Raw genomic sequence first — 115343 nt, 5'->3', positions numbered from 1 at the left:
TCGCTGACGGTACGGCCCCTGGTCCTCGGCCCGGACAACGTGCCGGTGATCGCGGACGAGCGGCAGGCCGAGAAGGACGTCCCCCTTGCGGTGCTCTCGGCCATGACACACGGGCGTGGCCCGCAGGCTGAGGCCATACTGGAATCCCTGGCCGCCGCCCTGCGGACCATCGACCCCGACAGTGCCGCAGTCTTCGTGCAGTTCGTCGACTCTTGCCTGGCCGACCCCCAGGCGAAGCAGATGTGGAGGGATTTGATGACGGCGATCCAGTACTTCTGGCGACACCCGCTCGCTGAGCAAGTACGTGAGGAAGGACGGGAGCAAGGCCTGGAGCAAGGTCTGGAGCAGGGGCGTGTTCAGGACCGTCAGGAGATGACCCTGCGCATCCTGGAGTGGCGCGGCATCTCCGTGCCCGACGCCATCCGGGAGCGGGTGATGACCTGCACGGACCTGGCCCAGCTGGAGAACTGGGCTCAGCGGGCGGTCCACGCCTCTGAGGCGACGGAGCTGTTCGCCGAGGAGTGAGGACGTCACCGTTGGGCCGACCGCTTCCCGGCCAGTGTCGTGCTTCCGCGAGGCGAGTCATGGGCGCTGTGCGTCGCCTTCGGTGATGCCCTCCGGGGCCACCCTTGACACACCTCACTGCAGCATGGGGGAGAGGCAAGCAGGCGGCCCGGAAGAGCGGTGGCCCTGACCGGTACCGGGCCTTGGGCCGGCTGGATCCGTTCCGTCGGTCAGGGGCGAGGTCGCCTCTCGCATGCACGCTGCTGGGTGGGTTCGGCGACTTGCGACCGATGGCAGTGCCACGCTTGGCAGATTCGTTCCAGGGGGCTGAGTACACGCGCAGGTCTGGCTGGACGACGCGGACTTCGGACGGAACGGGCCGCGAGGTTCATCGGCCGCTCGCTGCCGTCTTTTCCGGAGATGCAGGTATTCGCTCCCGAGTTCATATGGGTATGCCTTGCGGCCTTGACAACGCTGATCGCTTCAGTTCATCACTGCTTCTATGAACTCTATCGGGGGCAGATACCCGTGATCGATTACGTAATGAATGATCAATGTTGGAGCCATGTAAGTTTCTCCGGTGGCTGCCTCGACGATGATTTCTCCGTTTCCGAGGCGGGCGGTCCTGCCTGATGTTGGATTCGTTACTTGTAGGGGTGATTTCCGGTTGCAGAATTCGCAATGATGTACACCCCGTGTGAGGTTTGCCGGGGTGCTGGCTCTGTCGATGAGGAGGTCAACAAAACTCTCCGGGCAATCCCCTGTGGGGAACTCGCCGTCTCGGCCGAGCCATCCGACATTCAGGCGTCTATCTGCGTGCTCGGGCGGATTCGGCGGCCAGACTGTCTTCCAGTACTCGTACGGCGAGAGATCTCTATAGTATGTCATCAGTGATCCCAAATTGAAGGTCCGTTGCGGCATGCTGCCCAATGTGTAGGCCCCATGTGAGGATACAGGAGGTCGCTCAAATTCATGTCTCCTACCACGTCGATGGACTCGCTCATCCTAGGTAGTTCTGGAGCTGGACCGAGGGTGTAGTTCGGTATGACGGCGCCACTTTCGAAGGTTTCGACCGGGTTCCAGTTGATGCCCTGCTCGACGTCCAGGGCCGCCCGGTTGGCGAGACCTGTTCCGTGGGGACTGTAGAAGGTTATGGAGCTTCCTTCTGGAACGGTAAAGAAGCCGTTGGCCGGATCCCAGCCCCCGTGTCCCGAGAAGACCAGTTCACCGTCTGCCCGTCCGCCCGGGATTACTTCACCGAGGCCAGGTTCTGATGCTTCGTCGGAACGGCCGCGAGCGCGATCACTCGGCCCTGTTTCACGGGGACACGGAGCCAACCCAAGGTAGTCGACCCGCAAATGTGGGTTCCTCACATATGCGGCGGGGTTGGGTGCAGGCGCGAGCCCTAGGGGGTCCGGGGTGAGATAGCGGGCGGTCTCGGGATCGTAGTGGCGGAAGTAGTTGTAGTGGAGGCTGGTTTCGGGGTCGTAGTACTGGCCCGGGAAGCGTAGGGGTGTGTATGCGGTGCTGTTCGTCGCCCATGCTGTCGTTCCCCATAGGGTGCTTCGGGTGCGCCAGGCGATTTCGCCCTGTTCGTCTATGAGTTCGCTCGGGGTGCCGACCAGGTCGGTGACTATGGCGAAGAAGCGGGAGTCGATTTCTTCCTGAGCAGCGTCAGCCGCGGTGATGCGCTCTGCTTGTGACAGGGGGCGTAAACCCTGGTGGTCCCAGGTGAGGGTGACCGGGTTGGGGAGGCCTTCAGCGGTTGTGGTCTGTTCGCAGAGAGTCGTGCCGTCCCAAGTGAACTCCACCCGCTCCACGACCGTTTCGCCGTCGTCCGCCATGCGGAGTTTCGCCGTCCGGCGGCCCAGGGGGTCGTAGGTGTAGCGCCAGCGGGTGCCGTCCGGAGTGACCACTGATGTCAGGCGGTCCTCGGCGTCCCACTCGTAGCGCCAAGTGTCCGGCTTTCTCGACAGGCGGGTCTTCTGGCGGAGGGTGATGCGGCCCAAGGCGTCGTGCTCGTAGCGGACGTTGCCGGCTCGGGTGATGCGGGTGCCTGCGTAGATGCGGGGGCCCGTTGCCTCCGCACCTGGGTGGGTCGGCGGCCAGGTTGCCTGGGTCTGGTTGCCTGCCTCGTCGTAGGTGTAGCGCTCCGTCCAGTCGGCCGCGTGAACCGCTGTCACCCTGCCCGTCACGTCCAGGTCGAAGCTGCGGGAGCCGGACAAGTGGTCGTCGATGCCGATGACGTTTCCGTCGGCCCGGTAGGTGTACGCCCGGTGCTGGACCGTGCGGCCCTCCGCACCCGTCACCGACTGGATGGCCAGGCGGCCCATCGCGTCGAAGGTGTGCTCCAGCGTGACCGCTCCGTCGATCTGGCGGGTCAGTTCTCGGCCTGCCTCGTCGTAGGTGAAATCGATCGCTCGGCCTGACGCGACCATGCCGGTACGGCGGCCGGCGGCGTCGTAGGCCCAGGTGGTGACGGCGCCAGTTGGTGTGGTGCGGCCCGTGCGGCGGCCCAGGGCGTCGTACGTGTACGTCACCGTGCGGCCGTTGACCGTCTCCGAGTGCAGGCGGCCGTAGCGGTCGCGCAGCAGTGTCAGGGTCGTGCCGTCGGGGCCCGTGGCCTGGGCCAACTGGTCCGTGAAGTCGTACGCGTAGGTCGTCAGCTGACCTGCTGCGTCTTTGCGGAGTACCTGGCCCAGTTCATTGCGTTCGAAGGAGACGACCTCGCCCAGCACGTTCCGGCGGCTGAGGAGGCGACCAGCCGGGTCGTACGCGTACGTCAGCGTGCGGTCGTCGAAGTCCGTCTCCGACAGCAGGCGGCCGGCCGGGTCGTAGGTGTACTCCCAGGTCAGGCCCTGTGGATTCGTGACCTTCGTCAGGCGCAGTTCTGTGTCGTGGGTGAACTCGTAGCGCACGCCGTCGGGGCCCGTGCGAGCCGTCAGCAGGTCGAAGTGGGTGTATTCGAAGAGGGAGACGCCGCCGAGTGGGTCGGTGTGGTTGGTGCAGTTGCCCTCGCCGTCGTACGTCCACGTCTCCGTTGTGCCGTCGGGAGCAGTGCGGCGGGTCAGGTGGCCTTCGATCGACCATTCCAACCGGGTTGTGGCGCCGGTCGGGTCGGTGATGGCGGTTGGGCGGCCGACTGCGTTTCGTTCGTAACGGGTCACCGCCCCAAGCGGGTCCGTCACCTCCACCGGGAGACCGGCGCGGTCGCAGACCACCCGCGTCGTGTTGCCCAGCGGATCCGTCACCGACCTCAGGTGGCCGGCCTCGTTGTACGCGAACCGGGTCGTCTGGCCAGCAGGGTCAGTCACCGACGTGCGGTTGCCCCGGTCGTCGTACGTCTGGCGGATCACCGTGCCGTCCGGGTTCACCACCTTCGCCGGCAGGCCCAGGACGTTGTACTCCGCCTTCGACTCGCGCCCGTCCGGGCGGGTCACCGAAGTGAGGTTGCCCTCGTCGTCGTAGCGGAACGTTGTCGTGCGGCCCAGTGGGTCCGTCGCGGAGAGCAGGCGGTTGTAGCGGTCGCGGACGTAGCGGGTGGTGGCGCCCAGGGGATCGGTCTCCGCCACTACCTGCCAGGTTTTGTTGACCAGGTAGCGGCGGGTGTGGCCCTCCCCGGTCGTCGCCGTTGTGGTGCGCAGGCCGGTGGTCGGGTCCGGGTCCTCGTACGTCAGGCGCAGGGCCATGTGGCCCTCCGCGCCGCCCTCGGCTGTACAGCGGTCCTGGTCGTCGTACTCGTACGTGTAGCTGCGGTCGTTCGTGTCCGTCCAGGATGTGACGCGGCCCCGGTCGTCGTACGTGAAGTGGAGGGGAAGACCGGAGGAGTTGACGACCTCCGTGAGGTTGCCGTCCGTGTAGGCGAAGCGTTTCAGCTCCTCGCCCGTGGCTGTTAGGTGGTACGCCGTGACGCGACCCGAGTCCGTGGTGATGCGCACGCCCTGGCCGGCGCTCGTGTGGACGGCGAGTGGGGTGCCTTCGGTGTCGTACTCGAAGGTGATCCAGTTGCCGTTGCGGTCGTCTATCTGTTCCAGGACTGCTAGGTCGGGGCCGCGATCCGCGAAGTGCCAGGTGCGGCGGGTGCGCGGGTCGGTGATCGTGTAGCCGCCGTCGACCCGGTCCAGGAGGAGGCGCGGGCCGTGGCTCGGAAGGGTCGGTACGCCCGGTGCCGGATGCGGGTACGACAGGAGCAGGCCGTCTTCCGTGACGCAGACGACTCCCTCGGCGTCGATCTCCAGGCGCTGGTCCAGGGTTGAGGTCCAGGACGGGCCGAACCAGCGGCCCAGGTGGTAACCCGACTCCACCCGACGCCCGAGTACCAGCGGGAGCACGCCGGGGAGAGCGACATCCGTCTGCGGCAGGTACATCTTGCCGGTGGCGAGGTCGATGGGGTCGGTGCCGCCGCTCTCCACCGAGTCCGGCTCGCGTGAGGGTTGGTGCGGGTCTTCGTTGACTTTGTCCCGGGCCGTTGCCTTGCCCGCGTCCTCCGCCCCCGCCCGTGCCTCCTTCCGGGCCGCTGCCTCGGCCGCCTGCCGGGTCAGGCCCGCCTCCGCTCCTTCCCGTGCCAGGCCGACCTCCATCCCGGCGCCGTCGCCCATGAGCATCTGGGAGAACATGCGGCCGCCGAACTCGGACGGGTCCTTGCGGGCCTGGTCCCACATGTCTTTCAGGGCGCGGTCGGGGTGGGAGGCGGTGGAGGCCAGGCCGGAGAGCGTCATGCTGACGTTCTGCAGGTAGGCGGCTGGGTGAGTGATGTTGTAAGGGTCAAAGGGGTCCAGGCCGCGGACGAAATTGACCATGCCCGCCGCGCCCTTGGCCAAGCCGCCCGCGAAATGGGTGAGTTCGATGCCGGTGGACTCGGCGCCGTCCACGAAGTCGTTCTTGAGGCGGGCCAGGGGTGGGGGCTCGGCGGGAGCGTGCGCCAGGGCCGCCTTCACCTTGCCCTGGGCCTCGGAGGCGGCGGTGTTGCGCTGCTTGCGCGCCGCGGTGAGCTTGTGGGCGGCGGACTGGATGTCGGCCTTGCCGGGGTCGTGGAACGGGCCGGGCTTCGGGCCCGGGTCCTCGCTCGCCTTGACCTTGGCGTTGTAGGTTCCGACCTTCTTGTTGTACGTGTCGACCGCGGCCTTGGACGCCTTCACGCCCTTGTCGTAGAGCGCTATGGCCTCCTTCGCCTGACCCTGCGCCCACTTCACGGTGCCGGCGTACGCCTCCAGTGCACCTGCTGCCGCTGCGCATGCCTCGGCCGCCTGCGCCCACTTCGTGGGGTGCACACCGAACTTCTTGCGGAAGGCGTCGCCGCCCTCTCCCTGCCAGCCGGAGGAGTCGACCTTCTTCAGGCCTTGGCTGACCTTGTCGAAGGCGCCGTGGAAGTCCCTGAGGTGTTTGGCGCTCTCACGGATGGTGTGCGGGTTGCCGTGGACGAGTTCGTTCGCCTCGTCCGTCTGGCCGAGTTGTTTCTCGCCCGGGGTGGCGCCGAGGTCGGAGGCAACTCCGTCACCCCAGTCCTCGACCACGTCGGCCCACTTGTGCAGGCCGTATTGGTCGAGTTTCTCGCCGACTTTGTCCGTCGCCCAGTCGACACCTTCGCCGAGCTTCTCCTTGCCCTCGTCCCAGAGGTGCTCCGCGCCGCCCAGGACCGAGTTGGTGACGTCGCCGAGTTCCATCAGCCCTTACCGCCCTGCTGCTCGGTGTCCGAGCCGCCGAACTCGCTGATCAGCTCGCCCGGGTTCAGGCCCGGCGGTGCGAGGGTGCTTACGGATTGCCGACGGCCGCGTTCTCTACGACCTTGACCGTGCCCGCGACGTACTGGTCGGTCTCGTAGTACGTGCCCGCCGCCAGGCCCGTCTTCTCCGCGAACCCGTTGCCCTCGTTGATCAGCGACCGCACGCCCCATTCCCAGCGCTCGCAGAACGACTTGAACTCGCCGGTCAGCCCCTCGTGACCCAGCTCCAGTCCCGAGAGCGCGATGTCGTTGAACCCCCGCCCGGCCCCGGCCGAGCCGACCATGCCGAGTTCCTTCAGCTCGGCCAGCGCGTCGGTCAGGCCCTTGGCAATCAACGCCAGCCCGTCCGTCTTCAAGTCCTTGCCGCCGCCCGTCACTTCACATCCCCCGTCCCCGTCGCCTCCGCCTCGGTGCCGACCGCCGCCTCATCCGGCACGATCCCGCGCACCGGCGGAAACAGCGCGCCCTCGCCCTCGCTGCCCACATCCAGGGCCACCCCGCACGGCACCCCCACGGCCGGCACCGCCGCATCCAGCAGACGTGCGCCGAGCCATCGCTGGTACGCCCACTCCCGGGCGCCCTCACCACGCGCGAGCGCGAAACGGGCCAGGGCATGCTCGTGGGAGAAGGCGTAGATCCAGCGGACGCCTCCGAAGTCGGCCGTCAGCAGTCCGCCCTTCTCGGCATCGAGAGGGACAAGCACAGCCGTACGACGGAACTCGCCCAGCAGCACCGCGAACTCACGCCGCCTGCGCTCGACGACGTCCGTGGCGTCAGCGACATCGGCCGCACGCTCCGGCAAACCGGTGGTCTCGGATGCCTCCGGTACGGTCGTGCCCCGCTGGTCGGTGCGGGCCAGGTCCACATAGTCGTACAGCCGTGACCTGCGTATTCGTGCCGCTGATTCGGCGTCGCCCCCGCGCTCCGTCATGTGCCGGATCATCACATCGGCACATCGCGCGTCGCAACGCGGAACGGGGCGCCGGCGCGCAGGTCGGCTGAATTCCGATGGATGACGGGCAGGAACTCACCGAGGCCGGAGAGGATCTACCACGTGGTGCGGAAGGCCGGCTTCAGTGCTTACTTCCTGCTCGGTGCCGCTGAGGAGGCGGCGGTCGTCGACGACGCCGATGCCTGGGTGCGGTTGCCCGACGGCAGCCGGTGGTCTGCCACGCTGATGACGCCGGACGCGATCGGCGCGGTGCTCAGGCGCTGGACGGCGACCGGTGTCTTTTCGCCTGCCCGGATCTCGTCGTCGTTCCCGAAGCCCGGTGTGCCCGCCATGACGGCGGCCCTCCGGGAGATCGTGGCCCAGGGGCCGCGGGGCACTCTGGTACGGCTGGAGGACTGAGGGCGGTCATACCTCGGACAGGCCCTCGCACAGCTTGCGCAGTACCGTTCCGCAGCGGCGGGCGTAGGCGTGTTGCAGGCCGCGTGTTGCCGGGCCGCCGGCCTTTGCGTACCACTTGGCGCCCTTGCTGAAGGCCGCCACCGTCAGCCATACCGTGCCGTCGCCCGTGCGGTCGATGAGGAAGGCCTCCTCGCCGCACTCGGGGTGGCCCTCCAGGGTGCCGTAGGCCCAGCCCGCCCTGCGGGGTTCCTCTGCCGTCCAGATGATGCGGCAGGGGGCCTTGATGACTCCCGCCAGGGTGACCGTGACGTCGACGCCCTCCGCGGCTCTGTCCGCGCCCGCGTCGATGCCCACGCCCAGGGCGCGGTGCATTTCCCAGGTGAGGACCGCTTCGGCGGCGCGGTGGAAGAGTTTCTGGCCCTCGCCGAGGCGGGTGCGGACGAGCAGGGGGTGGAAGCCGGGCGGGCAGTACGTCAGGTCGTCGCGGGTCGCGCCGACCGGCTCGTAGGTGAAGGGCGCCGAGGACATGGGTCACAAGGGTAGGGCGGCACCCGGAACACTTTCCTCCCGGGTACCGCCCGTCCTCGACCGCGCGTACGTCAGTTGACGTTGACACCCGACCAGGCCGCGGCCACCGCCTTGTACTCGGTGCTGCCGGAGCCGTACAGGTCCGCCGCCGCGCTCAGCGTGCCCGTGCGGGCCGCCTTGTAGTCCGTGGTCGACGTGAAGTACGTCGTCAGCGCCTTGTACCAGATCTGCAGCGCCTTGTCCCGGCCGATGCCGGTGACCGTGGAGCCGTTGGAGGTGGGGGAGTCGTACGTCACCCCGTTGATCGTCTTCGAACCGCTGCCCTCCGAGAGGAGGTAGAAGAAGTGGTTGGCGACGCCGGACGAGTAGTGGACGTCCAGGTTGCCGACCGACGAGGACCAGTAGTCGGCGCTGCCGCCGTCCTTGCTGGGCTTGTCCATGTAGCGCAGCGGGGTGCCGTCGCCGTTGATGTTGATCTTCTCGCCGATGAGGTAGTCACCGGGGTCCTTGGCGTTGTTGGCGTAGAACTCCACGCCCGTGCCGAAGATATCCGAGGTCGCCTCGTTCAGGCCGCCGGACTCACCGGAGTAGTCCAGGCCCGCCGTGTTCGCGGTGACGCCGTGGCTCATCTCGTGGCCGGCCACGTCCAGCGAGGTCAGCGGGTCGGCGTTGCCCTCACCGTCGCCGTAGGTCATGCAGAAGCAGCTGTCGTCCCAGAAGGCGTTGACGTAGTTCCTGCCGTAGTGGACGCGGGAGTAGGCGCCGACACCGTCGTTCTTGATGCCGCTGCGGCCGAAGGTGCTCTTGTAGAAGTCCCAGGTCTCCTGCGCGCCGTAGGCGGCGTCGGCGGCGGCCGTCTGGTCGCTGGAGGAGGTGGAGGCGGTGCCGGTGCCGAAGGTATTGGTCGAGTTGGCGACCAGGGTGCCCTTGCCGGACGTCTTGCGGGCCAGGTTGTAGGTCTTGTGACCGCCCCGGGAGGCGTCGGTCAGGTTGTACGACGAGCCCGACTGGGTGGTGGTGAGGCTGACGGTGCCCGAGTACAGCGTCTTGCCGGTGCCGGTCGCGTTCTCGATGCCCTGGTACGCGAAGAGCTTCTTGCCGGTGGCGGCGTCGGTGATGACGTGCAGCTGGTTCGGGGTGCCGTCGTCCTGCAGGCCGCCGACGATCGTCTCGTAGGCGAGGACGGGCGTGCCGGAACCGGCCCAGATCACCTTGCGGGCGCCGTCCGCGGTGGACTTGGCGGAGCCGAGGGTCTTGGCGGCGGACACCGCCTGCTTCTCGGCCTTGGCGGCGGTGATCTGCGGCTTGAGCGAGGCCACCTTGATGGTCGCCTTGTTCGCCTTGGTGACGCCCTCGGTCTTGCCGGACTTGGCGGTGTGGACGACGAGGTCGCCGCCGAGCACCGGAAGGCCCGCGTAGGTGCGCTCGTAGCGGGTGTGGACGGTGCCGTCGGCGTCCTTGACGACGTCCTTGACGACCAGCTTCTCCTTGGCGCCGAGGCCCAGCCGCTGCGCGGTCGCGCCGGCGTCGGCCTGCGCCTTCTGTATCAGGGAGGTGCGGGCGGCGGCGGACAGCGTGGTCGGCGCGGCGCCGGGGGTCGTGCCGGTCGTGCCCGCGGCGGTCGCGGTGGCGGCCAGACCGGTGGAGATGAGGGCTCCGGCCGCGACGGCGGTGGCGATAGCCAGAGTGGCGCGCTTGTGACGCGTGTAGCGGGGGGTCACGCAAGCTCCTTCATGTGGGGAGTCCGGGCAGCGTGGGGTTACTGGCCGGAACGGTGGGGTGAAGCTGTGCGGCGGGTGAGGGAAGAGTGACATCAGGGGCGCGTACATGTCAGGGCCCTGAAGTGATGTTGGCTGGAAATCGACTGTCCGAGAAACGTTGCAGGCGTGTTAACCAGCGCCGTCCGAGGGTGCAGGACCCTCGGACGGCGCCCATTTCTCGGGCTTTTTGCAGACGATTTACGGGAACGTCAGCTTCCAGCCGTTGATCGTTCCGGTGTCGTAGGTGGCCTGATCCTGTACCCGCAACTTCCAGGTGCCGTTGGCCGGTTCGGCGGAGGCGTTGACCGTGTAGGTCTGCTTCACGTTGTCCGCCGAGTCCGAGGAACTGAAGTTCTTCAGGCGGTAGGCGGTGCCCGACGGGCCGACGAGGTCGATCACCAGGTCGCCCCGCCAGGTGTGCGTGATGTCGACGCTCACCTGAAGGTTGCCCGGCGCGTTTCCGCTCCTGCCGGAGACCGTGATGTCCGAGGTGACGGCCGGCCCGTTGTCCGGGATGGCCACCTGGACGTTGCTCTCGTACGTCGTACCGCCGCCGTCGCCGCCGCCGGAGCGCGCACCGACCGCCACGGCCGCCCAGGCGTCCTGCACCGCCTTGTACTCGGTGCTGGAGGTGCCGTACAGCTCACCGGCCGCCGCGAGGGTGCCGGTGCGGGCGCCCGCGTAGTCGGTGGTGGAGGTGAACTTGGTGGTCAGCGCCTTGTACCAGATCTGCAGCGCCTTGTCCCGGCCGATGCCGGTGACCGGAAGCCCGTCCGCCGTCGGCGAGTCGTAGCTGACGCCGTTGATCACCTTGGCGCCGCTGCCCTCCGACAGGAGGTAGAAGAAGTGGTTGGCGACGCCGGACGAGTAGTGCACGTCGAGGTTGCCGACGCCCGAGTACCAGGAGTCGGCGGAGCCGCCGTCCTTGCTGGGCTTGTCCATGTAGCGCAACGGCGTGCCGTCACCGTTGATGTTGATCTTCTCGCCGATGAGGTAGTCACCGACGTCCTTGCTGTTGTTGGCGTAGAACTCCACGCCGGTGCCCATGATGTCGCTGGTCGCCTCGTTCAGGCCGCCGGACTCGTCGCTGTACTCCAGGCCCGCGGTGTTCGAGGTGACGCCGTGGCTCATCTCGTGCCCCGCGACGTCGAGCGAGGTCAGCGGATCGTTGTTGCCGGAGCCGTCGCCGTAGGTCATGCAGAAGCAGCCGTCGTCCCAGAACGCGTTCACGTACGAGTTGCCGTAGTGGACGCGGGAGTAGGCGCCGACCCCGTCGTTCTTGATGCCGCTGCGGCCGAAGGTGTTCTTGTAGAAGTCCCAGGTCTCCTGGGCGCCGTAGTGGGCGTCCGCGCCCGCGGTCGCCGCGTTGGACGTGGTGCCGTTGCCCCAGGTGTCGTTGGTCTGCGAGAACAGGGTGCCGGTGCCCGAGGAGCCGTGGTTCAGGTTGTACGTCTTGTGGCCGCCGCGCGCCCCGTCGGTCAGCGTGTACGACGAGCCCGAGTGCGTCGTCGTCAGGTTCACCTGCCCGCTGTACTGGGTGTTGCCGACGCCGGTCTCGATGCCCTGGTACTCGTGGAGCTTCTTGCCGGTGGTGGCGTCGGTGATGACGTGCAGCTGGTTCGGGGTGCCGTCGTCCTGCAGGCCGCCGACGATCGTCTCGTAGGCCAGGACGGGCTTTCCGCTCGCGGCCCAGATGACCTTGCGGATGCTGTCCGCGGCCGACTTGCTCCCGCCGCGGGCCTTGGCCCGCTGTACGGCCTGCTGCTCGGCCGCGGCCTTCGACACGGCCGGGGTGAGACCGGTGACCTTCAGCGTGGCGCCGGTGGCCTTGATGACCTCCATGGTCTTGCCGGACAGGCTGTCCACGACCAGGTCACCGCCGAGCACCGGAAGGCCGGCGTAGGTGCGCTCGTAGCGGGTGTGCAGGGTGCCGTCGGCGTCCTTGACGACGTCCTTGACGATCAGCTGCTCTTTGGCGCCGAGGCCCAGGGAACGGGCGGTGGCGGCCTTGCCGGCATCGGCGTGGCGGATCAGCTCGACGCGCTGCGAGGGCGTGAGCCGCACGGCCAGATGAGCCTTGTTGATCTCGCCGGGCTGGGGCTTCGCCGGTGCGGCGCTGGCCGCGCCCGACTGGACGGCGGCGGCGATCAGGGCGGCGACGCCGGCGAGGGCGACGGTGGCGGTACGACGCGTGGTGTGGGGGGTGCGTCTGCGAGAGGAACTGCTGCTCAACACTGACTCCTTCTGCGTGACCGCGGGTCGCGCGGCCAGGGGAGACCGGACGGTGGGTTTGGGACGCCCGGGCAGAACAGGGCGGTACGCGGAACCACGTGCAGGCCGGCTCACGCGGAGCAGATGTGATGTGGGGTTGCTGTGAGTCGGCTTGGGAAGAGTGACAGGGGATCAGCGCACCTGTCAGGACCGCGTCACAAAGTTGGCTGGAAATGGTCCGTTGACCGGATGTTCATGTTCGATATGCGGATCTGTCATCAGGGGAGGGGTGTCAGGGCAGGGGCTCACCAAGGCAGGGGGTCGGGGCGGCGTGCCCACCACCAGCCGTGCGTGCGGGTGCCGTTGTCCGGTTCCGGGCGCTGGGCGCCGGTGTCCTCGACGGTGTGCGCGGCGAACAGCGCGTCCAGCTCCGCCAGCGCCGCGCGCAACCGTGCCTGGAGCGTCCCGGGCAGCCAGGGGCCGAGCTCCTCGATCTCGTCGCGGCACTCCAGGCGCTCGCGGTACAGATCGGCGGGGTACCAGCCGGAGGGGGCCCAGTCGTCCGCCAGCTGCCGGACGAGCTTCTCCCAGGCGCCGAGGCTAGTGCGTGTGTGCCAGAGGGGAGTGCCCGTGACGTCGGCCTGCTCGGGCGCGAACTGCCCTGCCCGCGCGCGGAATTCGTCCGTGAGCGGCGTGGCGATCTCCAGTTCGCGTACGACCTCGGGGATGCGGGCGACGCGTGTGTCCGGCAGCTCGTCGACCGGGGCCTCGACGGCGTCGATCCTGTAGTGCGGGACGTCGTCGTCGGGGCCGTACAGGCGGGCGCGTGTGACGACTCCGTCCGGTGCCGCGAGCCAGTAGGCGCTGGGCGGGAACGACTCGGCCGGGTAGAGCACCAGGACTCCGGCCGACCGGGCGAGGGCGGCGGCGAAGTCGGCCTCCGGCAGCTGCGGTTGGACGGATTCCCGGACGTAGATGTCCAGCACCGAGGTCACGTCCCCGCTGACCGCCGCCGTGCCGCACAGCACCAGCGCGTCCCAGTCGCGCAGCTCCTGGTCGGTGTCCTCGTCGGCGACATCCACGTCCGCCGGCCGGACGCCCAGGCACCGCGCGAGCGTGTCGGCGAGGGTGTCCGGGGGCAGCGGACGTGAGAGGAGGACGTCGTAGATCATGAAGTGCCGCCTCTCGGGCGGAAGTTGTGGCTCACGGCTGCCCGCCCGTATCCCCGTGCCAGGTCCGCCACAGGGCGGCGTAGGCGCCGTCGGCCGTCACCAGCTCCTCGTGGGTGCCCAGTTCGGTCAGCAGGCCGTTCTCCATGACCGCCACGCGGTCGGCGTCGTGCGCGGTGTGGAGGCGGTGGGCGATGGCGATGACCGTACGGCCCTCCAGGACGGCGGCCAGGGCGCGTTCGGTGTGCCGGGCCGTGGTGGGGTCCAGCAGGGCGGTGGCCTCGTCGAGGATCAGGGTGTGCGGATCGGCCAGTACCACGCGGGCCAGGGCGAGTTGCTGGGCCTGGGAGCCGTCGGTGGACCGGCCGCCCTCGCCGAGCCGGGTGCCGAGGCCGTCCGGCAGGCCCCGGACCCAGTCGTCGGCGCCGACCGCCGCGAGCGCCGCCCACAGGTCGGCGTCCGTGGCCTCCGGTTCGGCGATCAGGAGGTTGTCGCGGACCGTGCCGAGGAACACATGGTGCTCCTGCGTCACCAGGACCACCTGGCGGCGCAGCAGCTCGGGCTCCAGCTCGGCCACCGGCACCCCGCCCACCGTCACCGTGCCGGTGCCGGGGCGGTCGATGCCCGCGAGGAGTCTGCTGAGTGTCGTCTTACCGGCGCCGGAAGGTCCCACCACGGCGAGCCGTTCCCCGGGCCGCACCGTCAGATCCACCCCGCGCAGCACCTCACCGCCCCGCTCATAGGCGTACCGGACCCCGCACACGTCGATCCGGTCGTCGACCGGGACGAGCGAGCCGGCCGGAGCCTCGGCCCGGGGAGCCGGCGCCGGCCTCGCAGCTTCCCCGCGCGGCGACTGCGCCGCCCTCGCGGACTCCGGCCCCCCGCTGTCCCCCCGCCGTGTCGGTGCCAGTCCCTCCACGCGGGCGAATGAGGCGCTGCTGCTCTGCAGTTGTTCCACGCGCATCAGGATCTGGTCCAGTGGCTCGGTGAACTGCCGTAGGTACAGGGCCGCGGCCACCACCGCGCCGACCCCGACCGTGCCCCGCTGGTGCAGCCAGCCGCCGAGGAGGAGTACGCCGACCACGGGCACGGTGTAGGTCACCTCGACCGCCGGGAAGAAGACCGTCCGCAGGAACAGCGTGTAGAAGCGGGTGCGGCGGGACTTCTCCAGCGCGTCCCGGCTCGCCGCGATCCGCCGCTCCCGCAGTCCGAACGCCTCGACGGTCCGGGCCCCGGCCGCCGTGGCGGCGACGATCTCCGCGACCTCGGACGTGGCCGCGCCCTCGGCGAGGTAGCCGTCCCGGGCCCGCCGCAGGTACCAGCGCAGGGCCAGCCAGATCGGGGTCAGCCCGAGCAGCCCGAACGCCCCGAGCAGCGGGTCGAGCGCGAACACCGCGCCCAGCACGAACAGTGCCTGCACCGTGCACACCAGCAGCTCCGGGCCGACGTCCCGCAGCGTGGTGCCGACGATCGCCACGTCCGCGGTGCCGCGTGCGGTGAGGTCGCCGGTGCCGGCCCGCTCGACCACGGACGCGGGCAGCGCCAGCGCCCGCTCCACGTACTCCTCGCGCACCCGGGCCAGCGTCCGCTCCCCGAACCGGTACCCCACGTACCGCGCCCAGCGGGCCAGCAGCAGTTGTGCCAGCGCGCACGCCAGGATCCACGGCGCGAGCCGGTCCACCGGGCCGACGCCCTGCCCGGCCCGCACCGCATCGACGATCCGGCCGACCAGCCACGGACCGACCAGCCCCGCCCCCGCCGCCAGCGCGTTCAGCAGCAGCGCGGCGGCGAATGCCCGCCCGTCGGCCCGCACCAGCCGGAGCATGGCCCGCCGCACCCGAGCCCGGTCGGCGACCGGCAGCAGTCCTTCAGCCGTCGTCACTGTACGACCCCTTCCGTGTCCCGGGCCACCAGTGCCCGATAGCCCGGTTCCGCCGCCAGCAGCCGCCGGTGCGGGCCGCTCGCCGCGACCTTCCCGTCGACCAGGAACACGACCGTGTCCGCGCGGTCCAGCACCAGCGGCGAGGTCGACGTCACCACCGTCGTACGGCCCTCCCGTGCCTCGCGCAGCCGCCGCGCGACCGTCGCCTCCGTGTGCGCGTCCAGTGCCGAGGTCGGCTCCACCGCGAGCAGCACCTCCGGGTCGGCGAGCAACGCCCGGGCCAGACGGACCCGTTGCCGCTGCCCGCCCGACAGGCTGCGGCCCTGCCCGGCCACCGCCGAGTCCAGTCCCTCCGGCAGCGCGCGTACGACATCCTCGGCGGCGGCCGCGTACACCGCCCGGCCCAGCTCCGCCTCCCCGGCCGGATGCCCGGCGGCCACGACCTCGCGCAGCGGCCCGGCGAACAGGTCGGCCTCGTTGTCGGCGACCAGGATCCGTCCGCGCACGTCCGCCAGCGGGACCGCGTCCAGGCGTACCCCGCCCCAGGTGGCGCCGGTCGGCCCGAAGCGGCCGAGCCGGTCGACCACGGCGGCGGCCTCGGCGGGCCGGGCGGCGGCCAGCGCGGTCAGCCGGCCCGGCACCACCCGCACTCCGGACGCCGGATCGTGCAGCTCGGCCGGTCCCTCGGGCGCGGGCAGCGTGCCCTCGTCCGGTTCCGGTTCCAGCCGCAGCAGCCGTACGACCCGGCGGGCGGCCACCACACCCCGGTTCAGGTCGTAGGTCATCTGCACCAGGAAGGCCACCGGCCCGATCAGCACCGCCACATAGCCGTACACCGACACCAACTCGCCGATGGTCAGGGACCCTTGGGCCGCGAGCCGGGCCGCGAGCCAGGTCACCACGGCCAGGAACAGCGTGGGCAGGCCGATGCCGAGCGCCTGCACCCAGCTGGCCACCGCGCCCAGCCGGTAGCCCTGCGCCCGCAGCCGCTGCGAGTCCTTCCGGAAGGCGTCCGCGAACAGACTCTTCCCGCCCAGCCCGTTGAGGACGCGCAACCCGCCCGCGAGATCGCCGATGCGCGCGGCGAGCACGCCCTGCCGTTCCCGGTACACGCTCTCCGCGCCCTGCAGCCGCAGCGTCAGCGGCCCGGTGACCAGCGCGATCACCGGCAGCCCGAGCAGTACGACGGCGGCCAGCGGCACCGAGACCCCCAGCAGCAGCCCGGCCACCAGCACGTAGACCACGGCCGAGCCGACGCCCGGACCGATCACGGTCATCGCCTGTGCGATGGTCTGCACGTCGCCGACCCCGATCGTCACCACCTCACCGGCCCCCGCCCGGCGCGGCAGCGCGGCCCCGAGCCGCACCACATGCCCCACGACCACCTTCACCGTGCGGAAGTTGGCGTCCATCCGCACCCGGGTCATCGTGCGGTGCCGCATGATGCTCAGCCAGGCGTTCACCGATCCGATCACGAACATCGCAACGGTCCAGCCGGCCAGCACGCCCAGCCGCCCCGGCACCAGGCCGTCGTCCACGGCCCGCGCCATCAGATACGGCTGTGCGGCCAGCAGCACCATCCACACACTGCCCAGCGCCGCCCCGGCCGCCGACCGGCCCGGCTGCCGCAGCACCAGCCACCACAGATAGTGCCAGCCCCCGCGCGTGTCAGGCCTGCCCGGATCCTCGTACGCGTCGATCATCCATCCCCCGATCGGCTCGGCGTCGCCCGAAAACCTCGACGGTATCCAGGGTGGGGGCGGCCGCTCCATCGAATAAGGGGCCCCGAAGGGGCCCCTTGTGGGGAGTGAAGGCTCAGCTCAGGCCGAGGCTGGACAGGGCGGTCGTCCAGTCGGTCATGATGGCGTCCTGGGCGTCGGAGAGGCTGACGTCACCGGCGCACACGGCCTTCTTCAGCTTGTTCTCGACGGTGTCCTTGTTCGAGGAGGTCTCGTCGCCGTAGTGCGGCTCGGGCCAGAGGTTCTCCTCGCTCCGCGGGGAGCCCCCGAGTTCGAGCGGGACGAAGTGGTCCTCCTCGTAGTCCGAGAGGCTGGTGTCGGAGTAGCCGTACTCGGCGATCTGCTTCTTCTTCAGCGCGGTGGTGTAGGAGCTGGGCGGCCGTACGGTCGCGGTCCAGCCGGAGACACAGATGGTCGAGTCGATGGTGTCCTGGGTGACGTCGGGGTTGAGGGCCCCGGGCGTGCAGGCCGGGTCGGGCAGGGGGAGGTAGCCCTGGCTGCAACTTGCGGCGTGGGCGGAGCCGGTGGTGACGGTGAGGCCCGCGGCGGCGAGGGCCAGCGTGGAGAGGGTGGTCACCAGGGGGCGCGGTATTCGGGACATGTGGGGGTCTCCCGGTGCGGTGCCCGGCAGAAGTTCCGGGCGGTCGTGAGCATGACAGCACCGGGATCATCTATGCGAGTAGACCCCTTTGCCCGAACAAGAGTTCCTTTGATTGAACGTTTATTCAAGCGAGAACAGTGCGCGGCGAGGCCTTGACGCGGCCTTGACGTTGGGCCCGGCAGAGCGGCCTGGGCGTGCGCCGACGTCGGCGTGATCGCCTGTCAACCACCCACCATAGCGCGCGTGAACGCCGGTTGAACTACGCCAGACTGTCCCGCCACGCCCGGTGCAGATCCGCGAACCGGCCCGTGCCGCCGATCAGTTCGTCCGGGCGGCCGTCCTCGACGATCCGGCCGCGCTCCATGACCAGGACCCGGTCCGCGATCTCCACGGTCGACAGCCGGTGCGCGATCACCACGGCCGTACGGCCCCGCAGCACCGTCGACATCGCGCGCTGCACGGCCCGCTCGCCCGGGATGTCCAGGGAACTGGTCGCCTCGTCGAGGATGAGTACGGCCGGGTCCGCGAGCAACGCGCGGGCGAACGCCACCAGTTGGCGCTGACCGGCCGAGATGCGCCCGCCGCGCTTGCGGACGTCGGTGTCGTAGCCGTCGGGCAGGGCGCTGATGAACTCGTGCGCGCCGATCGCCTTCGCCGCCTGCTCGATCTCGGCACGGGTGGCGTCGGGCCGCCCGATCGCGATGTTGTCCGCGACCGTGCCGGAGAACAGAAACGCCTCCTGGGTCACCATGACCACACCGCGCCGCAGTTCCGGCACCGACAGCTCGCGCAGGTCCACCCCGTCCAGCAGGACACGGCCGTCGGAGGGGTCGTAGAAGCGGGCGAGGAGCTTGGCGAGCGTGGACTTGCCCGCGCCCGTGGAGCCGACCACGGCGACCGTCTGCCCGGCCGGGAGGGCCAGATCGAAGCGGGGCAGCACCTCGCCGCCGGTGCGATAGCCGAACCGGACCCCGTCGAAGACGACCTCCCGGCCCGGGAAGTTACCCTTCGACGGCGGGAGTTCGCGCGGCTCCACCGGCTCCGGCACGGACGGGGTCTGCGCCAGCAGCCCGGCGATCTTCTCCAGGGAGGCGGCGGCCGACTGGTAGGAGTTCAGGAACATGCCCAGCCGGTCGATCGGGTCGTACAGCCGGCGCAGATACAGCACCGCCGCCGCCAGCACGCCCAGCTCCAGCGAGCCGGACGCCACCCGGTAGGCACCCCACAGCACGATCCCCGCCACGGCCGTGTTGGCCACCAGCCGGGAGCCGACCACATAGCGGGCCATCTCCAGCAGGGCGTCGCCGTTCGTGCGTGCGTGGCGCGCGTTCAGCACGGCGAACTCGGTGTCGTTCGCCGCCTCCCGGCGGAAGGCGCGCACCGGACGGATGCCGTTCATCGTCTCCACGAACTTCACGATCACCGCCGCGATCGCCGTGGACCGCACCCGGTACACCCGTGCCGCCCGCCGCTGGTAGAGCCGGACGAGCAGGTACAGCGGCACGAAGGAGGCCACCGCGACCGTGCCCAGGCCGAGGTCCAGCCACAGCAGCATCGCCGAGATGTAGACGAAGGACAGCACGACGGTCACCAGCTCCTGCAGGCCTTCGTCGAGCAGCTCGCGCAGCGACTCGACGTCCGTCGTGGAGCGGGAGATCAGCCTCCCCGAGGTGTAGCGCTCGTGGAAGTCGATGCTCAGCGCCTGTGCGTGCCGGAAGATCCGGCCGCGCAGGTCCAGCAGCACGTCCTGGCTGACCCGGGCGGAGGTCTCGATGAACGCGAACTGCAGCGCGCCGGAGAGCAGCGCGCACAGCAGATAACCGACGGCCACCGCGACCAGCGGACCGTACCGGTGGTCCCGGAACGCCGGTACGGCGTTGTCGATGGCGTACGCCACCAGCAGCGGTCCCATCTGCACCGCCGCCTGCTGGAGCAGCAGCAGGAGCGCGGTCACCAGGGCCCTGGTCCTCAGGGGCGCGAGCAGGGAGCGCAGCAGGGCGGCCGTGGCGCCGGGCGGGGCGGGCAGTACGTCCCGGTCGAAGACGTCGCCCGAGCCGGCGTCCTCGCCCGAAGCGCGGGAGCCGGGGAGCTCGTCGTCCTCGGCGGTGGGAGTGGCGGCGGTCGTGGTGGTCAACGGGAGTCCTCCGTGTCCCCGGGGTCCCCGGACATCAGATGCGCGTACTCGGCGTTGGTGCGCAGCAGTTCCTGGTGCGTGCCCACGGCGGCGATCCGGCCGCCCGAGAGCAGCGCGACCCGGTCGGCGAGCAGCACCGTGGAGGGGCGGTGGGCCACGATCAGTGCGGTGGTGTCGGCGAGGACCTGCCGCAGGGCGGCCTCGACCGCGGCCTCCGTGTGCACGTCCAGGGCGGACAGCGGGTCGTCCAGCACCAGGAACTCCGGTCCGCCGACCACGGCGCGGGCCAGCGCGAGGCGCTGCCGCTGGCCGCCGGAGAGGCTGAGGCCCTGCTCGCCCACGCGGGTGTCGGTGCCCTGGGGGAGGGCGTGCGCGAAGTCGGCCTGCGCGACGGCCAGCGCGCGGTCGAGGTCCGCCGGGCCGGCGTCGTCCGCCGCTCCCATGAGGACGTTCTCACCGACGCTCGCGGAGAAGAGGGTGGGTTCCTCGAAGGCGACGGCCACCTTGGCGCGCAGCTCGTCGCGGGGCATCTCGGCGATGTCGACGCCGTCGAGGGTGATGCGGCCCGAGGTGACCTCGTGCAGGCGCGGGACGAGGGCGGTGAGGGTCGTCTTACCGCTGCCGGTCGCTCCGACCAGGGCCACGGACTCGCCGGGGCGGATATGCAGGTCGATGTGGTGGAGGAGGGGCGGGGAGCCGGGGGGTGCGTCGGGGTAGCGGAATTGGACGTTCTCGAAACGAAGCCCCGACGCGGCTGCGGGCGGTCGCGCCGCTGCGGCGGCACCCCGCGAGCGCGGGCGAGCGTCCCCACCCCCGGCCCACGCATCCTCCGGGGCCTCGTCCATCACCTCGAAGTACCGCTCCGTCGCCGTAGCCGCCTCCTGGCTCATCGCCAGCATGAAGCCGATGGAGTCCACCGGCCACCGCAGAGCGAGTGCCGTACTCAGGAAGGCGACCAGCGTGCCGGCCGACAGGCCGCCGTCGGCCACGCGCACCGCGCCCAGCACCAGCGCCGCCCCGATGGCCAGCTCGGGCAGGGTCACGATGACACCCCAGATCGTCGCGAGCAGCCGTGCCTTGCGCAGCTCCGTGCCGCGCAGGGTGAGCGTCAGCTCGCGAAAGGCCCGCGCCTGGCTGCGGTGCCGGCCGAAGCCCTTGATGATGCGGATGCCGAGCACGCTCTCCTCGACCACCGTCGTCAGGTCACCGACCTGGTCCTGGGCGCGCCGCGCCACCTGCGCGTACCGCCGCTCGAAGACCGCGCACGTCCACATCACGGGGATCGCGGGACCGAGGATGACCAGCCCCAGCACCCAGTCCTGCAGCAGCATGATGACCACGCCGACCAGGATCGTGACCCCGTTGACCAGCAGGAACGTCAGCGGGAAGGCGAGGAACATGCGCAGCAGCATCAGATCGGTCGTGCCCCGCGAGAGCAACTGGCCCAAGGCCCAGCGGTCGTGGAAGGCGACGGGCAGCCGCTGCAGATGCCGGTACAGGGCCGCCCGCATCGCCGCCTCGACGTGCGACAGCGGACGGGCCACCAGCCAGCGCCGGATGCCGAACAGGACCGCCTCCGCGATCCCGAGGAGGAGCAGATACAGCGCGCCGAGCCAGACGCCCGCCGGGTCCCGGTCGGCGACCGGTCCGTCCACGATCCACTTCAGGACGAGCGGGATCACCAGTCCGGTACAGGAGGCGACGATCGCGACGAACGCGGCCGTGAACAGCCGCGCCCGCACGGGGCGGATGTACGGCCACAGCCGCAACAGGGTGCGAACGGCCGAACGGTCCTCGGTGGTTGCACGTGTCGTGGGCATCACCGCGAGCGTACGGATCGGGACTGACATCGCCCACCGAGTTTCGGCCGGACCCCGCTCGGCCGTCGGTCGCACGGGCCGGGAGTCGTAGCCCGGCATCAACCGATCGGACGATGCCGCATCGAGCGGGCCGGCCGATGTGCCGGGCCCCGCCCGGCCGGGATGCTCGAGGCATGCCATCCGTCATCGAAGTCACCGATCTGCGCAAGTCGTACGGCGGCCGGGCCGTCGTCGACGGCATTTCCTTCGCCGTCGAGGAGGGCGAGATCTTCGGGATCCTCGGCCCGAACGGCGCCGGCAAGACCACCACCGTGGAGTGCGTCGAGGGCCTGCGGGTCCCCGACGGCGGCCAGGTCCGGGTCGCCGGTCTCGACCCCGTCGCCGACCAGGAGAAGGTCGCGAAGGTCCTCGGCGCCCAGCTCCAGCAGAGCGAACTCCAGGCCAAGCTCACCGTGCGCGAGGCGCTTAAGCTGTACGCCGCCTTCTACCCGAGGCCCGCCGACTGGCGGCCCCTGGCCGAACGCCTCGGCCTCACGGCGAAGCTCGGCACCCGGTTCGGCAAGCTGTCCGGCGGGCAGCAGCAGCGCCTGTTCATCGCGCTGGCCCTGATCGGCAGCCCCCGCATCGTGGTGCTGGACGAGCTGACCACCGGACTCGACCCGCGCGCCCGCCGCGACACCTGGCAGCTCATCGAGGACGTCCGCGCCAGCGGGGTCACCGTGCTGCTCGTGACCCACTTCATGGAGGAGGCACAGCGGCTCTGCGACCGCATCGCGGTCATCGACAAGGGACGGGTCGCGGCGCTGGACACACCGGCCGGGCTGATCCGTCGCTCCGCGGGTGCGACCGTCATCAGCTTCACCCCGTCGGCTCCGCTGGACGAACGCGACCTCGCCGCTCTCCCGGCGCTCGCCTCGGTCGAGCACAAGGACGGGCGGATCACGCTCTCCGGCACCGACGAGACCGTCAACGCGGTCATCACCCTGCTCGCCCGCCACCGTGTCACCGCCCACCAACTCCGGGTCGTGGACGCCACCTTGGACGACGCGTTCCTGGACCTCACCACGGAGGCCGCGGCATGAACACCGCCGTACTGCGCACCGAGTTCCGCCTGTTCCGCCGCGAGCCGGCCGCCGTCTTCTGGATCTTCCTGTTCCCGACGCTGCTGCTGGCGATCCTCGGCTCGATCCCCTCGTTCCGGGAGACCGACGAGTCGATGCACGGGCTGCGGCCCATCGACGCCTATGTGCCCGTGGCCGTACTGATCGCCCTGATCATGTCCGGCGTGCAGTCGCTGCCGCAGGTCCTCACCGGCTACCGGGAGCGGGGCATCCTGCGCCGGATGTCCGTCACTCCCGTACGGCCCTCCGCCCTGCTGTCGGCGCAGATGGTGGTGCAGGGCGCGGTCGCCCTGTGCTCGGCGCTGCTCGCGATCGCGGTCGGCCGCGTCGCCTTCGACGTGGCCCTGCCCCAGCAGCCGGCCGGCTATCTGCTCGCCCTCGTGCTCGCCGCGGCGGCCGCCCTCGCCCTCGGCAGTGTCGTCTCGGCGCTGTCCCGGACCACGAAGATCGCGGGTGCGATCGGGTCGGCGGTGTTCTTCCCGATGATGTTCTGCGCGGGCGTCTGGCTGCCGGTCCAGTCCATGCCGCACACGCTGGCCCGGGTGGTCCAGCTGACCCCGTTCGGCGCGGCGGCCCGCGCCCTCGACGAGGCGGCCTGCGGACACTGGCCCGGCTGGGCGCACCTGGGTGTGCTCGCGCTGTGGACGGTGCTGCTGACGGCCGGTGCCGCGCGCTGGTTCCGCTGGGAGTGAGCGGGCCGTGCCGGACACTGGCGGCATGACGAACGCCGTGAGCGCGGAGCACAGGGTCTCCTTCGACTACTGGGGGCCCTACGCGCTGCTCGCCGTGGCCGTGGTGACGGCGGCCGGCTCGGCCCGCGTGGTCGGCATGACGGCGGACGAGATGTACGCCGCCGGAGCGCTGGTGGTCGTCGCCCTGGTACTGCAGCTGGCCTTCGGGCGGAGGGTCCGCGACCTTCCGGCGCCGAACCGGATGAGTGCCACCCTGTACTTCGTACGCTGGGCGATCGGGTTCGCGCTCGGCTGGCTGAACCCGTGGTTCGCCTTCTATGCCGTCACCGGCTACTACAGCGCCGGCCATCAGCTGCCCCGCCGGCTGGCTCGGTCCGGTCTCTTCCTGACGGCCATCACGATGGCCGGCTGCCAGATCGGCGGCATGCCACCGCGCGGCGTGGTCCTGTGGGTGGGTTTCGTCGTGGTGTTCTGCGCCAACCTCGGAATGGTCACCCTCTTCACCCGCTTCGCCGAGCAGGAACAGGCACGGGTCCGTACGCAGGCCGACACCATCGCCGAACTGGCCCGCACCAACACGGCGTTGCAGCAGGCCCTCGACGAGAACGCCGCACTGCACGCCCAGCTCCTCGTGCAGGCGCGGGAGGCGGGCGTCGCCGACGAGCGGCGCCGGCTCGCCGCCGAGATCCACGACACCATCGCCCAGGGCCTGACCGGGATCATCGCCCAGCTCCAGGTCGTGGCGAACGCCCCCGACCTGGGCACCGCCCGCACCCACCTGGAGCGCGCCTCCGCGCTGGCCCGGGCGAGCCTCGGCGAGGCCCGCCGCTCGGTGCACAACCTCGCCCCGGTCGCCCTCGCCACCGACGGGCTGCCCGAGGCGCTGAAGAAGACGGTCGCCGATTGGGGTGAACGCAACGGCGTACGCGCCGGGTTCACGGTCACCGGCACCGCCGAGCAGCTGCACGACGAGGTCTCGGCGACCCTCCTGCGTATCGCCCAGGAAGCCCTGTCCAACGCGGCCAGGCACGCCCGCCCGGCCCGCGTCGGCGTCACCCTGTCCTTCATGGGCGACGAGGTCACGCTGGACATCCGCGACGACGGCACCGGCTTCGACCCGGCCGCCGTACCGGAGCGCACCCGCGGTGGCGGCTTCGGCCTGGACGGCATGCGGGCCCGCGCCGAGCGCATCGCGGGCTCCCTCACGGTCGAGTCGGAGCCGGGACACGGCACGGCGGTGTCGGCTCGCGTACCGTTGGTGCGCGATGACCGCTGACACCCCCATCTCGCTGCTGATCGTCGACGACCACCCGGTCGTCCGCGACGGCCTGCGCGGCATGTTCGAGTCCGCGCCGGGCTTCCGGGTGCTCGGGGAGGCCGCGAACGGCGTCGAGGCGGTCGACCGGGCCGCCGCCCTGGACCCGGACGTGATCCTCATGGACCTGCGGATGCCCGGCGGCTCCGGCGTGGACGCCATCCGCGAGCTGACCCGGCGCGGCGCCCGCGCGAAGGTCCTGGTCCTCACCACGTACGACACCGATTCCGACACCCTGCCCGCGATCGAGGCGGGCGCGACCGGCTACCTCCTCAAGGACGCCCCGCGCGACGAGCTGTTCACCGCCGTCCGGGCCGCCGCCGAGGGCCGTACGGTCCTCTCCCCGGCCGTCGCCTCCCGCCTGGTCCACGCGGTCCGCACGCCCCGCACCTCGGCCGGCGAACCTCTCTCGGCCCGTGAACGCGAGGTCCTCGCCCTGGTCGCGAAGGGCACCCCGAACCGCGAGATCGCCCGCGAACTCTTCATCAGCGAGGCCACGGTGAAGACCCACCTCACCCACCTCTACGCCAAGCTGGGCGTCAACGACCGCGCGGCGGCGGTGGCGGTGGGGTACGACCGGGGCATCCTGGGCTGAGCCCGCTACCCGGGTTGGGCCTCGCACAGGATCAGAGCACGCGCAGCAGCAGCACCGCCCGCTCCGGCACCGTGATCTCCGTACCCGCCGGGTGGACCGTGCCCGGCGGCTCCGCCTGCTCCTCCCGCGAGGTGTCCACCACCACCTCGTACCGCTCCGCCCACGGCGACCCCGGCAGCACGAACCCGGTCGGACGCTCGCCCGCGTGCAGCACCGCGAGGAAGCTGTCGTCCGTGACCGGCGCGCCCCGCTCGTCGCGGCCCGGGATGTCCCGGCCGGAGAGGTACATGCCGAGCGTGGCGGCCGGGGCGTACCAGTCGCCCTCGGTCATCTCCGCGCCCCGCGCGGTGAACCAGGCCAGGTCGCGCAGCCCGTCCGCCGAGTGGGCGCGGCCGGAGAAGAAGGCGCGGCGGCGCAGCACCGGGTGCCGGTGACGCAGGGCGATCAGCCGGGAGGTCAGGTCGAACAGCGGCCGCCAGGCCGGGTCGTCCAGCAGGGACCAGTCCAGCCAGCTGATCTCGTTGTCCTGGCAGTAGGCGTTGTTGTTGCCGCGCTGGGTGCGCCCGAGTTCGTCGCCGGCCACCAGCATGGGCACACCGGTGGACAGCAGCAGGGTCGTCAGGAGGTTGCGCAGCTGACGGCGGCGCAGGGCCCGTATCCGCTCGTCGTCCGTCTCGCCCTCCGCCCCGCAGTTCCAGGAGCGGTTGTCGTCGCTGCCGTCGCGGTTGTGCTCGCCGTTGGCCTCGTTGTGCTTGCGCTCGTACGACACCAGGTCGCGCAGGGTGAAACCGTCGTGCGCGGTGACGAAGTTGACCGAGGCGTACGGGCGCCGGCCGCCCCAGGCGTACAGGTCGCTGGAGCCGGACAGGCGGTAGCCCATCTCGCGGACGTCCGGCAGGGCGTGCCGCCAGAAGTCGCGGACGGCGCCCCGGTAGCGGTCGTTCCACTCGGTCCACAGGGGCGGGAACGCGCCGACCTGGTAGCCGCCGGAGCCGATGTCCCAGGGCTCGGCGATGAGCTTCACCCGGCGCAGCACCGGGTCCTGGGCGATGACCGCCAGGAACGGGGACAGCATGTCGACGTCGTGCATCGAGCGGGCCAGCGCCGCCGCGAGGTCGAAGCGGAAGCCGTCCACGCCCATCTCCGTCACCCAGTAGCGCAGCGAGTCGGTGATCAGGCGCAGCACCTGGGGCTGGACGACATGCAGGGTGTTGCCGCAGCCGGTGTAGTCGGCGTACCCGCGGGCGTCGTCCTGGAGGCGGTAGTAGCCGCGGTTGTCTATGCCCTTCAAGGACAGGGTCGGGCCCAACTCGCCCGCCTCCGCCGTGTGGTTGTAGACCACGTCGAGGATGACCTCGATGCCCGCCGCGTGCAGCGCGCGCACCATCCGCTTGAACTCGCCGACCTGCTGTCCCGTCGTACCGGAGGCCGCGTAGGCGGCGTGCGGGGCGAAGTAGCCGATGGAGTTGTAGCCCCAGTAGTTCTTCAGGCCCCGGCGCAGCAGGTGGTCCTCGTGCGCGAACTGGTGGACGGGGAGCAGTTCGACGGCCGTGACGCCCAGCTTCACCAGGTGCTCGATCGCCGCCGGGTGCGCCAGGCCGGCGTAGGTGCCGCGCAGTTCCCCGGGAATCCGGGGGTGCAGCTTGGTGAAGCCGCGCACGTGCAGCTCGTAGATGACGGAGTCGGCCCACGGGGTCTTCGGCCGGCGGTCGTCCTCCCAGTCGTCGTCATCGTCGACGACGACGCCCTTCGGCACGTACGGCGCCGAGTCCCGGTCGTCGCGCACGGTGTCGGCGACGTACTGCTCGGGCCAGTCCCGGACGTGCCCGTACACCTCGGGCGGCAGCCGGAACTCCCCGTCCACCGCCCGCGCGTACGGGTCCAGCAGCAGCTTGGCCGGGTTCCACCGGGCGCCGGTCCACGGGTCCCAGCGGCCGTCCACCCGGTAGCCGTAGCGCTGACCGGGCATCACGCCGGGGACGAAGCCGTGCCAGATCTCGTGCGTCAGTTCGGTCAGCGGCACCTGGGTCTCCCGGCCCCGCTCGTCGAACAGGCACACCCGGACCGCCTCCGCCCCGCCCGCCCACAGCGCGAAGTTGGTACCCGCGACCCCGTCCGGGCCCACCCGGAACCGGGCCCCCAGCGGTGTCGGGGCGCCCGGCCACACCACCGGGGCCGGCACGGCGGCGCGCCGCGCGCCGTTCACCACGGCAGGCTGCTGCCCGGTCCCGGCGGCCGGCTCCCCGGCCGGTGCCCGCTGCTCGGCTGCGCTCGTCACCTGTCGGCCCCTCTTTCAGCCCGGGGGCGGCACAGTCCGCCGAGCCGGGTGGCCGAGCGTGCCGCAAGGCACCCTCGGCCACCCGCCACGGCTGCGCCCCGACGGTAGGGGGCGCCTCCTGGCCCATGTCGGCGTGACCGTCCCGTTGCGTCCCTTTCAGCCGACCTGGTCCAGAAGGCGCCCCCTGCGTGGGCGCGGCGGCTCCCCAGCGTGTCGTCCTTCCCTCTCTTCTGCCCAGTGCGTGCCTCGCACTCACGTTTCCCCGGAGCGGGCCCGGTCGTTGAGCCCCGCGTGAGGCACGTACAAGGGCGCGCGCGGCGCACGGGGGCCGCGCTGGCCGCCGTACTGGCAGGGACGGCACTGCTCGCAGGGTGCTCGTCCGGGGACTCCGGCCCGTTCGGGCTGGGCGGAGCGTTCGGGCTGGGCCAGGCGCTCGGCAAACCCCCGGCGCCCGAGGACGTCATCCACGTCACCCCCGACGACGACAGCCGGGCCGTCCGCCCCGACCAGCGGCTTCGCGTGCGGGTGCCCGACGGCCGCCTGGAGAAGGTGACCGTCGTCAAGTCGCAGGACGCCCAGGACTCCCCGGTGCCCGGGCACATCAGCGCGGACGGCGCGACCTGGCGGCCGGACCAGGACCGGCTGGCGCTCGCCGCCAGGTACACCGTCGACGCGGTGGCGCTGGACGCCGACGGCCGCCGCTCGGCCCGGCACACCACCTTCACCACGCTCGTCCCCGAGGAGCGGTTCATCGGCTACGTCACCCCCGAGAACCGCGCCGTCGTCGGCACCGGCATGATCGTCTCCCTCTCCTTCAGCCGGGAGATCGCCGACCGCGCCGCCGTCGAACGCGCCGTCCGGGTCAGCGCGCAGCCGCCCGTCGAGATCCGCCCGCACTGGTTCGGCAGCAGCCGCCTCGACTTCCGCCCCGAGCAGTACTGGAAACCCGGCACCGAGGTCACCGTCGACCTGAACCTGCGGGACGTCCAAGGGGCGCCCGGGGTCTACGGGCTGCAGGACAAGACCTTCGCCTTCACCGTCGGCCGCAGCCAGGTCTCGCTGGTGGACGCGGCCACCCACACCATGCAGGTACGCCGGGACGGCCGGCTGCTCGCCACCGTGCCGATCACCGCGGGCGCCCCGCAGAACCCCACGTACAACGGCAAGATGGTGGTGATGGACATGCTGGACGTCACCCGCATGAACAGCCACACGGTCGGCTTCGGCGGCGAGTACGACATCCCCGACGTCCCGCACGCCATGAAACTCACCGACTCCGGGACCTTCCTGCACGGCAACTACTGGTCACCGAACGCCCCCGGACGCGTCAACGTCAGCCACGGCTGCGTGGGCCTCAGGGACGTCAAGGGCGGCAGTTCGGCCACTCCGGCGGGCTGGTTCTTCGACCGCAGTCTCATCGGTGACGTCATCGAAGTCGTGGGCAGCACGGAGAAGACCGTCGCCCCCGACAACGGCCTCGGCGGCTGGAACATGACCTGGCAGGAGTGGAAAGCGGGCAGTGCGGTGAAGTAACCAGGTGAGGGGACCGGGTCCGGGCGGCGGTGCGCGGCGGAAGTTGCGACGGAACGGTGACATTTGCCTGACACCCCGCTCAAAACCTGGCGGTTAATATGCGCGCACCAGTGTGGTGGGGAGCGGGCCTGACCAGGCCCGGCGAGGGGAGAACGACTTGAACATACGGCCTATACCGGGGGCGTCGGCGGCAGGGCGGCGAGGCCGTAAGGGGCTGGCACTGATAGCCGGGGCCCTGGTGCTCTCCCTCTCGGCGTGCGGCGGGGGCGGCGGCAAGGACTCGGGCGGCAAGGACTCCAGCACCCAGCAGGGCAAGCAGCAGTCCGCCGCCGCCGTCACCATCGCGCCGAAGTCCGGTGCCACCGGCGTCGACACCAGCGGCGCGCTGAAGGTGAACGTCGCCAAGGGCAAGCTGACCGAGGTCACCGTCAAGGACGGCAAGGGCCGGGCGGTCGCCGGCACCATCACCGGCGGTGGCGCGTCCTGGACGCCGTCGACCCATCTGGCCGCTTCCACCAAGTACACGGTGCACGCGGTCGCCAAGGACTCCGAGGGCCGCGAGGCGGCCGAGGACTCCACGTTCACCACCCTGACCCCGAAGAACACCTTCCTCGGCTACTTCACCCCCGAGGACGGCTCCACCGTCGGCGTGGGAATGCCGTTCTCCGTCAACTTCGACCGGGGCATCACCGACCCGAAGGCCGTCGAGAAGGCCATCAGGATCAGGACCGAGCCGGCCGTCGACGTCGAGGGCCACTGGTTCGGCAACGACCGCCTGGACTTCCGCCCCGAGAAGTACTGGAAGGAAGGCACCAAGGTCACCGTCGACCTCGACCTCGACGGCGTCGAGGGCCGCGACGGCGTCTACGGCAAGCAGCACAAGACCATCAAGTTCACCATCGGCCGCAACCAGGTCTCCGTCGTGGACGCCAAGAAGCACACGATGAAGGTCACCCAGGACGGCAAGGTCATCAAGACCATCCCGGTCACCACCGGCAAGCCGGGCTACGACACCTGGAACGGCCAGATGGTCATCAGCGAGAAGCTCACGGTCACCCGCATGAACGGCGAGACCGTCGGCTACGGCGGCGAGTACGACATCAAGGACGTCCCGCACGCCATGCGCCTGACCACCTCGGGCACCTTCCTGCACGGCAACTACTGGGGCGGCGACGCCTTCGGCAACTACAACGCCAGCCACGGCTGCGTCGGCCTGAGCGACGTGCGCGGCGGCTACGACGGCTCGACGCCGGCGGCCTGGATGTTCAGCCACTCGATCATCGGCGACGTGGTGGTCGTCAAGAACTCCCACGACCACACGGTGGCACCGGACAACGGGTTCAACGGCTGGAACATGTCGTGGGCGGACTGGACGAAGTGAGCCACGTCTGACATACGGGCCCGGTGCTGTGAGGTACGGCACCGGGCCCGTTGCCGTTAGTCCCCGTTAACCTGCCTCCATGACCGTGAATCTCGAAGTCGCCGAAGGCGTCGGAACCCTGCGCCTCGACCGTCCGCCGATGAACGCGCTGGACGTCGCCACCCAGGACCGGCTGAAGGAGCTCGCCGAGGAGGCCACGCGCCGCGACGACGTGCGCGCCGTGGTGATCTACGGCGGCGAGCGGGTGTTCGCGGCGGGCGCGGACATCAAGGAGATGCAGAACATGGACCACACCGCGATGGTCCTGCGCGCCCGCGCCCTGCAGGACTCCTTCACGGCCGTGGCCCGCATCCCCAAGCCCGTCGTCGCCGCCATCACCGGCTACGCCCTCGGGGGCGGCTGCGAACTGGCCCTGTGCGCCGACTACCGCATCGCCGCCGACAACGCCAAGCTCGGCCAGCCCGAGATCCTGCTCGGCCTGATCCCGGGCGCCGGCGGTACCCAGCGGCTGTCCCGGCTGATCGGCCCCTCCAAGGCCAAGGACCTCATCTTCACGGGCCGTCAGGTCAAGGCCGACGAGGCCCTCGCGCTCGGCCTGGTGGACCGCATCGTCCCGGCCGCCGAGGTCTACGAGCAGGCGCACGCCTGGGCCGCGAAGCTCGCCCAGGGCCCGGCGATCGCCCTGCGCGCGGCGAAGGAGTCGGTCGACACCGGCCTGGAGACCGACATCGACACCGGGCTCGCCGTCGAACGGAACTGGTTCGCGGGCCTGTTCGCCACCGAGGACCGCGAGATCGGCATGCGCAGCTTCGTGGAGGAGGGTCCGGGCAAGGCCAAGTTCCGCTGACCGTCAGCGGAGTGAACCTTCCCGTAACTCCCGCGGGTCGCTTGCGATGGACGCGTCGTCCCCTCCGGGTCCCTCGATGGGGCGGTTTATGGGAGCCTTAAGGCAGCCTTAAGCCCGCGCTGTCGAGGGAGTCTGACGATTGCCCGGAAGCGAGTCGTCATCGCAGGTCAACCGGGCGCTACTGGCCGGTGACATGCCGTCGGCATATGCCGGTCGCCAAGTGGAGAGCGGGGGCGTGCGGGGGGCGCATTCCGTCGGAACGGCCCCCAAGACGGCTCCGGACGGCCATCATGGGGGCATGGCGGGGCTGGAGGGCATCGAACAGCCGCGGGGACACAGCCGTGCGGCCGCGGCGCGCTGGTCGCCCGGGGCCGAGGACGAACAGGCGCTCAAGGCGCTCGAACTGTACGGCAACCCGGCAGAGGTGGAGGTGCCGCTGCCGTCCCGCCCGGAATCCGCGGCCGCGGCCCGCCGGCTCGCCCAGGTCGTCGTCCTGCGTACCTGGCGGCTGACCCCCAAGCTGACCGAGGACGCCGTCTTACTCGTGTCGGAACTCGTCGGCAACGCCGTACGGCACACCGGCGCCCGGGTCTTCGGCCTCCGGATGCGCCGCCGCCCCGGCTGGATCCGGGTGGAGGTCCGCGACCCCTCGCGCGGCCTGCCGTGTCTGATGCCGGTCCAGGAGCTGGACGTCAGCGGCCGTGGGCTGTTCCTCGTGGACAAGCTCTCCGACAGATGGGGAGTGGACCTGCTGCCGCGGGGGAAGACGACCTGGTTCGAGATGCGGGTGGCCGACAGGTAGCGAGGGCACGGCACCGTCCTTACGGCGACCCGAAATCATCCCCCTTTCGGGCCAATCGGAGGTTTTCTTACCTAACGCCCCTTAAATGGTGCAGGTGACCACGACCAACCGACGCGGGGTGCTGCGCGCTGGCGCCGGGCTCGTCGCCGGCGGTGCGCTCGCCTCCGGTTGCGGCGCGGGCCAGGACGCCCCGCCCAGTACCCCGGACTCCAAGTCCCCATCCGTGTCCCCGTCCGGCTCCGGCGCCCCCGGCCACCCCACGGCCGCCGGCCGGCCCACCCCCGCCCCGCGCGCCTACCCCGGGCAGCCCGCCCAGATCACGCACGGCCCGCGCACCCGCCCCCAGGTCGCCCTCACCTTCCACGGCCAGGGCGACCCCGGCATCGCCCACTCCCTGCTCAGCACGGCCGAGCGGCACGGCGCCCGGCTCACCGTGCTCGCCGTCGGCACCTGGCTGGACGAACACCCCGACATCGCCCGCCGGATCCTCGACGGCGGCCACGACCTCGGGAACCACACCCAACGGCACATCTCCGTCAACGCCCTGGCCGAGCCGGACGCCCGCAAGGAGATCACCGACTGCGCGGACCGGCTGAAGAAGCTCACCGGCTCCATCGGCACCTGGTTCCGCCCGTCCCGCTCGCCGACCGCCTCCCCGCTGGTCGCCCGGCTCGCCCGCACCGCCGGCTATCCGCATGTGCTGTCGTACGACGTCGACTCGCTCGACTACACCCGTCCTGGCGCCGCGGCCGTCACCCGCAAGGTCCTCGCCGAAGCGCGCGGCGGATCGGTGGTGAGCCTGCATTTCGGGTACCCGGACACGGTCGCCGCCCTGCCCGACCTCCTCCACGAACTCGACCGCCGCGGACTGCGCGCGGTCACCACCACGGAGCTGCTGAGCTGATGCCAACCACGAAAGCCGCCCGGCTGCTGGCCGCCGGTGCCGCCCTCACCGCCCTGACGCTGCTGTCCGCGTGCTCCGGCTCCCAGCACCACGAGAACGAGGCCCTCGGCAGCAAGGCGCCGGTGCGGCCGAAGGTGCGGCAGCAGGTGAACGTGCTCCCCGGGATGCCGCCGGTGGAGGACCCGAAGGACCTCTACTCCGCCGACCGCCCGAACCAACTCTCCCCGGTGGTCCGGGACTTCCCGTCCCGGGTGTACGTCCCCAACACCAACTCCAACACCGTCACCGTCATCGACCCCAGGACCTACAAGGTCATCAAGACGATCCCGGTCGGCCACCAGCCCCAGCACGTCGTGCCGTCCTGGGACCTGAAGACCCTCTGGGTCAACAACGACCTCGGCAACAGCCTCACCCCGATCGACCCGAAGACCGGCAAGGCGGGCAAGCCGGTCGCCGTGCACGACCCGTACAACCTGTACTTCACGCCCGACGGCAAGTACGCCGTCGTCATGGCCTCCATGGACCGCGCACTCGTCTTCCGCGACGCGCACACCATGAAGGTCGTGAAGTCCGTGCCCGTCAGCTGCTACGGCGTCAACCACGCCGACTTCTCTCCGGACGGCCGCTACTTCATCGTCTCCTGCGAGTTCAGCGGAGAGATCCTCAAGGTCGACACCGCGCGGATGAAGGTCCTGCGCCACTCGACGCTGCCGTTTCGCGGCGCGATGCCGCAGGACGTCAAGATCTCCCCGGACGGCAAGCTGTTCTACATCGCCGACATGGTGGCCAACGGCCTGTGGATCCTCGACGGCGACAAGTTCACCCGGCCCCGCTTCCTCTACACCGGCAAGGGCGCCCACGGCCTCTACATCAGCCGTGACTCCCGCGAGATGTACATCTCCAACCGGGGCGAGGGCTCCGTCTCCGTCTTCGACTTCACCCGGAACCGGCTGACCAAGAAGTGGCACCTGCCCGACGGCGGCAGCCCCGACATGGGCGGCGTCTCCGCCGACGGCAAGGTCCTGTGGCTGTCCGGCCGCTACAACTCCGAGGTGTACGCCATCGACACCACCACCGGCAAGGAACTGGCCCGCATCAGGGTCGGCAGCGGCCCGCACGGCCTCGCGGTCTACCCGCAGCCGGGCCGCTACTCGCTCGGGCACACCGGCATCTTCCGCTGAACGTCGACCTCGACGCCCTGGCGCTGACGGCCGAGGGGCCTTGAGTCTCCACCCGCTGGAAGGCCCAGACTCGCGGACATGACCGAAGACGGCACCGGACTCCTCACCATCGGCGCGCTGGCCCGGGCCACCGGACTGACCGTGCGCACCATCCGCTACTGGTCCGACGAGGGCGTCCTCACCCCGGTGACCCGCTCGACCGGCGGCTACCGGCTCTACGACAGCGCCGCCGTGGCCCGCCTGGAGCTGATCCGCACCCTGCGCGAGCTGGGGCTCGGCCTGGACGACGTACGGAAGGTGCTGGCCGGGGAGCGGACGGTCGCCGAGGTCGCGGCCACCCATGTCGCGGCCCTGGACGCGCAGATCCGGTCGCTGAGGGTGACCCGTGCGGTGCTGTCGACGGTGGCGAGGCGGGGTTCCACAGCGGAGGAGATGACATTGATGAACAAACTGGCGCGGCTGTCGGCCGCCGAGCGGCAGCGGATCGTGGACGACTTCGTGGAGGAGATCTTCCACGGGCTGGACACGGCCGACCCCTGGGTCCGTGAGCGGACCCGCGGTATCGGTGTGCAGTTGCCGGATGATCCGACGCCGGAGCAGGTCGACGCCTGGGTGGAGCTGGCGGAACTGCTGCAGAACCCGGACTTCCGGGCCACGATGCGCAAGATGATCGAGTTCAACGCCGCCGACCGCACCCCGCAGACTCCGGCCGGCTCCTCGGCGAGGTTCTTCAAGCGGCTGGTCGAGCTGGTGGGGACGGCGCGGGAACGCGGCGTGACGCCGCGGTCCCCCGAGGCGGATGCCGTCCTGTCCGAACTGTTCGGCGCGGACACCGACCGCGCGGCCGTGCTCCGCCGCATCGACCTCGGCAACGAGGTCATCCGCTACCGGGAGTTGGCGGCCGTGATCAAGGGCGAGTCGGAGCCGCCGAGGCACCAGGAGGAGTTCGGCTGGGTGGTCGCGGCACTGAAGGCCTGGCCGGGCCGTTAATCTGACCAGCGTCAGTACGCCAGCACGGCATGAGAAACACGACCAAAAGGGGCGGATCGGTGGCGGACATCGAGGAAGCACGCAAGCAGTTCCAGCGGATCGACGCGGACGGTGACGGATTCATCACCGCCGCCGAGTTCAAGTCCGCCCTGGCCCAGGAGGGTGACTGGAACGTCACCGAGACGGTGGCGGAGGCCATCATCAAGCAGCGGGACCTCAACGGCGACAAGGTCCTGTCGTTCGACGAGTTCTGGGCCTACCTGAACAAGTGACGTGCGAAAAGGGGGGCCCTCCACCGGCGAGGGCCCCCCTTTGTCATGCCCGCCGGATCCGCACACTCCACCGGCCCTCGCGCCGCTCCAGCGCCAGCGGCAGGTCGAAGCACTTGCCGACCTGGTCACCGGTGAGGACCTCCTCGGCCCGCCCCAGCGCGATCACCCGGCCGTCCCGCAGCAGCACGGCGTGGGTGGTGCCGACCGGCAGCTCCTCCAGGTGATGGGTGACGGTCACGGTCGCCAGCTGCGGATGCGCGCCCCGCAGCTCCTCCAGCGCCTCGATCAGCTGCTCCCGGCCGGGAAGATCCAGACCGGTCGCGGGCTCGTCCAGGAGCAGCAACCGGGGCTCGGGCATCAGGGCCCGCGCGATCAGCGTGCGACCGCGTTGCCCTTGTGAGAGCGTCGGCCAGCGGGCGTCCCGCAGCGTGGCGAGCCCGAGCGTCCCGATCAGCGCCTCGGCCCGCTCCTCCTGCTCCGGCGTCGGCCGCCACCTCGGCACCGGCTCGACCGAGTTCGTGACCCCGGTGAGCACCACCTCCCGTACGGTGAGCGGCGAGGTCAGCGGATGGCGCGGGTCGATGTGTCCGACGTGCGCCCGCAGCTCCCGCAGATCGACCCGGCCGAGCCGCCTCCCCAGCACCTCCACCGTGCCCCGCGTCGGATGCACCACCGCCCCGAGCAGCCCGAGCAGTGTGGACTTGCCCGCGCCATTGGCGCCGAGCAGCGCCCAGTGCTCGCCGGCCCGGACCGTCAGGGACACCTGCTGGAGGATGGGCCGGCCGTCCCGGACGAGATCGACGGCCTCGGCGCGCAACACCTCGTTCACCGGGCCACCGCCCGGTTCACCGCGCAGAGCACGGCCTGCACGGCGGCCGACGGACCGGTTCCCGCGCCCCAGGCCGTGACGCCGTCGACCCGGCACTCGGCGAAGGCCGCCGTCCCGTCCTCCGAGAAGTCCAGGACGTCCACCGTGAAACCGGCGCCGGCCAGCGCGTCGACGAACGCGGTCAGCTGCCCTGCGCCCGTCCCCTCGTAGTCGCCGACGCGGTCGCCGGCCTCCAGCGCGCAGACGACGCGGTGCACGCCGGGGGCCTCCTCATGCGTGGACCAGGAGTGCAGCCGTACGGCACCCTCCGTCAGGTACGTCGCCCGGAACAGCTCGTACAGCTCCTTCGGGGTCGCCTCCCGCCCACTCTCGTCCGTCGCGGCCTGGACGACCCGGGAGAAGTCGGGCCGCATGCGCGGCGGCAGGTCGATGCCGTGGTGCGCGCGCAGCAGGTACGCCACCCCGCCCTTGCCCGACTGGGAGTTGACGCGGATGACCGCCTCGTACGAGCGCCCCACGTCGGCCGGGTCGATCGGCAGATACGGCACCGCCCACGGCGCCTGCCGCTCCGGCACCCCCGACTCGGCCGCCCGCCGGGCGCGGTGGGCGAGCCCCTTGCTGATCGCGTCCTGGTGCGTGCCGGAGAAGGCCGTGTGCACCAGGTCGCCGGCGTACGGATGGCGCGGGTGCACGGGCAGCCGGTTGCAGTGCTCGACCGTCTCCCGTACGGCGTCGAGGTCGCGGAAGTCGACCATCGGATCGACCCCTTGGGCGAAGAGGTTCAGGGCGAGGGTCACCAGGTCGACGTTGCCGGTGCGCTCGCCGTTGCCGAACAGACAGCCCTCCACCCGCTGCGCACCGGCCAGCACGGCGAGTTCGGCGCAGGCGACGCCCGTACCGCGGTCGTTGTGCGGGTGGACGGAGAGGATCACCGACTCGCGGCGGGCCAGGTGGCGGTGCACGTACTCGATCTGGTCGGCGTAGACGTTCGGCGTGGCGATCTCCACGGTCGCCGGGAGATTGTGCGTGACCGGCCGGTCCGGGCTCGCGTCCCACAACTCGGTGAGCCGGTCACACAGGTCGAGGACGAAGTCGGGCTCGGTCAGGTTGAAGGTCTCCGGCGAGAACTGGAACCGGACGCCGGGCGCGTCCCCGGCCCGCCGGGCCATGCGCTCCGCCGCCTCCCGCACGGTCCGCCACACCTCGGCCCGGCTCCGCCCGAGCACCACCTCCCGCCACACCGGCGAGGTCGCGATGTACAGATGGACGACGGCCCGGGGCATCCCCTCGATCGCCTCGAAGGTCCGGTCGATCAGGTCGGCGCGGGCGGGCGTGAAGACGACCGGCGTGACGTCGTCCGGTACGGCGCCGGTGTCCGCCAGATGCCGGACGAAGTCGAAGTCCGTACGGCTCGCGGACGGGTAGCCGACCTCGATCTCCTTGAAGCCCACGCGCACCAGCAGGTCGAAGAGGCGGCGCTTGCGCGGGGTGTCCATCGGCTCGGCCAGCGCCTGGTTGCCGTCGCGCAGGTCGACGGGGACCCAGAGGGGAGCGCGCTCGATCCGGGCGGAGGGCCAACTCCGGTCGACGACAGGGACGTTCACCCGGTCCTGGTAGGGGCGGTAGCGGTGGTACGGCATGGGGCTGGGGCGCTGGGGGTTCCACAGGGCCTTCATCGGCGGTCACTGCCTTCGGCTCGGTCGGACGACGACCGGCAGCACGGAGCCCCGCGGCGGGGCGCCGGTCGCGTCAAACCCCGCCGCGGCAGCCGAGGAGAAGGAGACCGCGGAGCGTCATGCCGGGTACGCTAGCGAGACCTCAGCTCCTCAGACAAGTGAGAATGCTCAAGAACGCCGTGACTCCTCGGACAAGTTGGTGAACCCCATGCCGCTCGGCCCCCTACGCCCCAGCCCCCTGGTCGAGCAGGCCACGGACCGGCTGCGGGACCGTATCGCCGCCGGTCACTGGCCGGTCGGCGGCAAGCTGCCCGGCGAGACCACCCTCGCCAAGGAACTCGGCGTCGGCCGCTCCACGGTCCGCGAGGCGCTGCGCGCACTCGCCGGCGCCGGGCTGGTACGGCCCCGGCACGGCGCCGGCGTCTTCGTCATCGCCACCGAGCCCGTCGAGGACTGGCCCACCCGGCTGGGCCGGGCCGCGGTCACGGACGTCTACGAGGTCCGCATGGGCGTCGAGGTGCAGGCCGCACGCCTCGCCGCGCAGCGCCGTACCCCCGACGACGTCGCCGCGCTGCGGGCCGCACTGGAGGGCCGCCGGGCGGCGGCCGCCGCGGACGACGCCGGTTTCGTGGACGCCGACATCGCCCTGCACACGGCCGTGGTCGCCGCCGCCCACAACCCGGTCCTCGCCGACCTGTTCACCGAGTTCACGCCCGTCCTGCGGGAGGGCCTGGTGACCCTGCTGGACCTCACCCGCCTGCGCGAGCAGAACCCCGACACCGGCGACGACACCCACGCCGCCCTCGTCCAGGCCATCGCGGACGGGGACGCTCAGCAGGCGGCGGCGGTGCTGCTGGGGGAGCTGGAGGAGACGCTGGAATTGCTGCGGGGGAGGAGCTGACCCACGGGACAGCACGCCGCAGCCCTACGACGCGGCCCTTCGATACTGGCCCGGCGCCACCCCGTACTCCCGCTTGAAAGCCTTGGCGAAGGCGAACTCCGAGGTGTAGCCGGTGCGGTCGGCGATCTGGCGCAGGGAGAGGTCGTCGTGGCGCAGCAGCCGGCCCGCCGTCGTCATCCGCCACCACGTCAGGTACGTCAGCGGCGGCTCACCCACCAGCGCGGTGAACCGGCGTGCGAAGGCCGCGCGGGACAGCCCGCCGGCGGCGCCGAGTTCCGCCACCGTCCAGGCGCGCGCCGGATCGCCGTGGATCGCGCGCAGCGCCGCCGCGACCGCCGGATCGGCCAGCGCCGCCGCCCAGCCCCGCGCCCGCCCCGCCGCGTGCTCGCTCTCCCACCAGGCCCGCAGGATGTACAGCAGCAATGTGTCCAGCAGCGAGGTGACGATCGCGTCGGTGCCCGGCCGCTGCTCCTCCAGCTCCATCCCGAGCAGCTCCACCGCGGCCCGCAGCGAGCGATGGCTGCCGACCTGGGCGGGCAGGTGCACCACCTCCGGCAGCTCGGCCAGCAGCCGGTGCGCCCGGTCCGGGTCCAGCCGGTAGGTCCCGCACAGCGTGACGGTGTCCGGGCAGCCCTCCCGCGGCTCCTCCGGCGGCCCCCCGCTCCAGGTGCCGTCGGGCAGCAGCCGCAGCTCGTGCGTGGGCACGCCCGGCGCGCTCACCAGGGAGTGCCCGAGCCCGCGCGCGAGGAAGACCACGTCACCCGGCGCCAGCGCCACCGGCTCCCCGTCCTGCGGGATCAGCCAGGCCGAGCCGCGCAGCACCACATGGAACCGGGCCTCGCCCGCGGTGGCGAACCTCAGCCCCCAGGGAGCGTACTTGTACCGGCGCGAGGAGTCCGGACGGCCGACGCGCATGGCCGCGACGACATCGCTGAGCACGTCCATGTCCCCACCCTAGCCGCGCAGTTCCCGAGGGAGAGACGATCGGGCATGAAACCGAGACAGGAGGACATGGAGCGTCTCCCACCCGCGCCGTAGCGTCGACGGCATGACAACTACCGCACGCACAGTGCTCTTTCACGAACTCGGCGGCCCGGACGTGCTCACGGTCGAGGAGGTCCGGCTGCCGGATCCCGGCCCCGGCGAGGTGCTGGTGCGGGTCGAGGCGCTCGGGCTGAACCGGGCCGAGGCGATGCTCCGCACCGGGGCCTACTTCTACCAGCCGACCCTGCCGGGCTCCCGCAACGGTTACGAGGCCGCCGGCGAGGTGGCGGCGGTCGGCGCGGGCGTGACGGCCTTCGCGCCGGGCGACCCCGTGCTCACCGCGGCGAACTTCAACCTCAGCTCCCACGGGGTCTACGGCGACCTCGTGCTGCTGCCCGAGACCTCGGTCGTGCCGCGTCCGGCCGGCGTCGACGCGGTCACCGCGGCGGCCGTCTGGCTCACCTACTCCACGGCCTACGGTGCCCTGATCCAGCGGGCGGGGATGGCGGCCGGGGACCATGTGCTGATCACCGCGGCGTCCAGCGGTGCCGGCACCGCCGCCATCCAGGTGGCCCGGCGCTCGGGCGCCGTCCCGATCGCGGCCACCCGCACCGAGGCGAAGCGGCAGGCACTGCTCGACGCGGGCGCGGAACTGGTCGTGGTCGGCGACCACGAGGACGTGATCAAGGAGACCGGGCGGCTGACCGACGGCCGGGGCGCCGACATCGTCCTGGACGCGATCGGCGGTTCCGTCTTCCGCGAGCTGGGCCGGGCGGCCGCCACCGACGCCACGATGATCAGCTACGGCTGGCTGTCCGAACGGCCCATCGAGCTGCCCCGGAACTGGCCCGTCACGGTCCACGGATACAGCAACTTCACCGTGACCGAAACCGCCGACGGCCGCCGCCGCGCCGCCCACTACATCGGCTCCGGCCTCGCCGACGGCACCCTGCGCCCGGTGATCGCCGAGGTCTTCGACGGCCTCGGCAGCATCGGGGAGGCGCATCGCCTGATGGAGTCCAACCGCCACACGGGCAAGATCGTCGTACGCCTCTGAGCCGGCTCTCCTCGTCGGTTCACCTGTTCGCCGCCGGGGCGGAATAGTGCCCGGACCGACGGGGTTGTCGCCGGAGGCAAACGCATGCACATGCATGGAACAACCACGGAACAACCCTGGAAGGCATGTCATGAAGATCGGCATCATCGGCGCGGGCAACATCGGCGGCAACCTCACCCGGCGGCTCACCGCCCTGGGCCACGACGTGTCCGTGGCCAACTCCCGCGGCCCCGAAACGCTCGCGGAACTGGCCGAGGAGACCGGCGCGACCCCGGTCCGGGCCGAGGACGCGGCCAAGGGCGCCCAGGTCGTGGTCGTCACCGTCCCCGTCAAGGCGGTCCCGAACCTCCCGTCCGGCCTGCTGGACGGTGCCGCCGAGGGCGTGGCGGTGATCGACACCGGCAACTACTACCCGCGCGAGCGCGACGGCCGGATCGCGGCCATCGAGGACGAAGGCCTGGTCGAGAGCCGCTGGACCGAGCAGCACCTGGGCCACCCGGTGATCAAGGCCTTCAACGGCACCTACGCCCAGGACATCCTGGACCGCCCCCGCCCCGCGGGCGACCCCGACCGCCTCGCCCTCCCGGTCGCCGGCGACGACGAGCAGGCCAAGCAGACCGTCCGCACCCTCATCGACGAACTCGGCTTCGACACGGTGGACACGGGTGGCCTCGACGACTCCTGGCGCCAACAGCCCGGCACCCCGGTCTACGGCCTCCGCGCAGGCGTGGAAGGAGTGACAAGGGCCCTGTCGGAGGCTTCCCCGGAACGCCCGGCGGACTTCCGGGGCTGAGGCCTGCGTGCACCTAGGGCGTGGCCCAGGCGTGCAAGGCGTCCTTGCTCGCGAAGTGGGCCACGTCCTTGTCGTGCGGCGTGCTGGAGTACTGGTGGAAGCGCCAGCTCGCCTTGATGCGGGGGTGGCCGGCGGTGACGTAGTCGGCGATCCAGAGGCCGTCACCGGCGTAGGAGGTCGTATCGACATTCAGCCAGAAATCGCGGTTCGTGTAGAGCACGACCCTGTTGTGCGGCCGTAATTCCTTCAGCTTGCGGATGAAGTGGTCCTTCTCCGCGTTGCTCGCGTGCGTGCCGTCGCCTGTCGTCTCCCAGTCGACCGCCAGGAGGTCGCCGGGGCGGTCCGGGGCGTGCTGGACGAAGTACTCGGCCTGGGCGGTGAGGTTGCCGGGCCAGAGGAAGTGGTAGAAGCCGACGACCAGTCCGGCGTCACGGCCCCTCTTGGTCTGGGCGGTGAGCCGGGGGTTGACGTACGAACGGCCCTCCGTCGCCTTGATGAAGACGAAGGAGAGGCCGTCCGTGTCATACGCGGAGGACTGGAAGGCGCTTACGTCGATGCCGTGCAGCATGTAGGGGTTGTGCCCCTTGCGCCCGCATCCGGAACCTCAGCTTCGGGTGGTCACCTCACCCAGTACCGATGCCGGCTTCGCCGACCAGTCGGAGGTGATGAGGCTCGCGTGGTTCTTGGCCAACAGGGCTAGCCGGGCGGCGACTTCGGCGTCCGTCGGGTTGGTGGAGGAGATGGCCGGGGAGACGTTGGAGGCGTCGGTCATGATCGAGATGTAGTGGTTCGTGGAGTAGAACGAGGTGTCGTAGCCGTTGTTCACATAAGTGGCCGCGTCACCGTCGAAGAACACGAACCAGGGGCGGATCGAGGTGTCGGAGCTCCAGCGGCTCGCCCGCGGGTCGCCGCCCGCCGCGCCCAACACCGCGGGGAAGGCCTGGGCCTGCGCGATGTCTCCGGCCGCGTACAGGTCGCGCAGGTGGTCGCCGTACTCCTGGTCCGTCCAGTAGTGGTCGAACGGGTTGGCCTGCTCCACCGTGCCGGGGATCAGTTCGAAGAGGAACTTGCCCTTGAGGGAGTCGCGGTCCGGCCAGGCGTTCGCCTTCGCCGCCGCGTCCAGCGAGCCGTACGTCCCGCCCAGCAGATCGGCCGGCTTGTAGACGCTGCCGCCGAGCTTCTGGGACACGAGCGTGTCGAACTCGTCCGGTCCCATACCCGCGTTGTTGTTGAAGCCGACCTTCATCTCGACCTTGATGACGATCGGCGGGTGGTCGGGGTGGAGCTGGTTCCAGGCGGCCATGTTGTCCAGGCAGCTGCCGAGGTCCTGGTTGCGGCTCTTGCTGTACAGCTCGCTCGGGGTCTTCGCGGCCTCGCAGTTGTTGTCGTTGCCCAGCGGATTGCTGTGGCTGACCCGCCAGCGGTGGCTGATGCTGTCCACGTACACGTCCAGCTCCAGCAGCGAGGCGCCGGAGTCCAACGCCTGTGCGAAGTAGGTGTACTTGGCCTTGTCGTACGCGTTGTGCGTCCCGATCGCCGTGGTCCCGGAGAACCTGGGCGCCGCCGCGTGGGCGTTGCCCGGCCCCATCACCAGCAGAGCGGCGGCCCCCGCGAGTGCCGCCAGCCGTCTCGCTGCGCCCATTCCTCAACTCTCCTTCGCTGTCGCCCAGTTGGCGGCAGCGTAGGAGCGAGCGGTTACTGAACGGTAGCCCCTGGCGGAACATCAGTCCCTCTCCGGCCGTCGCGCCCGCACACCAGTGGCGGCTAGATTGCTAGCATGCTAGCCTCGAAGGCGTGGGTGATGAGGAAGTCAAACAGTTCAACGTGTACCTGCCGATCGGACTGATCAAGCAGGTCAAGTACCGCGCCATCGAGTCGGGCATGTCGTTGTCGGCGCTGGTCGCAGACGCGCTGCGCGCCTACCTCGACGACGCCCCCGGACAGCAGCAGTCGACTGGGAAGAAGGAGACCTGACATGGCGACCGAAGGCATCGAGGCCGTGTTCCTGGAGACCCACAACTGGGGAAAGGCGGCGCAGTTCTTCCAGGCGCTGGGCTACGATCTGGAGTTCGCGACCGACCACAACTCCGGCCAGTTCCGCAACGGCGACGGGCCGTACGTGTTCATCGCCGAGATCCCCGAGGACCGGGAGCCGCAGACGCAGATCGTGTTCAAGGTGCCGGACGCGGACGCGTTCGAGGCCGAGCCCGCCGTCGAGGTGGTCACGCCGTTCGAGGACACCCACTTCGGGACCCGGCTGATGACGGTCCGCGATCCGGACGGACGGCTGTGGAGCCTCCAGGCCCCCGCGGCGAAGTGACGGGCAGGGGAGGCGACGTCATGACCGGCAACGACACGACGGACGACCGGACCGGGACGCCGGACAACACCGCGGTGCGCTGCGCCCTGTGGCGGGCGATGCACGTCCAGGTCGACCCGCCGCCCCACGTCCTGGAGGACGAGATCGGCCTCCGGATCGCGGACCCCGGACCGGACTGGCGCGACCGCCCGGACATGGACCCGAGCGCCACCAGGGGGTTCCGCGCGGCCATGGTGGCCCGCGCCCGCTTCATCGAGGACCTGGTCGCCGAGCAGGCCGACCGCGGCGTCGACCAGTACGTCGTCCTGGGCGCCGGCCTGGACACCTTCGCCCAGCGCAAGCCGGAGACCGCCTCCCGCCTGCGGGTCTTCGAGATCGACCAGCCGGGCCCGCAGGCCTTCAAGCGCCGCCGCCTGGCCGAACTCGGCCTTGGCGTCCCGGACGGGCTGCACCTGGTGCCGGTGGACTTCGAGGCGGACGGCGAGTCCTGGCCGACGCGGCTCACCGCGGCCGGATTCGATGCCGGACGGCCGGCGGTGATCACCTCCACCGGCGTCACCATGTACCTCACCAAGGAGGCCACGGCGGCCACCCTGCGCCAGATCGCCGCGCTGGCACCCGGCTCGACCCTCGCCATGACCTTCCTGCTGCCGGAAGAGCTGGTGGACGAGCGCGACCGTGCCGGCCTCAAGGCCAGCGAGACGGGCGCCCGCGCCTCCGGCACCCCGTTCCGCAGCTTCTACACCCCCGGCGACATGCTGAACCTCGCCCGCGAGGCCGGCTTCACAGACGTCCGGCACATCCCGGGCACCTCACTCGCCGAACGCTACTTCGCGGCCCGCCCCGACGGCCTGCGCCCGTCGACCGGGGAGGATCTGCTCCTGGCCCGGACCTGAGCGAGCCGACGCCGGCGGGGAGCCCGCGTGCGCAGTCACCGAGCTCCCCGACGAGTCCGGGCTCCCGACGAGTCCGGACTCCCCACGCTCAGCACTCGATGATGTTGACCGCCAGCCCGCCCCGGGCCGTCTCCTTGTACTTCACCGACATGTCCGCGCCCGTGTCCTTCATGGTCTTGATGACCTTGTCGAGGGACACCTTGTGGGAGCCGTCGCCGCGCATGGCCATCTTGGCGGCGGTGACCGCCTTCACCGCGGCCATGCCGTTGCGCTCGATGCACGGGATCTGGACCAGGCCGCCGACCGGGTCGCAGGTCAGGCCGAGGTTGTGCTCCATGCCGATCTCGGCCGCGTTCTCGACCTGCTCGGAGGAGCCGCCGAGGACCTCGGCCAGTGCGCCCGCGGCCATCGAGCAGGCGGAGCCGACCTCGCCCTGGCAACCGACCTCGGCGCCGGAGATGGAGGCGTTCTCCTTGAAAAGCATGCCGATCGCGCCCGCAGCCAGCAGGAAGCGGACGACGCCGTCCTCGTCGGCGCCGGGGACGAAGTTGATGTAGTAGTGCAGGACCGCCGGGATGATGCCGGCCGCGCCGTTCGTGGGGGCCGTGACGACGCGGCCGCCCGCCGCGTTCTCCTCGTTCACCGCCATCGCGTAGAGCGTGATCCACTCCATCGCGTGCGCCGGCGCGTCGCCCTCGGCGCGCAGCTGTCGGGCGGAGACGGCCGCGCGGCGGCGGACCTTCAGACCGCCGGGCAGGATGCCCTCGCGGGACATGCCGCGCCGGACGCACTCGCGCATCACCCGCCAGATCTCCAGCAGGCCCTCGCGTATCTCCGTCTCCGTGCGCCAGGCCCGTTCGTTCTCCAGCATCAGGGAGGAGATCGACAGGCCCGTCTCCTTCGTCAGGCGCAGCAGCTCGTCGCCCGTGCGGAAGGGGTACTTCAGGACCGTGTCGTCCAGCTTGATCCGGTCCGCGCCGACCGCCTCCTCGTCCACGACGAAGCCGCCGCCGACCGAGTAGTAGGTCTTCGAGAGCAGTTCCGCGCCGCCGGCGTCGTACGCCCACAGCGTCATGCCGTTGGCGTGGTACGGCAGGGCCTTGCGGCGGTGCAGCACGAGGTCCTTGTCGAAGTCGAACGCGATCTCGTGCTCGCCCAGCAGGCTGATCCGGCCTTCGGCCTTGATCGCCTCCACGCGCGCGTCCGCGGTCTCCACGTCCACCGTGCGCGGCGAGTCGCCGGTCAGGCCGAGCAGGACGGCCTTCGGGGTGCCGTGGCCGTGCCCGGTCGCGCCCAGGGAGCCGTACAGCTCGGTGCGGACGGAGGCGACCTGCTCCAGGACGCCTTCGTTGCGCAGTCTGCGGGCGAACATCCGCGCCGCACGCATCGGGCCGACCGTGTGGGAGCTGGACGGGCCGATGCCGATCGAGAACAGGTCGAAGACCGAGATGGCCACGGTCACTCCTCAAGACAGGGGGTGGCGGGGCACCCTCCGGGATCCTCCGTCGGGCGCCCCACCGGGGACTTACTTGTCCGGGTCTACTTGGTCAGGCCCGGGTACAGCGGGTGCTTGTCGGCGAGCGCCTTCACGCGCGCCTTGAGGGCCTCGGCGTCGTAGGACGGCTTCAGCGCCTCGGCGATCACGTCCGCGACCTCGGCGAAGTCCTCGGCCGTGAAGCCGCGGGTCGCCAGGGCGGGCGTGCCGATCCGCAGGCCCGACGTCACCATCGGGGGCCGCGGGTCGTTCGGGACCGCGTTGCGGTTGACCGTGATGCCGACCTCGTGGAGACGGTCCTCGGCCTGCTGCCCGTCCAGCTCGGACTCGCGCAGATCCACCAGGATCAGGTGCACGTCCGTGCCGCCGGACAGCACGTTCACCCCGGCCTCGCGGGCGTCCGCCGCCGTCAGGCGCTCGGCGAGGATGCGGGCACCCTCCACGGTACGACGCTGGCGCTCCTTGAACTCCTCCGAGGCCGCGACCTTGAAGGAGACCGCCTTCGCCGCGATCACGTGCTCCAGGGGACCGCCCTGGAAGCCCGGGAAGACGGACGAGTTCAGCTTCTTCGCGAAGTCCTTGCCGCGCGCGAGGATGATGCCGCCGCGCGGACCGCCCAGCGTCTTGTGGGTGGTGGAGGTCACCACGTCGGCGTACGGCACCGGGTTCGCGTGCAGACCGGCCGCGACCAGGCCCGCGAAGTGCGCCATGTCGACCCACAGGTAGGCCTCGACCTCGTCGGCGATCCGGCGGAACTCGGCGAAGTCCAGCTCACGCGGGTACGCCGACCAGCCCGCGATGATCACCTTCGGGCGGTGCTCCTTGGCGAGCCGCTCGACCTCGGCCATGTCGACCAGACCGGTGCCGGCGTCCACGTGGTACGCGACCACGTTGAACTGCTTGCCGGAGAAGTTCAGGCGCATGCCGTGGGTCAGGTGGCCGCCGTGGGCGAGGTCCAGGCCGAGGATGGTGTCCCCGGGCTGGGCGAGCGCGAACAGGGCCGCCTGGTTGGCGGAGGCGCCGGAGTGGGGCTGGACGTTGGCGTACTCGGCGCCGAACAGCTCCTTGAGCCGGTCGATCGCGATCTGCTCGGCGACGTCGACGTGCTCGCAGCCGCCGTAGTAGCGGCGGCCCGGGTAGCCCTCGGCGTACTTGTTGGTGAGGACGGAACCCTGCGCCTCCATCACCGCGAGCGGCGCGAAGTTCTCGGAGGCGATCATCTCCAGCGTGGACTGCTGGCGGCCGAGCTCGGCGTCGACCGCGGCGGCGATCTCCGGGTCCAGCTCGTGCAGGGACGTGTTCAGGACAGTCATGCGGTTACGGCTCCTCAGCCGGCGTTCTGGGCGGTGTACTCGTCGGCGGAGAGCAGGTCGGCCGGCTCCTCCGCGACGCGCACCTTGAACAGCCAGCCGCCCTCGAAGGGGGCCGAGTTCACCAGCGACGGGTCGTTGACGACGTCCTCGTTGATCTCGGTGACCTCACCGGTGACCGGCGAGTACAGGTCGGAGACCGACTTGGTCGACTCCAGCTCGCCGCAGGTCTCGCCCGCGGTCACGGTGGAGCCGACCTCGGGGAGCTGGGCGTAGACCACATCGCCGAGCGCGTTGGCCGCGAACTCGGTGATGCCGACCGTCGAGACGCCGTCCTCGGCGGCCGACAGCCACTCGTGCTCCTTGCTGTAGCGCAGCTGCTGGGGGTTGCTCATGGCCTGAATTCTCCTGTACGCGCGGGAATGCTGATGAAGGGGGACTGCTGAAGCCGCTGGTGAGCAGCGGAAACGTGCGCGGGGTCACACGGTGACCGCACCCAGTGTCTACTTCTGGCGCTTGTAGAACGGCAGTGCCACGACCTCGTACGGTTCGTGGCTGCCCCGGATGTCCACGCCGACGCCCTCGGTGCCCGGCGCCGCGTGCGCGGCGTCGACGTAGGCCATGGCGATCGGCTTGCCCAGGGTGGGGGAGGGGGCGCCGGAGGTGATCTCGCCGATCACCTCGCCGCCCGCGACGACGGCGTACCCGGCGCGCGGCACCCGGCGGCCCTCGGCGATGAGACCGACGAGGACCCGCGGCGGGTTCTCCTGGGCGCGGGAAGCGGCCTCGGCGAGCGCCTCGCGCCCGACGAAGTCGCCCTCCTTCTCGAACTTCACCACCCGGCCGAGCCCGGCGTCGAAGGGGGTGAGCGAGGTGGTCAGCTCGTGCCCGTACAGCGGCATGCCCGCCTCCAGGCGCAGGGTGTCCCGGCAGGACAGGCCGCACGGGACCAGACCGACGCCCTCGCCGGCCTTGGTCAGTGCCTGCCACAGCTCGACCGCGTGCTCGGGCTTCACGAACAGCTCGAAGCCGTCCTCGCCGGTGTACCCGGTGCGGGCGATGAGGGCCGGGACGCCGGCGACCGTGCCGGGCAGGCCGGCGTAGTACTTCAGGCCGTCGAGGTCGGCGTCGGTGAGGGACTTCAGGATGCCGGGCGACTCGGGGCCCTGGACGGCGATCAAGGCGTACGCGTCCCGGTCGTCGCGCACCTCGGCGTCGAAGCCGGCGGAACGCTCGACCAGGGCGTCCAGCACCACCTGGGCGTTGGAGGCGTTGGCGACGACCATGTACTCGGTCTCGGCGAGCCGGTAGACGATCAGGTCGTCCAGGATGCCGCCGTCGGCCCGGCAGATCATGGTGTAGCGGGCGCGGCCCACGCCGACGGAGGCGATGTTGCCGACCAGGGCGAAGTTCAGCAGGGCGGCCGCCTGGGCGCCGGTGACGGTGATCTCGCCCATGTGGGAGAGGTCGAAGAGCCCCGCCTTCGTCCGTACGGCGACGTGCTCGTCGCGCTCGGAGCCGTAGCGCAGGGGCATGTCCCAGCCGGCGAAGTCGGTCATCGTCGCACCGAGCGAGCGATGCAGCGCATCCAGCGCGGTATGACGGAGTTCGGTACTGCTCATCGGTCGGTCGTCTCCCAAGGAATGACAGGCGAGGAACGTTCCTCCCCATCTGTCATCGGAACCTGAGAGGTTCGCCAGGACCGCCACAGGGACGATCGCGGCTTGCACCTTGGGTGGAGCCACTGACACAGCGGCCCGCTTTTCAGATGTGCCTCGCCCGCGCGGTAACGGGGCCTGAGAGATTCAAGGGAGGGACTTGCTCCTTCGGCGCCCCAGCGAAGGCTGCTGGGGACTCTCCCGCGCGGATTCAAGCGGCCGGTATGCAGTTGGCGGCCACATCATTGCACGGCGAGCGGGCTTTTGTAACCGACCTGTGGCAGGACGCGGACCCCGCCACCGACATCGTCCATTACCTTCTCTTTACGCATTTCGGGAACGAGGATTGCCGAGCCGACAGGGGAGGACGATCACGGTGAACAGGACCCCGTTGTACGCCACCGTCACTACCGGCACCACGGGCACCGCGGTGCCGAGGCAACGCCCCGGCCCGCTCCCGGTCGTCCGCGATCTGCGCGACCGCGCCGGCCGCGGCCCGCGCGCCCTGGTGTTCGGCCCCAGCGACCTGGTCGTGATCACCGGCCTGCCCGGCAGCGGCAAGTCCACCCTGATGCACCGCGCGGTCACGGGCCGCCGCATCGACTCCCAGGACACGCGGGACCGCTGGGACGCCCGCGCCCCCCGTCTGCTGCCCTACGCCCTCTACCGGCCCCTGGTGCGCCTCGCCCACTACGCCGGCCTGCGCCGCGTCCTGCGCGCCGGGGAGGGCGTCGTCGTGCACGACTGCGGCACCCAGCCCTGGGTGCGCGTCTGGCTCGCCCGCGAGGCGCGCCGCCGCGGCGGCACCCTCCACCTCCTCCTGCTCGACGTCACTCCCGAGACCGCCCGCGAGGGCCAGCACGAGCGCGGCCGGACCGTCTCCTCCTACGCCTTCCACCGCCACCGGCGTACGACCACCCGGCTGCTCACCGCGATCGAGCGCGGCGAGCTGCCCGCGGGCTGCGGCTCGGCCACCCTGCTGGACCGCCCGGCGGCGAACGCCCTGCACCGGATCGAGTTCACGGGGTCGGCCGCTGTCACAGCCAACCGCTAGCCTTCTTGGTCACAGAGTGATTCCCAGCAGGCGGTAGGCAGATGGACTTCCCGGCGGACATTCCCGCGGACTTCCCGGCACAGGCGCACCCCCAGCCGCACGGCGGCTGGCCCGGCAACGAGCTGGAGGAGGTGCTCTCGGCCTCCCTCGGCATACCCGCCGCGGCCGGCCGGATCATCGAGGTGCTGGGCCGCAGCCTGCTCTGGATCCCGCTGCCGAGCGGCGGCGGCCCGGACAGCGGCCCGCTCGACCTGCCCACGCTGGACATCGAGGGCCAGGTGTACGTCCCGGTGTTCAGCTCCGAGGAGCAGCTGCACCAGGCGGCCGGCTCCCACATGCCCTACACCATCGCCCCGGCCGTGGAGTTCGCCCGCGGCCTGCCCCCGCAGGTCGGTATCGCCGTGAACCCCGACGCGCTGGTCGGCATCCCGCTGCCGCCCGCTGCGGTGGCCGAGCTGTGCCGGACCGGCCGTACCCCGCTCGACGGCCCCGCCACCGGCGGCCGGGTCCGCCTGTTCGAGCCCGACTGGCAGGACGACCCGGTCGACTTCCTCTCCGCCGCGTCCGCCGAGTTCGCCGAGACCGGCGTGGTCCTCACCGCCCGCCGCTGCCTGGCCGCCATAGAGACGGACGACCCGGTGATGTTCGTAGGCGTGGAACTGTCCCAGTGGGAGGGCGACCTGCGCACCCTCCCCATGCAGGCCCTGGGCAGAGCCCTCGGTAAAGTCCCGGTCAAATGGCCGGTCAACCTGGTCCTCCTGGACGTGACGGACGACCCGGTGGCCGAATGGCTGAGGTCGAAGGTCCGCCCCTTCTATCAGTACGGTCACTGAGGCGCGCCCCAAAGGGGCGCGGGGAACTGCGCGACAAGCCACAACGCACCCGCACCCGCGCACGCACCCGGGGCCCCGAGCTATTGGGCGCTTAAGCTGTCCCCAAACGCGGGGCACAGAAAAGAGAAGGGCACGACAGGTGAGCGCGAGCCACAGCGGCAGCGTCGAGCACATGCTGCGCCAGGTCACCCCCGGCCGCTACGACGCCTACGAGGCCCTGCTGCGCGCCCTCGCCACCCCGTCCGCCGGCCAGATCTGGATGCTCCTGTGGCACGGCCAGGCCGGCTCCCCGGACGCCCAGTACGGGAACATGGAGGTCGACGGCTTCCAGTACGCCCCCTGCGTCACCTCCGCCCAGGAACTCTCGGCCAGCGGCTGGAACCGGTCGTACGAGGTCGTCGACGGACTCGACGTCGCCCGCACCCTCTACCCCGACCACTACGGCCTCTGGCTCAACCCGCACTCCCCGGGCGGCGGCGTCGGCATCCCCTGGCTGGACCTGCGCCGTATCGCCACGGGCCTGGACCGCCAGCCCGCCGGCCCTCTCCGGCTGACCGAACCCGGCATCGAGATCCCGCAGTTCTACGCCCTGCTCGCGCAGAACGCCCACCGCACCCCGGCCCTGCGCTCGCTGCGCCGCGCCTGGGTGCAGCCGGCGCTCGGCGCGCCGTACCTCGCCATCGGTCTCGACGTGTACGACACCTCGCCGGCCGCCGTCGACTCGGTGCGCGCGATGATGCAGCAGTCCGCGGGCGCGGTCCCGGAGGGCCTGCCGGTGTCGACGGTCGCGATGACCGACGACTACGACCCGGTGGTCATGTGGATGCGGGCCAACGCCCGCCCCTTCTACGACCGCGAGGCCCACGCGGCCCCGCCGCAACCCCAGCTCCAGGCCTCTCCCCAAGCGCAGGCGCCGGCCGCCGGCTACGGCTATCCGCCGGTCCACGGCAGCTACTGACCTGCGAGGACGGGCCGCGCGGCCCCCTCCTCTGGGTGGTTTGCCCCACTTCGTGCTGTCCGTTCGCCGTAACTACCTGTCCGCATAACAGGAAACGCCAGCTTGCATCACGGTTGCGCATCCATTCCCCGTCAAGGCTGGCGGCTGATCGCGCAAGCGTTGAAGACTCCCCCTTCAAGGGGTTCGCCCCTGTGTACGACGGACTGTTTGATGCCGCTACCAGCGGCAAGTGCGGGCCGGCTACAGCCGGTTGAGAGGGGTCCCAGCCTAATGACGGCACCATTGCACGAGCCGACCGCGGAAGCGGCCCCGGGCGCGGCCGAGGAAGCGGCGGTCGCGGCCGGCGAGGCGAAGGCCGTTCAGGGTCGCTCCCTGGGCCGGATCGCCTGGGAACGCCTCAAGCGGGACAAACTCGCCCTCACGGGCGGCATAGTCGTGCTTGTCCTCATCGTGATCGCCCTGCTCGCACCGGTGATCGCGAACCTCGTCGGACAGGACCCGGACGTCTACCACCAGGACCTGGTCGACCCCCTGTTCAGCACGCCCAAGGGCTCCCTGGGCGGCCTCAGCGGCGACCACCTCCTCGGTGTCGAACCGGTCAACGGCCGCGACATCTTCGCCCGCATCCTCTACGGCGCCCGGATCTCGCTGCTCGTCGGCTTCCTCTCCGCCGTGGTGGCCGTCATCCTGGGCACCGTCCTCGGCATCCTGGCGGGCTTCTTCGGCGGCTGGGTGGACTCGGTCATCAGCCGCGTCATGGACGGCCTGCTCGCCTTCCCGCAGTTGCTCTTCATCATCGCTCTGGTCTCCGTCATGCCCAACCAGATGCTGGGACTCACCGGCACGGGTGTGCGCGTCTTCGTGATGATCCTGGTCATCGGCTTCTTCGGCTGGCCCTACATCGGCCGTGTGGTGCGCGGTCAGACGCTCTCGCTGCGCGAACGCGAGTACGTCGAGGCGGCCCGCTCGCTCGGCGCCGGGCAGTTCTACATCCTGTTCAAGGAGCTGCTGCCCAACCTCGTCGCGCCCATCATCGTGTACACGACGATGATGATCCCCACGAACATCCTGACCGAGGCGGCACTCAGCTTCCTGGGCGTGGGCGTCAAGCCGCCCACCGCCTCGTGGGGGCAGATGCTCTCGAACGCGATCGACTACTACGACTCGGACCCCATGTACATGGTGGTTCCCGGCGTGGCGATCTTCATCACGGTTCTTGCCTTCAACCTCTTCGGCGACGGCGTGCGGGACGCGCTCGACCCGAAGGGTTCCCGCTGAAGTGCCGTACCCCAAGCGTCCCGTGAGCTCTTCCACGGGGTCTCTCATCAAATCCGGAGGATCCGAGATCGTGACTACCCAACGCACCTCAGGGCGGCGCAAGCAGGCCCTCGCCGCTGCCGCAGTGGTCGCCGGCCTGCTGACCACGGCGGCGTGCGGCGGTGGCAACAGCGGTGGCGGCTCGAACGGCGCGGCCGGCTTCGACGCGGCGAACAACAAGGTCGCCCAGGCCGACCAGGTCAAGAAGGGCGGCACGCTGAAGTTCGTGAGCACGCAGGACGCCGACTCGTGGGACACCACGCGCGGCTACTACGGGTTCATGTGGGACTTCTCGCGCTACTACAGCCGCCAGCTGCTCACCTACAAGACCGAGCCGGGTGCCGAGGGCGCGAAGGTCACCCCGGACCTCGCCACGGACGCGGGCCAGGTCACGGACGGCGGCAAGACCTACACCTTCAAGCTGCGCGACGGCATCACCTGGGAGGACGGCAAGCCGATCACCTCCCAGGACATCAAGTACGGCATCGAGCGCTCCTGGGCGCAGGACGTCCTGTCCGGCGGTCCGGTCTACCTCCAGCAGATGCTGGACCCGAAGAACACCTACAAGGGTCCCTACAAGGACACCTCGAAGGACCACCTGGGCCTGAAGGCGATCGACACGCCGGACGCCAAGACGATCGTCTTCCACCTGCCGGCGCCCAACTCGGACTTCCTCCAGGTGCTGGCGATGACCGTGTCCTCCCCGGTCCGTCAGGACATGGACACCAAGTCCAAGTACGGCCTGCACCCGTTCTCCTCCGGCCCGTACAAGTTCCAGTCGTACAGCCCGGGCAAGAACCTGGTCCTGGTCCGCAACGACAAGTGGAACGCGTCCTCGGACCCGGTCCGCAAGGCGTACCCGGACAAGATCACCCTGGACATCTCCACCAACCAGGCGGACTCGGACCAGCGCCTGATCAACGGCGACTACGACATCGACGCCTCCCAGACCGGCCTGGGCCCGCAGGCCCGCCAGATCGCCCTGAAGCAGCACAAGGGCAACCTGGACAACCCGGTCTCCGGCTTCATCCGCTACGCGACCTTCCCGCAGAGCGTCAAGCCGTTCGACAACATCCACTGCCGCAAGGCCGTGATCTACGCAGCCGACCACGTGTCGCTGCAGACCGCCCGCGGTGGCCCGGTCGCCGGTGGTGACATCGGCACCAACATGCTCCCGCCGTCGGTCGCCGGTGGCGAGGGCCAGAAGTACGACCCGTACCAGATCGCGACCAAGAACAAGAACGGCAACGCCGATCTGGCCAAGCAGGAGCTCAAGGCCTGCGGCAAGCCGAACGGCTTCAGCACCACCATCGCCGTCCGCAACAACAAGCAGCAGGAAATCGCCACCGCCGAGTCCCTGCAGGCCGCGCTGAAGAAGGTCGGCATCAACGCCGACATCTACCAGTACGACGGCTCGCAGAGCCCGGGCATCATCGGCGCGCCCGCGAACGTCGCGAAGAAGAAGCTCGGCATCATCATCATGGGCTGGGGTCCGGACTTCCCGACCGTCCAGGGCTACGGCATCCCGCTGTGGAGCAGCAAGTACATCCTGCAGAGCGGTAACAACAACTTCGCCCTGATCAAGGACAAGACGATCGACGGCCTGTTCGACCAGTACACCAGCACGCTGGACGAGTCGAAGAAGACCCAGATCGCCACGGAGATCAACCACAAGGTCATGGAGGGCGGTTACTACCTGCCCTTCGTCTTCGAGCGGCTGCTCAACATCCGCTCCTCGCGTGTGGCCAACGTGTACACGACGAACGCGTACAGCGGTTACTACGACTTCGTCAACCTCGGCCTGAAGTCCACGAAGTAAACCCCGGCACACCCGCCGAACGGCACGAAAGGCAGGTGAAGGCCGGCGCGGCGAGATCGCGGGCCCTCGGGAAGACCTCCCAAGGGCCCGCGGTCCGCGGCGGGCCGTAAGCTGTGCTCGCTTACCTCATCAGGCGGCTGTTCGCCGCCGCAGTGATGCTGGTGGTCATCATCCTGGTGGTCTTCGGCATCTTCTTCCTCGTCCCCAAGTGGGCGGGCGTGGACATCGCCACGAGCTTCGTGGGCAAGCAGGCAGACCCGCACGCCGTTGCGGCGGTGCGCGAGAAGCTGGGTCTGAGCGACCCGATCTACTCGCAGGTCTGGCACTTCTTCAAGGGCATCTTCGTGGGCCGCACCTACGCGGCCGGCGGCGATGTCACCCACTGTGCCGCGCCGTGCTTCGGCTACTCCTTCCGCAGCGAGCAGGCCGTCTGGCCGGTGCTGACCGACCGCTTCCCGGTGACCCTGGGTCTCGCGCTCGGCGCCGCCGTCCTGTGGCTCATCTTCGGTGTCGCGGCGGGTGTGCTCTCCGCCCTCAAGCGGGGCAGCCTGTGGGACCGCGGCGCGATGGTCGTCGCCCTCAGCGGTGTGTCCCTGCCGATCTACTTCACCGGCCTGCTCTCGCTGGCGATCTTCAGCTACGGGCTGCACTGGATCGACGGCAAGTACGTCTCGATCGGGGACAGCTTCGGCGGGTGGTTCAGCGGCATGCTCCTCCCCTGGATCACGCTCGCCTTCCTCTACGCGGCGATGTACGCCCGTATCACCCGCGCGACGATGATGGAGATCCTCGGCGAGGACTACATCCGGACCGCCCGGGCCAAGGGCCTCACGGAGAAGGTCGTCATCGGCAAGCACGCCATGCGCTCCACGATGACCCCGATCCTGACCATGCTCGGCATGGACCTCGGCGCCCTGATCGGCGGCGCGATCCTCACCGAGACCACGTTCAGCATCCCCGGCCTCGGCCAGGCGGTGCTGACCGCCATCAAGAACCAGGACCTGCCCATCATCCTGGGCGTCACCTTGATCACTTCCCTCGCGGTGCTCATCGCCAACCTCGTGGTGGACATTCTGTACGCCGTGATCGACCCCCGAGTGAGGCTCGCATGACCGACCTCAGCAAGACCGGAGCGGCCGTGGGCGAGCCCACCAGCTCCTCGCCCGCGCCGAGTTCCTTCCTGGAAGTGCGCGACCTGAAGGTGCACTTCCCGACCGACGACGGCCTGGTGAAGTCCGTCGACGGGCTCAGCTTCCAGCTGGAGAAGGGCAAGACCCTCGGCATCGTGGGCGAGTCGGGCTCCGGCAAGTCCGTGACCTCGCTCGGCATCATGGGCCTGCACACCACCGGCCAGTACGGCAAGCGCAAGGCGCAGATCTCCGGCGAGATCTGGCTGAACGGCACCGAGCTGCTGTCCGCCGACCCCGACCACGTGCGCAAGATGCGTGGCCGCGAGATGGCGATGATCTTCCAGGATCCGCTGTCGGCGCTGCACCCGTACTACACGATCGGCCAGCAGATCGTGGAGGCCTACCGGATCCACCACGACGTCGACAAGAAGACCGCCCGCAAGCGGGCGGTCGAGATGCTCGACCGCGTGGGTATCCCGCAGCCGGACAAGCGGGTGGACAACTACCCGCACGAGTTCTCCGGCGGTATGCGCCAGCGCGCCATGATCGCCATGTCGCTGGTGAATAACCCCGAGCTGCTGATCGCGGACGAGCCGACCACCGCGCTCGACGTGACGGTCCAGGCCCAGATCCTCGACCTCATCCGCGACCTGCAGAAGGAGTTCGGCTCCGCGGTCATCATCATCACCCACGACCTGGGCGTCGTCGCCGAACTGGCCGACAACATCCTGGTGATGTACGGCGGCCGCTGCGTCGAGCGCGGCCCGGCCGAGAAGGTGTTCTACGAGCCCCGCCACCCCTACACCTGGGGTCTGCTCGGCTCGATGCCGCGCCTGGACCGCGACCAGCAGGAGCGTCTGATCCCGGTCAAGGGCTCCCCGCCCTCGCTGATCAACATCCCCTCCGGCTGCGCCTTCAACCCGCGCTGCCCGTACGCCGACATCCCGAAGGACAACCTGACCCGCACGGTCCGCCCGGAGCTGTCCGAGGTCGGCGACAAGCACTGGGCCGCCTGCCACATGTCGCAGGAGCAGCGGGAACGGATCTGGACCGAAGAGATTGCGCCGAAGCTGTGAGTGAGAACGCAGAGGACAAAGCGGTGAAGGCCTCTGGTGCGGCCACCCTCAGCAAGGACGTCGCGCCCGGCGAGACGCTGCTGAAGGTGACCGGGCTCCAGAAGCACTTCCCGATCAAGAAGGGCCTGTTCCAGCGGCAGGCCGGCGCCGTGCGCGCGGTCGACGGCCTCGACTTCGAGGTCCGCTCCGGCGAAACCCTCGGCGTCGTGGGCGAGTCGGGCTGCGGCAAGTCGACGATGGGCCGGCTGATCACCCGGCTGCTCGAACCGACCGCGGGCTCCATCGAGTTCGAGGGCAAGGACATCACGCACCTCGGCGTGAGCGGCATGCGCCCCATGCGCCGCGACGTGCAGATGATCTTCCAGGACCCCTACTCGTCGCTGAACCCGCGCCACACCATCGGCACGATCGTCGGGGCCCCCTTCCGGCTCCAGGGCGTCGAGCCCGAGGGCGGCATCAAGAAGGAAGTGCAGCGGCTGCTGTCGGTGGTCGGCCTCAACCCCGAGCACTACAACCGCTATCCGCACGAGTTCTCCGGCGGTCAGCGCCAGCGCATCGGCATCGCCCGCGCGCTCGCCCTGAAGCCGAAGCTGGTCGTCGCGGACGAGCCCGTCTCCGCGCTGGACGTGTCGATCCAGGCGCAGGTCGTGAACCTCATGGACGACCTCCAGGAGGAACTGGGCCTGACGTACGTGATCATCGCGCACGACCTCTCGGTCGTCCGGCACGTGTCGGACCGTATCGCGGTGATGTACCTCGGCAAGATCGTCGAACTCGCCGACCGGGACTCGCTGTACAAGGCGCCGATGCACCCGTACACCAAGGCGCTGATGTCGGCGGTGCCGATCCCGGACCCGGCGCGGAAGAACGCGAAGAGCGAGCGCATCCTGCTCAAGGGCGATGTGCCCTCGCCGATCGCGCCGCCCTCGGGCTGCCGCTTCCACACCCGGTGCTGGAAGGCGACCGAGATCTGCCGCACCACCGAGCCGGCGCTGCTGGAGCTGAAGCCCGGTCAGCGGGTCGCCTGCCACCACCCGGAGAACTTCGAGGACCAGGCTCCGCAGGACACGGTTCTGCTGACGGCCGCGAAGGAGGCGGCCGAGCTGGTCGCCGACGAGGTCCTCGCGGAGTCGGCGGAGACGTCGGCGGCGGTGGCGGCGGAACTGGCGGAGGAGACCTCGCAGGAGAGCGCCTCGGAGGAGACGTCGGAGGAGGGTGCCTCGGAGGAGAGTGCCTCGGAGGCCGCCGAGCCCGAGACCTCCGAGCCCGAGGCCGCCTCCGAGTCCGATTCCCAGGAGTCAACCGACAAGTAGCACATGACAGTCCGGCAAAGTCATGTACATGGCTGAACGGGAGAGTGCAGAGTCGTCCGTGTCCGACCACTGATCGGTACACGCTCGAAAGGGACGACCATGGCACTCTCCCGTTCGGCACGTCTGGGGACCGCCCGCCCGTCACCCACCACCACCCTCAAACGACGCGCTACGCGCGGAGGCTTGGTTTTGACCGCGGCGGTCTCCTTTCTCGTCATCGCCGCCGCGCCCGCCCCCACCCCCGGCGCCCCCGGCATCGGCGACTCCTACTTCCCGCAGTCGGGCAACGGCGGCTTCGACGCGCTCCATTACGACCTGAACGTCGCCTACGCCCCCGGCACCGGCCGCCTGGACGGCCGTACGACGCTCACCGCCCGCGCCACGCAGAACCTGTCCTCCTTCGACCTGGATCTGCAGCAGCTGGAGGTCAGCGCCGTCGAGGTCGACGGCAGACGGGCCGGGTTCACGCGCAGCGGGGACGAACTCGTCATCACCCCGCGCCGCAGCCTCGCCCGGGGCCGGGACTTCCGGGTGACCGTCACCTACGGCGGCGTACCGCAGCCCCTGGGCGGGCCCATCGTGTTCGGGTCCAAGTACGGCTGGATGAAGACCGCCGACGGCGTCTTCGTCGCCTGTGAACCCAATGCCGCCTCCACCTGGTTCCCGTCCAGCGACCACCCCTCCGACAAGGCCACCTACGACATCCGGATCAAGGCGCCCCAGGGCCTGACCGGTGTCTCCAACGGCCGGCTCGTGTCGACGTACGACCGGGGCGGCTCGACGTACACCCACTGGCGCGAGTCGAAGCCCATGGCGACCTATCTCGCGACCGCCACGATCGGGAAGTTCGACGTGCGCACCGGGTGGACCCCCGGCGGCATCCCGATCTACGTGGCGATCGACCCCGTCCTGGAGAACAGCAACAAGGTCGACGTGTACGCCGTCACCGCCGCGGCGACCGACTACTGGTCGCAGGTCTTCGGGCCGTACCCGTTCGAGGAGACCGGCGCGATCGTGGACGACATGCCCGAGGCCGGGTTCTCGCTGGAGGTACAGAGCAAGCCCGCCTACTCGGCGGTGCGCAGCGAGACGACGATCGTGCACGAGCTGGCCCACCAGTGGTTCGGCGACTCGGTGAGCGTGGCGCGGTGGAAGGACATCTGGCTCAACGAGGGCTTCGCCAGCTACGCCCAGTGGCTGTGGGCGGAGCACCAGGGCACCCGCTCGGCCCACGACTCCTTCCTCGCTGCCTACAACGCCCGCCAGGCGGACGACGCCTTCTGGCAGATCAAGGTCGCCGACCCGCAGCGCGACACGATGTTCGCCTCCGCCGTCTACCAGCGGGGCGCGATGACGCTGCAGATGCTCCGGGAGCGCATCGGCGACAAGGCCTTCTTCAAGCTGCTGCCCGCCTGGACGAGGCTCCACCGCTACGGCAACGCGGACACCGCCGACTTCATCCGCCTCGCCGAGCGCGTCAGCGGGCAGCAGTTGGACGACCTCTTCGACACCTGGCTGTTCACCACAGGGAAGCCCGCCCTGTGAGCCTGGCTTTGTAAGGTTCACGCACTCCGACGGGTGAGAATGTCGGGGTGCAGCTGCAGCAACTCTTCAGTCCCTCCGTCCAGCACACGCTCGATGTCATCGGCATCTTCGTGTTCGCGATCTCCGGCGCCCTGCTGGCCGTCCGGAAGAACTTCGACGTGTTCGGCATCGCCGTCCTCGCCGAGGTGACCGCGCTGGGCGGGGGGCTGTTCCGTGATCTGGTCATCGGCGCCGTACCCCCGGCCGCCTTCACCGACCTCGGGTACTTCGTGACCCCACTGCTGGCCGCGCTGGTCGTCTTCTTCCTGCACCCGCACGTGGAACGCATCCAGGCGGCGGTGCTGGTCTTCGACGCGGCCGGCCTCGGCCTGTTCTGCGTCAGCGGTACGACGAAGGCGTACAGCTACGGCCTCAACCTCACCGCCTCGGCGACGCTGGGCCTCGCCACCGCCGTCGGCGGCGGCGTCCTACGGGACGTGCTGGCCAACGAGGTGCCCTCACTGCTGCGCTGGGACCGCGATCTGTACGCGGTCCCAGCGATCGTGGGCTCCACCATGGTGGTGCTGTGCATCCGCTACGACGCCCTGACCCCCCTCACCAGTGGGCTCGCGGTCGTCACCGCTTTTGTGCTGCGCCTGCTCGCGATGCGGTTCCACTGGCGAGCTCCGCGCGCGTGGAACCGCCGGTCGACGGTGACTGAGGAGTAGTCCCGGTGGTTCCGGCGGCGTTCCCGGTGAGGGAACCCGTGGTTCCGGTGACGGAGTGGTCCTGGCCCTTGACGTGACTCTGGCCCATCTGGACGGTCAGCCAGCGGAACACCGTGTCGATCTGGGGCCGCCACAGCGCCATGTTGTGGCCGCCCAGGCTGCGCGGCAGGAACACCACGTGCACGGTCGTGGGCGCCTTGGCGATGGACTCCAGCGCCACGCCCGCCTGGTAGCCGTCGCCGGACTCGCCGGAGATGTACAGCGCGATCCGCGGCGGCACGGCCGCCTTCTTCAACAGCATGTAGGGGTTGTTGTCGTTGCGCACGGCGGGGTTCTGCGCGGCGAGGGAGTTGCGCTCGCCGATCGGGTCGTTGTAGCCGGACAGGCTGACGGCGGCCCGGTAGCGGTCCGGGTGCGCCACGGCCAGCTTGACCGCGCAGTGGGCGCCCGCCGAGTACCCGGCCACGGCCCAGCCCTGCGGCGCCGGCTCGGCCCGGAAGTTGTCCGTGACCATCTTCGGCACGTCGATGCTGAGCCAGGTGTCGGCGTTGACCTGACCGGGGATGTTCGCGCAGCCGGTGTCCACGCCGGCCAGCAGGTTGGTGCGCGGGGCGACCAGGATGAAGGGCGCCACCTGGCCGCTCCTCATCAGCGGCAGCAGCTGCTCGTGCGCCTTCATGGAGCCGAACCAGGCCTTCGCCGAACCGGGATAGCCGGGCAGGACCTCCACCACCGGGAACTTCTTGTTGCGGTAGGCCGGGTCGTTGTACTGCGGCGGCAGCCAGACGTAGACCTCGGCGTTCACCCCGGAGACCCGGCCCTTGAGCTGGGTGACACGGACTCCGCCCGCCGCGTGCATACCGGGACCCTCGGCCGCCGTGAAGGTCTGCTTGACCTTGGGCAACCGTTTCACCGCTATACCGCCGGTGCCGTCCCGGCCCAGGTCCTGGGCCTGCTGGACGTGGTTGCCGGTGCCGAGCAGGTCGGCCCAGTTGTCGTACAGGTTGTTCTGGTTGTTGACCAGAACGAAGATCAGTGTGACGGCCGTGCCCTGGGCGAACAGCAGCATGCCAAGCCGCGACGCGGCACGCAGGGGCTTGGGCCCGCGCACCCGCGACCACAGGACGAGCGGCAGTATCAGTGCGACCACGGCCAGCACGATGGTCGTGTAGAGGAACGGAGTCCCGGTGAGGCTCATGTCCCCATAGAGGGGAAACAGGGCCTCGAGGTTGTGGACGTGTCCGGACACTTACTTAGAAATTGCCGGAACCTCACCCGGGAGGCGGATCCTGCACGCCAGGGTACCCGGTGGATCACTGGGAGTGCACATAAAAAGCTACCGCTTAGTAATTTCATGTTGTACCGTTCACCCATGCCAGAAGCAGCTTCCGCACCGTCCCGGGCCGTGATCGGCGACAGCGAGTTCGACCGTGACACCGCGGTCATCCGGCGCGAGCCCGGTGTCTACGACATCGACCTCTCCGCCGGATGGACCATCATCAACGCCGTCAACGGCGGCTATCTGCTGGCCGTGCTCGGCCGGGCCCTCGCGGACGCGCTGCCGCATCCGGACCCCTTCACCGTCTCCGCGTACTACCTGACCGCGTCCCAGCCGGGCCCCGCGGTGATCCGCACGCAGCCGGTCCGTACCGGCCGCACCCTCTCCACCGGCCAGGCCTCGCTCTTCCAGTACGACGACGAGGGCAACGAGGTCGAACGCATCCGCGTCCTCGCCTCCTATGGCGACCTCGCCGCCCTCCCCGACGACGTCCGTACGACAGCGACGCCGCCGCCGATCCCGCCCCTGGACCAGTGCTTCGGCCCCGACGACTCACCCGCCCCCGTGCCGGGCAGCTCGGCCATCGCCGACCGGCTGATGCTCAAGCTGGACCCGGCGACCCTCGGCTGGGCCCTCGGCGCGCCCTCCGGCAAGGGCGAGATGCGCGCCTGGTTCGGCCTGGCCGACGGCCGTGACGCCGACCCCCTCTCCCTGTTGCTGGCGGTGGACGCCCTGCCTCCCACCGCCTTCGAACTCGGCCTGAAGGGCTGGGTCCCCACGGTGGAACTCACCGTCCATGTCCGCCGCCGCCCGGCCCCCGGTCCGCTGCGGGTGTCCATCACCACCCGCAACCTGGCCGGCGGCTTCCTGGAGGAGGACGCCGAGGTCTGGGACACGGACAACCACTTGGTCGCCCAGTCCCGCCAACTGGCCCGCGCCAGACTCACCTGACACAAGCCGACGGTGGCGCGGCTGCCCGGCCGGCCGGGCGGGGAGTTCGGCGCCGGCGGCCGGTGGGGTGGGTCAGGCTCGGCTCAGGGGGGAGCGGCCCAGCCAGGCTGCCAGTTCTGTGTAGACGTCGGCGCCTTCGGGGGCCTCACGGCGGGTGTCGAAGGGGGTGTCGGCGTCGCGAGGGCGGGAGTCGGGCAGGACCGCGCGGGCGGTGGCCAGGGCGAACTCGGCGAGTTCCGGGTCGAGTCCGCCCGGGTGGCCGATGGCCTCCGCGAGGTCCCAGGTGTGCGTGACGATCTCCATCACATAGCCGGAGAGGGCCGCATGGCCGGGCACCTCGCCCCACGGCACCCGGACCGGGTCGGTCATCCGCTCGTCGCTCTCCCAGGCCTTCAGGACCCGGGTGCGTACCTCGCCGTAGGCCTCCGCCCACCCCTCGTCGGCGACGCCGTCGGCGAAGGGCCGCACCGCGAGTCCGTCACCGCCCTCGCCGACCACCGCGATCCGCCGGGTCGCGCCGACGATGTGGCTCAGCAGGGCCCGCACGTCGAACTCCGAACAAGGGGTCGGGGCCGTGAGGTGTTCGGGGCGCACGGCCCTGATCAGGGCCGCCGCCTGCTCGGTGGCGCGGGTGTAGACGGGGCGCGGGTCGATGAAGCCGGTGGTGGTCATGAGATGCCTCTCCGTGGGTCGGTGAAACGAGGATCGCGGAATAACCTGACAACCTCCGTCAACATTTGCGAGGAGCCCCACCGGGGCGGGATTCTGGGCGCGTGAAGTCCGACCGGCTGCTGTCGATCCTGCTGCTCCTGCAGACCCGGGGCCGCGTCCCCGCGCATGAACTCGCCGACCGGCTGGAGGTCTCGGTCCGCACCATCTACCGGGACATCGAGGCGCTGTCCGCCTCCGGCGTCCCCGTCTACGCCGAGCGCGGCCGGCACGGCGGCATCGAACTCCTCGCCGGTTTCCGCACCGACGTCACCGGGCTGACCGCCGACGAGTCCCGCGCCCTGTTCATCCTGGCCGCCCAGGGCGCCCACGCCGCGCTCGGCCTCGACGCGGCCCTCGGCTCGGCCCTGCGCAAGGTCATGGCCGCGCTGCCCGCCCCGTACCGGCCCGCCGCAGAGGTGACCAGCCGCCGCATCCTGGTGGACGCCACCCGCTGGAAGAGCGGCCCCCAGCAGGCCGTCGACCTGGAGGTGCTCCAGGACGCGGTCTTCTCCGACCGGCGCCTGAGGCTGCGCTACCGGCACAGCGGGGAGCGGGAGCCGCGGAACTACACCGTGGACCCGTACGGCCTCGTCGCCAAGGCCGGGGTCTGGTACCTGGTCGCCGACCGGCGCGGTGCGCCCCGGCTGTTCCGCGCCGACCGGATCCGCTCGGCCCGGCCGCTGGACGAGCCCGTACGGCGCCGCCCCGGTGTCGAACTCGCCAACGCCTGGGAGGTGTTGCGGCGCCAGGTGGAGGAACGGGAGGGCGGGATCGAGGTGACCGTACGGGTACGGCGGGAGTGGCTGGACATGTTCCGGCGGGTGGCCGCCGCCGAGCTGACCGCTCTGTCGGACGACGACGGCGAGAGCGAGTGGGTCAGCGCCCGGCTGTCGTACCCGATGCTGCGCGCGGTCCGCCAACTCCTCGCGTTCTCCGACCGGGTGGAGCTGCTGGACCCACCCGAGGCCCGCGCGGAACTGCTGGCCGCGGCCCGTTCCGTCACGGCCTTGTACCAGGAGCCGGAGCCGACCTCGCATTGACAGCGGAGGCACAGGGCGGGCCCAAGGCACCCCAAGGCACGGTTGGTTGAGTGCGGCTCCTCAGGACTTCCTCATACTTCGCGGAGCTGACTCTCATGAAGCGTGCCCGACTCCTCCCCGCCGTCGCCCTGCTGGCGCTGTCCCCGCTGCTGCTGAGCGCCTGCGGCTCGGGCGGCTCGTCCTCCTCCGGCAGCGGTGACTCCGGTGGGCGGCAGAGCTGTCGGCGGCCCTCCGGCATGCCCACCGGCGGCGCCGGGCGCCACCGCCCGAGCGGGATGCCGTCGGGCGCGTCCACGGCCAGGCCGACCGGCAACCCGTCGTCGCTGCCCTCGGGCAGACCGTCGGGCATGCCGTCGGGCGTGCCGAGCGGCGGGCCCTCCGGGCAGGGCGGGTTCGGCGGCGGCTGCGGCGGCCCGGGGGGCCAGACCGGAGGAAAGGCCGGGGGTCAGGCCCAGCAGGGCTGAGCGAAGGGCAGATCTCAGCCCGCCTGGTCCACCCAGTGGCTGCGGCCGATGGTGATGAGCCGCAGCTGCCGGGTGGCGAGCTGGGTGACGCGTTCCCGCTCCTCCGCCGGGGCCTCCAGGGCCTCCAGGAACAGCGAGGCGGTGATGAGCATCTGGTCGACGTAGAGGTGCGCGAGCATCAGCAGGTCGTCGTCGCTCCAACCCGCCGCCTCGGGGTCCTTGGCCAGCTCGGCCTTCACCTCCTCGGCGAACCGGACCAGCTGGGCCCGGATGGCCTCCCGCACCGGCTGCACCCCGCCGTGCCGCTCACGGGCGATGAACCGGACGTGCGCGGGGTGTGTGTCCACGTGCCGGGCGATCAACTCGATGGCACGCGCGATGCGTTCCTCGCTGCCGCCCGCCGTGGACACCGTCGTCCGCACCATCGGGTGCAGGCTGCCCAGCGCCTCGTCGACCAGCGCCACACCGAGGTCGGCGGTCGAGCGGAAGTGCCGGTAGAAGGCGGTCGGGGCGACGCCGACGGCCCGGGTGACCTCGCGCAGGCCCAGGCTGCTCAGGCTCTGCTCCTCCAGCAGCGCGAGCGCCGCGTCGAGGAACGCCTGCCGGGTCTTCTGCTTCTGGGCCTGCCGGATACCGAGGGTGTGACTCATGTCATCCAGTTAACAACTGTTCTCTGGAATTTGGAAGCCGGGAAGCGCGCTAGAGTAGAAGTCAGTGAACAAGTGTTACTACAACTGTTCACCGAAACTTCACACCGGCCCGAATTACGAGGCACCCCGGAGGGGGGATCTGATCCCATGCTGTTCCTCGTCGCCGCGCTCATGCTGCTCGGTGTCGTGCTGGGCACCGTGGCCCACGCACCGCTGACCGTCACCGGCGTCGTCGCCGCCGTCATCGCCGTCTGGCTCGGCATCTTCGCGATCCGCGAGCGCCACGGCCGCCGACGCCGTACGTCGGCCAACTGACCGTCCGCCACGACTTCCAGGAGCTGAGCACCATGCAACTCACCGCACCGGTCACGAGCAGCAACGACACCCGCCCGGCCGCGCGGGACGCCGACGGCATGGCCGTGGCGTCCTTCATCCTCGGCCTGCTCGGTCTGCTCGTCCTCAACGTCTTCCTCGGCCCGATCGCCATCGTCCTGGCCGCCGTCGCCCTCTGGCGCGGCACCGCCCGCCGCGGCCGAGCCCTGCTGGGCCTCGCCCTGGGCGTGGCCGACCTCGCCGTCCTGGCGATCGCCATGGAGGTCTCCCACACGCTGTCGTGGAGCCTGTGACCGACCCAGGCCCCACCTGACCGACCGACCCCCGAGGACGACGGGGCACCGGCCGCAACGTCCGCCCCGTCCCCACCGGGGCACCCGAACCGCCACCGCGGCAGGGGTAGCCGAGCCGCTACCGCCGCAAACGGCCCCTGCTACCGCCGCAAGGCGGCCGAGCCGCTACCGCCGTAGGGCAGCCGAACCGCTACCGCCGTAAGGCAGCAGAACCGCTACCGGCCGCAAGGCAGCGGACTGCTCCCGCCGTAAGACGACCAGGCGCTCCCGCCGTAAGACAGCCGGACTGCTACCGGCCGCAGGGCAGCCGAGCCGCCCCCGCCGTAAGGCAGCCGAACCGCCACCGCCGTCGGCAGCCGTTCCGCAGGGCCATGGGGCTACCTCCCGCTCGAGCGAAGCCAAGGGTGGGGGAGGGTGGGCACGGCCGACAGTGCAGGGCACCTCGCCGCCAAGACCAGGTGCAGTCAACGCAAGGCGCACGGCAAGCCAGCCAACCTGCACGGCCGAAGCCAACCGCAGGAACCCGGCGCCGTAGAATCGGCACACCATGGCTTACCTCGACCACGCCGCGACAACCCCGATGCTCCCGGAGGCGGCAGAGGCCCTGACCGCCCAGTTGAGCATCACGGGCAACGCCTCCTCCCTCCACGCATCCGGCCGCCAGGCCCGCCGTACGGTCGAGGAATCCCGCGAGACCCTCGCGGAAGCACTCGGCGCCCGTCCCAGCGAGGTCGTCTTCACCTCGGGCGGCACCGAGGCCGACAACCTCGCCGTCAAGGGCCTGTACTGGTCCCGCCGTGACGCCGACCCGGCCCGTACCCGCGTCCTGGCCAGCCCCGTGGAGCACCACGCCGTCCTCGACGCCGTCCACTGGCTCGGCGAACACGAGGGCGCGACGGTCGAGTACCTCCCCGTCGACTCCTACGGCCGCGTCCACCCCGACGCCCTGCGCGAGGCCATCGCCCGCAACCCCGACGACGTCGCCCTGGTCACCGTGATGTGGGCCAACAACGAGATCGGCACGATCCTGCCGGTCCGTGAACTCACCGAAGCGGCCGCCGAGTTCGGCATCCCGATGCACGCCGACGCGGTCCAGGCCTTCGGTCAGGTACCGGTCGACTTCGCCGCCTCCGGCCTCGCCGCGATGACCGTCTCCGGCCACAAGATCGGCGGCCCGTACGGCATCGGCGCCCTGCTTCTCGGCCGCGACCAGACCCCCGTACCGGTCCTGCACGGCGGCGGTCAGGAGCGGCATGTCCGCTCCGGCACCCTCGACGTGCCCGCCATCGCCTCCTTCGCCGTCGCGGGCCGGCTCGCCACCGAGCGGCGCGAGTGGTTCGCCCGCGAGATCGGCGCCCTGCGCGACAAGTTGATCGCGGCCGTCCGCGGTGCCGTCCCGGACGCCGTCCTCGGCGGCGACCCGGCCACCGGGGGCCGCCTCCCGGCCAACGCGCACTTCACGTTCCCCGGCTGCGAGGGCGACTCCCTGCTGCTTCTGCTGGACGCCCAGGGCATCGAGTGCTCGACCGGCTCCGCCTGTACCGCGGGCGTCGCCCAGCCCAGCCATGTCCTGCTCGCCACCGGCACCGATCCGGACCTGGCCCGCGGCACCCTGCGCTTCTCCCTCGGCCACACCTCCACGGAGGCGGACGTCGAAGCGGTTGCCAAGGCGATCGGCCCGGCGGTGGAACGCGCCCGGGTGGCAGGGCTCAGCTGAGCGCACGAAAGCGACCTACGAGGCGGGTTCCCTTCGCCGGTATTGTCCGGATCAGGTAATGGGGGTCGCCGTCAGGTCCAGTCCTTGCAACCTTTCGGCCTCTCAGCCCGAGCGTCGATGTCGGCACCAGCGGAGACGGTGTTTCCTCTCCTTGAAGAGATAACAGGTATCTCGCTGAAGTCGGCTACTCCGCTTGAACTCCCTCACTCGTCTCGTAGGTCTATTAACAGGATAGAACGCCTCCTACGGGACAAAAAGGGGCTAGACCTTGATTTTTTGCAGATACCGCTCCCAGTCCCAGTGCGGCCCCGGATCGGTGTGATCCGTGCCCGGCACCTCCACATGCCCGATGATGTGCTCGCGGTCCACGGCCATGCCGTACCGCCCGCATATCGCCGCCGTCAGCCGCGCCGAGGACGCGTACATGGCGTCCGTGAAGGAGGAGGCGTCGTCCACGAAGCCCTCGTGCTCGATGCCGACACTGCGCTCGTTGTACTCCCGGTTGCCCGCGTGGAAGGCCACGTCCAGCTCCCGTATCAGCTGGGTGATCCGGCCGTCCTTGCGCACGATGTAGTGCGCCGCCGCGCCGTGCGCCGGGTCCTGGAAGACCTTCACCGCGCTCGCGTAGTCGCCCTGTGTGACGTGGATGACGACACGGTCGACCGCGTAGTCGTCCGGCCGGTTCGCCCGCCGGTAGTTGGCCGGGGAGGCCGGCACCCAGCGCGCGCCCCGGAAGTCCACGGCCCCCGCCACCCGCGGCTTCTCCACCCCGGGCAGCCGCCACCACAGGTGCGACAGCTCCTCGCGCGCCAGCGCGGCCGTGCCCACGGCGGCCGCCGCCCCGCCGACGAGCAGGGCCCGCCGCCCCAGCCGCCGGTCCCCGTCGCCCGCCGCCGTCCCCTGAGTCGCCCCCATGTGATCGGCAACGGATATCCGGCGCCCCCGGTTCCCACGGCCCCGTACCCTGGAAGGGCTATGACTGAGACCCCGCAGCGCCCCCTCCGCGTCCTCGCCGCCATGTCCGGCGGGGTCGACTCCGCCGTCGCCGCCGCGCGCGCCGCGGAAGCCGGCCACGACGTCACCGGCGTCCACCTCGCGCTCTCCGCGAACCCGCAGTCCTTCCGGACCGGCGCGCGGGGCTGTTGCACCATCGAGGACTCCCGCGACGCCCGCCGCGCGGCCGACGTCATCGGCATCCCGTTCTACGTCTGGGACCTCGCCGACCGCTTCCGCGAGGACGTGGTCGAGGACTTCATCGCCGAGTACGAGGCCGGCCGCACCCCCAACCCCTGCCTGCGCTGCAACGAGAAGATCAAGTTCGCCGCGCTGCTCGACAAGGCGCTGGCCCTCGGCTTCGACACGGTCTGCACCGGCCACTACGCCAAGGTGATCGTGAACTCGGACGGCTCCCGCGAGCTGCACCGCGCCTCCGACATGGCCAAGGACCAGTCGTACGTCCTCGGTGTGCTGGACGAGAAGCAGCTCGCCCACGCGATGTTCCCGCTCGGCGACACGGTCACCACCAAGGACGAGATCCGCGCCGAGGCCGAGCGGCGGGGCCTGGCCGTCGCCAAGAAGCCCGACTCGCACGACATCTGCTTCATCGCCGACGGCGACACCCAGGGCTTCCTCGCCCGCAGGCTCGGCAAGGCCGAGGGCGACATCGTCGACGAGTCCGGCACCAAACTGGGGACGCACGAGGGTGCCTACGGCTACACCATCGGCCAGCGCAAGGGCCTCAGGATCGGCACCCCGGCCCCCGACGGCAAGCCGCGCTACGTCCTGGACATCTCTCCGGTGTCGAACACCGTGACGGTCGGCCCGGCCGCCGCCCTGGACGTCACCGCCCTGACCGCGATCAAGCCCCGCTGGTGCGGCACGGCCCCCACCGGCCCCGGCACCTACACCGCCCAGCTGCGCGCCCACGGCGGCGAGACCGAGGTCACCGCCGCACCGGTCGACGGTGAGCTGCGCGTGACCTTCACCGACCCGGTCCGCGGCGTCGCCCCCGGCCAGGCGATCGTCCTGTACGACGGCACGCGCGTGGTGGGCTCGGCCACGATCGCGTCGACCACGCGCGCGACGACCGCGGCGGTGTAGAGCCGCCCAGGGCCTGTCCGTCATGATCCGCCGGACAGGCCCTATCCCTCGACGAACTCCGCCAGCACCGGTCCCAGCACATCCGGCTCCACCATGTGGGTCTGGCCCTCCAGCTCGCGGTACGCTCCCTCGGGTACGGCCCTGGAGACCTCCCGGCTCGCCGCCCGCATCCACTCGGGGCTCGCCCCGCCCGCGACCGACAGCACCGGTACGGAGATCGCGGCGAGCCTCTCCCGCGGGAGCAGGCCGTCGCCCATCACCGTGTCGTCGTACGCGAGACTCGGCGCCACCGCCTCCATCCCGGCCCACATCGGCGACTGGCGGGCGCCCTGGATCATCTCCTCGCCGAGGCCGGTCAGCCGCAGGAACAGCTCCACCGCGTCCCCGCGCCTGCCGTCCGCGAGCGCCTTGGTCAGGTTCTCCTTGTACGCGGCCTCCCGCTCCGCGCCGCCCTCCAGGGCGTCGGCGTACGGCACCTCGTACACGGCCGCCCGGCGGATCGGCAGCCCGCTCGCCGCCGCCTCCAGCACCAGCGCGCCGCCCGAGGAGACCCCGAACAGCGCCGTGTCACCGCCCACGGCGTCGATCAGCGCGGCCAGGTCCTCGACCTCGCGCTCGACCGAGTAGGGCGGGGTGTCACCGCTCGCGCCGCGGCCCCGGCGGTCGTAGACGACGGCCGTGCAGCGGTCCGCGATCCGATGCGCCAGGGGCGCCAGGGTGCCTCCGGTGGACATCGCTCCGCTCACCAGGATCACCGTCGGCCCCTGGCCGGTCACCGCGTACGCGAGGCCGGTGCCGTCGCGTGAAGTCGTCTTCTTGTCCATGCCGGTGCAGACTGCCGTACCGGCATGGACTCATCGTTCACGACACGTCGACGTCGTAGAAGCAGAAGTGATCCTTGATCTCCGCGACGCCCGGCTTCGGGTCCGGGTACGCCCACACCAGGTCCGGTGCGTCCGGGCGGGACCAGTAGGACGCCGTGCCCTTGAAGGGGCACACGGTGTGGGTGCCGGAGGGGGTCAGCAGGTCGAGGCGTACGTCCTCGGCGGGGATGTAGTACCGCGCCGGACAGCCCGTCTCGCGCAGCACCAGCGGGCGGTCGCTCTCCGCGAGCACCTGGTCGCCGTGCACCACGCGCACGTGCTGCCCGCTCTTCTCGATGGTGATGGTGTGTCCTTCGGTCATACAGGGACAGCACCGGCGGGCCCGCGCTTCTTCCCGCGCCTCTTCCCGCGCGGTACGGCCCGTGCGGCAGGGCCGTACGGTAGGGGCCATGAATATCTGCGTCTTCCTGTCCGCCGCCGACCTCGACGAGCGTTATACGCGCCCCGCGCGCGAGTTCGCGGAACTGATCGGCAAGGGTGGTCACACCCTGGTGTGGGGCGGCTCCGACGTCGGTCTGATGAAGGTCGTCGCCGACGGGGTGCAGGAGGCGGGCGGCAGGCTGCTGGGCGTGTCCGTGGAGTTCCTCGCCGGCAAGATGCGGCCCGGCGCCGACGAGATGGTCATCGCCGCGGACCTCGCCGAACGCAAGAAGCTGCTGCTGGAGAAGGCCGACGCCGTGGTGATCATGGTGGGCGGCACCGGCACGCTGGACGAGGCCACCGAGATCCTGGAGCTGAAGAAGCACGGCCACACCGAGAAGCCGGTGGTGCTGCTGAACACGGCGGGCTTCTACGACGGTCTGCGCGAGCAGTTCCACCGCATGGAGGACGAGGGCTTCCTCCCGCGCCCGCTGACGGAGCTGGTCTTCTTCGCCGAGGAGCCGGTGGGCGCCCTGGCCTACCTGGAGGAGCAGCTGGGCGTCCACTGATGCGAGCATGGCGGGCATGGCTACACATGTGATCACCGGGGCCGGGTCCGGCATCGGCGCGGCCGTCGCCCGCCGCCTGCACGCGCGCGGGGACGAACTCGTGCTGCACGCGCGCGACGCGGGCCGCGCGAAGGAACTGGCGGCGGAGTTTCCCGGCGCCCGCACCCTGGTGGGCGACCTGGCCGACCCGGACAAGCTGTCCTGGGCGTTCTCCCACCAGACCCTGCCGGACCGAGTGGACTCGCTGCTGCACATCGCCGGCGTCGTCGACCTGGGCGAGGTCGGCGACCTGACCCCCAAGTCCTGGCGCCACCAGCTCAACGTCAATCTGATCGCCCCCGCAGAGCTGACCCGGCACTTCCTGCCCCAGCTCCGCGCGGCCCGCGGCCATGTGATCTTCGTCAACTCCGGCGCCGGCCTCAACGCCCACGCCGGCTGGTCCGCGTACGCCGCCTCCAAGCACGGCCTGAAGGCCCTCGCCGACTCCCTGCGCCAGGAGGAGCACGGCAACGGCGTCCGTGTCACCTCGGTCTACCCCGGCCGCACGGCCAGCCCCATGCAGGCCAAGGTCCACCAGCAGGAGGGCAAGGACTACGATGCCTCGAAGTGGATCGACCCCGAGTCGGTCGCCACGACGATCCTCATGGCCCTGGACCTGCCCGGGGACGCGGAGGTCAACGACCTGACGGTGCGTCCGGGGCGGTGAGCGCGGCAGGAGGTGCCGAGATCCGGGGCGGAGCCCCCTCGGGCGGGAACGGCATACCCTGCCGGAGTGAGTGAGAGCACCCAGTTGAGGTTCCCCCCGGCCACCGCAGTGGGGTCCATGCCCGGCGGAGATGCGCGGGAAGCGGCCAAGACCGTCACCGGCAGCTTCGAGGACTTCCCCTTCCTGCCCGAGCTGCCCGCGCGCGGCCCCGGCGCCGACATGATCGGCCGTACCGCAGGGATGCTCGTCGAGCTGTACGCGCGCGTGGAGCCCAGCGGCTGGCGGATCGGGGACCGGCCGGGCCGGGACACCAAGCGGGCCCGGTCCTGGCTCGGGCAGGACCTGGACGCCCTGGAGGAGTTCACCCAGGGGTACGAGGGCGACCTGAAGGTGCAGGCCGTCGGACCCTGGACGCTCGCCGCCGCGGTCGAGTTGAAGAACGGCGAGGCCGCCCTCTCCGACCCCGGCGCCTGCCGGGACCTCGCCGCCTCGCTCGGAGAGGGGCTGCGGCTCCACCTCGCCGAGGTACGGCGCCGTGTCCCCGGCGCCCGGCTCGTGCTCCAGCTCGACGAGCCCTCCCTCACCGCCGTACTGCGCGGACAGGTCCGTACCGCCAGCGGCTACCGCGTGCACCGCGCCGTGGACCGGCAGGTCGTGGAGGCCACCCTGCGGGACGTGATCGCGGCGCACGCGGGCGGGCCCGTGGTCGTCCACTCCTGCGCGCCCGACGTGCCGTTCGCCCTGCTGCGCCGGGCCGGCGTGGCCGCCGTCTCCTTCGACTTCTCCCTGCTCACCGAACGTGACGACGACGCGATCGGCGAGGCCGTGGAGGGCGGCACGCGCCTGTTCGCCGGTGTCGTGCCGGGCACGGACGGCCCATTGTCAGACCCTGCCGGTAGCGTCATGGGTGTCAGGACGCTGTGGCGCAGGCTGGGGCTGCATCCGGGGCTGCTCGCGCAGGCCGTCACGGTCACCCCGGCGTGCGGTCTGGCGGGCGCTTCCCCCGCCTACGCGCGGCAGGCCCTCGCCCACTGCGTCCGGGCGGCGAGATCCCTCGCGGACAACCCAGAGTAACGGGAGGACAACACGGTGGCCGGCGACAAGCAGCAGGCGGAGACGGCAGTGCCCGCCGAGGCACGTGACAAGCACGCGCAGCTCGCTGAGCAGATCGAGGAGCACCGCTTCCGGTACTACGTGAAGGACGCTCCCGTCATCAGCGACGCCGAGTTCGACAAGCTCCTGAAGACCCTGGAGGCGCTGGAGGAGCAGTATCCCGAGCTGCGCACCCCGGACTCGCCCACCCAGAAGGTCGCGGGGTCGTACGCGACGGAGTTCACCGCGGTCGAGCACCGCCAGCGCATGCTCTCGCTCGACAACACCTTCAACGACGACGAGCTGGCCGCCTGGGCCGACCGCATCGCTCGTGAACTCGGCGACCAGGACTACCACTTCCTGTGCGAGCTGAAGGTCGACGGCCTCGCGGTCAACCTCACGTACGAGAACGGCCGCCTCACGCGCGCGGCGACCCGCGGCGACGGCCGCACCGGCGAGGACATCACCCCCAACGTCCGTACGATCACGGAGATCCCGGACCGCCTCAAGGGCGACAAGGTGCCGGACCTGGTGGAGATCCGCGGCGAGGTCTACTTCCCGATGGAGAAGTTCCTCGAACTGAACGAACGCCTGGTCGCCGCCGGTGACAAGCCGTTCGCCAACCCCCGTAACGCCGCCGCCGGTTCGCTGCGCCAGAAGGACCCGCGGGTCACCGCCACCCGACCGCTGCACATGGTCGTCCACGGCATCGGCGCCCTGGAGGGCTTCACGGGCCTGACCCGCCTCTCCCAGGCGTACGACCTGCTGAAGACCTGGGGCCTGCCCACCTCCCCGCACAACCGCGTGGTCGACGACCTCGACGGCGTACGCGAGTTCATCGCCCACTACGGCGAGAACCGCCACTCCGTGGAGCACGAGATCGACGGTGTCGTCGTCAAGCTGGACGAGATCCGCCTCCAGGGCCGCCTCGGCTCCACCGCGCGTGCGCCGCGCTGGGCGATCGCCTACAAGTACGCGCCGGAAGAGGTCAACACCAAGCTCGTCGACATCAAGGTGGGCGTCGGCCGCACCGGCCGGGTCACGCCGTACGCGCAGGTCGAGCCGGTCACGGTCGCGGGCAGCGAGGTGGAGTTCGCCACCCTGCACAACCAGGAGGTCGTCAAGGCCAAGGGCGTCCTCATCGGGGACACGGTCGTCCTGCGCAAGGCCGGTGACGTGATCCCGGAGATCCTCGGCCCGGTCGTCGACCTGCGGGACGGCGGCGAGCGGGAGTTCGTGATGCCGGGCGAGTGCCCCGAGTGCGGCACACCGCTCCGGCCCATGAAGGAGGGCGACGTCGACCTCCGCTGCCCCAACGGCCGCACGTGCCCTGCCCAGTTGCGCGAGCGCGTCTCCTACCTCGCGGGCCGGGAGTGCCTGGACATCGAGCACTTCGGCGGGGTGGCAGCCGCCGCGCTCACCCGTCCGCTGGAGCCGGCCGACCCGCCGCTGGTGGACGAGGGCGACCTGTTCGACCTGACGGTGGAGAAGCTGCTGCCCATCAAGGCCTACGTCCTCGACCCCGACAGCGGTCTGCCCAAGCGGGACCCCAAGACGGGCGAGGAGAAGGTCGTCACGGTCTTCGCCAACCAGAAGGGCGAGCCGAAGAAGAACACCCTCGCCCTGCTGGAGAACATCGAGGCGGCCAAGCAGCGCCCGCTGGCCCGGTTCCTCAACGGCCTGTCCATCCGGCACGTCGGCCCGGTCGCCGCACAGGCCCTGGCCCGCGAGTTCCGCTCCATCGACCGCATCGAACAGGCCACCGAGGAGGAGCTGGCGGCCACCGACGGCGTCGGCCCGATCATCGCCGCCGCACTCAAGGAGTGGTTCGCCGAGGACTGGCACCGCGAGATCGTCCGCAAGTGGAAGGACGCCGGAGTCCCGCTGGAGGACGCCTCGACCGGCGAGGACGAGGGCCCGCGCCCGCTGGAGGGGCTCACGGTCGTCGTCACCGGCACCCTGGAGAACCACACCCGTGACGGCGCCAAGGAGGCACTGCAGAGCCGGGGTGCGAAGGTGACCGGATCCGTCTCGAAGAAGACCTCGTTCGTCGTTGTGGGTGACAACCCCGGATCGAAGTACGACAAAGCCATGCAACTGAAGGTTCCGGTCCTGAACGAGGACGGTTTCGGCGTCCTCTTGGAGCAGGGACCCGAAGCCGCGGCCGAAGTCGCGCTTTCGACCGGGGAGTAGCGGTTGAAGGCCACCCGATCGGCGCATATCAGTTGCATACGGGTGGCCCGGGCGCATTCGGGCAACCGTCGACGACCGGTGCCCGTGGAAGCCATCCGCGGCCTACTGTTGGGATGTGCACCTGCCGTGCCCAGCTGCGGTTGGGGCATCCCCGCGCGCTCCCAGGGCGCGGGGAAGGGTTCTCCAACGCGGAGCCGCTGATGGCTGTCGGACATCGGGCCGCGTGGCGTGGGCACCGCCGGCTGTGAGAGGGACGGGAATGGAACCGACCGAGAGCGTCGCCCCGGACTCACGGCTGCGCCTGCGCCGTCGTGCGGTCACCTGGCGGGGGACCCGGTGGACGGGGCGGGCCCACGGGCGTACGGGCGGTCATGCCCGCGCGGCCGGACCGGGCGCCGCCGCCGACGCCCACCCCCCGATACCCCTGGCCATCGAGCCCGCCCCCGCCCTGACCGGCGCCGACCCCGAACGGCACCTGTCCTGGCCCGCCCTGCCCGCGGCCGTCGTGGCCGCCGCCGCATTCGTCCTCGGCGCCGGCTTCTACCGCGCCTTCACCGGCCACCACGCCCTCTTCCCGGGCGGCACGGTCGGCTGGGCGCTGGCCCTGCTCACCGGCGTCATCGTCGGCCACCTCGTGATGCTGGGCCGCGCCCGCTGGTGGGGCGGCACCGGCTCCGGCGCCGCCCTCACCCTCGCCGTCCTGCTGCTGTACGGCTGGGTGCCCGCCGGCATGGTCAGCCTCACCGTCGTCGTGCTGGTCGGTATCGCCCGGCGCCACCGCTGGCGGCAGGGGGTGCTGCACGGCGCGGTGGACATCCTCGGCATCGGCGCCGGCGCGCTGCTGCTCGGCGCGTTCGGCCGGGTCCCGAGCGTCGAGACGCCCTGGCGGCCCGACAGCTGGAGCTTCGCCGCCGCACCCGAGGTGGTCCTCGCCGCCGTCGCCTACCTCGCCGTCAGCCGCGGCCTGCAGTGGTATCTGTACGCCCCACGCGACGGCAAAGTGCCCACCGTGGCCCGGACCGCCCTGGTCAGACAGGGTCTGGTCGCCGTCGCGCTGCTCGGCATCGCACCGCTGCTGTGTGTCGTCGCCGACGCCCAGCCGATCCTGCTCCCGTTGTTCGCCATCCCCCTCATCGCCCTGGACTCCACCCTGTGGATGGCCCGCGCACGTGCCGAGGAGCAACTGCGCGACCCGCTGACCGGGCTGCCCAACCGGCAGTGGCTGCTGGAGCGGATCTGGACGGCCCTCGACGACGCCGAACGCATCGACGCCCGCTCCGCCCTCATGCTGATCGACCTCGACCGGTTCCGTTCGGTGAACGACACCCTCGGTCACCTCGCCGGCGACCGGCTGCTGCTCCAGATAGCCGACCGGCTGCGGCTCGCCCTGCCGCGCGGAGCGGAGGCCGCGCGGCTCGGCGGTGACGAGTTCGCCGTGTTACTGCCCGTCGCCGACTCCACCACGTCGGCCACCCGCGTCGCCCGCGGCCTCGTCGCCGCGCTCAGCTCCCCGCTGGATCTCGACGGGCTCACCCTCGTCCTGGAGGCCAGCGCCGGCGTCGCCGTCTTCCCCGACCACGCGCTGGACGCCGAAGGGCTGCTGCGGCGGGCGGACGTGGCGATGTACCAGGCGAAAAGGGACCGTACGGGAGTGGAGGTGTACGAGTCCAAGCGGGACTCCAACACCCCCGACCGGCTCGGTCTGCTGGGCGATCTGCGCCGGGCGCTGGACGCGCACGAGGTACAGCTGCACTACCAGCCCAAGGTCCGCTTCGACGGCCAGGTCGCGGGCCTGGAGGCACTGGTCCGCTGGGTGCATCCCGAGCGCGGGAAGGTTCCGCCGGACGAGTTCATAGCGATCGCCGAGTCCTCGGGGCTGATGCCCCATCTGACGGAGTACGTCCTGGAGACCGCGCTCGGGCAGGTCGCCAAGTGGCGCGCGCAGGGGCTGCGCGTCCCCGTCGCCGTCAACGTCTCCCCGCGCGACGTCCACACGCCCGGGTTCGCGGGGTCGGTCGCCGCGCGGCTGGCCCGGCACGGGGTCCCTGCGGGTGCCCTGCAGCTGGAGATAACCGAGCATGTGCTGCTGGAGGATCCGCAGCGGGCCGCGGACACCCTGGCGGGGCTGACCGGGCACGGCGTGAAGATGTCCCTCGACGACTTCGGGACCGGGTATTCGTCGCTGGTGCATCTGCGCCGGCTGCCGGTGAGCGAGCTGAAGATCGACCGGTCGTTCGTGGCGCGGCTGGCCGTTGACGCCGAGGACGCGGAGATCGTGCGCTGCACCGTGGATCTGGCGCATTCGCTGGGGCTGCTCGTCGTCGCCGAAGGGGTGGAGGACGACGAGACGTGGGAGCGGTTGCGGGATCTCGGGTGTGACGCCGTGCAGGGGTGGCTTGTCGCCGCTGCCATGCCGCCCGAGGAGACGACCGCGTGGTTGCGGGCCCGTGGTTCGCGTGGGTGGCAACGGCCGCGTGCGGCTCTTCCGGCTGCCGAGTAGCTTTCCCACCCGCGGCACTGATCCCGCGCCCTCGGCTTCATCAAGGGCTTCAGGGACGGCACCTTCGGGCTGCTGGGTCTGGCCCTGCCGGCCTTCGCGCGGCCGCGCCGAGGCGTGGTTCGTGGTCTGCGTGGCACTCGTACCACTGTGGTCACGTTGCGCAAAAACACCACAAAGGGGGACGTCATGTCATTGGTCGTGCCCAGGTTCGACGATTCCGTGATCGTCCGCGGCGCCGAGGCCGAGCTGGTCGGGGACGTCCCCGTCCGTGTCCAGCTGCTGGCGGACAAAAGTTCGGCCGGAGGGGCGCTGTCCACCGTGCGCGTCACCCTGGCGCAGGGCGCCGACGGCGCACGGCCCCACCTCCACCACAACGGGGCGGAGATGTTCTACCTGCTCGACGGGTGCGCCGAGATCCTGTCCGGCGACGACATCGTCACCGCCGAGCACGGTGATCTCGTCATCGTCCCGCCGGAGAAGCCGCACGCCTTCGCCGCCGTCCCGGATGCCACGGCCGACATCCTCATCGTCTTCACGCCGGGCATCGAGCGCTTCGAGTACTTCCGCCACCTCCAGCGCATCCGCGTCGGCGAGGCCACCCCGGAGAGCATCCTCGAGGTGCAGGACCGGTACGACAACCACTTCCTCGAAAGCGAGGTCTGGGAGGGCCGCCGGGGCTGACGGACACCGGGCCGGGAAACCGTTTAACGGCCACCCGGCCCCGCCCCATAGGATTGAGCCCAAACCACACACACTCACCCCAGAGGATCGCTGCATGCCTGGCATCACGCGCGAGGAGGTCGCCCACCTCGCCCGGCTGGCGCGTCTGGAGCTGAAGCCCGAAGAACTCGACCACTTCGCGGGACAGCTGGACGACATCATCGGCGCGGTCGCCCGCGTCAGCGAGGTCGCCGACCAAGACGTACCGCCGACCTCGCACCCGCTCCCGCTGACGAACGTCATGCGGCCGGACGAGGTCCGTCCCTCGCTCACCCCCGAGCAGGCGCTCTCCGGCGCCCCGGCCCAGGAGCAGCAGCGTTTCAAGGTGCCGCAGATCCTGGGGGAGGAGTGACCACCATGACGGACAGCAACATCATCAAGCTCACGGCCGCGCAGATCGCCGAGAAGATCGCCTCCGGCGAGCTGACGGCCGTCGAGGTCACCGAGGCCCACCTCGCCCGCATCGAGGCCGTCGACGAGAAGGTGCACGCCTTCTTGCACATCGACCGCGAGGGCGCCCTCGCCCAGGCCCGTGCCGTGGACGAGAAGCGGGAGCGCGGGGAGAAGCTCGGCCCTCTCGCCGGCGTCCCGCTCGCGCTCAAGGACATCTTCACCACCGAGGGCGTGCCCACGACCGTCGGTTCGAAGATCCTGGAAGGGTGGATCCCGCCGTACGACGCCACCCTCACCAAGAAGCTGAAGGCCGCTGACGTCGTCATCCTCGGCAAGACCAACATGGACGAGTTCGCCATGGGGTCCTCGACCGAGAACAGCGCGTACGGGCCGACGGGCAACCCGTGGGACCTCACCAAGATCCCGGGCGGCTCCGGCGGCGGTTCCTCCGCCGCGCTCGCCTCCTTCCAGGCCCCGCTCGCCATCGGCACCGACACCGGCGGCTCCATCCGCCAGCCGGCCGCCGTCACCGGCACGGTCGGCGTCAAGCCGACGTACGGCGCGGTCTCCCGCTTCGGCATGGTCGCCTTCTCCTCGTCCCTCGACCAGGGCGGGCCCTGCGCCCGTACGGTCCTGGACGCGGCGCTGCTGCACGAGGTCATCGCCGGGCACGACCCGCTCGACTCCACCTCCATCGACGCCCCGGTCCCGCCGGTCGTCGAGGCCGCCCGCAATGGCAGCGTCCAGGGCATGCGCGTCGGCGTGGTCAAGCAGTTCCGCGGCGAGGGCTACCAGCCCGGTGTCATCCAGCGCTTCGACGAGTCGGTCGAGCTGCTGAAGGAGCTGGGTGCCGAGATCGTCGAGCTGGACTGCCCGTCCTTCGACCTCGCCCTGTCGGCGTACTACCTGATCGCGCCGTCCGAGTGCTCCTCCAACCTCGCCCGCTTCGACGGCCTGCGCTACGGCCTGCGCACCGGCGACGACGGCGGCCACTCGGCCGAGGAGGTCACCTCGCTCACCCGTGAGGCGGGCTTCGGCCCGGAGGTGAAGCGCCGGATCATGCTCGGCACGTACGCGCTGTCGAGCGGCTACTACGACGCGTACTACGGCTCCGCGCAGAAGGTCCGCACGCTCATCACGCGCGACTTCGAGAAGGCCTTCGAGCAGGTGGACGTCATCGTCTCGCCGACGACGCCCACCACCGCCTTCGCGATCGGCGAGCGCGCCGACGACCCGATGGCGATGTACCTCGCGGACCTGTGCACCATCCCGACCAACCTGGCGGGCAACGCGGCCATGTCCCTGCCCTGCGGTCTCGCCCCGGAGGACAACCTCCCGGTGGGCCTGCAGATCATCGCCCCGGCGATGCAGGACGACCGCCTGTACAAGGTGGGCGCCGCCGTCGAGGCCGCCTTCGTGGAAAAGTGGGGACACCCGCTGCTGGAGGAGGCACCGTCGCTGTGAGCGCACTGTCCAAGGCCAAGGGCTTCAAGAAGTCCAAGTCCGGTACGTACCTGTCCATGGCCACCACCGCGTTCGGCGCGTTCGGTGTCGCCAAGCAGATCAAGAAGGCCCGCGCCGAGGGCGACACGCTGCGGCTGATCGACGCCACCGTGTCCGCCGTCGCGATCGTCACCGGCCTCGCGATCCTCTGCCGTGAGCTGAAGCGGCTGGGCGACGACGACGTCCTGCTGGGCTGAGAGGGAAGTTTTCACCGTGACCACCACGACCGACCTGGTGTCGTACGAGGACGCGCTGACGTCGTACGACCCCGTCATGGGCCTCGAGGTCCATGTGGAACTCGGCACCAAGACCAAGATGTTCTGCGGGTGTTCGACCGAGCTGGGCGCCAACCCCAACTCGCAGACCTGCCCGACCTGCCTCGGCCTGCCCGGCGCCCTCCCGGTCGTCAACGCGACCGGCGTCGAGTCCGCGATCAAGATCGGTCTCGCGCTGAACTGCGAGATCGCCGAGTGGTGCCGCTTCGCCCGGAAGAACTACTTCTATCCGGACATGCCGAAGAACTTCCAGACCTCCCAGTACGACGAGCCGATCGCCTTCAACGGCTACCTCGACGTGCAGCTGGAGGACGGCGAAACCTTCCGCGTGGAGATCGAGCGCGCCCACATGGAGGAGGACACCGGCAAATCGACCCACGTCGGCGGTGCCACCGGCCGCATCCACGGCGCGCAGCACTCGCTGCTCGACTACAACCGCGCGGGCATCCCGCTCATCGAGATCGTCACCAAGCCGATCGTCGGTGCCGGCGAGCGCGCCCCCGAGGTGGCGAAGGCGTACGTCCGTGAGCTGCGCGAGGTCATCCGTGCGCTCGGCGTGTCCGAGGCCCGCATGGAGATGGGCCAGATGCGCTGCGACGTCAACCTGTCGCTGATGCCCAAGGGCAGCGAGCAGTTCGGCACGCGCAGCGAGACCAAGAACGTCAACTCGCTGCGTTCGGTGGAGCGCGCGGTCCGCTTCGAGGTCATGCGGCACGCCGCCGTGCTGAACGACGGCGGCAAGATCGTCCAGGAGACCCGCCACTTCCACGAGGACACCGGGTCGACGACCTCGGGCCGCGTGAAGGAGGAGGCCGAGGACTACCGGTACTTCCCGGAGCCCGACCTGGTGCCCGTCGCGCCCTCGCGCGAGTGGGTCGAGGAGATCCGCGCGGCCCTGCCGGAGCTGCCGCTGGTCCGCCGTACCCGGCTGCTCGCCGAGTGGGGCATCTCGGCCACCGACATGCAGGCGATCCTCAACGCCGGTGCGCTGGACCCGATCGTCGCCACGATCGACGCCGGTGCCGACGCCGCCTCCGCCCGCAAGTGGTGGATGGGCGAGCTGGCGCGCAGCGCCAACGAGTCCGGCAAGGCGCTGGACGAGCTGGCGATCACGCCGCAGCAGGTGGCCCGGGTCGCCGAGCTTGTCGCGAAGGGCGACCTGAACGACAAGCTGGCCCGCCAGGTCATCGAGGGCGTCCTCGCGGGCGAGGGCACCCCGGACGAGGTCGTCGACAAGCGCGGCCTGAAGGTCGTCTCCGACGAGGGCGCGCTGACCGCCGCCGTCGAGGAGGCCATCGCCGGCAACCCGGGCATCGCGGACAAGATCCGCGGTGGCAAGGTGGCCGCGGCCGGCGCGCTGGTCGGCGCGGTCATGAAGGCGACCCGCGGTCAGGCCGACGCGGCCCGCGTCAAGGAGCTGATCCTTCAGCAGCTGGGCGTGAGCGAGGGCTGAGCCCGCACTCCACGACGTACGGCCCCGGGGGGATGCCCTCCGGGGCCGTACGTCGTTCTGCACCCGATGTCCCGAAGTGCCGCCCGGGGTGACAGAGTTCGCCGGAGTGTCCTGTGATGTCCCTCCCACTCCTGTGAATAAGCCCACGAACACGGCAAACGATCACTTTCGCCTGCAAGAGTGTTCCGCGATTACACATACCTTCTTTGCGGGCTGTTCCGTTCATGGACGATCGTTCCCGGCCAAAGATCACACATCGTCCTCTGGGAGCACGTCCGTGGCAGACCTCGCCCGTTGGTGTGTCCGGCATCGGCTGATCGCCGTGCTGCTGTGGCTCCTCGCCTTCGGCGGGGTCACCGCTGCCGCCGCCGTGGCCGGTGCGGCGTACTCGAACGACTACGAGGTCCCCGGTACCGAGTCCGGCCGTGCGTCGCAGCTGCTCAAGGAGGGCTTCCCGGGGCTGGGCGGGGACAGCGACACCGTCGTCTGGCACACCGCCACCGGCACCGTCAGCGCCGCCGACGTCGAGCAGACCATGACCCGCACCCTGGACCGGATCGCCTCGCTGCCGGCAGTCGCCTCGGTGACCGGCCCGTACGGCAGCCAGGGCGCGCACCGGATCAGCGCCGATGGCCATACGGCGTACGCCACCGTCACCTTCACCCAGCCGGCCGACCACATCGGCAGGTCCGAGGCGCAGGACGTGGTGCGCACCGCCAAGGCCGCCGAGGCCGACGGGCTCCAGGTGGAGCTGGGCGGCAGCGCGATCGGGCTCACCGCGTCCCCGCGCGAGTACACCGCCGAGGTGGTCGGTGTGCTCGTTGCCGCCGTGGTGCTGTTCCTCGCCTTCGGCTCGCTCGCCGCCTCCCTTCTGCCCATCGCCACCGCGCTGGTCGGCGTCGGCACCGCCTACGCCGGTATCGGGCTGCTCGGACACGCCATGACGGTCGCCGACTTCGCGCCCATGCTCGGGATGCTGATCGGCCTCGGCGTCGGGATCGACTACGCGCTGTTCATCGTGACCCGGCACCGGCGCGGACTGAAACGCGGCCTGAGCGTCACCGAGGCCGCCGTGAACGCCGTGGCCACCACCGGACGCGCGGTCGTCTTCGCGGGTGCGACAGTGTGCATCGCCCTGCTGGGGATGCTCACCCTGCGTCTGGGATTCCTCAACGGGGTCGCCGTGGCCGCCTCGTTGACGGTGGTGCTCACCGTCGCGGCCTCGGTCACCCTGCTGCCCGCCCTGCTGTCGTACATCGGTCCGAGGGCCCTCAGCCGCCGCGAGCGGCGCCGGCTCGCCGAGCACGGCCCGCGCCCCGAGCTGCCCACCGGGCTCGCCGCCCGCTGGTCGGCGCTCGTCGAACGCCACCCCAAACTGCTCGGTTCGCTCGCCCTCGCCGTCGTCGCGCTGCTCGCCCTGCCGACGCTCTCCCTCCACCTCGGCACCTCCGACCAGGGCAACGACCCCCGCACCTCCACCACCCGCAAGGCCTACGACCTGCTCGCCGACGGCTTCGGACCCGGTGTCAACGGACCCCTGACGCTGGTGACGCACGTCGACGGCGCCGGCGACAAGCTCGCCCTGGACGACCTCGACGAGACCCTGCGCGCCACCCCGGGCGTCGCCTCCGTCACCCCCGCCGCCTACGCCACCGGCGGCGGCACCGCCTATCTCACCGTCGTCCCCGACTCCGCGCCGCAGTCGCAGGACACCAGCGACCTCGTGGACCGGCTGCGCACGAAGGTGCTGCCGCGCGCGGAGACCGGCACCTCCCTGGACATCCAGGTCGGCGGGGTCACCGCCGGCTACGACGACTTCGCGGATGTGATCGTCGGCAAGCTGCCGCTGTTCGTCGGCGCGGTCATCGGGCTCGGCTGTCTCCTGCTGCTCGTCGCGTTCCGTTCGCTCGGCATCCCGCTGAAGGCCGCCGTGATGAACATCGCCGCCGTGGCCGCCGCGTTCGGCATCGTCGTCGCCGTCTTCCAGTGGGGCTGGGGCAGCGAACTGCTCGGCCTCGGCCGGGCCGGCCCCATCGAGCCCTTCCTGCCCGTGATCATGGTGTCCGTCCTCTTCGGGCTCTCCATGGACTACCAGGTCTTCCTGGTCAGCCGGATGTACGAGGAGTGGCTGGAGACCGGCGACAACCGGCGCGCCGTCCGTGTGGGCCTCGCCGAGACCAGCCGGGTCATCAACTCCGCCGCGATCATCATGATCTCGGTCTTCCTCGCCTTCGTGCTCAGCGGCGACCGCGTGATCGCCATGTTCGGCATCGCGCTCGCCTCCGCCGTCGCCCTGGACGCCTTCGTGCTGCGCACCCTGCTCGTGCCCGCGCTGATGCATCTGCTCGGCGCCGCCAACTGGTGGCTGCCCGCCTGGCTGGAGCGCCGTCTGCCGCGGATCAGCATCGAGCCGCCCGAGTGCCGCGCGGCGCATGAGAGGCTCGGCAGGGTCTCGGTGGCGGAACTGCGGAAGGACGAGCAGCACGATGTACGCGATATCCCTGGGTGACGACGGCGCCGAGCTGCGGCCCCTGGAGGTCTGGCACGCCGAGGAGGTCCTCGCCAACATCGACCGGGGACGGGAGTTCATCGGCCGGCACATCGGGCTGTCGGACGCGGTGTCCGACCTGGAGGGCGCCCGTTCCTGGCTGAAGTCGTACGCCGACAAGCGTGGCGCCGACGCCGGGGGCCTGCACGGCATCTGGCTGGACGGCAAGCTGGTCGGCGGGGTGCTGTTCCGGGTGTGGGACACCGCGAGCGGAGTCTGCGAGGCCGGCTGCTGGCTGGAGCCGGCGGCGGCCGGGCGCGGGCTGGTCACGCGGGCCATGCGGGTGATGCTGCACTGGGCCTTCGAGGAGCGCGGCATGCACCGCGTGGAGTGGCACGTGTCCTGCGCCAACGAGCCCAGCATCAACGTGGCCCGGCGGCTCGGCATGACCCGCGAGGGCGTGCTCCGCGAGAACTACCCGCACGGGGGCGTGCGGACCAGCACCGAGATCTGGTCCGTGCTCGCCCCCGAATGGCGTGCGGCACGCGCGCGTACCGCGCGCAACGATCATTGACGATCATTAAGGGACTTCTCAGACGGCGTCCGTACGGTGCCTCGCATGGCTACGAAGACACAGGAAGGCGCCGAGGCCGGCACCGAGGCGCGCGAGGACGACGAGACGAGGGGGAAGACCGGGACCGCCGGGGAGAAGGAAGCCCGGGCGGGGGCCGCCGGGGAACCCGGGGCTGAGGAAGGGACCGGTACGGAAGGGCCCACCGGGGAAGAGCCCGCCGCAGGGGAGGCCGTCGCGGCCGAGACCGCCGAGGAAGAGGACCCCGGAGCGGAGGAAGAACTCGCCGGGGACAAGGGGCCCTCCGGGGTCGGCCAGGGCGCCGGTGCCGTCGTCTCCGCCGCGCTGGGCCTGGTCTCGCTCAGCGGCGGCTGGATCGGCACCGTCGCCGGCGCCCGCCAGCAGCTCATCGGCCAGCTGCGGACCTCCTCCACCGCGAGCGTCGCCACCCAGATCAAGGCGGTCTACGGCAACGCCTGGCACAGCACCGCGCTGTGGGCCGGCCTGTTCGCGCTGGCGGCGCTGCTCACCGGCGTCGTCGTGCTCGCCCGGCCCGCCTTCGGCGCCCCCGGCCGCCCGCAGGCGCCCTGGATCAGGTCGGTCGCCTGGGCGGGTGTCTCGCTCGGCGTCATCGGCCTGCTGCTGGCCGTTCTGAAGTACTCCGACGCCCTGCTCGCCCTGCCTTCGGCGAGCTGAGCGCCCGCAGGCCCAAGGGGCCTTAGGGAATCCACGAGCACCTTACGGACTCCCTAAGGCCCCTTACGCGCGCGTGCGGCCCGTGCGCCGCCCGAAGATGCGGAACTCTCCCGATGTGGCGCACCCCCCTGGGAGACGAAGGTGGAGGCATCGCAGAAAGCGACGCAACCACCGGCTCTCCCCGAAGGACACGCCATGATCGAGCTCGAATTCCACAAGATGCGCTCCGCCCAGCTGATCCGCGAGGCCGAGCAGGAGCGCCTGGCCCTCGAGGTCGCCCGGGCCAACCGCGCCGTCCGCCACGTGGGCCGGGCCGGCCACGACGGCGCGGTGGCCGAGTCCCATACCGACCGCCCCCGCCGGCGCCGGATCCCGCGCACCGCGTGAACACCGCGGCGGCGGACCGGAGCGGGACGGAGGGCGGCCGCACGGGGGTCGGACGCCTTCCGGACCGTGCGGACCGGGGCCGTACGACTGCCCATCCCAGTCGTACGGCCCTTCCGTCTGTTGCCACGACCCTTCCGGTCGCCGGTACGACGATCACACCGAACCTGTGGAAAACCGCTGCCCTGTCGTCCGAACCTCGTGCGATGCTCGGGCCCGTGGAGACCAGGTCCGTCAGTCCCGTGTTCGTCGGCCGCACCGACGAGTTGGACACACTGAACGACGCGCTCGCCCGCGCCCGCGCCGGCGAGCCGCAGGCACTGCTGCTCGGCGGCGAGGCCGGGGTCGGCAAGACCCGCCTCGTCGAGGAGTTCGCCACGGCCGCCGGCCGGCACGCCGTCGTCGCCGTCGGCGGCTGTGTGGAGATCGGCGCCGACGGGCTGCCGTTCGCGCCGTTCTCCACCGCGCTGCGCGCCCTGCGCGACGCCCTGCCCGAGGAGTTCGCCGCCGCCGCGCACGGACAGGAGGAGGAACTGGCCCGCCTCCTGCCCGACCTGGGCGAGGCCGGCGCCGGCCGCCACGACGAGCAGGGCATGGCCCGCCTGTTCGAACTCACCGCCCGCCTGCTGGAACGGGTCGCCGTGAACCAGCCGGTCGTGCTCGTCCTGGAGGACCTGCACTGGGCCGACGCCTCCACCCGCCATCTCCTCGCCTACCTCTTCCGCACCCTGCGTGCCGGCCGGCTCCTCGTCCTCGCCAGCTACCGCTCCGACGACATCCACCGCCGCCACCCGCTGCGCCCCCTGCTCGCCGAACTCGACCGGCTGCGCACCGTCCGCCGCATCGAACTCGCCCGCTTCACCCGCGAGGAGGTCGGCCGCCAGATCGCCGGCATCCTCGCCGCCGAACCGGACCCCGCCCAGGTGGACGAGATCTTCGAACGCTCCGACGGCAACGCCTTCTTCGTTGAGGAACTCGCCGTCGCCGCCTGCGACGGCTGCTGCACCGGTCTCACCGACTCCCTGCGCGATCTGCTCCTGGTCCGGGTCGAGGCGCTGCCCGAGAGCGCCCAGCGGGTCGCCCGGGTCGTCGCCGAGGGCGGCTCCACCGTGGAGTACCGGCTGATCTCCGCCGTGGCCCAGCTCGGCGAGGACGATCTCATCGAGGCGCTGCGGGCCGCCGTCGGCGCCAACATCCTCACCGTCACCCCGGCCGGCGACGGCCACCGCTTCCGGCACTCCCTGGTCCGCGAGGCCGTCGCCGACGACCTGCTGCCCGGCGAACGCTCCCGCCTCAACCGCCGCTACGCCGAAGCCCTGGAGGCCGACCCCACGCTCGTCCCGGCCGACGCGCGCGTGATGCGCCTGGCCAGCTACTGGTACCACGCCCGCGACGCCGCCAAGGCCCTGCCCGCCGTCCTGGCCGCCTCCGTCGTGGCCCGCCGCCGGCACGCCTACACCGAACAACTCGGGCTCCTGGAGCGGGCGATGGAGCTGTGGGACAGCGCCCCGGAGGAGGTGCGCTCCGCCCTGCGCCCGGTCGACTACACCGAGGTCTACCCTCCGTGCGGCTGCGACCCGGCGACCACCCCGCTGCGCTACCTCGACCTGATGGCCGAGGCCGCCGTCGCGGGCCGGTTCGGCGGCGAACGCGAACGCGCCCTGAAGATCACCAAGCGGGCGCTGCGTCTCCTGGAGGACGAGCCGGACCCCCTGCGCGCCGCCTGGTTCTGGGTGCAGCGCTCCCGGCTCGTCCAGGCCCAGGCCCGCGGCGACGGATGGCAGGAACTGGCCACCGCCCAGGACCTGGTGCGCGGCCTGCCGCCGTCCGAGGTGCACGCCGAGGTGCTGGCTCTCGCCGCCAACTGGTCCATGCTGCACTGCCCCGGCCCCGAGGCCTTCGCCGCCGCCGAACGCGCCGTGGAGTACGCCCACATGGTCGGCGCCCGCGACATCGAACTGCACGCCCGCCTCACCCTGGGCAGCCTCAAGGTGGACTCCGGTGACACCGAGACCGGCATGGCGGAGATGCGGCAGGTACTGCGGGACACCCTCGCGGAGGGCGTGCACGACACCGCGGGCCGCGCCTATGTGAACCTGCCCTCCAAGCTGCAGGGCATCGGCCGCGACCGGGAGGCCGTCACCCTCCTGCGCGAGGGCATCACCTTCGCCCGCACCCACGGGCTGACGGACTTCGAGGCCTTCATGCAGGGCAATCTGTCCGGGTCTCTCTATGCGCTCGGCCAGTGGACGGAGGCCGCCGAAGCCGCCACCCACGCGACCGAGGTCCGCCACAGCGCCAAGCCCCCCGGCGCGGGCGCCCTGCGCCTGGCCCACCTCGCCCTGGCCCGCGGCGACTTCGCCGAGGCCGGCCTGCACCTCACCGCCGCCCGCGCCCACTTCGGCACCCACGACTCCATGCCCCAGCACTCCCTGCCCCTGGCCCGGGTCACCCTCGACATCGCGGCCGAGGAGGGCCGCATCGACGACGCCCGCGCCGAACTGCTCCGCGCCCTGGACGACGGTTTCCCACCCGGAACCCACCACCACGGCTGGCAGCTGCTGCGGGCCGCCGCCACCGCGGAGGCCGAGGCCCGCGCCCTGCCCGCCGCCGAGCCGGGCCGTGCCGAGATCCTCGACCGCCTCCGCGAAGCCGTACGCACGCTCACCACCGGCGCCCCGCTCTGGCAGGCCTACGAGCAGTGGACCCGCGCCGAACTCCGCCGCGCTCAGGGCGCCGACACCCCCGACGACTGGTCCCCGGTGGTCACCGCCTTCGAGTGCCTGGACCGCCCCTACGAGCTCGCCCGGGTCCGTCACCGCCTCGCCGCGGCCCTCCTCGCCGCCGACAGCGGCGAGGACGAACGCGACCGCGCGGTCGAACTGCTCCGGCTGGCCGCGGCGGTCGCCGCCTACCTCGACGCCCGGTCCCTGGCCGACGCCGTGGCCCGGCTCGCCCAGCGTGCCCGCCTCACCCTGACCCGAGCACCCCGGCAGGCCCTCGCCGCCGCCGACCCGGCCGCGGCCCTCGGCCTCACCAGCCGGGAGCGGGACGTCCTGCGGCTGGTCTCGGCCGGCCGCACCAACCGCCAGATCGCCGAGGAGCTGTTCATCTCCCCGAAGACCGCGAGCGTCCACGTCTCCAACATCCTGAGCAAGCTCGGCGTCTCGGGCCGCGGGGAGGCGGCGGCGGTGGCGCACCGGCTGGGGCTGTTCCCGGCCGAGACGCTCACTGCCGGAACGGCGGGCTGAGACCTACGCTGGAGAAAAGCCACAAGGGGGAGAAAGCGGGGGAGGGACCGTGTTCAACGCCTTCGAGGAACTGTTCGCACCCGGCCGCAAACACACCCGGGACGAACAGAACCGCCTGGAGCTGACCCGCGAGGACGTAGGCGACAACGACCCCGGACGGGGTCCGATAGACCTGACGTCCGGGAAGGCGGTGATACGACTTGCCGGACCACCGCCCGCCGAAGCGGCGCCGGAGCAGCGACCGGAAACGGTCGCCGAAGAGGAGTGAGCGGTCCGGCGAACGCTACGTCACCTGTACCTCCAGCACCCGGTCGTCCCCCTGCTTCGGGTGACCCCGGCCGTCCGTGTTGCTCGTCACCAGCCACACCTTGTCGCCGTCCGCCGCGACCACCGTGCGCAGGCGGCCGTACTGCCCGGTGAGGAAGGACTGGGGTGCCGCCGAGGCCTCCGTGCCCTTGAGCGGGATGCGCCACAGCCGCCCGCCCTTCAGGCCCGCCATCCAGATCACGCCCTTGACGCAGGCGATGCCGCTGGGGGAGGCGTCGTCGGTGGGCCACTGGGCTATCGGGTTCTCGAAGGCGGGGTCGGAGGACCTGCCCTCGGCCCGCGGCCAGCCGTAGTCGGCGCCCGGCTTGATCGCGTTCAGCTCGTCCCAGGTGTCCTGGCCGAACTCCGAAGCGAATAGGCGCTGCCGGTCGTCCCAGGCCAGCCCCTGGACGTTGCGATGGCCGTACGAGTACACCGGGGAGCCGGGGAAGGGGTTGCCCGGAGCCGGTTCGCCCTCCGGGGTCAGGCGCAGGATCTTGCCGCCCAGGGACTTCTTGTCCTGGGCCAGTCCCCGCTCGCCGCTCTCGCCGGTGCCCGCGTACAGCATTCCGTCCGGGCCGAAGGCGATCCGGCCGCCGTTGTGGACAACGCCCTTGGGTATGCCCTTGAACACCGTGTCCGGAGCGCCCAGTTGCTCACCGGCCGGCTTCCGCTCGTCGTACAGCAGGCGGACGATGCGGTTGTCCGAGGCGGAGGTGAAGTAGGCGTAGATCATGTGGTCGGAGGCGTAGCCGGGGGAGAGGGCGATCCCCAGCAGACCGCCCTCGCCGGCCGGGGAGACCCCGGAGACCTTGCCCAGCTCGGTCTCGCGGCCCGTCTTCTCGTCGATCCGGGTGAGCGTGCCGTCGTCGCGGGAGGAGACCAGCAGACCGCCGCCGGGCAGCGGGGCCAGCCCCCACGGTGTCTTCAGGCCCTCGGCGACGGTGCGCAGCACCTTCACCGAGCCCTTGGCCGGCGCCGCAGGCTCCGAGGCCGCGCCGGAGGGGGCCGCGCCCGATGCCGTACCCGCCGACGTCGCCCTCCCCGCCCAGCTCGGGGGTCCCCCTCCGGGGGAGGAGCAGCCCGCCGTCACCAGGAGGGCGGCCACGGCCAACACGGACGGCACAGCTCGACGTTGCACGATCACGGTCCCTTCGCATCGGCGATCCACCGGCAGGTGCGACAGCCCCTGCCTCTCCTACGCCGCTCGCCCCGCCCGGGTTCCCGATCCACCCCGACCGACCCGGGAACCCTCAGTCCCACGACCCCTGTGCCGCCGGCAGCCCCGACACCTCCGCCAGGTCCTCCTGGGTCAGCCGCAGGGCGGCCGCCCCCGCGTTCTCCGCGGCCCACCGCTCCCGCTTCGTGCCCGGGAGGGCGATCACATGGCGGCCCTGGGACAGGACCCAGGACAGGGCCACCTGGGCCGGGGTGACGTGTTCGCCGTGGCGGTGGGCGATGCGGCGCAGGCCCGCGACGATCGGTTGGTTGGCCGCCATCATCTCGGCCGTGAAACGGGGGTGGCGGGCGCGGATGTCGTCCGGTTCGAATCCCTCGCCGGGCGTCAGCGTGCCGGTCAGGAAGCCGTTGCCCAGCGGCATCGCCGCGAGGAAACCCACGCCCCGCGCCTCGCACCACGGCAGCAGTGCCCGCAGCGCCTCCGGCGACCACACCGACAGCTCCGCCTCCACCGCGGCCACCGGGAACACCTGCTGCACCCGCTGCAGCTGGCGCAGGGTCGTGTCGTGCAGCCCGGATCCCGCGCGGCGGCCACCGCGCGCCCCCACCGCGCACAGGCCCAGCGCGCGCACCTTGCCCGCCCGGACGAGATCCGCCATCGCGCCCCAGGTCTCCTCGACGGGGACCTCGGGGTCGGCGCGGTGCAGCTGGTAGAGGTCGATCACATCCGTCTGCAGGCGCCGCAGCGAGGCGTCGCAGGCCCGCCTCACATAGCCCGGGCGGCCGTTGGCCACGATGTGCTGCTCGCCCACCAGCAGGCCCACCTTCGTGGACACGAAGGCCTCGGACCGCCGCTCCTTGAGTACCCGCCCGAGCAGCAGCTCATTGGTGAACGGGCCGTACATGTCCGCCGTGTCCAGGAGGGCCGAGCCCAGGTCCAGCGCCCGGTGCACGGTCCTGAGTGACTCGTCGCCCCGCTGCCGTGACCCGCTGTACCCCCAGCTCATCGGCATGCACCCGAGTCCGACGGCCCCCACCGCGAGCGCCCCCGCGCCGATCGTCCTGCGCTCCACCTGCTCGTGAACCTCCCTCTGCCCGGCCCCCAACCTAACCTCTGCACGCGCGCGTACCTGACCTAGGGCCTGCCCGGCGGGTCCTGCCGAAGACGCGGGGTCTGGCACGCACATCTGCGGCGTTGTCGTCGGTTGCCGACTCCCCCACGCTCGGCTTCGCTCGCGCGGGGGGACCCCCATCGCGTCGACGCCCTCCTCCGTCTTGCAGCTGCACGCACCAGACCCCGCTCACCTGCGCTGAACAGCTGGTGCAGATTTTCTCCGGCCAGACCCGCCGGGCAGGCCCTAGCCTCCATGCCATGAGTGCTGACGTGTGGCTTCCCATCGCGCCCGAGGAGATCGAGGGGCTTCCCGAGGGGCTCCGGTACCTGTTCTGGGACGGGGGCGAGGACGGGGAGCAGGCCTTTCCCGGGGATCCGGCGGACTGTGTCCTGTACGTGGTGCCGTACATGAAGCGGTGGGCGGTGAAGGTGCGTCCGCTGGAGCAGCTGACCGGCGTCCAGGTCATCCAGACACTGACGGCCGGCGTCGACGACGTCACCGCGCGACTGTCGGCCATCCGGCCGGGCGTGCGGCTGTGCAACGCGCGTGGGGTGCACGAGGCGAGCACCGCCGAGCTCGCGCTCACCCTGACCCTCGCCTCCCTGCGCGGCATCCCCGGCTTCGTGCGCGCCCAGCAACAGGAGCGCTGGCAGAGCGCGTTCCGTCCCGCCCTCGCCGACAAGTCCGTCCTCATCGTCGGCTACGGCTCCATCGGAGCCGCCATCGAAGACCGGCTCGCGCCCTTTGAACTCGCGCGGGTGGCGCGCGTCGCGCGCTCTGAGCGCACCACGGCGCGCGGTCCGGTGCACCCGCTCACCGAATTGCCCTCTCTGCTTCCACACGCTGATGTCGTGATCCTCTCCACGCCCTTGACGGAGGAGACGCGGGGGCTTGTGGACGCCGATTTCCTGGCGCGGATGAAGGACGGGGCGCTGCTCGTGAACGTGGCGCGCGGTCCGGTCGTGGACACCAAGGCGCTGCTCACGGAGCTGGAGAGCGGCCGTATCGGCGCGGCCCTGGACGTCACCGATCCCGAGCCGCTGCCGCCCGGACACCCGCTCTGGCGGGCCCCCGGCGTGCTCATCAGCCCGCACGTGGGCGGGCCCAGCTCGGCCTTCCTGCCGCGTGCGAAGCGGCTGCTCGTCGACCAGCTGACCCGGTTCGTGAACCATGAGCCCCTGCGGAACGTGATCCTCACAACGGGGGCGTAGTCCGGTTCCGGCACCCTCCGCAACCCCCCGGATGCGGCCCGTACCCACATACCCGCTGGTCGTCACGGAGCGTAGAGAAGCTATGTCCCTGAGTGACGATCCTGGTGTATCGTCCCGACAGGGGCTGCGCCGCCGACCGTTCGGCGCCGGGGATGGACAGTTCAGATTTGTGAGGGGGGCGACGGGCGATGCACGGCCTATGGACGAACGATCCGACGCGGCGGAGCCGCCGACGGCGACCCTGGCGCACGACCGCGCGCAGACGCGGTCACCACACCAGCCACCACAGCCACCACCAGCGCAGGCACAGCGCCCGCAGGAGGCATGCGCACCCAGCACACCGGGACCGTCGGGACCCGGGAGCGGCGCAGACCGGGAGGCCCCGGTGAGCGCGCCGCCCTCTGTGACCACCGCTCTCGACGGAGCGGTGCGCGTACCGCAACCGCAGCAGGCGCCGCCGCCCCGCCGGCCGGCCGTCGTCGCGGGCACCCGCGCGAAGGAGCAGCTCGTCCTCGCCCTGGTCAGCGCCGCCTACGCCGTCGGCGCCGCGTTCGACTGGGGCACGGAGGAAGTCGCGCTGATCATGGGCGACTTCGGGCTGAGCGCCGCGGCCGGCACCGCCGCCGTCTCCTGCTTCCTGTACGCCCGCAGTCCGCGCGTCCGCTTCCGCTCCGCCTGGCTGCTGTTCGCCCTCTCCTCGGCGATGGCGGCCCTCGGCAACGCGGTCTGGGGGTGGTACGAGGTCGTCCTCGGGCGGCCCGTGCCCAGCCCCTCCTACGCCGACCTGTTCTTCCTGTGCTTCGCGCCGCCCGCCATCGTGGGCCTGCTCGTGCTCGCCAAACGGCCCGTGACCAAGGCCGGCTGGATCTGCCTGGCGCTGGACGCCTGGCTGATCGGCGGCTCGCTGCTCACGCTGTCGTGGAGCCTCGCGCTCGCCCAGGCGGCCCGGTTCGACGGACCGAGCGTGGCGCACACCGCGCTGTCGCTGGCGTACCCGCTGCTCGATATCGCGCTCGTCAGCATGGTGCTCGCCCTGCACTTCCGCCGCACCCCCGGAAACCGCACCGCGGTGAACACGGCGATCGGGGCGCTCGCGCTGACCGTGATGTGCGACGCGCTGTTCACCTCGCCGCTGCTGCACAGCAGTTACCGCTCCGGGCAGCTGCTGGACGCGGGCTGGTTCGCCGGTTCGCTGCTGCTCGCCTACGCCCCCTGGGCGGCGCCCCGCAAGGGCGCACAGGAGGCGCACGTACCGGACGGGCACACGCGCGTGGTCCACGAGCACCTGCCCGGACAGCGCGGCACGGGCCACCAGCACGTGGCCCTGCCCGCCCCGGGCGGTGAGCACAGCCGGTATCCGGCCGGCCGGCCGCTCACCGGCTCCCTCGCCGCCCTCACCCCGTACCTCGCCGCCGCCGTGTGCACCCTGGGCATCCTGTACAACGTCCTCAACGGCCGCCGGCCCGACCACGTGGTGCTGATCACCGCGGGCGCCGTCGTGCTCGCGCTCGTCATCCGGCAGGGCATCATGCTGCTGGACAACATCACCCTCACCCAGGAACTGGCGCAGAAGGAGAACCACTTCCGCTCCCTGGTGCAGGGCTCCAGCGACGTGATCATGATCGCCGCGCCCAACGGCATCCTGCGGTACGTCTCCCCGGCCGCCGCCGGGGTCTACGGCCGGCCCGCCGAGGAACTGGTGGGCAGCGAGCTGGCCGGTCTCATCCACCCGGAGGACCTGGGCTGTGTGGTGCACGAGGTACGCCGCTTCCTCGCCGCCAGCCCGCTGGAGGAACCCACCACCCGCATCGAGTGCCGCTTCCGGTCCGGCGACGGCGGCTGGCTCAACGTCGAGTCGACCGTCAACCGGCACCACGGCGGCCTGATCTTCAACAGCCGGGACGTGACCGAACGCGTGCGCCTGCAGGCGCAGCTGCAGCACAACGCCGAGCACGACCCGCTGACCGACCTGCCCAACCGCGCCCTGTTCACCCGGCGTGTGCAGCAGGCCCTCTCCGGCCGCCGGGCCACCGACCGGGGCACCGCCCTGCGCAACACGGCCGTGCTCTTCATCGACCTGGACGGCTTCAAGGCCGTCAACGACACGATCGGGCACCAGGCCGGGGACGAGCTGCTGGTCCAGGCCGCCCGCAGACTCCAGGACGCGGTCCGGCAGGGGGACACGGCGTCCCGGCTGGGCGGCGACGAGTTCGCGGCCCTGATCGTCGGCGACGCCACCCGCGACCGTGCCGCCCGGGAGCGCAACATCCTGGAGCTGGCCGAGCGCCTCCGGGTGACCCTCTCCCAGCCGTACCCGATCGACGGCAACGATGTCCGGGTCAACGCCTCCATCGGCGTCGCCTTCGCCGAAGCGGGCCTCGGCGCCGGCGAGTTGCTGCGCAACGCCGACCTCGCGATGTACCGCGCGAAGGCGGCCGGCAAGGGCCGGGTCGAGCTGTACAAGCCGCAGATGCAGCAGGACGTCGTACGCAAGGCGGAGCTGGCCACCCGGCTGCGTGCCGCGCTGCACGACGGCGAGTTCGCGCTGCTGCACCAGCCCGTGGTCTGCCTGGACAGTGGCCGGATCACGGCGGTGTCGGCGCAGGCGCGCTGGCGCTCCTCGCAGGGGGTGCTGTTCACCCCGGCGGAGTTCCTGCGGATGGCCGAGGACGGTGACAAGACCGCCGAGCTCGACCGCTGGATCCTGCAGGAGGCCGTCGAGCAGGCCGCCGAGCGTGCGGCCACCGGGGTCGTCGTCCCGGTGACGGTACGGATGAGCGCCCGGCGGCTGCTGGACCGCTCCATGCCGCTGGGCTCGGTGGAGGCGCTGCTGGCCCGGTACGGGCTGCCGCCCGGCGCGCTGGTCGTCGAGCTGTCCGACACCGATCCGCGGGTCTCCCTGGACGAGCTGGAGCGCCGGCTGGCCGCGCTCGGCCGGCTCGGGGTGCGGATCGCACTGGACGGCTTCGGCAGCGGCTACGCGGCCATCACGGCCCTCAGAAGGCTGCCCGTGGACATCCTCAAGCTCGACCGCGGTCTGGTCGAGGGCGTCGTGGAGTCCGCGCGGCTGCACAAGATCACCAGCGGTCTGCTGCGGATCGCCGGCGATCTCGGGCTGCAGTCCGTGGCCGAGGGCGTGGACCTGCCGGAGCAGGTCGTCGCGCTGCGCGCGATGGGCTGCACGCACGGGCAGGGCATGGCGTTCGGGGGGCCGCTGGACGAGTACCGGCTGCGCCGGGCGCTCGCATCCGGCCACTATCCGGTGCCGCACGCCCCGGCCGAACCGGCGTTCGCGGGCGCCCCGGAGGTGAACGAGCCGTGGAAAGGGGCGAGGGAGCCGAAGGGGGTGTACACAGGGGGTGTTCCCGCTGTTCTCGGAGGCGGCAGTGCCCTTCGTTCACATTCTGAGACTCCCGTCCCACCCACTTGACACGTGGTGCGCGTCGGGGGGAGGGTCAGTGCCATGCGCACCCGAATTCTCGTACTTGGACAGCGCGTCGGCTGAGCTGGGACCCACCGGAGGACGATCCGGAATCCCCAGCGACCTCACCGGCGCGCTCCCCTCGCTTGCCTTGCGGCACGAGGGGTTTTTTGTTGCACGAGTGCTTTTCGTGCAGCGCTTGAACTCCGTACAAACCTCGCAAAAACCCTCAGCATCGAGAAGAGAATGCCGATGACCGAGCAGGCCACCGGGGCCCATCCGCAGCCGCGGCCCCGATCCGGAGGACAGCAGTCCGCCCCCGTCGAGCACGTCACGGGTGCGCAGTCCCTCATCCGCTCCCTCGAGGAGGTCGGCGCTGAGACGGTATTCGGCATCCCCGGCGGCGCGATCCTGCCGGCGTACGACCCGCTGATGGACTCCACCCGGGTGCGCCACGTCCTGGTCCGCCACGAGCAGGGCGCCGGCCACGCGGCCACCGGTTATGCGCAGGCCACCGGCAAGGTCGGCGTCTGCATGGCGACGAGCGGCCCCGGCGCCACCAACCTGGTCACCCCGATCGCCGACGCGCACATGGACTCCGTGCCGCTGGTCGCGATCACCGGCCAGGTCTCCTCGAAGTCGATCGGCACGGACGCCTTCCAGGAGGCGGACATCGTCGGCATCACCATGCCGATCACCAAGCACAACTTCCTGGTCACCAAGGCCGAGGACATCCCGCGGGTCATCGCGCAGGCGTTCCACATCGCCTCCACCGGCCGCCCGGGACCGGTCCTGGTCGACATCTCCAAGGACGCCCTCCAGGCGAAGACCACCTTCTCCTGGCCGCCCACCATGGACCTGCCCGGCTACCGCCCGGTGACCAAGCCGCACGCCAAGCAGATCCGCGAGGCCGCCAAGCTGATCACCTCCGCCAAGCGGCCCGTCCTCTACGTCGGCGGCGGCGTCATCAAGGCGCGGGCCACCGCCGAGCTGAAGGTCCTCGCCGAACTCACCGGAGCGCCCGTCACCACCACCCTGATGGCGCTCGGCGCATTCCCCGACAGCCACCCGCTGCACGTGGGAATGCCGGGCATGCACGGTGCGGTCACCGCCGTCACCGCGCTGCAGAAGGCCGACCTGATCGTCGCCCTCGGCGCCCGCTTCGACGACCGCGTCACCGGCAAGCTGGACAGCTTCGCCCCGTACGCCAAGATCGTCCACGCCGACATCGACCCGGCCGAGATCGGCAAGAACCGCGCCGCCGACGTGCCGATCGTCGGTGACGCCCGTGAGGTCATCGCCGACCTGGTCCAGGCCGTGCAGAAGGAGCACAGCGAGGGCCACAAGGGCGACTACACCGCCTGGTGGAGCGACCTGAACCGCTGGCGCGAGACCTACCCGCTCGGCTACGACCAGCCCGAGGACGGCTCGCTCTCCCCGCAGCAGGTCATCGAGCGCATCGGCCGGCTCGCGCCGGAGGGCACGATCTTCGCGGCGGGCGTCGGCCAGCACCAGATGTGGTCCGCGCACTTCATCCAGTACGAGAAGCCCGCCACCTGGCTGAACTCCGGCGGCGCCGGAACGATGGGCTACGCGGTCCCGGCCGCCATGGGTGCCAAGGCCGGCCAGCCGGGCCGCACGGTCTGGGCGATCGACGGCGACGGCTGCTTCCAGATGACCAATCAGGAGCTCACCACCTGTGCCCTGAACAACATCCCGATCAAGGTCGCCATCATCAACAACGGCGCCCTCGGCATGGTCCGCCAGTGGCAGACCCTGTTCTACAACCAGCGCTACTCCAACACCGTGCTGCACAGCGGCCCGGAGGACATCAACCCGGACGCGAAGGGCACGCGCGTGCCGGACTTCGTGAAGCTGTCCGAGGCGATGGGCTGCGTGGGTCTGCGCTGTGAGCGCCCGGAGGACCTGGACAAGGTCATCGAGGAGGCGAACTCCATCAACGACCGCCCGGTCGTCATCGACTTCATCGTCCACGAGGACGCGATGGTGTGGCCGATGGTCGCCGCCGGCACCTCCAACGACGAGATCATGGCAGCCCGGGACGTCCGCCCCGACTTCGGCGACAACGAAGACGACTGAGCGAGAGAGCGAAGAGGAACCACAGACATGTCCAAGCACACGCTCTCCGTCCTGGTGGAGAACACGCCGGGCATCCTCGCCCGGATCGCCGCCCTGTTCTCCCGCCGCGGCTTCAACATCGACTCGCTCGCGGTCGGTGTCACCGAGCACCCCGACATCTCCCGCATCACCATCGTGGTGAACGTCGAGGACCTGCCGCTGGAGCAGGTGACCAAGCAGCTCAACAAGCTCGTCAACGTGCTGAAGATCGTCGAGCTGGAGCCCGGTCAGGCCGTGCAGCGCGAACTCGTCCTGGTGAAGGTCCGCGCCGACAACGAGACCCGCTCCCAGATCGTGGAGATCGTCCAGCTGTTCCGCGCCAAGACCGTCGACGTCTCCCCGGAGGCCGTCACCATCGAGGCCACCGGATCGAGTGACAAGCTGTCCGCCATGCTCAAGATGCTGGAGCCGTACGGCATCAAGGAGCTGGTGCAGTCCGGCACGATCGCGATCGGCCGCGGCGCCCGTTCGATCACCGACCGCTCGCTGCGCGCGCTCGACCGATCTGCGTAAGGCTGAAAACGGGCGGTCGGTGAGCCGCCGGCCGCCCGTATGCCGAGATCCTGAAACTTCCTTCCCACCCGCCGTCATACGGTGGGACGCACAACCTGCACACCAAGGAGAGAACCCAAAGTGGCCGAGCTGTTCTACGACGCTGACGCCGACCTGTCCATCATCCAGGGCCGCAAGGTCGCGGTCATCGGCTACGGCAGCCAGGGCCACGCCCACGCGCTGTCGCTGCGTGACTCGGGCGTCGACGTGCGTGTCGGTCTGCACGAGGGCTCCAAGTCCAAGGCCAAGGCCGAGGAGCAGGGCCTGCGCGTGGTGACCCCGTCGGAGGCCGCCGCCGAGGCCGACGTGATCATGATCCTGGTCCCGGACCCGATCCAGGCCCAGGTCTACGAGAAGGACATCGCCCCGAACCTGAACGACGGCGACGCCCTGTTCTTCGGCCATGGCTTCAACATCCGCTTCGGCTTCATCAAGCCCCCGGCCGGCGTGGACGTCTGCATGGTCGCCCCGAAGGGCCCGGGCCACCTGGTCCGCCGCCAGTACGAGGAGGGCCGCGGCGTTCCCTGCATCGCCGCCGTCGAGCAGGACGCCTCCGGAGGCGCCTTCGCGCTCGCCCTGTCCTACGCCAAGGGCATCGGCGGCACCCGCGCCGGCGTCATCAAGACGACCTTCACCGAGGAGACCGAGACCGACCTGTTCGGTGAGCAGGCCGTCCTCTGCGGTGGTACGGCCGCGCTGGTCAAGGCGGGCTTCGAGACCCTGACCGAGGCCGGCTACCAGCCGGAGATCGCCTACTTCGAGTGCCTGCACGAGCTGAAGCTGATCGTGGACCTCATGTACGAGGGCGGCCTGGAGAAGATGCGCTGGTCCATCTCCGAGACCGCCGAGTGGGGCGACTACGTCACCGGCCCGCGCATCATCACCGACGCCACCAAGGCCGAGATGAAGCAGGTCCTCGCCGAGATCCAGGACGGCTCCTTCGCCCAGAACTGGATGGACGAGTACCACGGCGGTCTGAAGAAGTACAACGAGTACAAGAGGCAGGACTCCGAGCACCTGCTGGAGACCACCGGCAAGCAGCTGCGCAAGCTGATGAGCTGGGTGAACGAAGAGGCGTAAGCCTCATGGACGGGGGTCGGGGCAGGCAGCTCCGGCCCCCGTCGTCCATCCGGTGCGAACCCTCCATACAAAATGGAGTTTCCCGTCCGGGTGATCCTTCCGTGGAGGCGCAATACGCCCGCCGACACGCCACTACACTGCTGCACAACACGCGTCAGGCCCACAGCGTCGTGCGTCTTCCGCGGCTAGCCCCCTCCTCCGCCTGCGGCCGTCGGGACGGCCGTCCGCATGCTCTGGACTTGTGAGGACCTCACGTGAGCTCGAAACCCGTCGTACTCATCGCTGAAGAGCTGTCGCCCGCGACCGTGGACGCACTCGGCCCGGACTTCGAGATCCGGCACACCAACGGAGCGGACCGAGCCGAACTGCTCCCTGCCCTCGCCGATGTGGACGCGATCCTGATCCGTTCCGCCACCAAGGTCGACGCCGAGGCCATCGCCGCGGCGAAGAAGCTCAAGGTCGTCGCCCGCGCCGGCGTCGGCCTGGACAACGTCGACGTCTCCGCCGCCACCAAGGCCGGCGTGATGGTCGTCAACGCCCCGACCTCCAACATCGTGACCGCCGCCGAGCTGGCCTGCGGTCTGATCCTCGCCTCCGCCCGCAACATCCCGCAGGCCAACACCGCGCTGAAGAACGGCGAGTGGAAGCGCAGCAAGTACACGGGCGTCGAGCTGGCCGAGAAGACCCTCGGTGTCGTCGGCCTCGGCCGCATCGGTGCCCTGGTCGCCCAGCGCATGTCCGCCTTCGGCATGAAGGTCGTCGCCTACGACCCCTACGTGCAGCCCGCGCGGGCCGCGCAGATGGGCGTCAAGGTGCTGTCCCTGGACGAGCTGCTGGAGGTCTCCGACTTCATCACCGTCCACCTGCCCAAGACCCCCGAGACCCTCGGCCTCATCGGCGACGAGGCGCTGCGCAAGGTCAAGCCGAGCGTGCGCATCGTCAACGCCGCGCGCGGCGGCATCGTCGACGAGGAGGCGCTGTACTCGGCGCTGAAGGAGGGCCGGGTCGCCGGCGCGGGCCTCGACGTGTACGCCAAGGAGCCGTGCACCGACTCCCCGCTGTTCGAGCTGGACCAGGTCGTCTGCACCCCGCACCTCGGCGCCTCCACCGACGAGGCCCAGGAGAAGGCGGGCATCGCGGTCGCCAAGTCCGTCCGCCTCGCCCTCGCCGGTGAGCTGGTCCCGGACGCGGTGAACGTCCAGGGCGGTGTCATCGCCGAGGACGTCAAGCCGGGTCTGCCGCTCGCCGAGCGCCTCGGCCGTATCTTCACCGCGCTCGCCGGCGAGGTCGCGCACCGCCTCGACGTCGAGGTCTACGGCGAGATCACCCAGCACGACGTCAAGGTGCTGGAGCTGTCCGCGCTCAAGGGCGTCTTCGAGGACGTCGTCGACGAGACGGTGTCGTACGTCAACGCGCCGCTGTTCGCGCAGGAGCGTGGCGTCGAGGTCCGGCTGACCACCAGCTCCGAGTCGGCCGAGCACCGCAATGTCGTCACCGTGCGCGGCACGCTGGCGAGCGGCGAGGAGGTGTCGGTCTCCGGCACGCTGGCCGGCCCGAAGCACGTCCAGAAGATCGTCGCGGTCGGCGACTACGACGTCGACCTCGCGCTCGCCGACCACATGCTCGTCCTGCGCTACGAGGACCGTCCCGGTGTCGTCGGCACCGTCGGCCGCATCCTCGGCGAGGCGGGCATCAACATCGCCGGCATGCAGGTCGCTCGCGCAGCGGTGGGCGGCGAAGCGTTGGCCGTGCTGACCGTCGATGACACGGTGGCCGCCGGTGTGCTGGCCGAGGTCGCTTCGGAGATCGGCGCCGCGTCGGCCCGGTCGGTGAACCTGGTCTGATCCTTTACCGGCCCTCCACCCGACTCGGGTGGAGGGCCGGACTCTTGCGCGTACGCCGGACGGGCTGAGGTTCCTCAGCCCGTCCGGCGTTGTGCGTCGCCCTCCTTCTCGTCCTACTTCTCGTCCCTGACCTCGATCCTCCGCAGGCTCACGGCCGCTCCCACCGCCGCCAGCGCCACCAGGACCGCGCCGGCGATCGCCGCGCCCTGGAATCCGCTGGTGAACGCCTCCCGGGCGGTGGTGAGGAGGGACGCGCCGGACCGGCCGGGCAGCCGGGCCGCCGTGGCGAGGGCGTCGCCCAGGGTCTCGCGGGCGCTCGCCGGGGCGGTGGAGGGCATCTCGTGGCGGTAGATCGCCGTACCGATGGAGCCGAGGACCGCCATGCCGAGCGCGCCGCCGAACTCGGTGCCGGTCTCCAGCAGGGACGAGGCCGTGCCCGCCCGCTCCACCGGGGCGCTGCTCATGGCCAGGTCGACCAGCTGGGACGTGATCGCCACCATCCCGCAGGCGAGGACGCCGGCCCCGGCCAGCACCAGCCACAGCGAGTCGGTGCCGACGAGGGTGAACATCGAGAAACCGGCCGCCATCGCGACGAAGCCCCCGGCGACGACGGATCCCCGGTTGACTCCCCGCTGGACGAGCTGTGCCGTCACCGGACCGGCGAGACCGATGAACACCGAGGGCAGCAGGCTCCACAGGGCGGCTGCCAGCGGGCTCTTGCCGAGGACCGACTGCAGGTACTGCGTGGTGAAGACGGCCGAGCCCATCATGGCGAGCGCGGCGACGAGGTTCAGGACCAGCGCCGGGGCGAAGCCGTGGCCCTTGAGCAGGGCCGGCGGGATCAGCGGGGAGGCGCCCGTGCGCTGCCGGTGGACGAACAGGGCCGTGAAGAGCAGGCCGACGGTGATGGAGACGACGTACAGCGGGCGCCAGCCCTCGGAGGGGAGCTCCTTCAGGCCGTAGATCACGGGGAGCACGGCGGCCATCGACAGCGGGATGCTCAGCCAGTCGAAACGGCCCGGGTTCGGGTCCTTCGACTCCGGCAGCAGCACCGGGCCGAGGATCAGGAGCAGGACCATCGCGGGCAGGTTGACCAGGAAGACCGAGCCCCACCAGAAGTGCTCGACCAGGATGCCGCTCATCACCGAGCCGAGCGCGATACCGCCGGTCATCACGCCGCTCCACACGCCGATCGCCTTCGCCCGCTGGCCGGGGTCGGTGAACATCGTGCGCAGCAGCGCCATCGTGGACGGCATCAGGGTCGCGCCGCCGATGCCGAGGATCGCGCGGGCCGCGATGAGGGTCTCGGCGCTGTCCGCGTAGGCGGCGAGGAGTGAGGCTCCGCCGAAGGCGGCGGCGCCCATGAGGAGGAGCTTGCGGCGGCCGATGCGGTCGCCGAGCGAGCCCATCGTCATCAGCAGGCCGGCCAGGACGAAGCCGTAGACGTCGAAGATCCACAGCTGCTGGGTGCCGCTCGGGTGCAGGTCGGCGGCGATCGCGGGGGTCGCGAAGTACAGGACGGAGACGTCCATCGAGACCAGCAGCAGCGGCAGCATCAGCACGCCGAGAGTGGTCCATTCGCGACGTCCGGCGCGGGCGGGGGCGGCGCTGCCGGCGCCGACGGAGGCGGGCGTGTTCGTCGAGTTCGTCATGACGGTGACTGTACGGGCGTCTTAAACGCTTGTCTAGAACGCATGTATAGGTCATGCGTATAAGTCATCTGTATAAGTCATCTGTCTAGGACGGTCGTATGGATCGACGGTAGGGTGGTGGGCATGGGACACCGTGAGGATCTGCTCGAAGGCGCCAAACGCTGCCTGCTGGAGAAGGGGTTCGCGCGCACGACGGCGCGTGACATCGTCAAGGCCTCGGGGACCAACCTGGCCTCGATCGGCTACCACTACGGCTCGAAGGACGCCCTGCTGGCGCAGGCGTACATCGCGCTGGTGGAGAACATGTCCGACGCCTTCGACGGAAGTGACGGCTCCACGATCGAGGGGGCGCCCGGTTCGCTGGAGCGCTTCCGGTGGGTGTGGTCGAACATCGTCGGCACCATGCGGGGGCCGGGCTCCATCTGGCGGCTCAGCATGGAGGTCATGACCATCGAACTGCCCGAGGTGCGTGAGCACTTGGCCCGCGGGCAGCGGGAGGGCGCGCGCGGTCTGGTGGCCCTCCTCCAGGGTGTGCCGGAGGAGGAGGTCTCCGACGAGACGGCGGACACCGTCGGCCGGTTCTACATGACGCTGATGACCGGGCTCATCGCCCAGTGGTCGTTCGATCCCAAGACCGCCCCGGACGGCGACGCGCTCACCGAGGGCCTCCGGCAGATCGTCGAGGCCGCCGAGGCCGTCAGGACGAGCTGCGGGGCCGATCTGCCAACGGAGTGATCCCGTTCATCCCGAGCCTGACGGAGATCAACGCCGAACTGGAGCTGGCCCCCGACGTCGATGAGGACGGGACGGAGGTCCGCCCCGGGTTGACGGCCCCGCCCTACAGCCGGGCCCGCTTGAGCGCCATGTGCAGCAGCAGCCGGTCCTCCCCGTCGTCCAGGTCCAGGCCGGTCAGCTGCTCGACCCGGGACAGGCGGTAGTACAAGGTCTGCCGGTGGATGCCCAGTTCGGCGGCCGCACGGGCGGCCTGGCCCGCACAGTCGAGATAGACCTCGGCGGTGCGGGCCAGCTCCCGCTGGGCGGGGGAGAGGAGGGGGCCGACCACGGGGTCGTGGGCGGACTCCGGTGGCAGGGCGGTCAGCAGCCGGTACGGCCCGATGCGCGCCCACTGGGCGACCGGCCCGAACCGCGGCTCGGCCAGCGCGGCGCGCGTCGCGGCGGCCGCCTCCTGCCAGACCGTGCCCAGCTCGGCGAGCCCGATGCGGGGATCACCGACCCCGGCAGCGCACCCGGCGCCCGGGGCGCCCGGTGCCGCCGCTCCGGCGAATCCCGCAGCGGCCGCCGCGGCCGCCCGCGCCCCGGCCCCACGCGCCGCGTCACCCGCCGCCACCCCTGCCGCCGCCCCCGTTCCCGCCCCGCGCGCCGCGCTTCCCGGTCCGCCGCGAGCCGCTTCGGCCTCCTTCAGCAACCGCGCGGCCGCCGTCAGTGCGGGTGTGCTCACCTCCGTGGTCCGCAGCCGTACCAGCAGGGCGAGGCTCTGCGCCGACGCCCCCCACGGCAGCGTGCACAGCGCCGTGGCATGGGGGATCGTGCGGGCGGCGGGGGCGTCGTCCGGGTCGGCCGAGGGCCAGGGGGCCACACAGACCAGGGTGAGCGGGCCTTCGGCGCGGGGGCCGAGCGCAGTACGGAGTTCGGCCACCGCCATGTCCCGCTGCCAGCCGCGCTCCGCCGTCAGCACGGCCCGCAGCTCCCGGCTCAGCCCGGCCCCGGCCTCCGCCTCGTCCGCGAGCAGCGCGCCGATCCGGCCGGCCACCTCCATCGCGGCGGCCAGCTGGGCGTCCGACGGCCCCGGATCGCTGTCCAGCAGCCAGACGTAACCGAGGACGACACCCCGATGGCGCACCGGCAGGCAGATCCGGCCGCGGTAGACGCCCGCCTCCGGGCTCGGCGGGATCCGCACCGGGCCGGTCGCGCGGGTGATGCCGAAGCCCTCGAACCAGGCCCGGACCGTCGCCGTGGAGCGCCGGGTCATGATCGAGCGGGTGCGCACCGGGTCCAGGGCGGACGGGTCCAGCTCGTCGTCGCTGTCGTACGCGCCGAAGGCGATCAGCTCGAAGTCGCGGTTCTCCAGGGTCGCCGGGGCCCCGAGCAGCTCCGAGATCTCGTCCACCAGCTCCTGGTAGTCAGCCTTGAACGCCTTGAAATCCGCCGCCACTCGGGCATTCTCCCTCATTTTCCGGAGGTCTTCATACATCTGTCTGAGATCCAGGGCACGGATGCGTGACAGCTGTCGATGGCCCACGATCGGAGAGATCCTTAGGTTTCACGGTGGTTCTCCGTGCCGTACCCGAATCGTCGGGTGATGGCCGTATTTGGTGCTTGTCTGTGGAGGTGCCCCGTGCTGGGTCCCGTGATTCTCGCCGCGTCGCGCAGCGACCGGATGCGACGCCTGATCTCGGCGGCCCCGGTGACCAAGCAGGTCGTCGACCGCTTCATCCCCGGTGAGACCGTGGCCGACATCGTGCCGATCATCAAGGACCTGACGGCCAAGGGTCTGGAGCTGACGATGGACGTCGTCGGCGAGGACATCACCACCCCCGAGCAGGCCACCGCCGCCCGGGACGCCTACCTGGCGCTGATCGACCACCTCAAGGAGCTGGAGCTCGGCGAGCGCGTCGAGATGTCCGTCAAGCTCTCCATGTTCGGCCAGGCGCTCGCGGGCGGCCACGAGCTGGCGCTCGCCAACGTCCGCCCGGTCGTCGAGGCCGCCGCCGCCATCGGTACGACCGTGACGCTGGACGCCGAGGACCACACCACCCTCGACTCGATGTTCGCCATCCACGAGGAGCTGCGGAAGGACTTCCCGCAGACCGGCTGCGTCATCCAGGCCTACCTCTTCCGCACCGAGGCCGACGCCCGCCGCCTCGCCGCCGCCGGCAGCCGCGTCCGCCTGGTCAAGGGCGCCTACAAGGAGCCCGCCGAGGTCGCCTACCAGCAGAAACACGAGATCGACAAGGCGTACGTCCGGGTCCTGCGCATCCTGATGGAGGGCGAGGGGTACCCGATGATCGGGTCCCACGACCCGCGCCTGATCGCCATCGCCCAGGAGCTGGCCCACAAGGCCGGCCGCAAGCTGGACGAGTACGAGTTCCAGATGCTGTACGGCATCCGCAGCGACGAGCACCTGCGGCTGGCCGCCGAGGGCCACCGCATGCGCGTCTACACCGCCTATGGCACCGACTGGTACGGCTACTTCATGCGCCGTCTCGCGGAGAAGCCGGCCAACCTGCGCTTCTTCCTGCGCTCGATGGTCAGCAAGGGCTGAACCCGAACACCCGCTCAAGATCAAGGAGTCAAGGATCTCATGGACGCTGTGACCCAGGTCCCCACCCCCGTCAACGAGCCGGTGCACGGCTACGCCCCCGGCTCGCCCGAGCGCGCCCGTCTGGAGGCCAAGCTCAAGGAGCTGGCAGAGAACCCGATCGACCTGCCGATGACCATCGGCGGGGAGAAGCGGATGGGCGGCGGCGAGCCGTTCCAGGTGGTCCAGCCGCACAACCACAAGGCCGTCATCGGCGCCGGCCACCACGCCACCCAGCAGGACGCGAAGGACGCCATCGACGCGGCCCTCGCCGCCGCGCCCGCCTGGCGCGCCATGTCCTTCGACGACCGCGCCGCCATCATCCTGCGCGCCGCCGAACTGCTCTCCGGCCCGTGGCGCGAGACCATCGCCGCCTCCACCATGCTCGGCCAGTCCAAGACCGCCCAGCAGGCCGAGATCGACACGCCGTGCGAGCTGATCGACTTCTGGCGCTTCAACGTCCACTACGCCCGCCAGATCCTCGCCGAGCAGCCCCCGGCCAACTCCCCGGGCGTGTGGAACCGCCTGGACCACCGTCCGCTCGAGGGCTTCGTCTACGCGATCACCCCCTTCAACTTCAGCGCCATTGCGGGCAACCTGCCCACCGCGCCCGCGTTGATGGGCAACGTCGTCGTCTGGAAGCCGTCCCCGACCCAGACCCACGCCGCCGTGCTGCTCATGCAGCTGCTGGAGGAGGCCGGTCTGCCCAAGGGCGTCATCAACCTCGTCACCGGTGACGGCATCGAGGTCTCCAAGGTCGCCCTGGAGCACCGGGACCTGGCCGGCATCCACTTCACCGGCTCGACCAAGACCTTCCAGTACCTGTGGAAGACGGTCGGCAACAACATCGAGAAGTACCGCTCCTACCCGCGTCTGGTCGGCGAGACCGGCGGCAAGGACTTCCTGGTCGCCCACCCGAGCGCCGACCGCGCCGTGCTGAAGACCGCCCTCACCCGGGGTGCCTTCGAGTACCAGGGCCAGAAGTGCTCCGCCACCTCCCGCGCCTACATCCCGGCCTCCATCTGGAACTCGGGCTTCAAGGAGGAGTTCGCGGCCGAGGTCGACTACCTGACCATGGGTGACGTCACCGACCTGTCGAACTTCATCGGCGCCGTGATCGACGACCGTGCCTTCGCCAAGAACAAGGCCGCGATCGACCGCGCCAAGGAAGACCCGACCTGCACGATCGTCGCGGGCGGCACCTACGACGACTCGGTCGGCTACTTCGTCCGCCCGACCGTCGTCGAGTGCTCCGACCCGGAGAACGAGGTCTTCCGCACCGAGTACTTCGGCCCGTTCCTCGCCGTGCACGTCTACGAGGACGACAAGTACGACGAGATGCTGGCCCAGATGGAGTCGGTGTCCGACTACGCGCTCACCGGCTCGGTCATCTCCAACGACCGTGCGGCGGCGGCGTACACGATGGACAAGCTCCGCTACGCGGCCGGCAACTTCTACATCAACGACAAGTCGACCGGTGCCGTCGTCGGCCAGCAGCCCTTCGGCGGCGGCCGCGCCTCCGGCACCAACGACAAGGCCGGCGCCCCGCAGAACCTCCTGCGCTGGACCCTGACCCGCGCCATCAAGGAGACGCTGGTCGCGCCGACCGACTACACCTACCCGCACATGGGCTGACACGTCGTCGTACCCCCGAGCCGGGACGCCTGACCCCCGATCAGGTGTCCCGGCTCGATTCCTTTGGTTCCTAACTGGTCAAGTGTCTTTTAGGGGTTAGGTGGGATAGTGGAGTCATGACCATCCGACTGCGCCTCGCCCACACCGCCGACCTCGAACCCGCCGAACTCGACGCCGCCCACGCCCTGTTGGACACGGCGTTCGGCGGGGGCTTCTCCGAGCAGGACTGGGAGCACGGGCTCGGTGGGATGCATGTGCTCCTGCAGGACCGGGCCGGGCTCGCCGCGCACGGCTCCGTCGTGATGCGCCGCATCCGGCACCGGGGGCGCTGGCTGCGCACCGGATACGTCGAGGCCGTCGCCGTACGGCCGGACGTGCGGCGCGGCGGACTCGGGGGCCGGGTGATGGGGGAGCTGGAGCGGGTGATCGACCGGGCCTACGACCTCGGTGCGCTCTCGGCGAGCGAGCAGGGAGCCCCGCTGTACACCGCCCGGGGCTGGCAGCGGTGGAGCGGGCAGGTGCACGCCCTCTCGCCGGACGGGATCGTGCGGCTGCCGGAGGAGGAGGGGAGCATGTATGTGCGGCCCGCGCTGGCCGGGCCGCTCGACCCCGCCGGGGAGTTCGTCCTCGACTGGCGTGACGGAGACCTCACCTGAGGGAGCGTCAGGTAGCCGCCCGGACCAGGATCTTGCCCGTGTTGCCGCCGCGCAGCATCAGCAGGAACGCCTCCACGATCCGCTCGAACCCGTCGACCACCGTCTCGTCCGCCACCAGTGCCCCGCTGCGCAGATGCGGTACGGCGAAGTCGTACAGCTCGTCCTGCGCGTCAAGGTGGTCCTTCACCAAGAAGCCCTCGATCCGCAGGCTCTTCTCCACGACGTCCGCGTGGTTGAAGAGGACGGGCGGGGCGTCCGGGGTGTTGTACTGGCTGATCGTGCCCACCCGCACCACCCGGCCCCGCTCGCGCAGCGCTCCGATCGCGGCGCCGAGGTGGTCGCCGCCGACGTTGTCCACGAAGACGTCGATACCGGTGGGGGCCGCCTCGGCCAGCAGGCCGGCGACCGGAGCGGTGCGGTAGTCGAAGGCGGCGTCGTAACCGGCCCGTTCCGTCAGGTACTTGACCTTCTCGGGGGTGCCCGCGCTGCCGATCACGCGCCCCGCGCCGAGCAGCCGGGCGAAGCGGCCGGCCGCCGTACCGACCCCGCCCGCCGCGCCGGAGACGAACACGTCCTCGCCCTCGCGCAGCCCGGCGATCCGGGTCAGGGCGATGTACGCCGTCAGGCCCGTGCCGCCCAGCACGCTCAGGTACGCCGACAGGGGGACGCCCGGGTGGTGCGGCAGCCGCCGGACCTCCTCGGGGCTCACCACGGAGTGGGTGCGCCAGCCCCGGCGGTGGAAGACGATCTCGCCCTCGGTGAGCTCCGGCGTCCGCGAGGCGGTGACCCGGCCCAGGGTGCGGCCCTCCAGCGGGGCGTTCAGCTCGAAGTCCCCGTCCATCATTTCGCGGTGGTACGGGTCCACGGACCACAGCAGGTTCTCCACCAGCGCCGTACCGGGCGCCGGTTCGGGCACCGGGGACTCGGCGAAGCGGAAGTGGTCCGCGGTGGGGAAGCCGGTGGGGCGGGCGGTCTGCTGCACGGTGAGCGCGATCTCGGTCATGGAGGGGACGCTAGGCAGGAATGCCGGGGGCGGGCAGAGGGTTGGGCTCATGGAACGCGCCGATCCATGAAGCAGTCTCATATACGCAGGTGGGAGCCCCGGAGTGGCAGCAGTCGATCTTGCCCCGCAGGAGTTGAGGATCCTGGTCGCCGTGGCCGACGAGGGCGGGTTCTCCGCCGCGGCCGCACGGCTCGGGGCCACTCAGTCCGCCGTCTCCCACGCCGTGCGGGGGATCGAGCGGAAGCTGGGCGTCGTGCTCTTCGAGCGCGGCCGGTTCGGGGCCCGGCCGACGGCCGCGGGGGAGGGTGCGGCCGCCCATGCGCGGCGGGTGCTGCGCATGCTCCAGGCCCTCGCCGCCGACGCCCGCGGCGCGGACACCGGTGAGGTCCGCGGACCGCTGCGGATCGCCGCCTTCCGCAGCGCGGCCCTGCGTCTGCTGCCGCCCGCCCTGGAGCGGCTCACCGCCGAGCACCCCGGCATCGAGGTGACCGTCACCGTCGTACGGGAACTGGGCGCCGGTACCGCGGGCGAGGTGGCCGCCGGACGGGCCGACCTCGGGATCGCCACCCTGAGCGGGCCGCCGCCGGCCGGACTGGTCGGCGGGGTGCTGCTCGAGGAGCCGTACTCCCTGGTGCATCCGGCGGGGCACCCGGACCCGCGCGCCCTGCCGCTCGTCGACTGGGCGGAGAACTGCGGCTCCTACACCCGCGCCTGGTGGGTCGCCCAGGACTGGATCCCGGCGGCGACCGTCAACGCCGAGGACGACGGGGCGGTGCTGTCCATGGTGGGCAGCGGGCTCGGCATGGCCATCATGCCCGAGCTCTCCCTCACCGGGGCGCCGTCCGCCGTCGAGATCACCGACCTCGGGCCGGACCGGCCGTACCGCTCCGTCGGCTATGTGACCACCCCGGAACTCGCCACCACCGCCGCCGTACGAGCCCTGATCCGCACCCTGCGCGGCCTCGGACGGACTACCCCCGAACGCGCGAAGGCCCAGCTCAGAGCGGTGTGACGCAGTCCACCGTCTCAGATAGTAGGAAGTCCGAGTAATTGTGGAGACAGGAGCGGGGCGCTCCCTTAACTTTGTAGAAGCCGAACGCATCGCTCGATCCAGCGAATGGCGGTCGTGAGCCGGGCCCGTGCAGGCAACCCCTGCGGCCGTGCGCTCCCCGCCCTCCGGCGTCTCGAAATCCCTTTGCGTGCTTCGCGTTTGCCGAAGGAGTCGATCCACCATGGCCGAGACGATCGTCCGCCGCCGAGTCCGCCACGCGTCCCCCGCGAGCGAGTCCGACCGCAAGAACGCCGCCGCCGCCCTGCAGCGCGCCCTCGACCGCCGCGACAACGGCGGCGAGACCGGCCACTGAGACCATCGACGCGCTGTCCGCATGACGGACAGCGCGTGTCATCACCTGGGACGAGGAGTAGGGTGCCCGCATGTCTCGCAGCATCAATCTCGCAGTGATCCCCGGTGACGGTATCGGCCAGGAGGTCGTGTCCGAGGGTCTGAAGGTCCTCTCCGCCGTGCTTCCGCAGGATGTGAAGCTGGAGACCAAGGAGTACGACTTCGGCGCCAGGCGCTACCACGCCACCGGTGAGACCCTCACCGACGCCGACCTCGACGCGCTGAAGCAGCACGACGCCATCCTGCTCGGTGCCATCGGCGACCCGTCGGTGCCGTCCGGCGTCCTGGAGCGCGGCTTCCTCCTCAAGCTCCGCTTCGCCTTCGACCACCACGTCAACCTGCGCCCGTCCAAGCTCCTGCCCGGCGTCGCCACGCCGCTCGCCGGCCAGCCGGAGATCGACTTCGTCGTCGTCCGCGAGGGCACCGAGGGCCCGTACACCGGCAACGGCGGCACGATCCGCAAGGGCACCGAGCACGAGGTGGCCACCGAGGTCTCCGTCAACACGGCCTTCGGCGTCGAGCGCGTCGTCCGCGACGCCTTCGCCCGCGCCCAGGCCCGCCCGCGCAAGAAGCTCACGCTGGTCCACAAGAACAACGTGCTGGCCTTCGCCGGTCACCTGTGGACGAACGTCTTCAACAAGGTGGCCAAGGAGTTCCCCGAGGTCACCACCGACTACATCCACGTCGATGCGGCGACCATCTACCTGGTCACCGATCCGGCCCGGTTCGACGTGATCGTCACCGACAACCTCTTCGGCGACATCATCACCGACCTCGCCGCGGCCGTCTCCGGCGGCATCGGCGTGGCCGCCTCCGGCAACATCAACCCCGGCCGCGAGTTCCCGTCCATGTTCGAGCCGGTCCACGGCTCGGCCCCGGACATCGCCGGACAGGGCAAGGCCGACCCCACCGCCACGGTCCTCTCCGTCGCCCTGCTGCTGCGCCACCTCGGCTACGACAGCGAGGCCGACCGCATCGACACGGCGGTCGCCGCGGACCTCACCGAGCGCGCCGCGCTGGGTGCCCGCAGCACCTCGCAGATCGGCGACGCCCTCGCCGCCCGAGTAGCCGGCTGACCCCGGCGCTCCCCCACGAGAAGCCGCCGGGCCGGACGTCACCCGGCGGCTTTCGCATGTCCCCGCCGGGTGCCACCATCGACCCCTGGGCCGCTTTCACCCCCGTTCCTTCCGCCGCGGGCCCCGCGCGATAATCGGACCCGGAGCCGCGGTATGAGGGAAAGCTCGGACGTCCTAGCACTGGCAGGTCGCAGTGACGGGGCGTGAGCGCGGCCCGTCACAACAACCGGTGAAGGACACATCACTCATGACGACGCCCACGATCGAGCTCAAGCCCTCCGCCAGCCCCCTCGCCGCCGTCGAGCGCGAGGCCATCCTGGCCAACCCCGGGTTCGGCCGCCACTTCACCGACCACATGGTGACGATCAAGTGGACCGAGGGCCGGGGCTGGCACGACGGCCAGCTCGTTCCGTACGCGCCGATCCCCCTCGACCCCGCGACCAACGTCCTGCACTACGCCCAGGAGATCTTCGAGGGACTGAAGGCCTACCGCCAGCCCGACGGCTCGGTGGCCCTCTTCCGCCCGGACCAGAACGCCAAGCGCTTCCAGCGCTCCGCCAGGCGTCTCGCCATGCCCGAGCTGCCGGTCGAGACGTTCATCGAGGCCTGTGACGCCCTGGTGCGGCAGGACAAGGACTGGGTGCCCGCGCACGGCGGCGAGGAGTCCCTCTACCTGCGCCCGTTCATGATCGGCACCGAGGTCGGTCTCGGCGTCAAGCCGGCCAACGAGTACCTGTTCATCGTGATCGCCTCCCCGGCCGGCGCCTACTTCCCGGGTGGCGTGAAGCCGGTGTCGATCTGGGTCTCCGAGGACCGCGTCCGCGCCGTCCCCGGCGGCATGGGCGACGCCAAGACCGGCGGCAACTACGCCGCCTCCCTGCTCGCCCAGGCCGAGGCCGCCGCCAAGGGCTGCGACCAGGTCTGCTACCTCGACGCGGTCGAGCACCGGTGGGTCGAGGAACTCGGCGGCATGAACCTGTACTTCGTGTACGGCAACAAGATCATCACCCCCACCCTGACCGGCTCCATCCTGGAGGGCGTCACCCGTGACTCCCTGCTGGCCGTCGCCCGTGACCTCGGCTACGAGTCCGAGGAGGGCCGCGTCTCGGTCGAGCAGTGGCAGCGCGACTCCGAGAACGGCACCCTCACCGAGGTCTTCGCCTGCGGCACCGCG

At 70.9% G+C, this 115343-nt stretch carries 100 protein-coding genes, 1 pseudogene and 2 riboswitches (2 of these 103 running past the window's edge); of the genes and pseudogenes, 67 read left to right on the top strand and 34 right to left on the bottom strand.

Going from position 1 to position 115343, the window contains the following annotated elements; genetic code table 11:
* On the top strand, positions 1-525 hold the 3' portion of the coding sequence (locus tag ACWC0C_RS22140) for a hypothetical protein (protein ID WP_450865332.1). Its footprint begins 384 nt before the window's first position; 525 of the gene's 909 nt are visible here — the last part of the coding sequence; its start codon lies off the left edge, out of view; the stop codon is at positions 523-525.
* 462 nt (positions 526-987) lie between these two features.
* On the opposite strand, the gene ACWC0C_RS22135 is transcribed toward ACWC0C_RS22140, so the two are convergent.
* From ACWC0C_RS22135 to ACWC0C_RS22120, 4 genes and pseudogenes are all read right to left on the bottom strand, one after another.
* The gene (locus tag ACWC0C_RS22135) at positions 988-1392 is read right to left on the bottom strand and encodes a DUF7919 family protein (RefSeq protein ID WP_450865331.1); all 405 of its coding nucleotides are present in this window, start codon (positions 1390-1392) and stop codon (positions 988-990) included.
* Positions 1392-6167 carry a putative T7SS-secreted protein gene (locus tag ACWC0C_RS22130; RefSeq protein ID WP_450865330.1) on the bottom strand — a complete coding sequence of 1592 codons (4776 nt, stop codon included), beginning with the start codon at positions 6165-6167 and terminating at the stop codon, positions 1392-1394. Before ACWC0C_RS22130 ends, ACWC0C_RS22135 begins: the two co-directional genes overlap by 1 nt.
* A 91-nt stretch (positions 6168-6258) precedes the next feature.
* A pseudogene (locus ACWC0C_RS22125) lies at positions 6259-6603 on the bottom strand (hypothetical protein); the annotation flags it as partial.
* Complete coding sequence (locus tag ACWC0C_RS22120; protein ID WP_450865329.1) at positions 6600-7157, bottom strand: hypothetical protein; 558 nt, start codon at positions 7155-7157, stop codon at positions 6600-6602. The pseudogene ACWC0C_RS22125 and the gene ACWC0C_RS22120, both read right to left, overlap by 4 nt.
* 123 nt (positions 7158-7280) lie before the next feature.
* On the opposite strand from ACWC0C_RS22120, the gene ACWC0C_RS22115 reads away from it, so the two are divergent.
* Positions 7281-7577 carry a hypothetical protein gene (locus ACWC0C_RS22115; RefSeq protein WP_450865328.1) on the top strand — a complete coding sequence of 99 codons (297 nt, stop codon included), beginning with the start codon at positions 7281-7283 and terminating at the stop codon, positions 7575-7577.
* A 6-nt stretch (positions 7578-7583) separates the two neighbouring features.
* On the opposite strand, the gene ACWC0C_RS22110 is transcribed toward ACWC0C_RS22115, so the two are convergent.
* The 9 genes from ACWC0C_RS22110 to ACWC0C_RS22070 form a co-directional block, all read right to left on the bottom strand.
* A complete protein-coding gene (locus ACWC0C_RS22110) occupies positions 7584-8105 on the bottom strand; it encodes a DUF1990 domain-containing protein (RefSeq protein WP_450865327.1) in 522 nt (173 codons plus the stop codon).
* Between the two features lie 71 nt (positions 8106-8176).
* On the bottom strand, positions 8177-9826 hold the full coding sequence (locus ACWC0C_RS22105) for a M4 family metallopeptidase (RefSeq protein ID WP_450865326.1): 1650 nt from the start codon (positions 9824-9826) through the stop codon (positions 8177-8179).
* Positions 9827-10063: 237 nt separating this feature from the next.
* On the bottom strand, positions 10064-12097 hold the full coding sequence (locus ACWC0C_RS22100) for a M4 family metallopeptidase (protein ID WP_450865325.1): 2034 nt from the start codon (positions 12095-12097) through the stop codon (positions 10064-10066).
* 284 nt (positions 12098-12381) lie between these two features.
* The gene (locus tag ACWC0C_RS22095; protein WP_450865324.1) at positions 12382-13248 is read right to left on the bottom strand and encodes a hypothetical protein; all 867 of its coding nucleotides are present in this window, start codon (positions 13246-13248) and stop codon (positions 12382-12384) included.
* Between the two features lie 31 nt (positions 13249-13279).
* Positions 13280-15070 (bottom strand): ABC transporter ATP-binding protein, encoded by a 1791-nt coding sequence (locus tag ACWC0C_RS22090; RefSeq protein WP_450865339.1) that lies wholly within the window; start codon positions 15068-15070, stop codon positions 13280-13282.
* Between the two features lie 53 nt (positions 15071-15123).
* Entirely contained in the window at positions 15124-16830 is a 1707-nt protein-coding gene (locus ACWC0C_RS22085; protein ID WP_450865323.1) for an ABC transporter ATP-binding protein, read from the bottom strand.
* Between the two features lie 112 nt (positions 16831-16942).
* Positions 16943-17467, bottom strand: coding sequence for a hypothetical protein (locus ACWC0C_RS22080; RefSeq protein WP_449199215.1), 525 nt, complete (start codon positions 17465-17467; stop codon positions 16943-16945).
* A 259-nt stretch (positions 17468-17726) separates the two neighbouring features.
* Positions 17727-19601 carry an ABC transporter ATP-binding protein gene (locus ACWC0C_RS22075; RefSeq protein ID WP_450865322.1) on the bottom strand — a complete coding sequence of 625 codons (1875 nt, stop codon included), beginning with the start codon at positions 19599-19601 and terminating at the stop codon, positions 17727-17729.
* Positions 19598-21421 (bottom strand): ABC transporter ATP-binding protein, encoded by a 1824-nt coding sequence (locus ACWC0C_RS22070; protein WP_450865321.1) that lies wholly within the window; start codon positions 21419-21421, stop codon positions 19598-19600. Before ACWC0C_RS22070 ends, ACWC0C_RS22075 begins: the two co-directional genes overlap by 4 nt.
* Positions 21422-21594: 173 nt before the next feature.
* On the opposite strand from ACWC0C_RS22070, the gene ACWC0C_RS22065 reads away from it, so the two are divergent.
* The 4 genes from ACWC0C_RS22065 to ACWC0C_RS22050 are packed head-to-tail and all read left to right on the top strand — an operon-like array spanning position 21595 to position 25144.
* Positions 21595-22503, top strand: coding sequence for an ATP-binding cassette domain-containing protein (locus tag ACWC0C_RS22065; protein ID WP_450865320.1), 909 nt, complete (start codon positions 21595-21597; stop codon positions 22501-22503).
* On the top strand, positions 22500-23234 hold the full coding sequence (locus ACWC0C_RS22060) for an ABC transporter permease (RefSeq protein ID WP_450865319.1): 735 nt from the start codon (positions 22500-22502) through the stop codon (positions 23232-23234). Before ACWC0C_RS22065 ends, ACWC0C_RS22060 begins: the two co-directional genes overlap by 4 nt.
* A gap of 25 nt (positions 23235-23259) precedes the next feature.
* The gene (locus ACWC0C_RS22055) at positions 23260-24510 is read left to right on the top strand and encodes a sensor histidine kinase (protein WP_450865318.1); all 1251 of its coding nucleotides are present in this window, start codon (positions 23260-23262) and stop codon (positions 24508-24510) included.
* The gene (locus ACWC0C_RS22050) at positions 24500-25144 is read left to right on the top strand and encodes a response regulator (protein ID WP_450865317.1); all 645 of its coding nucleotides are present in this window, start codon (positions 24500-24502) and stop codon (positions 25142-25144) included. Before ACWC0C_RS22055 ends, ACWC0C_RS22050 begins: the two co-directional genes overlap by 11 nt.
* Before the next feature lie 31 nt (positions 25145-25175).
* Here ACWC0C_RS22050 and glgX read toward each other — a convergent pair whose 3' ends face one another.
* Entirely contained in the window at positions 25176-27422 is a 2247-nt protein-coding gene (gene glgX, locus ACWC0C_RS22045; RefSeq protein ID WP_450865316.1) for a glycogen debranching protein GlgX, read from the bottom strand.
* A gap of 291 nt (positions 27423-27713) precedes the next feature.
* Here glgX and ACWC0C_RS22040 point away from each other — a divergent pair, with 291 nt between their 5' ends.
* The 8 genes from ACWC0C_RS22040 to ACWC0C_RS22005 all read left to right on the top strand — a co-directional run bounded on the left by ACWC0C_RS22040 (position 27714) and on the right by ACWC0C_RS22005 (position 35332).
* A complete protein-coding gene (locus tag ACWC0C_RS22040) occupies positions 27714-28955 on the top strand; it encodes a L,D-transpeptidase (RefSeq protein WP_450865315.1) in 1242 nt (413 codons plus the stop codon).
* A gap of 157 nt (positions 28956-29112) precedes the next feature.
* The gene (locus ACWC0C_RS22035) at positions 29113-30336 is read left to right on the top strand and encodes a L,D-transpeptidase (protein WP_450865314.1); all 1224 of its coding nucleotides are present in this window, start codon (positions 29113-29115) and stop codon (positions 30334-30336) included.
* Between the two features lie 79 nt (positions 30337-30415).
* On the top strand, positions 30416-31183 hold the full coding sequence (locus tag ACWC0C_RS22030) for an enoyl-CoA hydratase/isomerase family protein (RefSeq protein ID WP_449199225.1): 768 nt from the start codon (positions 30416-30418) through the stop codon (positions 31181-31183).
* 298 nt (positions 31184-31481) lie between these two features.
* The gene (locus tag ACWC0C_RS22025) at positions 31482-31985 is read left to right on the top strand and encodes an ATP-binding protein (RefSeq protein ID WP_449199226.1); all 504 of its coding nucleotides are present in this window, start codon (positions 31482-31484) and stop codon (positions 31983-31985) included.
* 85 nt (positions 31986-32070) lie between these two features.
* Positions 32071-32889, top strand: a complete 819-nt coding sequence (locus tag ACWC0C_RS22020; RefSeq protein ID WP_450865313.1) for a polysaccharide deacetylase family protein — start codon at positions 32071-32073, stop codon at positions 32887-32889.
* Positions 32889-34070, top strand: a complete 1182-nt coding sequence (locus tag ACWC0C_RS22015; protein WP_450865312.1) for a YVTN family beta-propeller repeat protein — start codon at positions 32889-32891, stop codon at positions 34068-34070. Before ACWC0C_RS22020 ends, ACWC0C_RS22015 begins: the two co-directional genes overlap by 1 nt.
* A gap of 78 nt (positions 34071-34148) precedes the next feature.
* Complete coding sequence (locus ACWC0C_RS22010) at positions 34149-35060, top strand: helix-turn-helix domain-containing protein (protein WP_450865311.1); 912 nt, start codon at positions 34149-34151, stop codon at positions 35058-35060.
* Between the two features lie 59 nt (positions 35061-35119).
* On the top strand, positions 35120-35332 hold the full coding sequence (locus ACWC0C_RS22005) for an EF-hand domain-containing protein (protein ID WP_388628471.1): 213 nt from the start codon (positions 35120-35122) through the stop codon (positions 35330-35332).
* A gap of 43 nt (positions 35333-35375) precedes the next feature.
* On the opposite strand, the gene ACWC0C_RS22000 is transcribed toward ACWC0C_RS22005, so the two are convergent.
* Complete coding sequence (locus ACWC0C_RS22000; protein ID WP_449199230.1) at positions 35376-36161, bottom strand: ABC transporter ATP-binding protein; 786 nt, start codon at positions 36159-36161, stop codon at positions 35376-35378.
* Positions 36158-37837, bottom strand: a complete 1680-nt coding sequence (locus ACWC0C_RS21995) for a 2-isopropylmalate synthase (protein ID WP_450865310.1) — start codon at positions 37835-37837, stop codon at positions 36158-36160. Before ACWC0C_RS21995 ends, ACWC0C_RS22000 begins: the two co-directional genes overlap by 4 nt.
* A 208-nt stretch (positions 37838-38045) precedes the next feature.
* Here ACWC0C_RS21995 and ACWC0C_RS21990 point away from each other — a divergent pair, with 208 nt between their 5' ends.
* Positions 38046-38738: a FadR/GntR family transcriptional regulator gene (locus ACWC0C_RS21990; RefSeq protein WP_450865309.1), complete on the top strand. Its 693-nt coding sequence runs from the start codon at positions 38046-38048 to the stop codon at positions 38736-38738.
* Positions 38739-38762: 24 nt separating this feature from the next.
* On the opposite strand, the gene ACWC0C_RS21985 is transcribed toward ACWC0C_RS21990, so the two are convergent.
* Positions 38763-39683: an AraC family transcriptional regulator gene (locus ACWC0C_RS21985; protein WP_449199233.1), complete on the bottom strand. Its 921-nt coding sequence runs from the start codon at positions 39681-39683 to the stop codon at positions 38763-38765.
* A 103-nt stretch (positions 39684-39786) separates the two neighbouring features.
* Between ACWC0C_RS21985 and ACWC0C_RS21980 the strand changes: the two genes are divergently transcribed.
* A complete protein-coding gene (locus ACWC0C_RS21980; RefSeq protein ID WP_450865308.1) occupies positions 39787-40779 on the top strand; it encodes a zinc-dependent alcohol dehydrogenase family protein in 993 nt (330 codons plus the stop codon).
* Positions 40780-40909: 130 nt separating this feature from the next.
* A complete protein-coding gene (locus ACWC0C_RS21975) occupies positions 40910-41572 on the top strand; it encodes an NADPH-dependent F420 reductase (protein ID WP_450865307.1) in 663 nt (220 codons plus the stop codon).
* 13 nt (positions 41573-41585) lie between these two features.
* On the opposite strand, the gene ACWC0C_RS21970 is transcribed toward ACWC0C_RS21975, so the two are convergent.
* Together ACWC0C_RS21970 and ACWC0C_RS21965 are read right to left on the bottom strand one after the other, a co-directional pair.
* Positions 41586-42140 carry a glycoside hydrolase family 25 protein gene (locus tag ACWC0C_RS21970; protein WP_449199236.1) on the bottom strand — a complete coding sequence of 185 codons (555 nt, stop codon included), beginning with the start codon at positions 42138-42140 and terminating at the stop codon, positions 41586-41588.
* Positions 42141-42176: 36 nt separating this feature from the next.
* The gene (locus tag ACWC0C_RS21965) at positions 42177-43214 is read right to left on the bottom strand and encodes a phosphatidylinositol-specific phospholipase C domain-containing protein (RefSeq protein WP_450865306.1); all 1038 of its coding nucleotides are present in this window, start codon (positions 43212-43214) and stop codon (positions 42177-42179) included.
* A gap of 152 nt (positions 43215-43366) precedes the next feature.
* On the opposite strand from ACWC0C_RS21965, the gene ACWC0C_RS21960 reads away from it, so the two are divergent.
* The 3 genes from ACWC0C_RS21960 to ACWC0C_RS21950 are packed head-to-tail and all read left to right on the top strand — an operon-like array spanning position 43367 to position 44788.
* The gene (locus tag ACWC0C_RS21960) at positions 43367-43546 is read left to right on the top strand and encodes a ribbon-helix-helix domain-containing protein (protein ID WP_449199238.1); all 180 of its coding nucleotides are present in this window, start codon (positions 43367-43369) and stop codon (positions 43544-43546) included.
* Between the two features lies 1 nt (position 43547).
* A complete protein-coding gene (locus ACWC0C_RS21955; protein WP_450865305.1) occupies positions 43548-43892 on the top strand; it encodes a VOC family protein in 345 nt (114 codons plus the stop codon).
* A 20-nt stretch (positions 43893-43912) separates the two neighbouring features.
* Complete coding sequence (locus tag ACWC0C_RS21950) at positions 43913-44788, top strand: class I SAM-dependent methyltransferase (RefSeq protein WP_450865304.1); 876 nt, start codon at positions 43913-43915, stop codon at positions 44786-44788.
* Positions 44789-44876: 88 nt separating this feature from the next.
* Here the strand turns inward: ACWC0C_RS21950 and ACWC0C_RS21945 are convergent, their stop codons facing one another.
* The 4 genes from ACWC0C_RS21945 to gcvT all read right to left on the bottom strand — a co-directional run bounded on the left by ACWC0C_RS21945 (position 44877) and on the right by gcvT (position 49215).
* On the bottom strand, positions 44877-46244 hold the full coding sequence (locus tag ACWC0C_RS21945) for an L-serine ammonia-lyase (protein ID WP_450865303.1): 1368 nt from the start codon (positions 46242-46244) through the stop codon (positions 44877-44879).
* An 83-nt stretch (positions 46245-46327) separates the two neighbouring features.
* A complete protein-coding gene (gene glyA / locus ACWC0C_RS21940) occupies positions 46328-47596 on the bottom strand; it encodes a serine hydroxymethyltransferase (RefSeq protein WP_449199242.1) in 1269 nt (422 codons plus the stop codon).
* 14 nt (positions 47597-47610) lie between these two features.
* Complete coding sequence (gene gcvH / locus ACWC0C_RS21935) at positions 47611-47988, bottom strand: glycine cleavage system protein GcvH (protein WP_228625406.1); 378 nt, start codon at positions 47986-47988, stop codon at positions 47611-47613.
* Between the two features lie 108 nt (positions 47989-48096).
* Positions 48097-49215: a glycine cleavage system aminomethyltransferase GcvT gene (gcvT, locus tag ACWC0C_RS21930; RefSeq protein WP_449199243.1), complete on the bottom strand. Its 1119-nt coding sequence runs from the start codon at positions 49213-49215 to the stop codon at positions 48097-48099.
* Positions 49216-49254: 39 nt separating this feature from the next.
* Positions 49255-49367, bottom strand: a riboswitch (glycine riboswitch).
* Positions 49368-49465, bottom strand: a riboswitch (glycine riboswitch).
* Between the two features lie 156 nt (positions 49466-49621).
* Between gcvT and ACWC0C_RS21925 the strand changes: the two genes are divergently transcribed.
* From ACWC0C_RS21925 to ACWC0C_RS21880, 10 genes are all read left to right on the top strand, one after another.
* Positions 49622-50305 (top strand): AAA family ATPase, encoded by a 684-nt coding sequence (locus tag ACWC0C_RS21925; RefSeq protein ID WP_450865338.1) that lies wholly within the window; start codon positions 49622-49624, stop codon positions 50303-50305.
* A gap of 41 nt (positions 50306-50346) precedes the next feature.
* On the top strand, positions 50347-51138 hold the full coding sequence (locus tag ACWC0C_RS21920) for an enhanced serine sensitivity protein SseB (protein ID WP_450865302.1): 792 nt from the start codon (positions 50347-50349) through the stop codon (positions 51136-51138).
* Positions 51139-51310: 172 nt separating this feature from the next.
* The gene (locus ACWC0C_RS21915) at positions 51311-52096 is read left to right on the top strand and encodes an enhanced serine sensitivity protein SseB C-terminal domain-containing protein (RefSeq protein WP_449199318.1); all 786 of its coding nucleotides are present in this window, start codon (positions 51311-51313) and stop codon (positions 52094-52096) included.
* Between the two features lie 270 nt (positions 52097-52366).
* Positions 52367-53374: an ABC transporter permease gene (locus ACWC0C_RS21910; RefSeq protein ID WP_449199245.1), complete on the top strand. Its 1008-nt coding sequence runs from the start codon at positions 52367-52369 to the stop codon at positions 53372-53374.
* Between the two features lie 70 nt (positions 53375-53444).
* Complete coding sequence (locus tag ACWC0C_RS21905; RefSeq protein ID WP_449199246.1) at positions 53445-55232, top strand: ABC transporter substrate-binding protein; 1788 nt, start codon at positions 53445-53447, stop codon at positions 55230-55232.
* A gap of 113 nt (positions 55233-55345) precedes the next feature.
* Complete coding sequence (locus tag ACWC0C_RS21900; RefSeq protein WP_449199247.1) at positions 55346-56344, top strand: ABC transporter permease; 999 nt, start codon at positions 55346-55348, stop codon at positions 56342-56344.
* Positions 56341-57438 carry an ABC transporter ATP-binding protein gene (locus ACWC0C_RS21895; protein ID WP_449199248.1) on the top strand — a complete coding sequence of 366 codons (1098 nt, stop codon included), beginning with the start codon at positions 56341-56343 and terminating at the stop codon, positions 57436-57438. The genes ACWC0C_RS21900 and ACWC0C_RS21895 overlap by 4 nt, the downstream gene beginning before the upstream one ends.
* Complete coding sequence (locus ACWC0C_RS21890) at positions 57435-58751, top strand: ABC transporter ATP-binding protein (protein WP_450865301.1); 1317 nt, start codon at positions 57435-57437, stop codon at positions 58749-58751. Before ACWC0C_RS21895 ends, ACWC0C_RS21890 begins: the two co-directional genes overlap by 4 nt.
* A gap of 99 nt (positions 58752-58850) precedes the next feature.
* Positions 58851-60296, top strand: a complete 1446-nt coding sequence (locus tag ACWC0C_RS21885; protein ID WP_449199250.1) for a M1 family metallopeptidase — start codon at positions 58851-58853, stop codon at positions 60294-60296.
* Positions 60297-60343: 47 nt separating this feature from the next.
* Positions 60344-61003, top strand: coding sequence for a trimeric intracellular cation channel family protein (locus tag ACWC0C_RS21880; protein WP_449199251.1), 660 nt, complete (start codon positions 60344-60346; stop codon positions 61001-61003).
* Here the strand turns inward: ACWC0C_RS21880 and ACWC0C_RS21875 are convergent.
* Positions 60912-62201, bottom strand: a complete 1290-nt coding sequence (locus ACWC0C_RS21875) for an alpha/beta hydrolase (protein ID WP_450865300.1) — start codon at positions 62199-62201, stop codon at positions 60912-60914. The two genes, ACWC0C_RS21880 and ACWC0C_RS21875, sit on opposite strands and share 92 nt — an antisense overlap.
* A 174-nt stretch (positions 62202-62375) precedes the next feature.
* Here ACWC0C_RS21875 and ACWC0C_RS21870 point away from each other — a divergent pair, with 174 nt between their 5' ends.
* Positions 62376-63233 carry a thioesterase family protein gene (locus ACWC0C_RS21870; RefSeq protein WP_449199253.1) on the top strand — a complete coding sequence of 286 codons (858 nt, stop codon included), beginning with the start codon at positions 62376-62378 and terminating at the stop codon, positions 63231-63233.
* Positions 63234-63305: 72 nt separating this feature from the next.
* Here ACWC0C_RS21870 and ACWC0C_RS21865 read toward each other — a convergent pair whose 3' ends face one another.
* Positions 63306-63905 carry a TIGR03086 family metal-binding protein gene (locus tag ACWC0C_RS21865; protein ID WP_450865299.1) on the bottom strand — a complete coding sequence of 200 codons (600 nt, stop codon included), beginning with the start codon at positions 63903-63905 and terminating at the stop codon, positions 63306-63308.
* A 101-nt stretch (positions 63906-64006) separates the two neighbouring features.
* On the opposite strand from ACWC0C_RS21865, the gene ACWC0C_RS21860 reads away from it, so the two are divergent.
* Together ACWC0C_RS21860 and ACWC0C_RS21855 are read left to right on the top strand one after the other, a co-directional pair.
* Positions 64007-64984, top strand: coding sequence for a helix-turn-helix transcriptional regulator (locus ACWC0C_RS21860; RefSeq protein WP_450865298.1), 978 nt, complete (start codon positions 64007-64009; stop codon positions 64982-64984).
* A gap of 95 nt (positions 64985-65079) precedes the next feature.
* Positions 65080-65448 (top strand): hypothetical protein, encoded by a 369-nt coding sequence (locus ACWC0C_RS21855; RefSeq protein ID WP_450865297.1) that lies wholly within the window; start codon positions 65080-65082, stop codon positions 65446-65448.
* A 14-nt stretch (positions 65449-65462) separates the two neighbouring features.
* Here the strand turns inward: ACWC0C_RS21855 and ACWC0C_RS21850 are convergent, their stop codons facing one another.
* The gene (locus ACWC0C_RS21850) at positions 65463-66098 is read right to left on the bottom strand and encodes a TetR family transcriptional regulator (protein ID WP_449199257.1); all 636 of its coding nucleotides are present in this window, start codon (positions 66096-66098) and stop codon (positions 65463-65465) included.
* 147 nt (positions 66099-66245) lie between these two features.
* Between ACWC0C_RS21850 and ACWC0C_RS21845 the strand changes: the two genes are divergently transcribed.
* From ACWC0C_RS21845 to ACWC0C_RS21835, 3 genes are all read left to right on the top strand, one after another.
* The gene (locus tag ACWC0C_RS21845; protein ID WP_449199258.1) at positions 66246-66413 is read left to right on the top strand and encodes a hypothetical protein; all 168 of its coding nucleotides are present in this window, start codon (positions 66246-66248) and stop codon (positions 66411-66413) included.
* 32 nt (positions 66414-66445) lie between these two features.
* Positions 66446-66724, top strand: a complete 279-nt coding sequence (locus ACWC0C_RS21840) for a DUF4190 domain-containing protein (RefSeq protein WP_449199259.1) — start codon at positions 66446-66448, stop codon at positions 66722-66724.
* Positions 66725-67271: 547 nt separating this feature from the next.
* Positions 67272-68441 (top strand): cysteine desulfurase family protein, encoded by a 1170-nt coding sequence (locus ACWC0C_RS21835; protein WP_450865296.1) that lies wholly within the window; start codon positions 67272-67274, stop codon positions 68439-68441.
* A gap of 261 nt (positions 68442-68702) precedes the next feature.
* Here ACWC0C_RS21835 and ACWC0C_RS21830 read toward each other — a convergent pair whose 3' ends face one another.
* Positions 68703-69356 (bottom strand): N-acetylmuramoyl-L-alanine amidase, encoded by a 654-nt coding sequence (locus ACWC0C_RS21830; RefSeq protein WP_449199261.1) that lies wholly within the window; start codon positions 69354-69356, stop codon positions 68703-68705.
* Positions 69357-69416: 60 nt separating this feature from the next.
* Here ACWC0C_RS21830 and mnmA point away from each other — a divergent pair, with 60 nt between their 5' ends.
* The gene (mnmA, locus tag ACWC0C_RS21825; RefSeq protein ID WP_450865295.1) at positions 69417-70541 is read left to right on the top strand and encodes a tRNA 2-thiouridine(34) synthase MnmA; all 1125 of its coding nucleotides are present in this window, start codon (positions 69417-69419) and stop codon (positions 70539-70541) included.
* A gap of 41 nt (positions 70542-70582) precedes the next feature.
* On the opposite strand, the gene ACWC0C_RS21820 is transcribed toward mnmA, so the two are convergent.
* Together ACWC0C_RS21820 and ACWC0C_RS21815 are read right to left on the bottom strand one after the other, a co-directional pair.
* Positions 70583-71365 carry an alpha/beta fold hydrolase gene (locus ACWC0C_RS21820; protein WP_450865294.1) on the bottom strand — a complete coding sequence of 261 codons (783 nt, stop codon included), beginning with the start codon at positions 71363-71365 and terminating at the stop codon, positions 70583-70585.
* 37 nt (positions 71366-71402) lie between these two features.
* The gene (locus ACWC0C_RS21815) at positions 71403-71726 is read right to left on the bottom strand and encodes a DUF427 domain-containing protein (RefSeq protein ID WP_449199264.1); all 324 of its coding nucleotides are present in this window, start codon (positions 71724-71726) and stop codon (positions 71403-71405) included.
* A gap of 88 nt (positions 71727-71814) precedes the next feature.
* Between ACWC0C_RS21815 and ACWC0C_RS21810 the strand changes: the two genes are divergently transcribed.
* The 16 genes from ACWC0C_RS21810 (at position 71815) to ACWC0C_RS21735 (ending at position 90847) form a co-directional block, all read left to right on the top strand.
* Positions 71815-72354 carry an LOG family protein gene (locus ACWC0C_RS21810; protein ID WP_449199265.1) on the top strand — a complete coding sequence of 180 codons (540 nt, stop codon included), beginning with the start codon at positions 71815-71817 and terminating at the stop codon, positions 72352-72354.
* Between the two features lie 16 nt (positions 72355-72370).
* Positions 72371-73060 carry an SDR family oxidoreductase gene (locus tag ACWC0C_RS21805; protein WP_450865293.1) on the top strand — a complete coding sequence of 230 codons (690 nt, stop codon included), beginning with the start codon at positions 72371-72373 and terminating at the stop codon, positions 73058-73060.
* Positions 73061-73126: 66 nt separating this feature from the next.
* Positions 73127-74134 carry a methionine synthase gene (locus ACWC0C_RS21800; RefSeq protein ID WP_450865292.1) on the top strand — a complete coding sequence of 336 codons (1008 nt, stop codon included), beginning with the start codon at positions 73127-73129 and terminating at the stop codon, positions 74132-74134.
* Between the two features lie 15 nt (positions 74135-74149).
* Positions 74150-76345, top strand: coding sequence for an NAD-dependent DNA ligase LigA (gene ligA, locus ACWC0C_RS21795; RefSeq protein WP_449199268.1), 2196 nt, complete (start codon positions 74150-74152; stop codon positions 76343-76345).
* Positions 76346-76604: 259 nt separating this feature from the next.
* Positions 76605-78845: a putative bifunctional diguanylate cyclase/phosphodiesterase gene (locus tag ACWC0C_RS21790; protein ID WP_450865291.1), complete on the top strand. Its 2241-nt coding sequence runs from the start codon at positions 76605-76607 to the stop codon at positions 78843-78845.
* A gap of 186 nt (positions 78846-79031) precedes the next feature.
* Positions 79032-79526 (top strand): cupin domain-containing protein, encoded by a 495-nt coding sequence (locus ACWC0C_RS21785; protein ID WP_450865290.1) that lies wholly within the window; start codon positions 79032-79034, stop codon positions 79524-79526.
* A gap of 94 nt (positions 79527-79620) precedes the next feature.
* Positions 79621-79917: an Asp-tRNA(Asn)/Glu-tRNA(Gln) amidotransferase subunit GatC gene (gene gatC / locus ACWC0C_RS21780; RefSeq protein WP_004925108.1), complete on the top strand. Its 297-nt coding sequence runs from the start codon at positions 79621-79623 to the stop codon at positions 79915-79917.
* 5 nt (positions 79918-79922) lie between these two features.
* Positions 79923-81422 carry an Asp-tRNA(Asn)/Glu-tRNA(Gln) amidotransferase subunit GatA gene (gene gatA / locus ACWC0C_RS21775; protein ID WP_449199271.1) on the top strand — a complete coding sequence of 500 codons (1500 nt, stop codon included), beginning with the start codon at positions 79923-79925 and terminating at the stop codon, positions 81420-81422.
* Positions 81419-81658, top strand: coding sequence for a hypothetical protein (locus tag ACWC0C_RS21770; RefSeq protein ID WP_449199272.1), 240 nt, complete (start codon positions 81419-81421; stop codon positions 81656-81658). The genes gatA and ACWC0C_RS21770 overlap by 4 nt, the downstream gene beginning before the upstream one ends.
* 16 nt (positions 81659-81674) lie before the next feature.
* Positions 81675-83189 carry an Asp-tRNA(Asn)/Glu-tRNA(Gln) amidotransferase subunit GatB gene (gene gatB, locus ACWC0C_RS21765; protein ID WP_450865289.1) on the top strand — a complete coding sequence of 505 codons (1515 nt, stop codon included), beginning with the start codon at positions 81675-81677 and terminating at the stop codon, positions 83187-83189.
* Positions 83190-83466: 277 nt separating this feature from the next.
* Positions 83467-85698 (top strand): MMPL family transporter, encoded by a 2232-nt coding sequence (locus ACWC0C_RS21760; RefSeq protein ID WP_450865288.1) that lies wholly within the window; start codon positions 83467-83469, stop codon positions 85696-85698.
* Positions 85676-86251 carry a GNAT family N-acetyltransferase gene (locus ACWC0C_RS21755; RefSeq protein ID WP_450865287.1) on the top strand — a complete coding sequence of 192 codons (576 nt, stop codon included), beginning with the start codon at positions 85676-85678 and terminating at the stop codon, positions 86249-86251. The genes ACWC0C_RS21760 and ACWC0C_RS21755 overlap by 23 nt, the downstream gene beginning before the upstream one ends.
* Before the next feature lie 45 nt (positions 86252-86296).
* Complete coding sequence (locus tag ACWC0C_RS21750; RefSeq protein WP_450865286.1) at positions 86297-86944, top strand: hypothetical protein; 648 nt, start codon at positions 86297-86299, stop codon at positions 86942-86944.
* Positions 86945-87139: 195 nt separating this feature from the next.
* Positions 87140-87331, top strand: a complete 192-nt coding sequence (locus ACWC0C_RS21745; protein WP_449199277.1) for a hypothetical protein — start codon at positions 87140-87142, stop codon at positions 87329-87331.
* 203 nt (positions 87332-87534) lie between these two features.
* A complete protein-coding gene (locus tag ACWC0C_RS21740; RefSeq protein ID WP_450865285.1) occupies positions 87535-90579 on the top strand; it encodes a helix-turn-helix transcriptional regulator in 3045 nt (1014 codons plus the stop codon).
* 49 nt (positions 90580-90628) lie between these two features.
* Positions 90629-90847, top strand: a complete 219-nt coding sequence (locus ACWC0C_RS21735; protein ID WP_450865284.1) for a DUF6191 domain-containing protein — start codon at positions 90629-90631, stop codon at positions 90845-90847.
* A 15-nt stretch (positions 90848-90862) separates the two neighbouring features.
* Here the strand turns inward: ACWC0C_RS21735 and ACWC0C_RS21730 are convergent, their stop codons facing one another.
* On the bottom strand, positions 90863-92011 hold the full coding sequence (locus tag ACWC0C_RS21730; RefSeq protein ID WP_450865283.1) for a PQQ-dependent sugar dehydrogenase: 1149 nt from the start codon (positions 92009-92011) through the stop codon (positions 90863-90865).
* Positions 92012-92138: 127 nt separating this feature from the next.
* Positions 92139-93137 carry an aldo/keto reductase gene (locus ACWC0C_RS21725; protein WP_450865282.1) on the bottom strand — a complete coding sequence of 333 codons (999 nt, stop codon included), beginning with the start codon at positions 93135-93137 and terminating at the stop codon, positions 92139-92141.
* A gap of 299 nt (positions 93138-93436) precedes the next feature.
* On the opposite strand from ACWC0C_RS21725, the gene ACWC0C_RS21720 reads away from it, so the two are divergent.
* From ACWC0C_RS21720 to serA, 6 genes are all read left to right on the top strand, one after another.
* On the top strand, positions 93437-94390 hold the full coding sequence (locus ACWC0C_RS21720; RefSeq protein ID WP_449199282.1) for a 2-hydroxyacid dehydrogenase: 954 nt from the start codon (positions 93437-93439) through the stop codon (positions 94388-94390).
* Positions 94391-94775: 385 nt separating this feature from the next.
* Positions 94776-97820 carry a putative bifunctional diguanylate cyclase/phosphodiesterase gene (locus ACWC0C_RS21715; RefSeq protein WP_449199283.1) on the top strand — a complete coding sequence of 1015 codons (3045 nt, stop codon included), beginning with the start codon at positions 94776-94778 and terminating at the stop codon, positions 97818-97820.
* 243 nt (positions 97821-98063) lie between these two features.
* Positions 98064-99911 carry an acetolactate synthase large subunit gene (locus ACWC0C_RS21710; protein WP_449199284.1) on the top strand — a complete coding sequence of 616 codons (1848 nt, stop codon included), beginning with the start codon at positions 98064-98066 and terminating at the stop codon, positions 99909-99911.
* 27 nt (positions 99912-99938) lie between these two features.
* Positions 99939-100463, top strand: coding sequence for an acetolactate synthase small subunit (gene ilvN, locus ACWC0C_RS21705; protein WP_030614411.1), 525 nt, complete (start codon positions 99939-99941; stop codon positions 100461-100463).
* Between the two features lie 120 nt (positions 100464-100583).
* Positions 100584-101582, top strand: a complete 999-nt coding sequence (gene ilvC, locus ACWC0C_RS21700) for a ketol-acid reductoisomerase (RefSeq protein ID WP_450865281.1) — start codon at positions 100584-100586, stop codon at positions 101580-101582.
* Between the two features lie 254 nt (positions 101583-101836).
* Entirely contained in the window at positions 101837-103426 is a 1590-nt protein-coding gene (serA, locus tag ACWC0C_RS21695; protein ID WP_450865280.1) for a phosphoglycerate dehydrogenase, read from the top strand.
* Positions 103427-103539: 113 nt separating this feature from the next.
* On the opposite strand, the gene ACWC0C_RS21690 is transcribed toward serA, so the two are convergent.
* Entirely contained in the window at positions 103540-105078 is a 1539-nt protein-coding gene (locus tag ACWC0C_RS21690; RefSeq protein ID WP_450865279.1) for an MFS transporter, read from the bottom strand.
* A gap of 123 nt (positions 105079-105201) precedes the next feature.
* On the opposite strand from ACWC0C_RS21690, the gene ACWC0C_RS21685 reads away from it, so the two are divergent.
* Complete coding sequence (locus tag ACWC0C_RS21685) at positions 105202-105813, top strand: TetR/AcrR family transcriptional regulator (RefSeq protein ID WP_450865278.1); 612 nt, start codon at positions 105202-105204, stop codon at positions 105811-105813.
* Positions 105814-105916: 103 nt separating this feature from the next.
* Here ACWC0C_RS21685 and ACWC0C_RS21680 read toward each other — a convergent pair whose 3' ends face one another.
* On the bottom strand, positions 105917-107290 hold the full coding sequence (locus tag ACWC0C_RS21680) for a PucR family transcriptional regulator (protein WP_450865277.1): 1374 nt from the start codon (positions 107288-107290) through the stop codon (positions 105917-105919).
* A gap of 144 nt (positions 107291-107434) precedes the next feature.
* On the opposite strand from ACWC0C_RS21680, the gene ACWC0C_RS21675 reads away from it, so the two are divergent.
* The 3 genes from ACWC0C_RS21675 (at position 107435) to ACWC0C_RS21665 (ending at position 110688) form a co-directional block, all read left to right on the top strand.
* A complete protein-coding gene (locus ACWC0C_RS21675; RefSeq protein WP_449199290.1) occupies positions 107435-108361 on the top strand; it encodes a proline dehydrogenase family protein in 927 nt (308 codons plus the stop codon).
* 39 nt (positions 108362-108400) lie between these two features.
* Positions 108401-110032: an L-glutamate gamma-semialdehyde dehydrogenase gene (pruA, locus tag ACWC0C_RS21670; protein ID WP_449199291.1), complete on the top strand. Its 1632-nt coding sequence runs from the start codon at positions 108401-108403 to the stop codon at positions 110030-110032.
* Between the two features lie 116 nt (positions 110033-110148).
* Positions 110149-110688, top strand: a complete 540-nt coding sequence (locus tag ACWC0C_RS21665; RefSeq protein ID WP_450865276.1) for a GNAT family N-acetyltransferase — start codon at positions 110149-110151, stop codon at positions 110686-110688.
* Between the two features lie 7 nt (positions 110689-110695).
* On the opposite strand, the gene ACWC0C_RS21660 is transcribed toward ACWC0C_RS21665, so the two are convergent.
* Positions 110696-111691 carry an NADP-dependent oxidoreductase gene (locus ACWC0C_RS21660; protein ID WP_449199293.1) on the bottom strand — a complete coding sequence of 332 codons (996 nt, stop codon included), beginning with the start codon at positions 111689-111691 and terminating at the stop codon, positions 110696-110698.
* A 103-nt stretch (positions 111692-111794) separates the two neighbouring features.
* Between ACWC0C_RS21660 and ACWC0C_RS21655 the strand changes: the two genes are divergently transcribed.
* The 4 genes from ACWC0C_RS21655 to ACWC0C_RS21640 all read left to right on the top strand — a co-directional run.
* Positions 111795-112703 (top strand): LysR family transcriptional regulator, encoded by a 909-nt coding sequence (locus ACWC0C_RS21655; RefSeq protein ID WP_450865275.1) that lies wholly within the window; start codon positions 111795-111797, stop codon positions 112701-112703.
* Between the two features lie 220 nt (positions 112704-112923).
* On the top strand, positions 112924-113055 hold the full coding sequence (locus ACWC0C_RS21650) for a hypothetical protein (protein WP_449199295.1): 132 nt from the start codon (positions 112924-112926) through the stop codon (positions 113053-113055).
* Between the two features lie 70 nt (positions 113056-113125).
* Complete coding sequence (locus tag ACWC0C_RS21645) at positions 113126-114169, top strand: 3-isopropylmalate dehydrogenase (protein WP_449199296.1); 1044 nt, start codon at positions 113126-113128, stop codon at positions 114167-114169.
* A 247-nt stretch (positions 114170-114416) separates the two neighbouring features.
* Positions 114417-115343, top strand: the 5' portion of a protein-coding gene (locus tag ACWC0C_RS21640; RefSeq protein ID WP_449199297.1) for a branched-chain amino acid aminotransferase. Its footprint extends 162 nt past the window's final position; 927 of the gene's 1089 nt are visible here — the first part of the coding sequence; the start codon lies at positions 114417-114419; its stop codon lies off the right edge, out of view.

This window comes from Streptomyces sp. NPDC001709 (genome assembly GCF_053596375.1).
Note: the sequence above shows the minus strand (reverse complement) of the source record. Positions and strands in the feature narration are given on the sequence as shown.

Coding starts and splice junctions, on each gene's coding strand:
- ACWC0C_RS21990 (WP_450865309.1), top strand. CDS start 38,046: ATGCCGCTCGGCCCCCTACGCCCCAGCCCCCTGGTCGAGCAGGCCACG.
- ACWC0C_RS22090 (WP_450865339.1), bottom strand. CDS start 15,070: ATGCTCCGGCTGGTGCGGGCCGACGGGCGGGCATTCGCCGCCGCGCTG.
- ACWC0C_RS21710 (WP_449199284.1), top strand. CDS start 98,064: ATGACCGAGCAGGCCACCGGGGCCCATCCGCAGCCGCGGCCCCGATCC.
- gcvT (WP_449199243.1), bottom strand. CDS start 49,215: ATGAGCAGTACCGAACTCCGTCATACCGCGCTGGATGCGCTGCATCGC.
- ACWC0C_RS21835 (WP_450865296.1), top strand. CDS start 67,272: ATGGCTTACCTCGACCACGCCGCGACAACCCCGATGCTCCCGGAGGCG.
- ACWC0C_RS21975 (WP_450865307.1), top strand. CDS start 40,910: ATGAAGATCGGCATCATCGGCGCGGGCAACATCGGCGGCAACCTCACC.
- ACWC0C_RS21885 (WP_449199250.1), top strand. CDS start 58,851: ATGGCACTCTCCCGTTCGGCACGTCTGGGGACCGCCCGCCCGTCACCC.
- gatA (WP_449199271.1), top strand. CDS start 79,923: ATGACGGACAGCAACATCATCAAGCTCACGGCCGCGCAGATCGCCGAG.
- ACWC0C_RS21755 (WP_450865287.1), top strand. CDS start 85,676: ATGTACGCGATATCCCTGGGTGACGACGGCGCCGAGCTGCGGCCCCTG.
- ACWC0C_RS21870 (WP_449199253.1), top strand. CDS start 62,376: ATGCCAGAAGCAGCTTCCGCACCGTCCCGGGCCGTGATCGGCGACAGC.
- ACWC0C_RS21955 (WP_450865305.1), top strand. CDS start 43,548: ATGGCGACCGAAGGCATCGAGGCCGTGTTCCTGGAGACCCACAACTGG.
- ACWC0C_RS21840 (WP_449199259.1), top strand. CDS start 66,446: ATGCAACTCACCGCACCGGTCACGAGCAGCAACGACACCCGCCCGGCC.
- ACWC0C_RS21785 (WP_450865290.1), top strand. CDS start 79,032: ATGTCATTGGTCGTGCCCAGGTTCGACGATTCCGTGATCGTCCGCGGC.
- ACWC0C_RS22120 (WP_450865329.1), bottom strand. CDS start 7,157: ATGACGGAGCGCGGGGGCGACGCCGAATCAGCGGCACGAATACGCAGG.
- ACWC0C_RS21820 (WP_450865294.1), bottom strand. CDS start 71,365: ATGGACAAGAAGACGACTTCACGCGACGGCACCGGCCTCGCGTACGCG.
- ACWC0C_RS22110 (WP_450865327.1), bottom strand. CDS start 8,105: ATGTCCTCGGCGCCCTTCACCTACGAGCCGGTCGGCGCGACCCGCGAC.
- ACWC0C_RS22060 (WP_450865319.1), top strand. CDS start 22,500: ATGAACACCGCCGTACTGCGCACCGAGTTCCGCCTGTTCCGCCGCGAG.
- ilvN (WP_030614411.1), top strand. CDS start 99,939: ATGTCCAAGCACACGCTCTCCGTCCTGGTGGAGAACACGCCGGGCATC.
- ACWC0C_RS21855 (WP_450865297.1), top strand. CDS start 65,080: ATGAAGCGTGCCCGACTCCTCCCCGCCGTCGCCCTGCTGGCGCTGTCC.
- ACWC0C_RS22020 (WP_450865313.1), top strand. CDS start 32,071: ATGGTGCAGGTGACCACGACCAACCGACGCGGGGTGCTGCGCGCTGGC.
- ACWC0C_RS22130 (WP_450865330.1), bottom strand. CDS start 6,167: ATGGAACTCGGCGACGTCACCAACTCGGTCCTGGGCGGCGCGGAGCAC.
- ACWC0C_RS21720 (WP_449199282.1), top strand. CDS start 93,437: ATGAGTGCTGACGTGTGGCTTCCCATCGCGCCCGAGGAGATCGAGGGG.
- ACWC0C_RS21915 (WP_449199318.1), top strand. CDS start 51,311: ATGCTGCGCCAGGTCACCCCCGGCCGCTACGACGCCTACGAGGCCCTG.
- ACWC0C_RS21965 (WP_450865306.1), bottom strand. CDS start 43,214: ATGGGCGCAGCGAGACGGCTGGCGGCACTCGCGGGGGCCGCCGCTCTG.
- ACWC0C_RS22070 (WP_450865321.1), bottom strand. CDS start 21,421: ATGCCCACGACACGTGCAACCACCGAGGACCGTTCGGCCGTTCGCACC.
- ACWC0C_RS21985 (WP_449199233.1), bottom strand. CDS start 39,683: ATGGACGTGCTCAGCGATGTCGTCGCGGCCATGCGCGTCGGCCGTCCG.
- ACWC0C_RS22095 (WP_450865324.1), bottom strand. CDS start 13,248: ATGATCTACGACGTCCTCCTCTCACGTCCGCTGCCCCCGGACACCCTC.
- gatC (WP_004925108.1), top strand. CDS start 79,621: ATGCCTGGCATCACGCGCGAGGAGGTCGCCCACCTCGCCCGGCTGGCG.
- ACWC0C_RS22080 (WP_449199215.1), bottom strand. CDS start 17,467: ATGTCCCGAATACCGCGCCCCCTGGTGACCACCCTCTCCACGCTGGCC.
- ACWC0C_RS22025 (WP_449199226.1), top strand. CDS start 31,482: ATGGCGGGGCTGGAGGGCATCGAACAGCCGCGGGGACACAGCCGTGCG.
- glyA (WP_449199242.1), bottom strand. CDS start 47,596: ATGACTGTCCTGAACACGTCCCTGCACGAGCTGGACCCGGAGATCGCC.
- ACWC0C_RS21950 (WP_450865304.1), top strand. CDS start 43,913: ATGACCGGCAACGACACGACGGACGACCGGACCGGGACGCCGGACAAC.
- ACWC0C_RS21830 (WP_449199261.1), bottom strand. CDS start 69,356: ATGGGGGCGACTCAGGGGACGGCGGCGGGCGACGGGGACCGGCGGCTG.
- ACWC0C_RS22055 (WP_450865318.1), top strand. CDS start 23,260: ATGACGAACGCCGTGAGCGCGGAGCACAGGGTCTCCTTCGACTACTGG.
- ACWC0C_RS21680 (WP_450865277.1), bottom strand. CDS start 107,290: ATGTATGAAGACCTCCGGAAAATGAGGGAGAATGCCCGAGTGGCGGCG.
- ACWC0C_RS21920 (WP_450865302.1), top strand. CDS start 50,347: ATGGACTTCCCGGCGGACATTCCCGCGGACTTCCCGGCACAGGCGCAC.
- ACWC0C_RS21660 (WP_449199293.1), bottom strand. CDS start 111,691: ATGACCGAGATCGCGCTCACCGTGCAGCAGACCGCCCGCCCCACCGGC.
- gcvH (WP_228625406.1), bottom strand. CDS start 47,988: ATGAGCAACCCCCAGCAGCTGCGCTACAGCAAGGAGCACGAGTGGCTG.
- ACWC0C_RS21980 (WP_450865308.1), top strand. CDS start 39,787: ATGACAACTACCGCACGCACAGTGCTCTTTCACGAACTCGGCGGCCCG.
- ACWC0C_RS21805 (WP_450865293.1), top strand. CDS start 72,371: ATGGCTACACATGTGATCACCGGGGCCGGGTCCGGCATCGGCGCGGCC.
- ACWC0C_RS22085 (WP_450865323.1), bottom strand. CDS start 16,830: ATGATCGACGCGTACGAGGATCCGGGCAGGCCTGACACGCGCGGGGGC.
- ACWC0C_RS21910 (WP_449199245.1), top strand. CDS start 52,367: ATGACGGCACCATTGCACGAGCCGACCGCGGAAGCGGCCCCGGGCGCG.
- ACWC0C_RS22010 (WP_450865311.1), top strand. CDS start 34,149: ATGACCGAAGACGGCACCGGACTCCTCACCATCGGCGCGCTGGCCCGG.
- ACWC0C_RS21650 (WP_449199295.1), top strand. CDS start 112,924: ATGGCCGAGACGATCGTCCGCCGCCGAGTCCGCCACGCGTCCCCCGCG.
- ACWC0C_RS22135 (WP_450865331.1), bottom strand. CDS start 1,392: ATGACATACTATAGAGATCTCTCGCCGTACGAGTACTGGAAGACAGTC.
- ACWC0C_RS21875 (WP_450865300.1), bottom strand. CDS start 62,201: ATGAGCCTCACCGGGACTCCGTTCCTCTACACGACCATCGTGCTGGCC.
- ACWC0C_RS21750 (WP_450865286.1), top strand. CDS start 86,297: ATGGCTACGAAGACACAGGAAGGCGCCGAGGCCGGCACCGAGGCGCGC.
- ACWC0C_RS21815 (WP_449199264.1), bottom strand. CDS start 71,726: ATGACCGAAGGACACACCATCACCATCGAGAAGAGCGGGCAGCACGTG.
- ACWC0C_RS21685 (WP_450865278.1), top strand. CDS start 105,202: ATGGGACACCGTGAGGATCTGCTCGAAGGCGCCAAACGCTGCCTGCTG.
- ACWC0C_RS21745 (WP_449199277.1), top strand. CDS start 87,140: ATGATCGAGCTCGAATTCCACAAGATGCGCTCCGCCCAGCTGATCCGC.
- ACWC0C_RS21645 (WP_449199296.1), top strand. CDS start 113,126: ATGTCTCGCAGCATCAATCTCGCAGTGATCCCCGGTGACGGTATCGGC.
- ACWC0C_RS21665 (WP_450865276.1), top strand. CDS start 110,149: ATGACCATCCGACTGCGCCTCGCCCACACCGCCGACCTCGAACCCGCC.
- ACWC0C_RS22015 (WP_450865312.1), top strand. CDS start 32,889: ATGCCAACCACGAAAGCCGCCCGGCTGCTGGCCGCCGGTGCCGCCCTC.
- ACWC0C_RS22065 (WP_450865320.1), top strand. CDS start 21,595: ATGCCATCCGTCATCGAAGTCACCGATCTGCGCAAGTCGTACGGCGGC.
- ACWC0C_RS21790 (WP_450865291.1), top strand. CDS start 76,605: ATGGAACCGACCGAGAGCGTCGCCCCGGACTCACGGCTGCGCCTGCGC.
- ACWC0C_RS21690 (WP_450865279.1), bottom strand. CDS start 105,078: ATGACGAACTCGACGAACACGCCCGCCTCCGTCGGCGCCGGCAGCGCC.
- ACWC0C_RS21740 (WP_450865285.1), top strand. CDS start 87,535: ATGCTCGGGCCCGTGGAGACCAGGTCCGTCAGTCCCGTGTTCGTCGGC.
- ACWC0C_RS21850 (WP_449199257.1), bottom strand. CDS start 66,098: ATGAGTCACACCCTCGGTATCCGGCAGGCCCAGAAGCAGAAGACCCGG.
- ACWC0C_RS21895 (WP_449199248.1), top strand. CDS start 56,341: ATGACCGACCTCAGCAAGACCGGAGCGGCCGTGGGCGAGCCCACCAGC.
- ACWC0C_RS21845 (WP_449199258.1), top strand. CDS start 66,246: ATGCTGTTCCTCGTCGCCGCGCTCATGCTGCTCGGTGTCGTGCTGGGC.
- ACWC0C_RS22050 (WP_450865317.1), top strand. CDS start 24,500: ATGACCGCTGACACCCCCATCTCGCTGCTGATCGTCGACGACCACCCG.
- ACWC0C_RS21810 (WP_449199265.1), top strand. CDS start 71,815: ATGAATATCTGCGTCTTCCTGTCCGCCGCCGACCTCGACGAGCGTTAT.
- ACWC0C_RS21865 (WP_450865299.1), bottom strand. CDS start 63,905: ATGACCACCACCGGCTTCATCGACCCGCGCCCCGTCTACACCCGCGCC.
- ACWC0C_RS21995 (WP_450865310.1), bottom strand. CDS start 37,837: ATGAAGGCCCTGTGGAACCCCCAGCGCCCCAGCCCCATGCCGTACCAC.
- ACWC0C_RS21970 (WP_449199236.1), bottom strand. CDS start 42,140: ATGCTGCACGGCATCGACGTAAGCGCCTTCCAGTCCTCCGCGTATGAC.
- pruA (WP_449199291.1), top strand. CDS start 108,401: ATGGACGCTGTGACCCAGGTCCCCACCCCCGTCAACGAGCCGGTGCAC.
- mnmA (WP_450865295.1), top strand. CDS start 69,417: ATGACTGAGACCCCGCAGCGCCCCCTCCGCGTCCTCGCCGCCATGTCC.
- ACWC0C_RS22030 (WP_449199225.1), top strand. CDS start 30,416: ATGACCGTGAATCTCGAAGTCGCCGAAGGCGTCGGAACCCTGCGCCTC.